The 115343-nt window shown below is 54.3% G+C and carries 96 protein-coding genes and 1 tRNA gene (1 of these 97 running past the window's edge); 67 read left to right on the forward strand and 30 right to left on the reverse strand.

The window, feature by feature from the left end; all coding sequences use genetic code 11:
* On the reverse strand, positions 1–146 hold a 146-nt coding region (locus IEX04_RS18815), incomplete at its 3' end, for an IS1/IS1595 family N-terminal zinc-binding domain-containing protein (RefSeq protein WP_456152229.1).
* Between the two features lie 223 nt (positions 147–369).
* On the opposite strand from IEX04_RS18815, the gene IEX04_RS18820 reads away from it, so the two are divergent.
* The 3 genes from IEX04_RS18820 to IEX04_RS10545 all read left to right on the forward strand — a co-directional run bounded on the left by IEX04_RS18820 (position 370) and on the right by IEX04_RS10545 (position 1751).
* Positions 370–621, forward strand: coding sequence for a hypothetical protein (locus IEX04_RS18820; protein WP_229677102.1), 252 nt, complete (start codon positions 370–372; stop codon positions 619–621).
* Positions 622–990: a dihydrofolate reductase family protein gene (locus tag IEX04_RS18825; RefSeq protein ID WP_229677103.1), complete on the forward strand. Its 369-nt coding sequence runs from the start codon at positions 622–624 to the stop codon at positions 988–990. It abuts the gene before it with no gap.
* Positions 991–1677: 687 nt separating this feature from the next.
* Positions 1678–1751 (forward strand) — tRNA-Met (locus tag IEX04_RS10545).
* 124 nt (positions 1752–1875) lie between these two features.
* On the opposite strand, the gene IEX04_RS10550 is transcribed toward IEX04_RS10545, so the two are convergent.
* Entirely contained in the window at positions 1876–2607 is a 732-nt protein-coding gene (locus IEX04_RS10550; RefSeq protein ID WP_188685670.1) for a PspA/IM30 family protein, read from the reverse strand.
* 68 nt (positions 2608–2675) lie between these two features.
* Positions 2676–4742, reverse strand: coding sequence for a TPM domain-containing protein (locus tag IEX04_RS19025; protein WP_188685673.1), 2067 nt, complete (start codon positions 4740–4742; stop codon positions 2676–2678).
* Positions 4743–4982: 240 nt separating this feature from the next.
* On the opposite strand from IEX04_RS19025, the gene IEX04_RS10560 reads away from it, so the two are divergent.
* Complete coding sequence (locus IEX04_RS10560) at positions 4983–6572, forward strand: S1C family serine protease (protein ID WP_308422416.1); 1590 nt, start codon at positions 4983–4985, stop codon at positions 6570–6572.
* Positions 6573–6802: 230 nt separating this feature from the next.
* Positions 6803–7564: a PIG-L deacetylase family protein gene (locus tag IEX04_RS10565; protein ID WP_188685865.1), complete on the forward strand. Its 762-nt coding sequence runs from the start codon at positions 6803–6805 to the stop codon at positions 7562–7564.
* Between the two features lie 106 nt (positions 7565–7670).
* On the opposite strand, the gene IEX04_RS10570 is transcribed toward IEX04_RS10565, so the two are convergent.
* The 3 genes from IEX04_RS10570 to IEX04_RS10580 all read right to left on the reverse strand — a co-directional run bounded on the left by IEX04_RS10570 (position 7671) and on the right by IEX04_RS10580 (position 9748).
* Positions 7671–8225, reverse strand: coding sequence for an anti-sigma factor (locus IEX04_RS10570; RefSeq protein ID WP_188685677.1), 555 nt, complete (start codon positions 8223–8225; stop codon positions 7671–7673).
* A gap of 123 nt (positions 8226–8348) precedes the next feature.
* Complete coding sequence (locus IEX04_RS10575) at positions 8349–8810, reverse strand: tRNA (cytidine(34)-2'-O)-methyltransferase (RefSeq protein ID WP_188685679.1); 462 nt, start codon at positions 8808–8810, stop codon at positions 8349–8351.
* A gap of 38 nt (positions 8811–8848) precedes the next feature.
* Complete coding sequence (locus IEX04_RS10580; RefSeq protein WP_188685680.1) at positions 8849–9748, reverse strand: J domain-containing protein; 900 nt, start codon at positions 9746–9748, stop codon at positions 8849–8851.
* A gap of 127 nt (positions 9749–9875) precedes the next feature.
* Here IEX04_RS10580 and IEX04_RS10585 point away from each other — a divergent pair, with 127 nt between their 5' ends.
* Positions 9876–10802 (forward strand): diacylglycerol/lipid kinase family protein, encoded by a 927-nt coding sequence (locus IEX04_RS10585; protein WP_188685682.1) that lies wholly within the window; start codon positions 9876–9878, stop codon positions 10800–10802.
* On the opposite strand, the gene IEX04_RS10590 is transcribed toward IEX04_RS10585, so the two are convergent.
* Both IEX04_RS10590 and folP read right to left on the reverse strand, forming a co-directional pair.
* Positions 10777–11514, reverse strand: coding sequence for a dihydrofolate reductase family protein (locus IEX04_RS10590; protein ID WP_188685683.1), 738 nt, complete (start codon positions 11512–11514; stop codon positions 10777–10779). The two genes, IEX04_RS10585 and IEX04_RS10590, sit on opposite strands and share 26 nt — an antisense overlap.
* 9 nt (positions 11515–11523) lie before the next feature.
* Positions 11524–12450 carry a dihydropteroate synthase gene (folP, locus tag IEX04_RS10595; protein WP_096253864.1) on the reverse strand — a complete coding sequence of 309 codons (927 nt, stop codon included), beginning with the start codon at positions 12448–12450 and terminating at the stop codon, positions 11524–11526.
* 113 nt (positions 12451–12563) lie between these two features.
* Here folP and IEX04_RS10600 point away from each other — a divergent pair, with 113 nt between their 5' ends.
* Genes IEX04_RS10600 through mnmA form a run of 3 tightly spaced genes read left to right on the forward strand, consistent with a single transcriptional unit; the run spans position 12564 to position 15763 of the window.
* Positions 12564–13370 (forward strand): hypothetical protein, encoded by an 807-nt coding sequence (locus IEX04_RS10600; RefSeq protein ID WP_096253865.1) that lies wholly within the window; start codon positions 12564–12566, stop codon positions 13368–13370.
* A 27-nt stretch (positions 13371–13397) separates the two neighbouring features.
* On the forward strand, positions 13398–14633 hold the full coding sequence (locus tag IEX04_RS10605) for a cysteine desulfurase family protein (RefSeq protein WP_096253866.1): 1236 nt from the start codon (positions 13398–13400) through the stop codon (positions 14631–14633).
* The gene (gene mnmA / locus IEX04_RS10610; protein WP_105675113.1) at positions 14630–15763 is read left to right on the forward strand and encodes a tRNA 2-thiouridine(34) synthase MnmA; all 1134 of its coding nucleotides are present in this window, start codon (positions 14630–14632) and stop codon (positions 15761–15763) included. The genes IEX04_RS10605 and mnmA overlap by 4 nt, the downstream gene beginning before the upstream one ends.
* Before the next feature lie 666 nt (positions 15764–16429).
* Here the strand turns inward: mnmA and IEX04_RS10615 are convergent.
* The 3 genes from IEX04_RS10615 to IEX04_RS10625 form a co-directional block, all read right to left on the reverse strand.
* The gene (locus tag IEX04_RS10615; RefSeq protein ID WP_096253868.1) at positions 16430–16822 is read right to left on the reverse strand and encodes a DUF3021 family protein; all 393 of its coding nucleotides are present in this window, start codon (positions 16820–16822) and stop codon (positions 16430–16432) included.
* A 481-nt stretch (positions 16823–17303) separates the two neighbouring features.
* Positions 17304–18611: an ISL3-like element ISAar19 family transposase gene (locus IEX04_RS10620; protein WP_188685685.1), complete on the reverse strand. Its 1308-nt coding sequence runs from the start codon at positions 18609–18611 to the stop codon at positions 17304–17306.
* Between the two features lie 486 nt (positions 18612–19097).
* Positions 19098–19466: a hypothetical protein gene (locus IEX04_RS10625; protein ID WP_096257161.1), complete on the reverse strand. Its 369-nt coding sequence runs from the start codon at positions 19464–19466 to the stop codon at positions 19098–19100.
* A gap of 232 nt (positions 19467–19698) precedes the next feature.
* Between IEX04_RS10625 and IEX04_RS10630 the strand changes: the two genes are divergently transcribed.
* The 13 genes from IEX04_RS10630 (at position 19699) to secA (ending at position 36773) form a co-directional block, all read left to right on the forward strand.
* Positions 19699–21333: an ABC transporter substrate-binding protein gene (locus IEX04_RS10630; protein WP_188685687.1), complete on the forward strand. Its 1635-nt coding sequence runs from the start codon at positions 19699–19701 to the stop codon at positions 21331–21333.
* 138 nt (positions 21334–21471) lie between these two features.
* Positions 21472–22563, forward strand: coding sequence for an ABC transporter permease (locus IEX04_RS10635; protein ID WP_096257159.1), 1092 nt, complete (start codon positions 21472–21474; stop codon positions 22561–22563).
* A 2-nt stretch (positions 22564–22565) separates the two neighbouring features.
* The gene (locus IEX04_RS10640; RefSeq protein ID WP_096257158.1) at positions 22566–23543 is read left to right on the forward strand and encodes an ABC transporter permease; all 978 of its coding nucleotides are present in this window, start codon (positions 22566–22568) and stop codon (positions 23541–23543) included.
* Positions 23540–25225 (forward strand): ABC transporter ATP-binding protein, encoded by a 1686-nt coding sequence (locus tag IEX04_RS10645; protein WP_188685689.1) that lies wholly within the window; start codon positions 23540–23542, stop codon positions 25223–25225. The genes IEX04_RS10640 and IEX04_RS10645 overlap by 4 nt, the downstream gene beginning before the upstream one ends.
* Before the next feature lie 96 nt (positions 25226–25321).
* Entirely contained in the window at positions 25322–25693 is a 372-nt protein-coding gene (locus IEX04_RS10650; protein WP_096257156.1) for a chorismate mutase, read from the forward strand.
* Positions 25686–26738 (forward strand): uroporphyrinogen decarboxylase/cobalamine-independent methonine synthase family protein, encoded by a 1053-nt coding sequence (locus IEX04_RS10655; protein ID WP_194446447.1) that lies wholly within the window; start codon positions 25686–25688, stop codon positions 26736–26738. Before IEX04_RS10650 ends, IEX04_RS10655 begins: the two co-directional genes overlap by 8 nt.
* Positions 26739–26873: 135 nt before the next feature.
* Positions 26874–27554 carry an MtrAB system response regulator MtrA gene (gene mtrA / locus IEX04_RS10660; RefSeq protein WP_096257154.1) on the forward strand — a complete coding sequence of 227 codons (681 nt, stop codon included), beginning with the start codon at positions 26874–26876 and terminating at the stop codon, positions 27552–27554.
* Positions 27551–29365 (forward strand): MtrAB system histidine kinase MtrB, encoded by a 1815-nt coding sequence (gene mtrB / locus IEX04_RS10665; protein WP_188685692.1) that lies wholly within the window; start codon positions 27551–27553, stop codon positions 29363–29365. Before mtrA ends, mtrB begins: the two co-directional genes overlap by 4 nt.
* Positions 29365–31068 (forward strand): LpqB family beta-propeller domain-containing protein, encoded by a 1704-nt coding sequence (locus tag IEX04_RS10670; RefSeq protein ID WP_188685694.1) that lies wholly within the window; start codon positions 29365–29367, stop codon positions 31066–31068. The genes mtrB and IEX04_RS10670 overlap by 1 nt, the downstream gene beginning before the upstream one ends.
* A gap of 243 nt (positions 31069–31311) precedes the next feature.
* Positions 31312–31911 carry a ComF family protein gene (locus IEX04_RS10675; RefSeq protein ID WP_096257151.1) on the forward strand — a complete coding sequence of 200 codons (600 nt, stop codon included), beginning with the start codon at positions 31312–31314 and terminating at the stop codon, positions 31909–31911.
* A 173-nt stretch (positions 31912–32084) separates the two neighbouring features.
* Positions 32085–32783: a ribosome hibernation-promoting factor, HPF/YfiA family gene (hpf, locus tag IEX04_RS10680; protein WP_096257150.1), complete on the forward strand. Its 699-nt coding sequence runs from the start codon at positions 32085–32087 to the stop codon at positions 32781–32783.
* A gap of 155 nt (positions 32784–32938) precedes the next feature.
* Positions 32939–33976 (forward strand): winged helix-turn-helix domain-containing protein, encoded by a 1038-nt coding sequence (locus IEX04_RS10685; protein ID WP_170947913.1) that lies wholly within the window; start codon positions 32939–32941, stop codon positions 33974–33976.
* Positions 33977–34109: 133 nt separating this feature from the next.
* Positions 34110–36773, forward strand: a complete 2664-nt coding sequence (gene secA / locus IEX04_RS10690; RefSeq protein ID WP_096257148.1) for a preprotein translocase subunit SecA — start codon at positions 34110–34112, stop codon at positions 36771–36773.
* Here secA and IEX04_RS10695 read toward each other — a convergent pair.
* Positions 36770–37285 (reverse strand): Rv3235 family protein, encoded by a 516-nt coding sequence (locus IEX04_RS10695; protein WP_096257147.1) that lies wholly within the window; start codon positions 37283–37285, stop codon positions 36770–36772. The two genes, secA and IEX04_RS10695, sit on opposite strands and share 4 nt — an antisense overlap.
* Positions 37286–37298: 13 nt before the next feature.
* A complete protein-coding gene (locus tag IEX04_RS10700; RefSeq protein WP_188685696.1) occupies positions 37299–37958 on the reverse strand; it encodes a LysM peptidoglycan-binding domain-containing protein in 660 nt (219 codons plus the stop codon).
* 190 nt (positions 37959–38148) lie between these two features.
* Between IEX04_RS10700 and IEX04_RS10705 the strand changes: the two genes are divergently transcribed.
* The 5 genes from IEX04_RS10705 (at position 38149) to IEX04_RS10725 (ending at position 47121) form a co-directional block, all read left to right on the forward strand.
* Positions 38149–38700 carry a hypothetical protein gene (locus IEX04_RS10705; RefSeq protein WP_188685698.1) on the forward strand — a complete coding sequence of 184 codons (552 nt, stop codon included), beginning with the start codon at positions 38149–38151 and terminating at the stop codon, positions 38698–38700.
* Positions 38701–38788: 88 nt separating this feature from the next.
* On the forward strand, positions 38789–39454 hold the full coding sequence (locus tag IEX04_RS10710) for a hypothetical protein (protein WP_188685700.1): 666 nt from the start codon (positions 38789–38791) through the stop codon (positions 39452–39454).
* A complete protein-coding gene (locus IEX04_RS10715; RefSeq protein WP_188685702.1) occupies positions 39451–40722 on the forward strand; it encodes a CpaE/TadZ family protein in 1272 nt (423 codons plus the stop codon). Before IEX04_RS10710 ends, IEX04_RS10715 begins: the two co-directional genes overlap by 4 nt.
* Positions 40723–40809: 87 nt before the next feature.
* Complete coding sequence (locus tag IEX04_RS10720) at positions 40810–45615, forward strand: NAD-glutamate dehydrogenase (protein ID WP_229677104.1); 4806 nt, start codon at positions 40810–40812, stop codon at positions 45613–45615.
* A 9-nt stretch (positions 45616–45624) separates the two neighbouring features.
* Positions 45625–47121: a sensor histidine kinase gene (locus tag IEX04_RS10725; RefSeq protein ID WP_096257142.1), complete on the forward strand. Its 1497-nt coding sequence runs from the start codon at positions 45625–45627 to the stop codon at positions 47119–47121.
* A gap of 66 nt (positions 47122–47187) precedes the next feature.
* On the opposite strand, the gene IEX04_RS10730 is transcribed toward IEX04_RS10725, so the two are convergent.
* Positions 47188–48906 carry a LysM peptidoglycan-binding domain-containing protein gene (locus IEX04_RS10730; RefSeq protein ID WP_096257141.1) on the reverse strand — a complete coding sequence of 573 codons (1719 nt, stop codon included), beginning with the start codon at positions 48904–48906 and terminating at the stop codon, positions 47188–47190.
* Positions 48907–49108: 202 nt separating this feature from the next.
* Between IEX04_RS10730 and IEX04_RS10735 the strand changes: the two genes are divergently transcribed.
* Positions 49109–49462 carry an Rv2175c family DNA-binding protein gene (locus IEX04_RS10735; protein WP_096257140.1) on the forward strand — a complete coding sequence of 118 codons (354 nt, stop codon included), beginning with the start codon at positions 49109–49111 and terminating at the stop codon, positions 49460–49462.
* A gap of 208 nt (positions 49463–49670) precedes the next feature.
* Here IEX04_RS10735 and IEX04_RS10740 read toward each other — a convergent pair whose 3' ends face one another.
* Positions 49671–50729 carry a polyprenyl synthetase family protein gene (locus tag IEX04_RS10740; protein WP_096257165.1) on the reverse strand — a complete coding sequence of 353 codons (1059 nt, stop codon included), beginning with the start codon at positions 50727–50729 and terminating at the stop codon, positions 49671–49673.
* 196 nt (positions 50730–50925) lie between these two features.
* Here IEX04_RS10740 and dinB point away from each other — a divergent pair, with 196 nt between their 5' ends.
* The 24 genes from dinB (at position 50926) to nrdR (ending at position 79023) form a co-directional block, all read left to right on the forward strand.
* Positions 50926–52104 carry a DNA polymerase IV gene (gene dinB / locus IEX04_RS10745; protein ID WP_188685710.1) on the forward strand — a complete coding sequence of 393 codons (1179 nt, stop codon included), beginning with the start codon at positions 50926–50928 and terminating at the stop codon, positions 52102–52104.
* 182 nt (positions 52105–52286) lie between these two features.
* Positions 52287–52673 carry an SCO2097 family morphological protein gene (locus IEX04_RS10750; RefSeq protein ID WP_096257139.1) on the forward strand — a complete coding sequence of 129 codons (387 nt, stop codon included), beginning with the start codon at positions 52287–52289 and terminating at the stop codon, positions 52671–52673.
* A 415-nt stretch (positions 52674–53088) separates the two neighbouring features.
* The gene (gene mraZ, locus IEX04_RS10755) at positions 53089–53502 is read left to right on the forward strand and encodes a division/cell wall cluster transcriptional repressor MraZ (RefSeq protein ID WP_105673483.1); all 414 of its coding nucleotides are present in this window, start codon (positions 53089–53091) and stop codon (positions 53500–53502) included.
* Between the two features lie 179 nt (positions 53503–53681).
* Positions 53682–54674, forward strand: a complete 993-nt coding sequence (gene rsmH, locus IEX04_RS10760) for a 16S rRNA (cytosine(1402)-N(4))-methyltransferase RsmH (RefSeq protein ID WP_188685712.1) — start codon at positions 53682–53684, stop codon at positions 54672–54674.
* A gap of 3 nt (positions 54675–54677) precedes the next feature.
* Positions 54678–55460: a cell division protein FtsL gene (gene ftsL, locus IEX04_RS10765; RefSeq protein ID WP_188685713.1), complete on the forward strand. Its 783-nt coding sequence runs from the start codon at positions 54678–54680 to the stop codon at positions 55458–55460.
* A gap of 76 nt (positions 55461–55536) precedes the next feature.
* Positions 55537–57351: a peptidoglycan D,D-transpeptidase FtsI family protein gene (locus IEX04_RS10770; RefSeq protein ID WP_229677105.1), complete on the forward strand. Its 1815-nt coding sequence runs from the start codon at positions 55537–55539 to the stop codon at positions 57349–57351.
* A complete protein-coding gene (locus IEX04_RS10775; RefSeq protein ID WP_188685714.1) occupies positions 57345–58928 on the forward strand; it encodes a UDP-N-acetylmuramoyl-L-alanyl-D-glutamate--2,6-diaminopimelate ligase in 1584 nt (527 codons plus the stop codon). The genes IEX04_RS10770 and IEX04_RS10775 overlap by 7 nt, the downstream gene beginning before the upstream one ends.
* Positions 58929–58978: 50 nt before the next feature.
* A complete protein-coding gene (locus IEX04_RS10780; protein ID WP_188685715.1) occupies positions 58979–60436 on the forward strand; it encodes a UDP-N-acetylmuramoyl-tripeptide--D-alanyl-D-alanine ligase in 1458 nt (485 codons plus the stop codon).
* A complete protein-coding gene (gene mraY, locus IEX04_RS10785) occupies positions 60433–61536 on the forward strand; it encodes a phospho-N-acetylmuramoyl-pentapeptide-transferase (RefSeq protein WP_096257133.1) in 1104 nt (367 codons plus the stop codon). Before IEX04_RS10780 ends, mraY begins: the two co-directional genes overlap by 4 nt.
* The gene (murD, locus tag IEX04_RS10790) at positions 61518–63053 is read left to right on the forward strand and encodes a UDP-N-acetylmuramoyl-L-alanine--D-glutamate ligase (protein WP_188685716.1); all 1536 of its coding nucleotides are present in this window, start codon (positions 61518–61520) and stop codon (positions 63051–63053) included. The genes mraY and murD overlap by 19 nt, the downstream gene beginning before the upstream one ends.
* Before the next feature lie 23 nt (positions 63054–63076).
* A complete protein-coding gene (locus IEX04_RS10795) occupies positions 63077–64321 on the forward strand; it encodes an FtsW/RodA/SpoVE family cell cycle protein (protein WP_188685717.1) in 1245 nt (414 codons plus the stop codon).
* Positions 64322–64376: 55 nt separating this feature from the next.
* Positions 64377–65501 (forward strand): undecaprenyldiphospho-muramoylpentapeptide beta-N-acetylglucosaminyltransferase, encoded by a 1125-nt coding sequence (murG, locus tag IEX04_RS10800; RefSeq protein ID WP_188685719.1) that lies wholly within the window; start codon positions 64377–64379, stop codon positions 65499–65501.
* 3 nt (positions 65502–65504) lie between these two features.
* Positions 65505–66908, forward strand: a complete 1404-nt coding sequence (murC, locus tag IEX04_RS10805) for a UDP-N-acetylmuramate--L-alanine ligase (RefSeq protein ID WP_188685721.1) — start codon at positions 65505–65507, stop codon at positions 66906–66908.
* A gap of 17 nt (positions 66909–66925) precedes the next feature.
* Complete coding sequence (locus IEX04_RS10810) at positions 66926–67657, forward strand: cell division protein FtsQ/DivIB (protein WP_188685723.1); 732 nt, start codon at positions 66926–66928, stop codon at positions 67655–67657.
* A 218-nt stretch (positions 67658–67875) separates the two neighbouring features.
* The gene (gene ftsZ, locus IEX04_RS10815; RefSeq protein ID WP_188685725.1) at positions 67876–69048 is read left to right on the forward strand and encodes a cell division protein FtsZ; all 1173 of its coding nucleotides are present in this window, start codon (positions 67876–67878) and stop codon (positions 69046–69048) included.
* A 19-nt stretch (positions 69049–69067) separates the two neighbouring features.
* Entirely contained in the window at positions 69068–69790 is a 723-nt protein-coding gene (locus tag IEX04_RS10820; RefSeq protein ID WP_188685726.1) for a purine nucleoside phosphorylase YfiH/LACC1 family protein, read from the forward strand.
* A gap of 125 nt (positions 69791–69915) precedes the next feature.
* On the forward strand, positions 69916–70467 hold the full coding sequence (locus tag IEX04_RS10825) for a cell division protein SepF (protein WP_096257125.1): 552 nt from the start codon (positions 69916–69918) through the stop codon (positions 70465–70467).
* A 24-nt stretch (positions 70468–70491) separates the two neighbouring features.
* The gene (locus tag IEX04_RS10830) at positions 70492–70788 is read left to right on the forward strand and encodes a YggT family protein (protein ID WP_096257124.1); all 297 of its coding nucleotides are present in this window, start codon (positions 70492–70494) and stop codon (positions 70786–70788) included.
* A 225-nt stretch (positions 70789–71013) separates the two neighbouring features.
* The gene (locus IEX04_RS10835; RefSeq protein WP_096257123.1) at positions 71014–71751 is read left to right on the forward strand and encodes a DivIVA domain-containing protein; all 738 of its coding nucleotides are present in this window, start codon (positions 71014–71016) and stop codon (positions 71749–71751) included.
* 108 nt (positions 71752–71859) lie between these two features.
* Complete coding sequence (gene lspA / locus IEX04_RS10840; protein ID WP_229677106.1) at positions 71860–72432, forward strand: signal peptidase II; 573 nt, start codon at positions 71860–71862, stop codon at positions 72430–72432.
* Entirely contained in the window at positions 72429–73376 is a 948-nt protein-coding gene (locus tag IEX04_RS10845; RefSeq protein WP_096257121.1) for an RluA family pseudouridine synthase, read from the forward strand. The genes lspA and IEX04_RS10845 overlap by 4 nt, the downstream gene beginning before the upstream one ends.
* Before the next feature lie 83 nt (positions 73377–73459).
* Complete coding sequence (dnaE, locus tag IEX04_RS10850; RefSeq protein WP_096257120.1) at positions 73460–77023, forward strand: DNA polymerase III subunit alpha; 3564 nt, start codon at positions 73460–73462, stop codon at positions 77021–77023.
* 73 nt (positions 77024–77096) lie between these two features.
* Entirely contained in the window at positions 77097–78449 is a 1353-nt protein-coding gene (hisD, locus tag IEX04_RS10855; protein WP_188685728.1) for a histidinol dehydrogenase, read from the forward strand.
* A gap of 85 nt (positions 78450–78534) precedes the next feature.
* Entirely contained in the window at positions 78535–79023 is a 489-nt protein-coding gene (gene nrdR, locus IEX04_RS10860) for a transcriptional regulator NrdR (RefSeq protein WP_096257118.1), read from the forward strand.
* Positions 79024–79126: 103 nt separating this feature from the next.
* On the opposite strand, the gene map is transcribed toward nrdR, so the two are convergent.
* Positions 79127–80002, reverse strand: coding sequence for a type I methionyl aminopeptidase (gene map / locus IEX04_RS10865; protein ID WP_188685734.1), 876 nt, complete (start codon positions 80000–80002; stop codon positions 79127–79129).
* A 112-nt stretch (positions 80003–80114) separates the two neighbouring features.
* Here map and IEX04_RS10870 point away from each other — a divergent pair, with 112 nt between their 5' ends.
* Positions 80115–80309, forward strand: coding sequence for an SPOR domain-containing protein (locus tag IEX04_RS10870; RefSeq protein WP_229677107.1), 195 nt, complete (start codon positions 80115–80117; stop codon positions 80307–80309).
* Positions 80310–80373: 64 nt separating this feature from the next.
* On the opposite strand, the gene panB is transcribed toward IEX04_RS10870, so the two are convergent.
* Positions 80374–81210, reverse strand: a complete 837-nt coding sequence (gene panB, locus IEX04_RS10875) for a 3-methyl-2-oxobutanoate hydroxymethyltransferase (protein WP_096257116.1) — start codon at positions 81208–81210, stop codon at positions 80374–80376.
* Between the two features lie 137 nt (positions 81211–81347).
* Between panB and glnA (IEX04_RS10880) the strand changes: the two genes are divergently transcribed.
* The 4 genes from glnA (IEX04_RS10880) (at position 81348) to IEX04_RS10895 (ending at position 86869) form a co-directional block, all read left to right on the forward strand.
* Positions 81348–82688 (forward strand): type I glutamate--ammonia ligase, encoded by a 1341-nt coding sequence (gene glnA, locus IEX04_RS10880; RefSeq protein WP_096257115.1) that lies wholly within the window; start codon positions 81348–81350, stop codon positions 82686–82688.
* Between the two features lie 50 nt (positions 82689–82738).
* Positions 82739–85765 (forward strand): bifunctional [glutamine synthetase] adenylyltransferase/[glutamine synthetase]-adenylyl-L-tyrosine phosphorylase, encoded by a 3027-nt coding sequence (locus tag IEX04_RS10885; protein ID WP_188685736.1) that lies wholly within the window; start codon positions 82739–82741, stop codon positions 85763–85765.
* A gap of 8 nt (positions 85766–85773) precedes the next feature.
* Complete coding sequence (locus IEX04_RS10890; protein WP_188685738.1) at positions 85774–86280, forward strand: DUF1990 domain-containing protein; 507 nt, start codon at positions 85774–85776, stop codon at positions 86278–86280.
* 121 nt (positions 86281–86401) lie between these two features.
* A complete protein-coding gene (locus IEX04_RS10895; RefSeq protein WP_096257112.1) occupies positions 86402–86869 on the forward strand; it encodes a nucleoside deaminase in 468 nt (155 codons plus the stop codon).
* Here IEX04_RS10895 and IEX04_RS10900 read toward each other — a convergent pair.
* Together IEX04_RS10900 and glnA (IEX04_RS10905) are read right to left on the reverse strand one after the other, a co-directional pair.
* Positions 86866–87234, reverse strand: coding sequence for a hypothetical protein (locus IEX04_RS10900; RefSeq protein WP_096257111.1), 369 nt, complete (start codon positions 87232–87234; stop codon positions 86866–86868). The two genes, IEX04_RS10895 and IEX04_RS10900, sit on opposite strands and share 4 nt — an antisense overlap.
* Positions 87235–87359: 125 nt before the next feature.
* Positions 87360–88784 carry a type I glutamate--ammonia ligase gene (gene glnA, locus IEX04_RS10905; protein WP_096257110.1) on the reverse strand — a complete coding sequence of 475 codons (1425 nt, stop codon included), beginning with the start codon at positions 88782–88784 and terminating at the stop codon, positions 87360–87362.
* Between the two features lie 240 nt (positions 88785–89024).
* Here glnA (IEX04_RS10905) and IEX04_RS10910 point away from each other — a divergent pair, with 240 nt between their 5' ends.
* Positions 89025–89462: an RDD family protein gene (locus tag IEX04_RS10910; protein WP_096257109.1), complete on the forward strand. Its 438-nt coding sequence runs from the start codon at positions 89025–89027 to the stop codon at positions 89460–89462.
* Between the two features lie 71 nt (positions 89463–89533).
* Here IEX04_RS10910 and IEX04_RS10915 read toward each other — a convergent pair whose 3' ends face one another.
* The 3 genes from IEX04_RS10915 to lipB all read right to left on the reverse strand — a co-directional run bounded on the left by IEX04_RS10915 (position 89534) and on the right by lipB (position 92154).
* Positions 89534–90277, reverse strand: coding sequence for a DUF4191 domain-containing protein (locus IEX04_RS10915; protein ID WP_096257108.1), 744 nt, complete (start codon positions 90275–90277; stop codon positions 89534–89536).
* Between the two features lie 156 nt (positions 90278–90433).
* Positions 90434–91435 (reverse strand): lipoyl synthase, encoded by a 1002-nt coding sequence (gene lipA / locus IEX04_RS10920; protein ID WP_096257107.1) that lies wholly within the window; start codon positions 91433–91435, stop codon positions 90434–90436.
* A 32-nt stretch (positions 91436–91467) separates the two neighbouring features.
* Entirely contained in the window at positions 91468–92154 is a 687-nt protein-coding gene (gene lipB / locus IEX04_RS10925) for a lipoyl(octanoyl) transferase LipB (RefSeq protein ID WP_268236920.1), read from the reverse strand.
* A 162-nt stretch (positions 92155–92316) separates the two neighbouring features.
* Between lipB and IEX04_RS10930 the strand changes: the two genes are divergently transcribed.
* Positions 92317–93732 carry a protein kinase domain-containing protein gene (locus IEX04_RS10930; RefSeq protein WP_194446448.1) on the forward strand — a complete coding sequence of 472 codons (1416 nt, stop codon included), beginning with the start codon at positions 92317–92319 and terminating at the stop codon, positions 93730–93732.
* A gap of 69 nt (positions 93733–93801) precedes the next feature.
* On the opposite strand, the gene IEX04_RS10935 is transcribed toward IEX04_RS10930, so the two are convergent.
* The 4 genes from IEX04_RS10935 to IEX04_RS10950 form a co-directional block, all read right to left on the reverse strand.
* On the reverse strand, positions 93802–94152 hold the full coding sequence (locus IEX04_RS10935) for a hypothetical protein (RefSeq protein WP_096257104.1): 351 nt from the start codon (positions 94150–94152) through the stop codon (positions 93802–93804).
* 109 nt (positions 94153–94261) lie between these two features.
* A complete protein-coding gene (gene sucB, locus IEX04_RS10940; RefSeq protein ID WP_188685742.1) occupies positions 94262–96016 on the reverse strand; it encodes a 2-oxoglutarate dehydrogenase, E2 component, dihydrolipoamide succinyltransferase in 1755 nt (584 codons plus the stop codon).
* Between the two features lie 158 nt (positions 96017–96174).
* Entirely contained in the window at positions 96175–97554 is a 1380-nt protein-coding gene (gene lpdA, locus IEX04_RS10945) for a dihydrolipoyl dehydrogenase (RefSeq protein ID WP_096257102.1), read from the reverse strand.
* A gap of 252 nt (positions 97555–97806) precedes the next feature.
* Positions 97807–99321 (reverse strand): leucyl aminopeptidase, encoded by a 1515-nt coding sequence (locus IEX04_RS10950; protein ID WP_096257101.1) that lies wholly within the window; start codon positions 99319–99321, stop codon positions 97807–97809.
* Between the two features lie 230 nt (positions 99322–99551).
* Here IEX04_RS10950 and IEX04_RS10955 point away from each other — a divergent pair, with 230 nt between their 5' ends.
* The 4 genes from IEX04_RS10955 (at position 99552) to IEX04_RS10970 (ending at position 104435) form a co-directional block, all read left to right on the forward strand.
* A complete protein-coding gene (locus IEX04_RS10955) occupies positions 99552–100526 on the forward strand; it encodes a proteasome assembly chaperone family protein (protein WP_188685744.1) in 975 nt (324 codons plus the stop codon).
* The gene (locus tag IEX04_RS10960; protein WP_188685746.1) at positions 100523–101794 is read left to right on the forward strand and encodes an MFS transporter; all 1272 of its coding nucleotides are present in this window, start codon (positions 100523–100525) and stop codon (positions 101792–101794) included. Before IEX04_RS10955 ends, IEX04_RS10960 begins: the two co-directional genes overlap by 4 nt.
* 64 nt (positions 101795–101858) lie before the next feature.
* Complete coding sequence (locus IEX04_RS10965; RefSeq protein WP_194446449.1) at positions 101859–102962, forward strand: DUF4192 domain-containing protein; 1104 nt, start codon at positions 101859–101861, stop codon at positions 102960–102962.
* Between the two features lie 222 nt (positions 102963–103184).
* A complete protein-coding gene (locus IEX04_RS10970; RefSeq protein ID WP_382344706.1) occupies positions 103185–104435 on the forward strand; it encodes an RNA polymerase sigma factor in 1251 nt (416 codons plus the stop codon).
* 157 nt (positions 104436–104592) lie between these two features.
* Here the strand turns inward: IEX04_RS10970 and IEX04_RS10975 are convergent, their stop codons facing one another.
* Positions 104593–104817 (reverse strand): DUF7455 domain-containing protein, encoded by a 225-nt coding sequence (locus tag IEX04_RS10975; RefSeq protein WP_096254264.1) that lies wholly within the window; start codon positions 104815–104817, stop codon positions 104593–104595.
* 175 nt (positions 104818–104992) lie between these two features.
* On the opposite strand from IEX04_RS10975, the gene IEX04_RS10980 reads away from it, so the two are divergent.
* Positions 104993–107149: a DNA gyrase/topoisomerase IV subunit B gene (locus IEX04_RS10980; RefSeq protein ID WP_382412433.1), complete on the forward strand. Its 2157-nt coding sequence runs from the start codon at positions 104993–104995 to the stop codon at positions 107147–107149.
* Positions 107150–107259: 110 nt separating this feature from the next.
* Here the strand turns inward: IEX04_RS10980 and IEX04_RS10985 are convergent, their stop codons facing one another.
* Positions 107260–108225: a M56 family metallopeptidase gene (locus IEX04_RS10985; protein ID WP_096254266.1), complete on the reverse strand. Its 966-nt coding sequence runs from the start codon at positions 108223–108225 to the stop codon at positions 107260–107262.
* Positions 108226–108248: 23 nt separating this feature from the next.
* Positions 108249–108620 (reverse strand): BlaI/MecI/CopY family transcriptional regulator, encoded by a 372-nt coding sequence (locus IEX04_RS10990; protein WP_096254267.1) that lies wholly within the window; start codon positions 108618–108620, stop codon positions 108249–108251.
* Between the two features lie 392 nt (positions 108621–109012).
* On the opposite strand from IEX04_RS10990, the gene IEX04_RS10995 reads away from it, so the two are divergent.
* From IEX04_RS10995 to cydC, 3 genes are read left to right on the forward strand one after another with little or no spacing between them, the layout of a single operon-like run.
* Entirely contained in the window at positions 109013–110599 is a 1587-nt protein-coding gene (locus IEX04_RS10995; protein WP_096254268.1) for a cytochrome ubiquinol oxidase subunit I, read from the forward strand.
* Between the two features lie 14 nt (positions 110600–110613).
* Positions 110614–111639: a cytochrome d ubiquinol oxidase subunit II gene (gene cydB / locus IEX04_RS11000; RefSeq protein ID WP_096254269.1), complete on the forward strand. Its 1026-nt coding sequence runs from the start codon at positions 110614–110616 to the stop codon at positions 111637–111639.
* Positions 111640–111666: 27 nt separating this feature from the next.
* Positions 111667–115002: a thiol reductant ABC exporter subunit CydC gene (gene cydC / locus IEX04_RS11005; protein ID WP_188685753.1), complete on the forward strand. Its 3336-nt coding sequence runs from the start codon at positions 111667–111669 to the stop codon at positions 115000–115002.
* On the opposite strand, the gene IEX04_RS11010 is transcribed toward cydC, so the two are convergent.
* Positions 114999–115343, reverse strand: the final stretch of a protein-coding gene (locus IEX04_RS11010) for a DNA gyrase/topoisomerase IV subunit A (protein ID WP_188685755.1). Its footprint extends 2289 nt past the window's final position; 345 of the gene's 2634 nt are visible here — the last part of the coding sequence; its start codon lies beyond the right edge, outside the window; the stop codon is at positions 114999–115001. The two genes, cydC and IEX04_RS11010, sit on opposite strands and share 4 nt — an antisense overlap.

A 115343-nucleotide genomic window follows, 5' to 3' on the forward strand; every position in this document is an offset into this window, starting at 1 on the left:
TTGGCGGTGATGTCTGGGCAGGATATTGTGCTGGACGCGCCGCAGTTTTTGCATCGCCATAGGGTGCGTCCAGCACTGGTTTTCCCGTTTTTTACTTGTTTATTTCCGCATACATCGCAGAGGGGTTGATTCGCAACTTTTGCCACGGTACATGCTTTCAAAGCATGTGGTGGTGGTGTTAGCCCTAGTGGTTATTTGTTTTGGGAGGTTTCTGTACACACATTTTGGGACTTAACCCCCGACGTGTGCCACCATAAGTCTGCGCCGGCTATTGGTTCCGAAATGCTTGTCGAATGAAATTCCCCTGCCTTAGGGGTCAACTAGTTTCTGGTTTCCATGGCTGCGGAGGCCAAGATGGTTCGCACGTGAGTGCATAACCTCTTGGTTTCGTTAGTTGGCCACGCCGCAGGAGATCGAGTGCTCTTTGATGAGCAGGCCGGGGGAGCGGCCGCGCTATTTACAAGATTCGATGAGCGCGTCATTCACGGTATTCAGGGGCTCAGAGATCCCTTCACGGCAGATCACGCAATGATCAGCATGCGTGGACAGGGGATCGGAGCCGAGACTATGGGGCGCCGCAAGCTTGGCTTGCAACCTGGACCATGGCCTAAGGATGGATAGATGGAATGGCTGGTGGGGAGATGCCCACCCTTTTTAACCCCGGTTTTTATCTTGACTCGTTACCCACGAGAAACACTCAAATTTACTAACGGCACAAGTTTCCATTTTGTCGATACCGCACCGGGTGATGCGCTACGCATGGCACAGGAAGCGGCAGGCGGGTTAGACGTTCGCATCGACGGCGGGCCATCGACCGTCAATGAATTTCTCCGCGCGGACTTGATTGACTTCCTGCATCTGGCGATTGTCCCCATGTTGGTGGGCTCTGGTGTGCAAATCTGGGATCAACTATTAGGTATGGAAGATCGATTCGAGACCGAATCAATTGGCACTGGCGGCGGACTGACACATCAGCTGTGGAACAGATGAGCCCGTACATAATTAATACCCAATTTCCCATTGCATTGTGTAGGGGAGCTGGAGAATGTTCTAGGTTATCTTTTGACCGAACCTAGGATCTGTAAAACCGAGGCGGTGGACGTGCGTGCGCTCCTACCGCTCGCTGCTAAACGACAACGGCTGCGGCCAGTTAGCGAAGTCGATGCAGATTCCTTGTGCGCTGTCGTAGGCAACGTTCACGCTGTGCTCTGCTTAGGCTCGCCCCTGTGGACCTGCAATGTCGCAACCGTACGAATCCTTAGCCGGCTGTCTATAGGTGCTGAGGAGGGCAGTGGAATGCTCCTGGCCCCTGAACGATTCCCCGATAAAACGTAAATTGTCTCGTGCACGTGGAATAGCTGGAATCCAGGTTTTTGGAAAGCTTCGATGGGCTTTGGGTACACACGTGCTGAACCGTGACTCGATCGAGGCTGACATGCGCGACATCGACTCGGGCGGGTGTTGGAGAAGATGCTGTTATTCGCGAGAGATCATCTCGTGAGGACGGCCATGCTGACGGGGCATCAACGAATTCTTGGGTGTACGCGATCTGGCATCGCGAGTGGGAGTACATTCCGCCTCACACCCCCAATCTGACCCAAGATTAGGGGTGTGATGCAAGACATGGCCTTTCGATTCGCCATGGAGTTTAGGAGTTGGTAATGTTGTATTTACCGACGCGGGGTGGAGCAGTTCGGTAGCTCGCCGGGCTCATAACCCGGAGGTCAGAGGTTCAAATCCTCTCCCCGCCACAGAGAAAAAGTGGAGATCCAAATGGATCTCCACTTTTGGTTTAAGCTTTTATTTTTGGCGAATAAGTAGGCGCCGGATCTGTTCAAGTTGAACAGATCCGGCGCCTATTGTCATGTAGGGAGTCTAGCTCTCCAATGCTCCGGTCTGATTAGCCTTCAGAGCCGCCAGTCGTGCTTCAACCTCGGTCTGTTCACCGAGGTCTTCCAGAGACTCAAACTGAGCGTCCAGACTGGACGAGGCCAACTCCGACGCACCTCGCACCTTGGCTTCTTCACGGCGGATCTTTTCCTCAAAGCGGCTGATCTCGCTGGTCGGATCCATCATATTCACGGACTTGACGGCCTCGTTGACCTGGTTCTGCGCGTTTGCAGACTTAGCACGAGCAACGAGTTCGTCGCGCTTGCTGACCAGTTCGTTGCGCTTTTCCTTCATCTGGTTCAGGCCGGTCTTCAGCTTCTCAACGATTTCGCGCTGCGAGGAGATGGTCGGGTTAGCGGTTTTCATCTCACTTTCAGCCTGCATCTGACGCTGAATGGCTACCTTGGCCAAATTGTCGAATTTCCCGGCGTTGTCGGCATCGTTTGCCGCGCGAAATTCGTCCGCCTTATTCGAGGCAGCCAAAGCTTTGGTTCCCCAGTCACCAGCTGCTTGCTCATCTTCGCGGTAGTCGTCTTCCAACATCCGCAGGTTACCGATGGTCTGGGCGACAGCCTGTTCAGCTTCTGCAATGTTGTCTGTGTAGTCGCGAACCATCTGATCCATCATCTTCTCTGGATCTTCGGCAGAATCCAGGATCGAGTTGATGTTGGCCTTTGCGAGCTGGGCAACGCGTCCGAAAAGTGATTGCTTGGTCATGTGTAGACCTTTCTATACGAAATAGTATTGCTGAAATTTGCGTACTACTGAGATAAAACCGCGTAACTCTAGAAACTGCCGCCGGCACCTCCGCCGAAGCCTCCACCACCTCCGCCGCCGCCAAATCCGCCACCGAAACCTCCGCCGCCTCCACCGAAGCCACCGAAGCCGCCTCCGCCGAAGAATCCACCGTCGCCGCCATCATGGTTTCCACCTCCGCGGTTTCCTCCGCCGAGGATCGAATCGATGAGAATGCCTCCAAGAACGGCGCCACCAATTCCGTCGAACATGCCTCCACGACCGCGGTTGGAACCTCCAAAGTTACCTAACCCACCGTCACCACCAAAGCCATTGACGTCTTGTTCGGCCATGCGAGCAGCCTGATCAGCAAGTTGGCTGGCACGCTGTGCTGAAGCAACCGCCTCAGAGGGATTCTGCGATGCCAAGGACAGCGCCTGATCGTAGGCGCGCTGTGCTTCAGCTAGGCGGGTACGTGCCGAAGAGCGGACGCCGCCACGACGCGCACGTATGTAATCTTCGGTGCCTTGGATCCGCGAAGCGGCGGTATTAAGCAATGACTGCAGCTGATCACGAGCGGCTTGATCCTGCTGAGCGCGATCGCGAAGCGTTCCCAAGGCAGAAGCCAAGGGAGTAGTAGAATCATCGAGCGCCGAGATCAATGCCAGCGGATCATGCTTATCTGCGCGTAGTGCTTGTTGAATCATTGACAGGGTGCTTTCGACCCCGGCGATGGGACCTGCCAGATTAGGCTGTGAACCGTTAGCGACAAGGGCTTTAGCCTGCGCGAGGTCCCGGGCAGCCGTGGCAACAGCTGATTCCAAATCATTGTCTGCTTGACGAAGAGCCGACGCGGACTTACTGATTGCTTCCAGCAGGACTTCAGCCTGATCATGGGCTTCTTCAGCATTCTGAATCAACAGGGCAGCATGTGCACGGTCGCTGCCGAGCTTTTCACGTGCCTGCTTCAGCGATGACACCGCAAAGGTCAGTCGTTCCGAGGCCTGCTCGGCGTTATCGGTGATCTGTGAGACCGCACTGTCCTCATACTTCGTCGTTAACGCTTCAAGCTCGGAGACACGCTGTGAAAGTTGCTGCGCAAGAGGTTCTTTTTCGGCGGCGACTTCTTCAATTCGAGTCTCAGCATTTTGCTCTAGCTGACGTAGATCTTTGAATTCGCTGGCGTGCTTTTGCAAGGTGTCGTCAACTTGACCGCATCGGTTGATGATTTCGCCAAGCCAGGAGCGCTGGTCTTCCTCGGTGTCGGGAATGTGATCATCGAGTTGTTGCTGCAGGCGGAAGGATTCCACTAGGTGTGTTTTGGCTTCGGCCAGATCCTCGGAGAAAACCTTGACAGAGTCTGCACCATATTGAGCTTCAGCGAATCCTAGTTCCTGCTCGGAAGAACGAATTGAATCATCGGCGGCAACAAGTAATTGGTCCGCTCGCAGTCGTAGGCTCTCCAATGACTCAAGCTGCTGAGGCTGCCCAGCGCTTGGGTTTCCTTGAGGGATTTGGTTAGTCTTTTTCTTGCTTCGGCGCGAAAGAATGACATAGCCGGCTACAGCTACGCCGCCAATAATGAGAAGTACCCAGAAAACGCTACCGCCGGAGCTTGACGAACTGGTGGCACTGCCACCATCGGCAACATTTGCGATACCTTCCATTGCTCCTTCAGCGGCGCCCGACCAATCTTTCTTCGCGAGGGCCGGGGAAATTTGCTTTGAATAGATTTCCTGGGTGTAAGCGTTAAGTGGACCATTTTGGTGTCCGGCGAAGTTTGCCTGACGCTGTTTGGTTGCCACCACCAAGATAGCGTCGGAACTGCCCATATTCTTATTCGCAGCAACTTGTTCAAGCCATTGGCCCGGATTTGAAGGGGAAGTAAACTCGTCAACGTAAACGACAAACAGGCTAATGCCAGTGTCATCACGAAGTGTCTTAATGTCGTTTTCGAGTTTACCTTCATCGCCACCGAGCACCTGGGCGTTGTCGACAACAAAGTCTCCAGGTGGGATGGTGACAGGGGGGTCTGCAAATGCTGGTGCTGATGCTCCCAGCGATAATGCCACCGCCGTTAATGCTGCAGCAGTGATTCGCCGCGCTTTGGAAATCATTGTCGTCCTCATCTGAATTGCTGATTCGAACGAATAAAACAGCCACTCGTCCAATCGCTTTTACCTACGATTACTTTGTTAGCTCAATTTGATTCTATTTGCCCTGCATGCCAGCGTCCATGCTATTCAGCTGCGAGAATAGTTAACTCACAGCCAGCGCTAAGTTATCCCTCTCAACCGCCACAGTTCGACCGTGAATAATAAAACTCAAGAGATACGATATTCGAAAGAGGTATGACGATGAGCCAGTCACCAGATGAACCACGAAACAACGACATGGGCCAACCCGAGCAACCCGAGGATATCGGTCAAACCCCGAATCATGTTCAAGAGCCACGCGTCGCTCCCTCCGACGGTACACCTCAGAGCCCTGAAACCACACCGATTTCATATGTCGAGCCAACTCGCAATCATGAGCGCGTCAGCGACAGTGGTAACGCAAGTGATCAGCCGACCGATGTGTATGCTCGCCCGGCAAATCACGTTGAACCGCAGCCTGCGACAAGCGTCTATGGACAGGCCTCAGAGCAACACCATTCAGCAGCTACTGGGTCACCTTATGGTGCAGCAGGATATGGGCACTCTGACCAACACTCAAACTATCCAGTACCGCCTGAGCGTGCGCCGAAGAAGAAGTTTGCTGGCAGTACCTTAATTGCCGGAATGGTCGCTGCAGCTTTAATTGGTGGCGTGACAGCGGCTGGAACCACGTATTTCATGAATGATGGCGGCAACGCCAGCAGCACTTCGGTGCAGACGCCCCAAAATGGCGTGGTCATCAACAATCCTGAGTCCGTCACTGCGGTAACTGCTGCAGCGGCAAAGGCTTCGCCGAGCGTGGTGACCATCGAGGCCTCGGGCAATGGCAGCGGGGGATCGGGCTCAGGAATTATCCTTGATACTGAGGGTCATATTCTTACCAACACTCACGTAGTGACACTCGGTGGGGAAACAGCCAATCCGTCGCTGAGCGTCCGGCTGAGCGATGGCAAGGTACACCAGGCAAAACTGGTGGGTACAGATCCTCTCTCAGATTTGGCAGTGATCAAGATTGATGCGCCAAAACTTGTCCCAGCTACTCTTGGCAAGTCCTCTGCACTTAACGTTGGCGACACTGCAGTGGCCATTGGTGCGCCTCTTGGGCTGAGCGGTACGGTAACTGACGGCATTATTTCCACACTTAACCGCACCATCTCGGTGGCTTCCTCGGCAGTGCCTAAGGAAAACGCACAAAGTGATGGGCAAGGTGGCGGTGACAGTCAGTACAACTTCGAGTTCCCGGGGATGCCTAAACAGGATAATCAATCCAGCCAAGGGTCGATCTACATTAACGTCATGCAGACCGATGCCGCGATTAACCACGGCAACTCGGGTGGCGCACTAGTCAACGATAAGGGCGAAATTATTGGCGTGAACGTTGCGATCGCTTCCAGCGGCTCCGGAGGATCAGAATCAGGTTCGATCGGTGTTGGTTTTGCGATACCCATCGATTACGCGCAGCGCATCGCAAACGAGCTAATTGCCAATGGTTCGGCAACCCACGGTCTCTTGGGAGCAACAGTACAAGCCCAAGCCGCCTCCACCGGTTCGGATGCGTCGCAGTTCAGTGTAGGCGCAGCAATCCAGGATATTTCACCGAACTCAGCAGCCGAGAAGGCTGGTCTGAAATCTGGGGACATCATCACGGTTGTCAACGGCCGAGCCATTCAAGATTCGCAGACATTGACTGCAGCCATTCGTGAAGTACCAGCCGGTGGAAAGGCTGAAATTACTTACACCCGAAATGGCGCCGATAACAATGTGAGCGTAGAAGTTGGCTCGCTGAAGTAGTCGAATCAAGTACACGGCAAGTCAATAGATATGGTGTGGTGCAGATAATAATCGCATCACACCATATTTTGTGCCTTAAAATCGAAGTCATCGGCCGATATCGATACGATAGTAGGCGAAGCACGGAAGAATGATTAGTGAAGCAACCAAGCTTTATGCAACTCCGAAGCTATTAAAAACCTCTCAAATACCCTGCCCTAGACAGCCTCAGAAATGTGACGATGCGACGCATGCTTGATCCCAACGACTTCATAAACCCTGCAACTCAGCGAGTGTTGGCATTTGCCGCACACCCCGATGACCTGGATTTTGGTGCGGCCGGTACGGTCGCGGCCATGACCGCAGCTGGTATTGAAGTGCAATATTGCATTATGACCGACGGAGATGCTGGCGGTTTTGATGACCGGGATCCGGCAGAAACGGTTCGCTTGCGACATGAAGAACAACGTGTCGCAGCTGCTCGCGTGGGCGTGAGTACCGTGCACTTTTTAGGTGAACGTGACGGTTTCCTAGAACCTAGCCACCACGTGATGCGTCAAGTTGTGCGTCTAATTCGCCAGTTTAAGCCGCAAATTGTCATGGCCATGCATCCCGAACGCAACTGGGAGCGGATACAACGCTCACATCCCGATCATCTTGCCTGTGGGGAAGCGGTAACGCGTGCTATTTATCCAGCCGTGGAGAACCCCTTCTCTTATCCGGAGCTTATAGCTGAAGAGGGTCTGCAGGCCTACAAGGTGCCATGGCTTTGGTTCTATGGGGCTCCGAGAGAGCGTGAAAATGCCTTCATGGATATCAGCGAATTTTTTGAGTCGAAGATGGATGCTTTGAGGGCCCATTTCACCCAACATCCAGATGTAGGGGCTATGGAGAAGTTCGTCCTAGAACAATGCCAGGCGAACGCAGAGCGTGGAAAAAAGCCTGTAGGGTCACTGGCCGAAGCATTTCATTTGGTGGCGGTCAATGCTGACGACACGATCGCTGGCTTCTAAGGTAGATTGCTGGTCTAAACTATTGAGGCGCTGGTTCCCTTTCGGGAACTAGCGCCTCAATAGTTTTAAGTTTTGTTTGAGCTCTCAGTAACTCAACGACAGATCGTTACTCTGCTGGCTGTTCAGTTTGGTTCAGCGGCAAATCAACAGAGGCTTCGGTTTCTTCCGAGGGCGACGCTGGAACCTCTGAGCCTTCTACGGTGATGTGTATCGCGACGACATCATCGATGGGGGACAAGCCTCCCTTGGCGTCTTCACCAGTGGTCTTGGTTACCACGCTGATGCCGCCTTCTTCAAGAATGGCCCAGACCACGTACTGTTCAGAAGCATCAAGTGCAGGTAATGAGGACAGCTCAACGCCCAAAGAGTTCTCTTGCTTTGAGGTACTGATTTTCGCTTGACCGCCACTGCGCAAATCAACAGTCTGGCTGACAACATCCGAGGCTTTGGTGGCCTTAGTAGCCTTGGTTCCTCCATTGAGCAGGGAGAACGTCACTAACGCCAAGACGACCACGATGATCAGACCAATTAGTGCAAAGATCCAGCGTTTTGGCCTGACGCGCCGTTCGGCACGGGAGCTCTGGGCCACTTGACTGACCAGGTCCAGACCTAGATTTTCGTCCTGAGGCTCGTCGCTGTGCTGCGAAGGGCTACGGTTCATTGTTTTGGAATCTCCCGAGAAGTTGTCGGTCTTTTTGTCATGTGCGCCAATGCGAACATACTCAAAAGCTTACTTTATAAAGATTGGGTAAAGCTGTGTACTAGACCGGGTGGTGCTGGTATTTTAAGCTCCGGCAAACCCATGTTGACGCCAGGCTTCATAGGCAACGACGGAAGCAGTATTGGCTAGGTTCAATGATCGTCGCCCGGGAAGCATGGGGAGTCGAACCAGGTCAGTCACTCGCTGGTGCGCCTTGTCTTCGGCGCTGAGTCCCACTGATTCTTTGCCGAACATGAGAATGTCACTGGCGTCATACGCCACATCTGTGTACATGGTGTTGCCCTCAGAGGTGAATGCGAAAACGCGGCCCTCACCTAGGGCTTCAAAAGCCGCATCAAGATTTTCATGCACGGTAACCACCGCAAGATCATGATAGTCCAAGCCGGCACGTCGGAGATTGGCATCTTCAAAGTTGAAGCCTAGGGGCTTGACCAAATGAAGCTCGGCGCCAGTGATGGCAGCTAGACGGATGGCATTACCGGAGTTGCCAGGAATTTCGGGAGCATTAAAAAGAATACGGAACACATCAACCAGTTTAAGCTCTAAGTGCCAGAAAACTGGTATCAGTACATTCTGTCGAGGAGTCGAGCAAGTACCGGACGATCAACAATGTTCGGTGAAGGGCCCGATCCGAGGAAAAGTTTCAACTCACGAATCAGTCCAGCAGCGTTCAACACGTTCGGACTGGAGGATAACGTGGGATCTGCCCGACGGTGATATTCAATGACCGGCTCATGAGGGTTTCCGTTGCCAGCAAGTACCAAAGTAAAAGCCACGACGTTCATCTGCATGAAGGAGCGCTGCATGCCGGTGATATTCAACGCCGGCGGCTGCGTCATCTTATTTCCATGGCGTAAGACGTTGCCATCAAAGGCGTAGTAGCCTTCAGGCAGAGTCATCGTATTGAGCACCGCCATGCGATAGCCGGCAACCAACACGTGGTCGAAGTGTCCACCACCCGGGGCGTTGAGTCCGTTGACTAAACGTGCAGCGGGAAGGATGTTGAGTACGTTTTTGGTCAACAAGTTGATGGTGTGCGTCTCCCGAGACATCCGCGACCGGGAACTAAACAATCCTCGCTTACGCGGTTCACCATGAACTCGTTGGATCGAGCGAGCCCTATCAAGCAATGTAAACGAAGCATCATCGAGCCGAGGTTCATACTCAGTTGCCAACTGCGCTTTGGGATGCTGAGGAGAGGTACGCAGTTTCTCATCATAGGCGCGTGAAGTGGTACCTGCCCGTGGTGCTTGACCAGGAGCCTGAAAAGACTTTTCAAACCTAGCATTGCCATGCTCATCTGAAAGGATCTGATAGGCCTGCTGGACCGTTTTGAATTGCTCCTCACTGCCACCTAAATCGGGGTGAGAAGCACGAGCCGCTTTGCGATACGCGATCTTGATTTCTTCAAGGCTTGCACTCTGAGGCACGCCAAGAATTTCGTAGGGGCTCGGCGAACTCATGATGCGGATATTTCCTCTCAAATGGGGCGTTTTCCATGACCGATGTCATTGGATCAAAACCCCATTAGAACATTTTAGCTTCCACTAATAGTAGTCAGCTTTTTCGTACCATGATGCTTGCTGGGTATTGTCTATTCTTATGGTCCCACCGGCTGAATATCAGCGTATCCACCTCGTCTTTCATCCCAATTCAGGTAAGGGGCTGGGCGCGCGTCGCGTCACCGAACTTGAAACACTGCTTTTCTCCTTGGGATTGCGTCCGCGAAGGTTAGATACTTCGAAAATTTCCGGCAGTGAGCTTGGTGAAGCGCTTGGCCAAGCTGACGCCGTAGTCGTTATTGGCGGGGATGGACTGATCCACCATGTGATCAAGCATTTGGCCCGGACACGCACTCCCATGGGGATCGTGCCAGCCGGCAGCGGAAACGACACCTGGAGAATGTCCTCAGTCCGGACAGTTGAGCAAACGCTACAGGACGTTGTTCGTTTCCTGACCGGAGACATCGAAGCAAGGCCAGTAGATTTGCTTGAACTGAAATATGCCAACCAAGATTCGCAGACCAAGGTCGCCATCGGTGCTGTGTCGTGGGGCTTTGAAGGCTTGGTGAATGAACGAGCAAAAAAACTACCGCGAAGCCTTGGTGGACTGCGTTACCTGGTCGGATTGGTGCTCAGCCTACCGAAGTTGCAACCTCACCGGACCGTGGTGCACAGCGAAGAATTCGACTTCCGAGGGCAAATCTATGCAGCCAGCATTGCCAATATTCGCTCGGTAGGTGGCGGGATCACCTTGTTCCCCCAAGCGGACTACACCGATGGGCTAGCGGATATCTCCTTGGTGAGCGGAAACCGATTACTTAAGGTGTTGCCGTACGTAGGACATATACTCTGCGGCAGAAAGCATCCGTACCGAGAAATTGCTCGCAGCTCACAGGTCAACGTGCAAACTACGGAAGCCAGCTATGCGGATGGCGAGCTCCTTGGGCACGGAGATTTTGAACTCTCGGTGCTACATCATGCGCTCTTGCTTATTCCCGGCGCCGATAGTCGCTAAAGAGCATCGAATCTTCTTCACATAACGAATGTAAGCGTAAGTGCCGGACCGCTTCCTGTGGGCCATGGGCGATCCTTTGACCGGAACCGGCGAGCACCATGGGGGAAAAACTCACGCACAACGAATCGAGACGGTCTGCTGCGATGAACTGGCCCAGCAAATGCGGACCACCCTCGGCATGGATGAATTCAAGTCCCCTAGAGGTGAGGATTTCAACGATTTGTTGGGGGTCGCAGCCTTCATTCACTTCAGCAACTTCAATAACTTCAACCTGTGCGGGGAATTGCGCACGGTGCTCCGGCGTAATCTCTGCGCTGGTAAAGAGCAATACCGGCACCGGGCTGAGCGTGAAGACTTCATTATCCGGTTTCAGATGGAGCCCATGGGAAACGATGGCTAATACCGGTTGAGCCGACATCCCCCGCGCTTCTCGCCATGCAATGTCCTCGGCACTGACTAGATCTCCTGCGTAGCCTTCGGCACGTACAGTTCCGGCACCGACGACGATGACATCGGCTAAACGACGAAGTAAACCGAAGATGCGTTTATCGCCGGGACTACCCAAACCTCCAGATAGTCCCTCACGCTGCGCACTTCCATCCACGCTGGAGATGAAATTAAATCGGATGAACGGACGTTGCGATGTGGCGTACCGCGCTAAGAGATTCGCTTCGTCAACGATGGGCAATGACTCAGGAAGCAGTGAACGCAAGGGGTGATCCTATCTGCTGGTTTCTCGTTCTGGATGAGCCGGTGGATTAACCTCGCCCATATTGTGAATTTGGTACGCAGGATCGCGCCAGCCTTGAGCCGCCTCGATCAGCCGAACCGTCTGCACCGACTCGACGATATTGTGCATTCTAATAATTCTTGCCCCACCCATAATGCACATGGTGGCCGCCACCATTGAGCCGACTAAACGCTCAGGCTTTGGCAGGTCAAGAGTTTCACCGATGAAGTCCTTATTTGAAACCGCCGCAAGCGCCGGATAGCCCAACGCGGCAATCGCTTCGAAATTCGCAGTGATATCCAAGGTGTGCCGAGTGTTCTTGTTCAGATCATGACCCGGGTCAATAATGATTTTTGACGCGTCGATACCAGCGTCCAGAGCCAACTGCACTTTTTGTTCTAGGTAATCGCGTACCTCCGCTACCACATCTTGATAATGCGGATGTGGGTAGATGGTGCGTGGCTTGGCTAGGGAGTGGGTCAGCACTAAATGAACATTGTTCCGCGCAACTACCTCGGCCAGCTGCGGATAAGCCAGTCCCGTGGTGTCGTTGATGGCATCGGCTCCGGCATCAATGGCTGCTTGGGCAACCTCTGGTAAGAAGGTGTCGGCAGAAATCACCACATCACTGTGCTCGCGTACAGCCCGAATCACCGGGACGATGCGCTCAGCTTCTTCTTGCCAAGGTAATTCTGGTCCGGGGGAGAAAGGCACCCCACCAATGTCCACCCAGTGTGCACCAGCCTGGACAGCCTGCAACGCTGAGGACACCGCCGCATCCAAACCGAAGGTAGATCCGGCATCGTAGAACGAATCAGGAGTGCGGTTGATCACTGCCATCACCGCGATTTCGCGTGCAAAGTTGATGCTTCGACGCGAAAAGTGGTGAACCGGAACCTTGAGTTCGGGCATAAACATTGAGCTGGTCTCCCTCGATCCGCGGACGCGCCGCTGAGTTGTGCTTTCTCCATTCATATCACTGGACGCATCACCGATGCGGGATATGAGCTGTTGCTGGTTAAGCTTGTAACATGCAGTTTTCCCATGTCTCAGCCACTCAGGGTCAATGGATCGTTGATTCCTGCGCCACAGCCGATCCATTGACAGTAGTCGCACAGATCCCGGTCGGCTATGAACGATACGCGCGGATCCTCCATCCGGCCTATGACGAAGATGATCAGGCAGTGCGCTGGGGGACTGTTGCCAATAGTCGCGGCCACATTTTCACCGCCGCGGATCTTTTTGAAACCATTGCCGGTTGGGATGCCCAGGGAAATCCAGCCACCGAAGATGCTTGGGAAGAAACTGACCTGCCGGTTGACGAACTACCTGTTGAACAGTGGCAGGCACTGGTCAAGATCCTGAGCGCCACCAACACCAAAGATTACTTTGTCGCTGGGTTGTGGAGTGGTTATGCCTTTATCGAGGGTGGGGAACGTATCCAGATTGATTATGAGGATGACCTAGAGCTCAGCGAAGAAGAGAACCGGGCCGCCGAAGCTGCAGCGCTCGCCGAGGCACAACGTCCAGCGTTTACAGCAGACGTTTTGGCAACTCCCGCATTAGAACTCGGTGGAGGCTACCGAAATTATCGACTTTTCGAAGTAGACGGCGAATTTCTGGCTAACCCGGTGTGGGCCACAACGGCAGATGGCGAGCAGCGTCAGCGCCCATCCTTGGTCTTTCCGCAAGACCACAGTTGGATGCTTTCCACCGAGCCCTATGACGACTGCACACTGATCGGTGGCTCGGCTCAACTTATTGAAGCTATTTTGCAAGACCCTGCACTGGAAGCCATTGAAGTCGGGCAATTCACACGCATTGGCCATTCAAACTAGGTAGGGAAAGCTCGTACCATTAAAACGATGAACAACTCCGCGGTATACCTAGATCACGCGGCAACTACCGATCTGAACCCAGCGGCGTTGTCGGCTATGACCGAGCAATTTTCGCAAACCGGAAACCCCTCCTCGCTTCATGGGGCCGGTCGCCGGGCTAACCGTGTAGTGGACGAGGCGCGCACTGCCATCGCGAAGGTTGCCGGTGCACACCCCACAGAACTGATCTTCACCTCCGGTGGAACCGAATCGGATAACTTGGCGCTCAAAGGCCTGTTCTGGAACCGGACTGCGAAGAATCCGCTAGCACGCAGTATCCTGGTTGCCGGAATCGAACATCACGCGGTGCTCGATACCGTCTCATGGCTAGAAGCTCATGAAGATGCCACGGCTTTATGGATGCCGGTGGACGCCGATGGGGTGCTTGATCTGCAAGCGGCGAAGGAGCTTATCGAGGAACACCATGAGCGAATCGCTCTGGGGACCATCATGTGGGCCAACAACGAGGTAGGTGCTATCCAACCGGTAGTTGCTTTCACCGCGCTTGCCGCAAAATATGGCATCCCAGTGCATAGCGACGCGGTGCAGGCTTTTGACTCCGTACCCACAAATTTTGCTACCAGTGGTTTGGCTACCATGGCGGTTAGCGCCCATAAAATTGGTGGTCCGGTAGGAATCGGAGCGCTCTTTGTGCGCCGTGACGTAGTACTGATGCCGGTCCAGCACGGTGGCGGACATGAACGCAAACTCCGTTCAGGAACGTTGAACGCCGTGGCCGCGGCGGGGTTTGCGGCGGCCGCTACTGCGGTCCATGAGACATTGGCGGCAGAAAGCGCGCGATTGAGTGAGCTTCGCGAATACGCGGTCCAAAATATTACCCGGCTTGTTCCCGACGCGGTGCTCAATGGTCCACGAGATGAAGACAATGCAGGTCTGCGACTTCCAGGAAATCTGCATTTCACTTTTCCCGAGTGCGAGGGCGATTCCTTGCTATTTCTCTTAGACATGGTGGGAATTGCCTCGTCTACCGGTTCAGCCTGCACCGCAGGAGTACCGCAACCATCGCACGTCTTGGTGGCCATGGGCCGGGATGCGCGCAGTGCCCGAAGTGTGCAACGCTTCACTTTGGGGCATAGAACAACGCATAAAGACGTTGACATACTTTTAGAAGCTCTGCCAGATGCCTATCAACGGGCTAAGAAAGCCGGTATGGCGGCAGACGAAAGCAGTATTCACACAGCAGGGACGGGTTTTACAAGATGAAGGTACTAGCAGCGATGTCCGGTGGCGTCGATTCGGCGGTAGCCGCAGCACGTGCGGTTGAAGCCGGTCACGACGTGGTTGGCGTCCACCTAGCGCTCTCTCGCATGCCCGGAACTTTGCGCACCGGCTCACGTGGCTGTTGCACGTTGGAGGACTCCAATGACGCATGGCGTGCCTGCGACAAACTAGGGATCCCATACTACGTTTGGGACTTTTCGGATCGTTTTGCCGAAGACGTAGTCCAGGACTTCGTTGATGAGTATGAAGCTGGACGCACGCCAAACCCTTGTATGCGGTGTAATGAGAAGATCAAGTTTGCCGCACTGCTGGAAAAGGCACTCGCCTTAGGCTTTGACGCGGTATGCACCGGTCACTATGCCAAGGTCTTGCGCGATACGGAAGGCAACCCAGAATTGCACCGCGCCGCCGATTGGGCGAAGGACCAGTCCTACGTACTTGGTGTGCTCACCCATGAGCAGCTAGATCATTGCATGTTCCCGCTGGCTGAAACGCCTTCGAAGGCCGAAGTTCGCGCCGAGGCGGCCGCTCGCGGTCTGACTGTGGCGAATAAGCCAGACAGCTACGATATTTGTTTCATTCCTGATGGTGATACCCGCGGCTGGTTGGCCGAGCGTATCGACATGAAGCCAGGCGAGATCGTTGATCAAGACGGTAACCAGCTGGGTGAACACGGTGGCGCGCAAGCCTTCACCGTTGGTCAGCGTAAGGGGCTTCGCTTGGGCCGGCCAGCAGCTGATGGCAAGCCTCGTTTCGTGCTGGAAATCCGTCCCAAGGACAACAAGGTGATCGTGGGGCCAGAGGCTTTACTCTCCGTTGACGAGCTGCGCGGTATTCGCATCTCCTGGGCAGGGGTTCCGATTCCGGAGATCATCACTGGCGAAGAATTCGATTGCATGGTGCAGGTTCGCGCCCATGGCGATCCGGTGGATGCCAAGGCACATATGGAGCGTAGCGAAGGATCTGACGTCTTGGTAGTCCAGCTGCCCGAAGGCATGCGTGGAGTGGCACCTGGACAAACCATGGTGGTTTACCAAGGTACTCGTGTGCTGGGCCAGGCCACCATCGACAAAGCCCGGTCTACCTCATGGGATTCGAGCAAGGTCAGCTAGGTTTTAGTAAGGATAGACGCCTCGGAGCAGCGAAATAATTTCACTGCTCCGAGGCGTTTTTTCATGACCTGCGTGAGGTTTTGATGTTCCATAGTTCTGCTTCGCGAAGCGGAGCGCCGGTGTCGAAAGCGTTTGGGATAGGGACCGGATCTCCGGAGCAATCCTTGCTTGTAGGCGGTTTCCTGCGCACAGCGAGTACGCAGTACGTGCTGGATTTGTCGCTCCTGTTTGTCGCCCGTGATACCGGTCCAAAGCGTTTGGATACAGGCCTAAGATGCCCGTGCCTTATAGTCTCCAACAATTCTCAAAAAGAAAATGTGATTGCTCTAGCCGGGTAGTCCTGTTGGCTCGCTTGCTTGGGAGCAGGCATGCTCAGCTGTGGATCCGAAAAGAACGGGCGCCGGTGTGCTTCGACGGATCGTTGTCCTAGACGACGTTGGAGTTCATGAGGTAGTTCGTTGATTACCTTGTCGAAGCGGCAGAGACCTCTGGGTGATGGCCATCAGCGCGGCCTTGAAGCATTTTTAGCTTCTTCGAACTTCCCTCCAGCAGCATCAAAAAGTACCTTGGACGCAAACTCCTCGCTCATTGAGTACCGTGGTGCGACAACGGTCATCTAACAGGAATGCCAGTCCTGGGAGGGCTAAGGAACTATGAGGGGCAACGTTAGTTGCGAAGGCGTTTGGCTTGGATTCTTGGTTGAATGATTCCAAAGATCAGATAAAAAAATGTCCAGAGTACAGCTCCGGTTATCAAGAATATGCCAAATGTCGACAGGTAATCTAAGGGACCATTAAGAACGAACCATCCGCTCAAATACAGTGCGGGTAGGACTGTACAAAGCATGATTCCAAAATGGATCAAAGACTGGATTTGTAGTGTCCAGCGGTCCACTTGATAAACCACAGAAGCGCCACTTGTAGCAGCGATTATCACCCCCACCGCGAACGTACTCCGGGCGTTAATGGAGTCGCCTTGCACGGCCAGCATCACTGCGATGGCCCCCAAGATTAAGAGCGGAACACCTGCCAAGATTAGACCGAGACGTTGTGGCGACATGCCTAGATTCTATTGCTTATGGAACGAATAATGCGAAAAGTTGAGTAACTATTCAATGTCAGTACAGCCAAAGACAATTTTTCTACTTTTGCTGGTCAGCGAGTCAGCCAAGAAGGATCTACTGTACGGGGCACACCTGCCCCTAGAGGCATCTGCCTAGGAACAGGTGATACTGCGACACTCCTTCACGCTAGGAACGGTAGTAGTAGCTCGAAGTTTTGATCACTGATACCTGGCATGTGGGGTGAACGAATGGTTCAGAACCGAACTCAATACAACGATCCATTCTGGATCAGGGTGAGATTTTTTTTGGGGCAATTGACGTCAGCTTTTCCTCTACTTAGACAATGAACCTCAGGGTAGTTACGTTTTTGATTGGACGGTGCTGTCTAGGTCGTTTGACGCATGGGTTGTCCACAGCAGGCAATTGAGTTTTCGGAAGTGACCTAGGGTAGGAGCCATCAGCTAGTTTGCTGGCTCTTCAGGATTGAGGGTGTAAACGCCGTCTAAACCCACCGGTCTCCAACAACGACCGGGCGATATAGTGCGCCAGATTCTTGAACCCCAACGCGATACCTCGCAGATGCTCCAACCTGCCATTCAAAGCCTCGGTAGGACCATTCGAACTACCAATATGATCAAAGTACGCGAGAATGTCCGTCTTCCTCCTGCGCAGGGTGCCGCCGAGCTTTTTCAGCTCCGGCAACCCTTTCGGTACCTTCGTGCCAACTTCGTTGATCAGTTGCTCCAAGGCCCACCGTCCGACCTCGGGCTTCGGTTGCCGGTAGGCATCCACCATCTTCTGATACACGCTCCAGACCAATTGAACCGGCTCATACTCCGGCTCCTTGAACAGGTCTTCAAGCTTGGTCTTCTGCTTTTCCGTAGCCAAGGATAGTCCCGTGGTCAGCGTTCGCCTGCACTTGTAAAGCGGGTCATCCTTGCGTCCTCGACGCCCATGTTGCTCACGTTGAATCCGTTGCCGGGTCTGGTCCAGCGCCTCGGAACCTAGTTTGACTACATGGAATGGATCCAACACCTCCACCGCGTGGGGTAGCTCCTCGACGGCAGCTGTTTTGAAGCCGGTGAAACCGTCCATTGCGACGACTTCAATGCCCTGTTTCCATTGTTCTTCTTGATCAGCCAGCCAGGTTTTGAATACAGCTTTGGATCTTCCAGGGACCATGTCGATCAGTCGTGCGGTACCGGTGCCGTCACGCACCGCGGTGAGGTCCACAATCACGGTGACGTATTTGTCGCCGGTTCGGGTATGCCGCCAAACATGTTCATCGACTCCCAGCACTTTGACCCCGTCGAAGCGGGTTGGATCATCAATCAGTAAGCGTTGACCTTCAGCCAGCACAGCCTCATTGGCGGTATTCCAGGTGACGCCGAGGCCTTCGGCAATTCGGGAGACTGACAAGTGGTGGCAGACCAGTCCAACCAGCGCCCAGCGTAGCCCGGTCCTGCTGATTTTCTGGCGTGGCGCTACTGCTTGGGACAGCTCTTCACGCCAGACTCGTTGGCAATTGGCGCAACGGTGGCGGCGGTGTTTGATGACTAGGACAGTGGGACGCCAGCCCAATGGTTCGTGGGCGAGGCGGCGGGTGACGGTATCGCGTGGAATGCCTGCTGCTCCGCAGGTTTGGCACCAAGGGGTCGGGTTGGTGACGTGGCAGAGGATTTCGGCTTTCGCTGCGCTCAGGTGTTGCCCGATTGCGGTCAGTCCCAAGCCGTCAAGATTGGTGAAAGTGGTGAGGTCTGGTGCGGTGAAGGTAGGATTGAGCAACGTCGAGGTCTTTCGAAAATGGCTAGTGTGGTAACTTCCATTCTTCTGGAAGACCTCGACTTTTTCGTGCTCGGCGACATGCCCGGGAATCGGGGTGTTGGTTTCAGGTGGTTACACTCTTATTCCTGAAGAGCCAGTTTGCTGGTTCAGAGCTGCGGGTTCCTGATGAAGAACCTTTCGACTTTGCGATCATGACACCACGCGAAGCGCCGGCGCAGGGGATAGCCGTTGAATCCTGCGCAGAAGGGCCTCGTCCAGAAATGAAGCAAGTAGGAATTGCTGTTCCCGAATAATATTCGGGTTTCACTGCCTAATTCCCGGGTTATGGGATATGCAGATGGTCAGGCAGAACTGGCTTTTATCGGTGCAACTTAGCAAGCGCAGAAGTGTGGCATGAGCCAAGAAATCTTCTAAGAAATACAAACGGCTGGGCTCAAGAATCCATAAATGATTCTTGAGCCCAGCCTTTTGATCTACTGCGAAAGCTTAGTTGCCGTCTTCGTCGACGATGCCAAACATGCGTGCGGAAATGTCTTGGTACTCCACGCGGGTTTTCCCAGAGTCTAGTGCCGGAAGTTGTGCTGGAGAGTGAATGGCGCAGTGCACGAAGTCGAAGTTTGGCCACCATTTCTTGGGACGTTCGTATTCGTCCTGCCCGCAGACGATGCAGGTGAGGTGGACCCATACTGGGCGGGCTCCGGCTTTGCGGTTCGCCCGAGACTGCACTAACCAGGCCGGTGGGTTTGCATTGAGCTCGGCAAATTCCTTCTCGCTCATGCGCGGGGCAATGCCATGGCGCTTGGCCATTTCCATGGGAATATCCAACGCAATTGCTGCATCTCTACGTGTCATCATCGTGTCCAAGCCTAGAGTACGGGGACTTTGTTCGGTATATGTCTTTGCTCTCGGCTGCGCTACATGCAAGACAAAGCGAGGCGCGGGTCACCTGATGGTGCGAGCCAGATCTCAATTTATGTGGGAAAATCGGGTTATTCATTCGCCTTTGGTGACCTCAATCACCTAGGCTGTATGAAGCATGTGCTAACTATCACTCCGCACATGTTCTACAACAAGAGAAGGATTGCTCATGGCCAGCAAAAAGAACGGTATGCGACTCGCAGCTGCCGTTATCGGCATTTCCGCCCTCGCCCTGACCGGTTGTACCGGTCCATCGTCGAATGACGCGGGCAACGGCGGATCCGATGAAGCCAGCAGTGCCCCCATCACCCTGGGCACCACTGACAAGGTAACGTCGCTTGACCCAGCGGCTTCCTACGACAACGGTTCGTTCATGGTCATGAACCAGATCTACCCATTTGTACTGAACTCGGAGCCAGGCTCTCCAGATCCCTCCAACGACATGGCCGAGTCGGCCGAGTACACCAGCCCCACCGAATTCACGGTGAAGCTGAAGGCTGGTCTCAAGTGGGCTAACGGCCACGACTTGGACTCCAAGGACGTGAAGTTTTCCTTCGACCGCCAGCTAAAGATTGCTGACCCGAACGGCCCTTCCTCGCTGTTAGGCAACATGGAATCGGTTGAAGCTCCGGATGCCACCACCGTGGTCTTCAAGCTCAAGGTAGCCGAAGACCAGACCTTCCCACAGGTGCTCACTTCGCCGGTTGGACCCATCGTTGATGATGAGGTCTTCCCAGCCGACAAGGTGCTGGATGACAAAGAAATCGTTGACGCTAAGGCCTTCGGTGGCCAGTACACCATCGATTCTTACAACAAGAACAACTTGATCTCCTTCGCTGCTAATGACGCGTACCAAGGCGTGCTTGGTGCTCCGGCAAACTCCAAAGCGGCAATCAAGTACTACGCCGATGCCAATAACCTCAAACTCGAGGTTCAAGAGGGCAAGATCGACGTTGCTTGGCGTTCACTGACGCCAACCGACATTGAAGACCTAGGCAAGGAAGAAAACCTTGCGGTCCATAAGGGCCCCGGTGGCGAGCTTCGCTACATCGTTTTCAACTTCGACTCCATGCCGTTTGGCGCTAAGACCACCGATGCTGATCCGGCTAAGTCCTTGGCAGTACGCCAGGCTGCTGCACACCTGGTAGACCGTCAGTCAATCGCCACGAATGTTTACAAGGACACTTACACCCCGGCCTATTCCTACGTCCCACAGGGCTTCACCGGTGCAATTGAGCCGTTGAAGGACATGTACGGTACCGATGGAAAGCCAGATGCTGCCAAGGCCAAGAAGGCTCTAGAAGACGCAGGAGTAAAGACTCCGGTCAAGCTGGCGTTGCAGTACAACCCGGACCACTACGGACCGAACTCCGGTGACGAGTACGCACTGGTTGAAAAGCAGCTTGAAGCAGATGGCCTCTTCGATGTTGACCTGAAGTCGACCGAGTGGGTTACCTACCAGAAGCAGCGTGTCACCGACTACCCGGCCTACCAGCTGGGTTGGTTCCCTGACTACTCGGATGCTGACAACTACCTGTCGCCGTTCTTCGCCACCGACAACTTCCTGTCCAATGGCTACGACAATAAGGAAGTCGACTCGTTGATTTCCGAGCAGCGCGGTCAGTCCGACGTTGCAGAACGTACCGCATCGATCGAGAAGCTACAGACCATGGTCGCCGAAGATCTGTCGACCTTGCCATTGTTGCAGGGCTCGCAGGTAGCAGTAGCGGGCAAGGACGTTCAGGGTGTTGAAAAGACCTTGGACGCATCCTTCAAGTTCCGCCTTGGCGTGCTGAGCAAGTAGTCTCTGCCTCGCCATAAGAACACCTAAGACCAGGGGATCTACCCAAGTGCAGAAGTTTCTGCTCCACAGGTAGATCCCCTTGGCATGTCCACTTTGGACCAAGCACCAAAATTCTGATCCTGATACTAAGGACAAAAGATGACAATCACGTCGCAAACGGGCACAACACCTAGCCCGACACCTGCGCGCAAACCAGCGAAGCAGAAAGGCGGAGGTTTCCTCCGCTATCTGATTACCCGCTTTCTGCTGATCATTCCCACCGTTTTTATCCTCATCACGGTGGTCTTCTTCCTCATGCGCGTCACCGGTGATCCAATTACCGCGGCCATGGGTGGACGCCTAACCCCTGACCAACTAGCTATAAGAATCCATGAGGCTGGCTACGACCGTCCAGTCTTTATTCAATACATTGAATATCTAGGTCAAGTATTCTCCGGAAACCTCGGACGAACGATGAGCGATAATCGTGCAGTGACCGAAGTACTGGTCACCTACGGCGCGGCCACCTTAGAACTGGCTATTAACGCGGTCATCGTCGCTCTCGCAGTGGGCATTCCCCTGGGCCTCGTGGCCGCAAAATTCCGTGATCGCTACCCCGATGCAGTATTGCGAATCTTGGCAATTCTTTCCTACGCCACCCCGGTGTTCTTTGCCGGGTTGCTGCTGAAGCTAATTTTTGGGGTCTGGCTCGGTTGGCTGCCAATTAGTGGTCGCGCCGATTGGCAGACCGAACTAGCGCTGACTGGACTGCAGAACCCTTCCGGAATTTACTGGTTGGACGCCTTACGTAGCGGCAATATGGCCGCCCTAGGCGATGTCACTGCCCACGCGCTACTTCCTGCTTTGGCCTTGGGCCTGCTCACCGGTGGCGTGTTCTTGCGCCTAGTGCGCACCAATGCGATCGGAACGCTGGGCCGCGAATATGTGGAAGCCGGACGCTCCCGTGGTGTCAGTGAATTCCGCTTGGTGACCAAGCACGCTTACCGCCCGGCGTTGATCCCGATCATCACCGTGATGGGTCTGCAGATCGCTATGTTGCTCGGTGGTGCGGTACTGACCGAGACCACCTTCGAATGGGCCGGACTCGGCTTTAAACTCGCTGAGTATCTCACCGCCCGTGACTTTGTCGCCGTGCAGGGCATCGTGGTGGTGCTCGCAATTATCGTGGCTGTCACCAACTTTATTGTTGACATCCTTGCGGCCCTGATCGATCCGAGAGTCAGGTACTAACCATGAGTATCCCTTCGCTAGCTTCAGCCCGTAAGCCCTGGTTCGCTAGGCTCCCGGTAGTTTCGCACTTGCGCATGTCCTCTGGCCTGCAACGCGGAATGCTCATCGCAGGCCTCGTACTATCGGTGCTGTTCATCGTGTCGGCGCTTTTTGCTCCATTGATTGCTCCGTTCGACTTTGCGCAATCCTCCGATATGTCAGGTGACTTCCCGCGTCAATCGGCACCCGATGACAAATTTATTTGGGGCACCACCGTCACCGGCTACGACGTATTTTCACGCACCATGTATGGTGCACGTACCGCGATCTGGGTCATTATTGCCGCCGTGCTGATGTCCCTATTTATCGGTGTCCTGCTGGGCCTGATCTCCGGTTACCTCGGCGGCTGGTTTGACCGCATCATGGTGGTCCTGGCTGACGCGATCTACGCTTTCCCTTCCTTGCTCCTTGCCATCGTTATGTCGATTGTGATTTCTCAGGGGCAATCAAGCCTGTGGGGCGGCATCATGGCAGCGGCGATTTCCATCACCGTGGTCTTCATCCCGCAGTATTTCCGTGTGGTTCGCGCCGAGGTCATGCGACTGAAGGCAGAACCATTCGTGGAGTCGGCACAAGTTATTGGCTCAAGCCCGTGGCGCGTGATGTTCACGCACCTATTGCGTAACGCCACCCGCACACTGCCATTGATCTTCACCTTGAACGCGACCGAAGCGCTGCTCACCTTGGCAGGGTTGGGCTTCTTGGGGTTCGGCATCGAACCGACTGCTGCCTCAGAATGGGGCTTCGACCTCAACCGCGCGATGTCTGACGCCACCAGTGGCATCTGGTGGACCGGATTGTTCCCTGGCCTTGCCATCGTATTAACGGTGATGGGCCTGACCCTGGTGGGCGAATCAATGAATGATTTGAACGATCCACGGTTGCGCCGTTTTAGCCGCAAAAAAGCACAGCGCATCACGCAGGCAGGAGTCACCCGGTGAACAAGAAACTGAATACAGATCCGCAAAGCAACGATGATGTGTTGCGCATTGAAGACTTGAACATCGACTTTGTCACCGATGCCGGGGCAGTCCCGGCGGTTCGCGGTGTTGATCTGAGCGTCAAACCGGGGGAGATCCTGGCCATCGTTGGCGAATCCGGATCCGGTAAATCGGTGACCGCGCGCACCGCGCTAGGCATTTTGGCCGAGAATGGTGCTTCGCATGGAGCGGTGTACCTCAAGGGCAAAAATATGCTCACGCTTCATGGCTCAGCTTTGCGCGCAGCGCGAGGCCGCGATGTGTCGATGATTTTCCAGGAGCCCTCCACCGCACTGAACCCGGTGTACACCGTGGGCTGGCAGATTATGGAAGGCATCCGCGCGCACACCAAGGTGTCGAAGAAGGAAGCCAAAGCACGCGCCATCGAGGCAATGCGACAGGTAGGTATTCCGGATCCCGAACAACGGGTGGATTACTATCCGCACCAGTTCTCCGGCGGACAGAAACAGCGTGTGGTCATCGCTTCGGCGCTGGCACTGAAACCAGCTCTGATTGTTGCCGACGAACCGACCACCGCGTTGGATGTCACGGTACAGGCAGAAATCTTGGCCTTGCTCCGCAACCTTCGCGACGAGTTGGGTACGGCAATCGTGATCATTACCCACAATATGGGTGTGGTTGCCGATATTGCCGATCGGGTCATCGTGATGAATCACGGGCAGGTCGTGGAGCAAGCTCCAGCAGTTGAGCTTTTCGAAAACCCGCAAGATGACTACACCAAGTCATTGCTTGCGGCGGTCCCACACCTGGGACGCAATTCTTCCTCAGAAGGTTTGAACGAACGACCACATTCTCGGGCTGAGGTACTGGTCGAGGCCAAGGGCTTACGCGTGCACTTCCCAGGGCGCATGGGTGCCCCAGGTTTTACCGCGGTCAACGGAGTGGATCTAAAAATTCATGCCGGTGAAGTCTATGGACTGGTCGGTGAGTCAGGTTCCGGTAAGACGACCATTGGTCGCAGTATCGCGGGTCTGAACAAGATCACCGATGGCTCACTTAATGTGTTGGGCTATGAAATGGCGCAGTACAAAGAACGAAGCTTCAAACCACTGCGTAAGCAGATTGGGTTTGTGTTCCAAGATCCGGCGGCAAGCTTTAACCCGCATCTGACTGTGGGTGAATGCGTCGCCGAACCGCTGAACGTGCACCGAGATCTGAATCCATCACAGACCCGGGCAAAAGTTGCTTCGCTCTTAGAAGCGGTTCAATTGCCAGGTGCTTATGCAGACCGTTATCCGCATGAGCTTTCCGGCGGGCAGCGTCAACGTGCATCTTTGGGGCGTGCCTTGGCACTTGAACCAAAATTGTTGATCGCTGATGAACCAACCAGTGCGTTGGACGTTTCGGTACAGGCGAAGGTTTTGGATTTGTTCCGTGAGCTTCAAACCGAGCTTGGCTTCGCAGCCTTGTTCGTCTCCCACGACCTAGCAGTCGTTGACATGCTGGCCTCGTGGGTGGGCGTGCTATACCGCGGTTCATTGATCGAGGAGGGTCTTGGCTCGCAAGTTCTCTCGAATCCGCAGAACGACTATACCCAGCGTTTGATCGCTTCCCTGCCGGTTCCGGACCCCCGCGAACAGGCCGAGCGACGCAAGCTGATTGAAGAACTGAACCGCGCTTAGGCGTAGTTAACGTTTTTGCCCCGACAACCGATCTTGGTTGTCGGGGCATCGTCACTTAATGGGAAATATAGGAGGTGAACACGTAAACTAAAGACCATGAGCGAGCCGAACAATACTGTGCCCAGCGAGGAATTCGACCCGCATGCCAGCTCCCTGCCTGGAGAGGTTGAGCAGGCAGTCCTCGACGAGTTATATGCAATCCGCGGGAGCATCGATAATTTTGATGCCCAGCTGGTCTATCTGCTTGCCGAACGTTTTAAAGCCACCCAGCGTGTGGGGCTACTGAAAGCTCGCCACGATCTGCCGCCAAGCGACCCAAACCGTGAAAAAGCACAAATTCAGCGGCTGCGTTCGCTAGCCCATGAGGCGCACCTTGACCCGGAATTTGCGGAGAAGTTTTTGAACTTCGTTATTTCCGAAGTAATCCGACACCACCAAAACATTTCTGACGCGCATAAAAATGACTGAAACCGGTGACGATTTCGCCCGCTCGGATGTTTTCGTCACTTCGTTCTGCCACTTTCCGGGGCAGGAACCGATGGAGATCCATAAGGTTGTTCGTGGGGAACTAGGCGAACCAAATCTTGCGGTCATGCCACAGCTGGCCGAACGTGGAGTAGGCGCAGACCCTTTGGGGCGAAGTACCTCGATGGTTAGCGACATGGGATTCGATTTGCAGCCTCATGGTTGGCGCATCGGTGTTGGCGATGGCATTGATGCCCGCCGAGCTCGTAGTTTCCTCAGAAGCGACGAAAACCTGGTTGCCGACGTTCTGGGAGCCGAGAAGAAGCCAGCTCAACGCCTCAAAGTTTCGGTGCTGGGACCATGGTCGTTAGCAGCGGGACTGTATTTGAGCCACGGCGAGCGAATCTTGATTGATCACGGTGCCCGACGAGACATTCTTCAGGCCTATGCAGACGGGGTAAAGCAACATTTTCTCCGCCTGCGTTCAAGCACCTCGATTAGACAGTTCACGGTTCAACTTGACGAGCCTGAGCTTCCCGGCGTACTTGATGGAACGCTTCCCACCGCCAGTGGATATCGCACGCTGCGTTCAATCCCGCGCGCCGAAGTCCGCGAAGTTTATGCTCAATTTGTGCAAACCATGGCACAGATTGAGGGCACCAGCGTGATCGTTAACCTGCCCGGAGCCGATACTGACTGGATCAAACGCGTTGATATTCTGCATCAGGCAGGTGTCAACGGGTATTTGATTGACCCACCATCGATGAACCACCCGCGATGGGAGCGGATGGCATCTTTGATCGAATCCGGTTCACAAATTTATTTGCAACTCTTAACCCCGGGTATGCGAGCACCTGGCGTGGTCGAAGGCGTGCATCACGTGTTGCGTCCGTGGCAGCAATTAGGTCTTCCGTTGACGCGCCTAGGCCAACTAACACTCATGCCGGCTACGAGCTTCGCTCACTCTAGCTCTAGCCAGGTCATTGAGTGCCTGCAACACCTCACCGGTTATGCCCAAGCTCTGGATCAAACCCGAGTGGATGCATAGAAGAAGTCTTGATTCGTGCGGTCACACCACGAAAGTGGGGGTGCATCATGTATCTTAGAAAGAGTGGGGAAAGTAAAAGTACCCGTTTAGGTCTCGTGGCTTATGCCAATGCTTTCGGTTTCAGGGGGATGTTGTATGAAGGCTCGGATTTTAGTCGTCGACGATGACGAGGCGCTGTCGGAGATGATCGGCATCGTCCTACAGAATGACGGCTTTGACGCATCATTCTGTTACGACGGATCCGGAGCCCTAGAAGCATTCCGCGAATCAAATCCCGATCTAGTCCTGTTGGACCTGATGTTGCCTGGGATTGACGGCATTGAGGTATGCAAGCAGATCCGTGCTGAATCTGATGTACCGGTGGTCATGTTGACGGCCAAATCAGATACCGCCGACGTAGTGCGCGGGCTAGAATCTGGGGCAGATGACTACGTACCCAAGCCATTTAAACCAGCCGAGCTGGTAGCGCGCGTCCGTGCACGCTTACGCCCGAATGAGACTCATGCGGCAGAAACTTTGACCGTAGGAGATGTCTCCATTGACGTCGCCGGACACCGAGTGACCCGCGCGGATAAACAAGTTTCGTTAACTCCTTTGGAATTTGACCTATTGGTCACCATGGCACGTAAGCCTTGGCAGGTCTTTAGCCGTGAACAGCTATTGGAGGCAGTCTGGGGTTACCGTCACGCTGCCGACACCCGTCTGGTCAACGTGCACGTGCAGCGTTTGCGTTCAAAAATTGAGGTAGATCCCGAGAAGCCACAGGTCATTCAGACCATTCGCGGTGTGGGTTACAAGGCTGGTACGGCAAGTTGAGTGAACACGCCACGACCGGAAACGAGATTGTGCCGGTCGATGCGCGTGTCCAAGTCCCTCCGGTAGCTCCTGCATTCTTGCGCTTGAAGCTCTGGATTCGGCGACCAATCGAATGGATTCGCCAGCGCTGGCAGCGACACTTGATGTATCGCACGGTGATTTCCACCCTGCTCTTTACCTCATTAGCGCTGTTAGCAGCCGGCGCCTTTCTTTCCAACCAGATTTCCTCTGCGCTTTTCAGCGAACGCTTCAACCAGATTTCCAAAGAATCTGAACGTGGCCTGACCCAGGCGCGTTCTATTTTGGAATCGGCATCAACCACCGACCGTGTCTCTACCCAGTCATTGGTCAACTCGACACTGGCCACGCTTGAAGGTGATGGAGCCACGGTGATCCGTGACTTCGTGCTCAAACCAGTTCCGGTGGCGGGCGATGAGAACCTGTATGTAGGACCAACGGCGTCAGGCTCCCTGACAACTCGCGTTGTTCCCGACGATCTTGCCGAAAGCGTTCAGAACAATTCGGGGATTTTCTGGCGTTCCATTGAGCTTGGCGTGGACTCTGAACGGCAACCCGGGATTATTATCGGCACTAAGGTACTCATCCCGCCGGGCCGTGAATACGGACTCTATCTGGTTTATGACTTGTCCAGCGTGCAAAGCACCTTAGAATTCATCAACCGTGCCATGGTCTTCACCGGCCTAGTGCTCCTGTTGGTCGTTGGGTTCATTTCTTGGTCTGTTTCCCGCACCGTAGTTCGTCCCGTGGCCGATGCCGCTTATGTTTCGGAACGTATTGCTGCCGGCGATCTTGATCGCAGAATGAAGGTTGCGGGTAAAGACGAAGTTGCACGTTTGGGAACCGCCTTTAACCACATGGCGCAGTCGCTGCAAGAACAGATCACGGCGCTCAATAATCTTTCGGCTATGCAACAACGTTTTGTTTCAGACGTTTCTCATGAATTGCGGACCCCGCTGACGACGGTGCGCATGGCAGCCGAGCTGATTCACGATGCACGTGAGAACTTTGATCCGCTCACCTCACGTTCCGCGGAGCTGATGTACGAACAAATCGAGCGATTCCAGAACCTGCTCAACGATCTGCTTGAAGTCTCCCGGTTCGATGCAGGAGTCGCGGTGCTTGATCGTGAATCTACTGATTTAAATGTCATCGTTCGTAAGGTGATCGACATTGCCACTCCGGTCGCTGATGAGTACGGTTCGATCATTCGATTTAACGCCCCGGCGGAGGGCTGTGTCGCAGAATTTGATCCGCGTCGAGTGGAGCGCATTGTACGAAACTTGGTGTTAAACGCGGTGGAGCATGGTGAGCAGAACCCCATTGATATCACCATCGGACAGAATGACTCATCCGTTGCGGTCACCGTGCGTGACTACGGCATCGGTATGAGTCCCGAAGCCAGCCAGCACGTTTTTGATCGATTCTGGCGCGCAGATCCGGCTCGCGCTCGCACCACGGGCGGATCCGGCCTGGGACTTTCCATTTCTATGGAAGACACTCGCTTGCATGATGGACGTTTGGAAACCTGGGGAAAGAAGGGTGTTGGATCGGTATTCCGGCTCACCTTACCTCGAACCGAATTCGATTCCATTTCCTCCTCACCGCTTCCTCTGGAACCGTCCGTGACCGAAGAGATCGTTGGATTGCTTGGGGATTCCTTCCCGCTGACCGGCGAAGTGCCAAAGATTGGTTACACCCCACTGATTTTGGATGACGAAGATATTTTGATTGAGGATGAAATTTCCCTCAAACCTATGGATCCAACAGACGGCCAAGGGGAGAGTAAATAATGCGCCTACGTCTACCTCAGCTCCTGGCACTCATACTGACCGGACTCTTAGTACTGGCTGGTTGCGCTACTATTCCGCGCAATTCGATGGTGCAACAGATCGAGGCCGAGTCTAATCAGGAAGAGTCCCAGCCCTTCCGCTTCGACGCGCAAGGCCCCACTGAGGGATCGGACGCGCGGCGTATCGTTGAGGGGTTTGTTGAGGCCGGGCGTTCGGTCCTTGAAGATTATGCGCTCTCACGCGAATTCATGACTCCCGAACTGGGTGCCGACTGGCGAGGTGATAGCCGCACCCTGATTTACGAGGCAATGAACGTGCTGACCGGGGCCGACAGCAATCGGTATACGATACAGCTTGAAATATCAGGCGAAATAGATGCGATGGGCGTCTATACCCAGGAACCAGAGCACTCCACGCGTGCGGTGGATGTTGAAGTGACCAAGGTCGAAGACCAATGGCGGATCTCAAAGGCCCCAGACGGCATCATGCTTGAGTCAAGCTCCTTCAGCAAGATTTTCTCGCCCCAGACTATTTATTTTTACGACTCCAGTTTCAACTATTTGGTGCCTGACGTCCGGTGGTTCACCTCTGGCGCCGGCACCACGACTTCCATGGTGGAAGCGCTGCTGGCCGGCCCCGCACCCTATCTGCAGAACGCTGTAGTTTCTGCTTTTTCTCCAGCTAGCACTCTTGTGCGTTCAGCAGTGCCGGTACAAGACGGTGTGGCGACGGTTGACCTTAGCGCCGAAAGCATTCGGGAATCCTCCGACCGTGCGAAGCAATTGATGCAGCAACAACTAGAGCAAACGCTGACCGCCTTGTCCTCGGTCAGTACTGTGCGCATGTTGCAAGAGGAAACCGAAGTAACCCTGGGCGCTCCAGCAGCGAACTTTGTTACCGCGCAAATTAATCCAAGTACTCCAGACACACTCATCGCGATCTCCAACGAGTCGCTGGTGTACGTCAAGGGACGTTCGATTATTCCCGTCGGTGGCGTGCCAGACATCTCGGCTTATCACCCGCGCAACCCGGCTATGTCAGCGGTGGGCAATAGATACGCTTTCCTGAACGGAAAATCCACTCAGTTGATGACAATCAATGAAAGTGGACGAGTCGGGCTGGCCGCTACGGGCGGGGCCTTGATCCGGCCATCGATTGATGTGGCTGGCTGGACCTGGACAGCGGACAACGCGGCGGAGCATCCCTTACTAGTAGTTCCGGAAGACGTGGCCGGGCAAGGCGAAGCCCGCCCGATTAGCGTGTCGTGGCTTGAGGATACGAAAGTAACCTCGCTATCGATTTCCCGAGATGGGGCCAGGGCGTTGATTGTTGCCGAGAAGAACAATGAATCAACCGTATACATTGCCGGAATAGTGCGTGACGCCGATGGCGTTCCGCGTGGCCTGAGCGATGAACCAATGAAGGTCTACCCCTCCGTTCCGGTATCAACGGCGGTCTGGGACTCGGACCGGTCAATTATCGTGGCTAAACTGAGCACCACCGAACAGGTAGCTGCCGAGCAGCTCACCTTTGAACATGGTTCGGAACGCTTGGGACTTCTCTTGGGAATGACCGGTATAACTTCTGGTGTAGGCGACCTCCGACCGGTATATGCCGAAACCAGCGAGGAACTTTATACTCGAGTGGGCAATTCTTGGCATGCGCTAGATGATTATGCCAAAGACGTCGCCTACCCGGGCTGAGTCCACAAACCGCCAATAGTTCACTGCGTACGCACCGAGCACCTCCAAGCTTGAGGTATGCCGGTTCCGTCACGCCTACTGAATTTTCTGGACACTCAAATACATTCGCGCAGTGTTGGGTGGCTGATGTTTGCAGTGCGCGAAACGATAAACCTTTTATTACCTGCGAGTTGTGCAATTTGCGAGCGTGCCGATTTTCGGCTGTGCCCCGAATGCCGGCGCAAGGTTCACCAGCAATTATTTTTGCCCCCACTCGGTGAGCAACTCCAGTTCTATGTTGAATTACCTACTCTTCAATGGCAGCTACCGGTCAGTGCGACCGGCATTTATCGTAACGAGTTGGCCCGCGCGATCTTGTCCTTCAAAAATCAGCAACGCTATTTTTTGGCACAAGAATTTGCGCCGTTTCTGGCCGCCGCAATTAACACTGCCTGCCCTCCTCGACTATTCGATCAACCCACGTTGTTGGTTCCCATGCCCAGCTCAGTGCGTGCCATAGGTACTCGTGGCTATCGTCCGGTCCAGGTGATGCTGCACGAGGCGCAACGTAGGGGCCTTCTGGCCGCGCACACTCGAACGGCGCCCTTGTTGCACTATCGGTTCGGGCGTCTTTTGAGCGGAGCGCAGAAATCTAAGTCAGGTTCGGCTCGACGTGGTGGCGACTCGCCGTTGATTGCCGAAATTCCGGCAGAACTAAGGCAGCCGATCCTCCTGATCGATGATGTAACTACTACCGGAGCTACGTTGCGCAAAGCTGCGATTGCCTGTTTTGACGCCGGTTATGACGTGGTTGGTGCGGTCGTTCTTGCCTATACGAAACCCCCTATCGATGACGAGGACTAAACGATTTCGCTGAACGCGATATGAAATCTAGCGGTTGGGTACTTGAATCTTGACGGAAGTGGCATAGGGTGAAGTATGGGTTGCATCACAGATGCAGCGAAGGCCCATCTTCAGCCTTTGGGGGAGGAAACCCCCGGGCTGTTGTGTCACCCGACTCCCTATTGGAGGACACCATGGAGCTGAATTACAGCGGACGTAATATCACCGTTTCGGATCGATTCCGTGAGTACGTGGACGAGAAAATCACGAAAGTTGATCAGCTGGCCAGTAAGGTCCAGCGCATCGATGTGAAAGTTGTCCAGGAAACACATGCACGCAATCAGAGCACAGCGCTCAGCGTCGAATTGACGGTCGTTTCCAAGGGGCCGGCCATTCGTGCTGAAGCCCGTGGAGCCGATAAATTTGCGGCATTCGACATTGCATTCGCAAAGCTCCTTGAACGACTGCGCAAGGCACGTGACAAGAAGAAAGTGCATCGCGGAAACCATGCGCCGATCGCAGTTCACGAGGCGACCAGTACGTTGCCGGTAGTGCAAAGCGGCAAGTCGCTGGTTGAAGAAACTCTCGAAGCACAAGCAATCGCTGAGGCTCAGGCTAACGAGAAGGAAGCGGAATACTCACCAGTTGTTATTCGCCGCAAGGTCTTCCCAGCAGAAGTCATGAGTGTCGATGATGCAGTAGACCGCATGGAGCTAGTTGGGCACCCGTTCTACCTGTTCATCGATGAAGCCTCCGGTGCGCACTCGGTAGTTTACGGACGAACCCAGTACCAGTACGGTGTGATCACCCTTGACCCTTCATTGAGTGAAAGCGACGAACTGCCAACCGAAATTCGCGGCTACCGCGATAAGGCTTTGGCAACTGAGGGTTAGTCATTAACAACTCGAACGACCTGGGCGGTCAACGCACTCTGGGCTTACCTCAAGCCCGCAGAATCGCGTTGGCCGCCCAAGGTCTGTCTCGTCCCCGCACCGAAGCAAAAATCTCCCCAAGGCATCTCAAAGGAACTCTTGGCAGGATTGCGCAATTGCAGATCGATTCGATCAATGTGGTCAAGCGAGCCCACTACGTTCCACTGTTCGTAAGATTAGGTCATTACGACACCACGCTTTTAGACACGCTTGTGTCGCAACAGCATGGGCCAATCACCGAATACTGGGCTCATGAGGCCAGTTATGTGCGTAGTGATCTGGTGCCGGACCTTATTCCGTGGCAGCGCCGTCGCTGGGTAGACCGTTCGGAAAGTTTTGATAGTGAGCTCAGTGCATTGGCTGACCGAGTGCTTGTCTATCTCGAAGCACACCCAGGCACCAGTGCTCGTGAATTGAGTATTGCTCTGGACGTAGCGGCGATGAAAGATCGAGAACACTGGGGATGGAATTGGAATGACACCAAGATCGTCACTGAATCGCTCTTTGCTCAGGGAAAAATTCTCGCGTTAGGCAGAAACTCACGATTTGAACGATTGTTCGCTTTAGGGCAAGTAGTCTTGCCTACTCTTCAGAACGTAGAAAGTAGAGCTAAAGAAGACGCGCTGCGAAGGTTAGTCTTGGAATCCCTTTCGGCCCAGGGGATCGGGACTAAGCACTGCATTGCAGAGTACTTCCGACTTCCGCTAAAGGAAGTGGGAAGTGCTTTGGAATCTCTAGCAGAGCACGGGCTAGTCCAGAAGGTGCAAGTTCAAGACATTAATGAACAGTGCTATCTGTTGCCAGAGACAAAAATTCCTCGGAATATCGTACCTGATCTGCGCTTATTGGCCCCATTCGATTCCATGGTCTTCAACCGGCGACGCCTGGAACTATTTTTTGATTTCGAATACCGTGTCGAAATTTATGTGCCTAAGGATAAGCGGAGGTATGGCTACTATGCATTTCCGATGCTTTACGGTGACCGCTTCATTGGTAGGGTCGATCTAAAAGCGGACCGCGCGGGCGGCGAATTACAGGTAAATTCGGTGCATTACGAGAGTCATGCGCCGACTGAAGTTTCTGCGGCCCTCGATTTTGAACTTGAGCGGATGGCCAATTGGCTCGGCTTAGGCGAAGTGAAATATTTTCTGTGAACGGGCTGTCAGTGCAGTTCTTTTTCGCTTGTAGAACATCAAATCGCCCCGGGAAATAGCAGATTGTGCTGTTTCCCTCACGTAGACTAAAGACGCCAGAATTTACTGTGCTTGAGATATTGGGAGCTACCACGTGGCATCATTGCTAGAGCGTATTTTACGTACCGGCGACAAGAAGACTTTAAAGACTCTTCGAGCTTACGCCGACACGATCAATACGTTGGAAGACGAATTTCGCGAAATGTCGGATGAGGAGCTTAAAGCCGAAACCGATAAGTTCCGTGCTCGTCTAGCCGAAGGCGAGAAGCTCGAAGCTTTGCTTCCGGAAGCTTTTGCTGCGGTGCGCGAAGCCTCTGACCGAGTCCTTGGCATGCGGCACTTTGACGTACAGCTCATGGGTGGCGCCGCATTGCATCTGGGTAATATCGCTGAAATGCGTACCGGTGAAGGTAAGACCTTGGTTGCGACAGCACCGGCTTACCTCAATGCGCTGACCGGTAAGGGCGTCCACGTGGTGACGACCAATGACTTCCTGGCGCAGTACCAATCAGAGCTTATGGGACGTGTCTTCCGGTTCCTCGGTTTGAGCTGCGGTTGCATCTTGTCGAATATGGATCCTGCGGCTCGCCGTAAGCAGTACGAAAACGACATTACCTACGGTACGAATAACGAATTCGGCTTTGACTACCTGCGCGACAACATGGCCTGGAATAAGGAAGAACTCGTTCAGCGTGGCCACAACTTTGTCATCGTTGATGAGGTCGACTCGATCCTGATTGATGAGGCTCGTACGCCACTGATCATTTCGGGTCAGGCTTCGGGCGACGTAAACCGCTGGTACACCGAATTCGCTAAAATCGTGAAGCGCCTTGACCGCGATGACGACTATGAGGTCGACGAGAAGAAGCGCACCATTGGTGTGCTCGAAGCAGGCATCGAAAAAGTCGAAGACTATTTAGGTATCGATAACCTCTACGAGTCGAACAACACGCCATTGATCGGTTTCCTGAATAACGCCATCAAGGCAAGGGAACTGTTCAAGAAGGATAAGGACTACGTCGTAGTCAACGACGAAGTCATGATTGTTGATGAACATACCGGACGTGCACTTGAAGGTCGTCGTTACTCCGAAGGTATGCACCAGGCAATCGAAGCCAAGGAAAATGTCAGCATCAAGGCTGAAAATCAGACCTTGGCCACTATTACGTTGCAGAACTACTTCCGCATGTACGAAAAGATCTCGGGCATGACAGGTACGGCTCAGACCGAAGCCGCCGAGTTCATGGGCACCTACAAGCTCGGCGTGGTGGAAATCCCCACTAACCGCCCGGCTATTCGAAACGATCAGGCTGACCTGATCTATAAGAATGAAATCTCTAAGTTTGACGCCGTTGTAGAAGATATCGCTGAACGTCACGCAAGTGGCCAGCCAATCCTTGTTGGTACCACCAGCGTGGAAAAGAGTGAGTATCTCTCGCGTCTGCTCGCTAAGCGAGGCATTCGCCACGAAGTACTCAACGCTAAGCAACACGCGCGTGAAGCGGCCGTAGTCGCTATGGCAGGTCGTAAAAACGGCGTCACCGTCTCCACCAACATGGCTGGCCGTGGTACCGATATTATGCTCGGTGGTAACGCCGAGTTCCTAGCCGTAGCGGAGATGGAACGTCGCGGACTAGATCCAGAGAATAATCCCGAAGAGTACAACAAATTATGGGACGAGGTCTTTGCGAAGGCCAAAAAGACCGTTGCCAGCGAAGCGGAAGAAGTCACCTCACTCGGTGGACTTTACGTACTCGGTACTGAGCGTCACGAATCGCGTCGTATCGACAACCAGCTTCGTGGTCGTGCCGGCCGTCAGGGTGACCCGGGCGAATCGCGTTTCTACCTGTCGATGACCGACGATCTGATGCGACGCTTTAATTCCGGTATGGCCGAACGCATTATGAACAATCCATCGATGCCAGATGACGTGGCACTCGAATCAAAAATGGTTTCTAAGGCAATCGAATCTGCTCAGGCTCAGGTTGAAGGCGTAAACGCCGAACAGCGTAAGAACGTGCTGAAATACGACGACGTGATGAACCGTCAGCGTGAAGCAATTTATGCTGATCGTCGTGCCATCCTAGAGGGTGCCAATATCGACGAGAAGGTAGGTCACTTCCTCGAAGATGTTGTCACCGCCATGGTTAATGAAGTGACTTTGGTTGGTAATCCTGATGACTGGGATCTGAAGCAGCTATGGACGAACCTCAAGCAGCTCTATCCCATTGGCTTGACCATCGACGAGGTTGTCGAAGAGGTCAACGGGCTGGGGCATCTAACGCCAAAGTTCTTGGAGACGGAAATTCTTTCCGATGCTAAGTACCAGTATGAACTTCGTGAAAAAGCCATTGGCTCTGAGGTTCTGCGTGATCTTGAGCGCCGTGTAGTGCTTTCTACCATTGGACGTAAATGGCAAGAGCACCTCTACGAAATGGATTACCTCAAGGAAGGCATCGGCCTTCGTGCCATGGCACAGCGTGACCCATTGGTCGAGTATCAGCGCGAGGGCTTCACCATGTTCCAGACCATGATGGAATCCATTCGCGAGGAAAGCATCGGAACATTGTTCAATCTCGAAGTTCCTACCAGTAGCGAGACCAATACTGACGGCCCTGCGGCGGTACAAACGCCAGCTTCTCCAAAGAACTTGCAGTTCACTGGGCCCGACGAAGACGGTGAAGCTAGCACTCAGGCTGAACAGGCTTCCAATCCCGCTAAGGCAGCCAAGAAAAACAAGAAGGCCAAGCGCCGCTAAATTGTTTCGACGCTTGTGATCTGCCACCGTCCGTGCCATGGCTCAATTCTGAGAGCTACGGCGCGGACGCGGTGTTTAAACGCGATAATTACCGAACATTCATAGGCTCCAGAGAGTGTGGGCCAAAGGTGCAGTGATCGGACTTGCCCATGACTCGTCCCGGGTTCGGGCTGAAGTGTATATCCTCCGGTTTGCAGAATCGCTTGGGCACGAAGTTTCTTCACGCATTCGGGTTCCATAACAAACGCTAATTGACCCACCGAGCGGTAACCGGCGATGATCTCAAAGACGGCCCGAGACACAGCGTGTGAGAGCTCGATTACGGTTTTGCGTTCGGAGGTAGTCACCGCATGGCGGCGGAAGATCCGATCCATTGCCAGCGAAATTTGCTGGGGCGATCTCGCTTTATTATTCTCACGATGTCCTGAAGCGATACGCAGCGGAACATTGGCGCAAGTTTGATTGGCCGATTCGGTCCTGAGCTCGGTGATCGTGTCTGATTCAATACTCACTTTGGTTTCCTCCTTAGTTGATAACGGGTAGTTTCAGCTCAAGACCGAGCTGGAGCATATTCGGATCTTCTCCAATCACCTCGCGATTCATCTCGTATATTTGCGGCCACAACTTGGCAATCTCTGCAGACGACCCGTCGCTGTGCAACATTTGTTGGGCAATGCTCCACAGCGTTTGCCCTGACGCAACGATCACTACTTCCTTATCGGGTACTGGCCGATTGCGCTCTTTTCCCGAACCCATCAACCGATTCATCGGAATACTTAGCGAGCCGGGCAACCAGCCAGGGGTGGGAACAGTCGTATTCGGTTGTGCGTTCACCGCAACTCTGTCATCTGAAAACGCCGCAAGTTCTTCGCTCTGAGAAGAGGAAACTTGCGCAATGGCAGAGGGTGCGGCTTGGGCGAGCCCGGTAGAGGCGAATGCCAAGCTAGTGCCCACAACGGAGCCTAAGATCCGACGGGTCAGCGTTGGGGCTATCTGGCAAAAGAGTTCTAAAAGTCCGGTATGTCCGCGTCGTGCTGCGAAGATAGCGATGCGCAGCGTTGCGTAGGCGAGAAGACCCGTTAACACACAGATGCCTGCCGCACAGAGAAAAAGAATCAATGAGTTCTGCAAGAGGTCACCGTCCGCTTCGAAGCGCGGACCGGTGGAACGTACCCAATCGAGCACGGCAAGGGCAACTACAGAGCAAGCAGAGACTAGCAAACAAATGATGAAGGTCCTCCTGTGACGGATCATTGCTTTGCCTCACTTAGTTGAGTTAGATACAATTTGATGTTATTAGATATCGATCATGACACTTTAAGTCAATTTAGGGAAGAGGGTTTCGCAATAAACTCTTCTCTCGTACAGTTGGCGCATGCGGTGGGAATCTTTCTTTGAAGACCTTGAGGCGCAAGCGGAAGCACAACATGCAGCGCAATTACGCGATGAAATAGCTGAAGGTATCCGAGTTGAGCGCGCTACCGAAAACATGCGTAACCGTCTGTTGGAGATGCAGAGCTCAACCGTGGACGTCAAGCTGACCGGGGGAGTAGAACTCAATGCCCGGCTCGGACCGGTTGCCACCGAGTACTTCTGTTTGGAAAACGACGGGACGCGATGGTTGGTTCGCTGGCTAGCATTACGGTCGCTCGGAGTGCCATCGATGAAATTGAATCAGGGTGGCCGTTTATCCCCGATAAAATTTGCGGCCGTAGTTCGTGGCGTATTACGCGATCGACAACGAGTTGTTATTTACGATGTCAGCGGCCAGATGGCTGCCGAAGGGACATTGTGGCAGGTAGGCGCAGACTTCCTCATCATCGCGATTCATCCGCGTGACGAATTTGCTCGTGATCGCAGTATCACTGGTTATCAACTTATACCTTTGGAAACCATTGGATGGCTCCAAGTCGCCGGGTCAAATTAATCCACACCCTAACGGCTTAGGGTTCACAGCGCGCGCAAGTTGTCGTAGGCTCGCGAAACAACCAACTAGCGCGGTCAAAGGATAAACAATGATTGGTGAACAGAGTAGTAGCGCATCTCGTTCAACAACAGCGGCCCGGGTCAAGCGGCCTACATGGAAGGATCCTCGACTTGCTTTGGGCGCAGTACTGGTGGTCGCTTCTGTGGTTGGCACCGTATATTTGGTCCGCGAGCTGAACCACACGACAGAGGTCTATGTCGCAGGTGCCAACATCACCCTAGGAGAAGAGCTAACGCTCCAAAACCTCAGGATTGAAAACGTCCAGCTTGGTGAGTCAGGCGCACAATATCTAGCAGCGAACCCGGAACTGATCAGTGAGGCACGCGCCAACACGTTTATCGGAGCAGGAGAGTTCATACCGAACTCCTCGATCACGCACAATGATTTAGGCTCACGCCGTCCAATAAATATTGAACTTCCAGCAGATCTAACACCCGCTATCACTCCGGGGAGTTTTGTGGACGTGTGGATCGCGCAGCGTGAAAAAGCAGGATCAACCTATGGAGTGCCAGAACAACTAGCGAGCATGGTTGAGGTCTCTGCCAGAGTGGCCAGAGCTGGCGGACTGGTGAACCAAACCGGTACCAATCTGGAACTGCTCGTCGAACCGACCCACCTTGAACCTTTGCTCCAAGCGCTAGCTAACGAATCAAGAATTATTGTTATCTACAATCCTGCCGGAACCCAGCAATGAGTATCACCGTCGTTGTCTTAGGAAATGATGAGCATGTGGTGCGCCAAATCGAAGGCTACCGAGGCGAGCTTATGGTGACACGCGTGTGTGAAGATGTTGCTGAAGCAATTGCAGTATGTGCTGTTGGCGCGGTAGACGTGCTGTTGGTTTCGGGCCGAGAGCTTTTGCCCCCTGTTGAACAGATTGATGCGATAGCCGCTCTGCAAACTGTCTTGGTGCTCCTTGACGACAAGCCGCGGACCGAGAACATAATTACCGGTCTTCTGGAAGTTGAACCAAACATCTCGATGATTGAATTAGAACCACTTGTACTGCGAACGCTTCGTGAACTGACCCATCCGGCGAGATCAGATACCGGGAACTTAGCGCCAAACGGTACGGAAACCGATGACGCGGCCGGAAAAATTGTGTGTTTTTGGGGAGCGCCAGGTTCGCCAGGGCGAAGCACCGTTGCTTTGAACTATGCGGTGGAAGCAGCCCTTGCAGGGCAATCGGTGGTGATCCTAGACGCGGACACTTTCGCTGCCTCGATTTCGATACAACTGGGATTATTAGATGAGTCTGCGTCAATCGCCCAATTGTGCCGAGTTATTGATTCGGGATCCAAAGAACCAGCCCGTTTGGCTGCAACATGTCTTAGCGTCGAGGTTGCAGCGGTAGTCATCAAAGTGGCTACCGGTTTACCTCGAGCAAGCAGGTGGCCAGAAGTACGTGCGTCAGCTTTACGCCGTGCCACCGAAGTGCTTCGTGAACATCATGATCTGGTGGTGCTGGATGTGGCATCACCCATCGAATTAGACGAGCAACTCAGCTTTGACACGCAAGCACCGCAGCGGAATGCGGTAACTGTAGAAATGCTGCGTAGTTCTGATGAGGTCTTCATGGTTGTTGCAGCCGATAGTGTGGGAATTCCTCGTGCACTTCGAGCCATCGATGAGTTTGAAGAACAAATACCGGGCGTTGAACTACAAATTCTTTTCAACAAGCTTGGCACTGCCAATACTGGTCACAGCCCCAAACGCCGTCTTTTGGAAGCATGGGACCGGTTTGGACCGCGCCATACTATTGCTGGCTATCTCCCACAGGACACCGTGAGCTGTAACGCCGCGTTGCTTGCTGGATCACCTTTGGCTGAAATTGCCCCCAAAAGTACATTGCGTACTGAAATCAAGGGTTTGGTGGGGATTAAATCTTTGGATAAGAGGAAGAAACGGTTGAGTCGTCGATTTGGCCAAAGGCATGAACTTGACCAAACGAAAACACGGTAGTGTGGATTACATCGGAGATCCGCAAAGACGCGGATTGATAAGAATTTCGTTCTTGGAGGCGTTCACTTGAACTCGTCGGAATCCAACATGTCAGAATCATTTATGGATGCGACACTCACCACGCAGTTGGTGGGCGAGTACTATGGCCAAACCGCGCAAGAGGACGTTGCGGCGTACACGCCCGACGAACTTGAAGCGCGAGTGGCTGCACACTTGGAAATTGGATATGGTCGTGACGTTGACACGGCTAACGTATCTATCACCCGCAACAACGGCGTTTCGGTGGTACATATCGTCACCGATGACATGCCCTTTTTGGTTGACTCCGTCACCGCGGAATTGGTTCGTCTATCGGCGCCCATCCAGCTTGTAGTTCACCCAACATTCGTGGTCTCGCGTGACCGCGAGAGTGGGTTCATCAAGAAGCTGTCACACTCTGGATTACAGCATGTTGCCAGTGGAGATACTGCCGCACTGTCAGATCTCAGCACACTGACCTCCCTTGATACCCACACTAAGGTTGAATCGTGGATCTCGGTGGAGGTCGCTCGGGACCTGAGCGACGAAGAAGCCGTGACCATCGTCGAAAACCTAAATAAGGTTTTGTCGGATGTGCGTATCGCTGTCCAAGACTGGCCAGCCATGCTTGATCGTGCAAAAGACATCGCTGCAACATTGCCACAGACCGCAAATGCAGGGGACATCGCGCAACTAGATCAGGCCGTTGAGCTGCTGAACTGGATGTCTGATGGCCGCTTCACCTTCTTGGGATACCGTCATTACGATCTCAGCACCGAGCACGGTGAAGATGTTCTGGTTGCCCGAGAAGGCAGCGGTCTAGGTTTGATGCGTGAACTGGAGAATCAGGGTCCACAGCATTTGACTAAGCGCGGACGTGCCATGGCCCGCGATAAGAGCGCTCTGATCATTACCAAAGCCAACTCACGCTCCACAGTGCACCGCGGGGTCTACCTCGATTATGTGGGTGTGAAGAGCTTTGATGCTAACGGCGAGGTCAACGGCGAACGTCGTTTCATCGGCCTCTTCGCTTCGAAGGTTTATACCTCAAGCGTGAAGACCGTACCGGTGGTTCGTGAAAAGGTTGAAGCAGTACTAAAAAACACTGGCTTTGCTGGCGATTCGCACTCGGGCAAGGACATTGTCACGATTCTGGAAGCGTACCCGCGCGATGAACTATTCCAGATTTCAATTGAAGAACTCACCGAAATCGCTTTGGGTATTCTGCGACTGCAGGAACGTCGGCGTACCTCGGTCTTCTTGCGCACCGACTCTTACGGGCGTTTTGTGACCGCAATGGTGTACCTGCCTCGTGACAGATTCTCTACCGATGTGCGTCAGCGTATTGAAAAGGAACTTGCCTCAAGCTTCAACCCGGTATCCACCGAATACGAGGCACAACTTGGTGCTGGTGCGCTGGTTCGTCTCTTCTACCGCCTGCGCCTGCAACACCACGGGCTTGCCCCGGTCGTGGACCGTAAGGCACTGGAAGACCGAATCGCTAAGGCTGTTCGTTCCTGGAGCGACGCGATCACCGACACCGCACGCCTTAGCCTCTCTTCGGGAGATGCTAACCAGTTGGCAAACGCTTGGGCCGGTGCTTTCCCCGAGGCATACAAGGTGCAATTCGAAATTGAAGATGCGCTGTCCGACATAGACTTGCTCACCGAGTTGAATGACCCGGAACACCAGGGGCCGGTAGTTTCCTTCTACGACGCACCCTATGACGAAAGCTCTCCGGTCACCAAGCGCATGAAGATCTTTGTTGATCGTCCATTGCTGCTCTCGCGCATCCTGCCTGTACTTCAAGACCTTGGACTGGACGTCGTCGACGAACGACCATTCGAACTGAGCCCAGACGGTCTGGGGGAACGCTACATCTATGACATGGGTTTGCAGGTTGATCCGGAAATTGATTTCTCTGCCATCGAAAGCAAACTTGCCGACGCATATTCGGCAGTGGTTCGCTCGGCAGCTGAATCGGACAAGCTCAATGCTCTAGTGCTGCGCGAAGGTCTAACCTGGCAAGAAGTGGCGATGCTTCGTGCCTACGCTCACTACCTGTTGCAGCTTGGTGTCTCGAACTCCACTGGCTTCATTGCTTCTACTCTGGTGAACAATGCCGCGGTAACTCACGGAATCGTTGCACTGTTCCAGGCAACCTTTGATCCTTCCTTGTCCGCTGAGGCTTCGACTTCGGCACGCGAACAGGCTCATGCTCAGATCACCGAAGCTCTAGAGAATGTACCGACGCTAGACGCCGATACTCTTCTTCGCCGATTCGTGAAGGTCATCGAAGCGACCAAGCGCACCAACTACTTCACCGATGGTGTGGCGCTTGCTTTCAAGTTGGCTCCAGAAGAAATTGACTTCGCACCATTCCCGCGTCCAAAACATGAAATGTGGGTCTACTCGCCGCGTGTAGAAGGCGTACATTTCCGTTTCGGCGCGGTAGCTCGTGGTGGCCTACGCTGGTCGGATCGTCGCGAAGATTTCCGCACCGAAGTACTGGGTCTGGTCAAGGCACAGATGGTGAAGAACTCAGTGATCGTTCCAACCGGTGCTAAGGGCGGTTTCTACGCTAAGCAGCTGCCTAATCCTGCCGTGGACCGTGGGGCTTGGATGGAAGAAGGAAAAGCTTCATACCGAGTCTTCATCAAAACCTTGTTGGACCTGACCGACAACTTGATCACGGATGAAAACGGAGAACACGTTGAGTACCCGAAGAATGTAGTGCGTCGCGACGGCGACGATACATATCTTGTTGTCGCCGCGGATAAGGGAACCGCAAGCTTCTCCGATATCGCAAACTCGATCTCCCAGGATAAGGGCCACTGGTTAGGCGACGCGTTCGCCTCCGGCGGGTCAGTGGGCTATGACCACAAGGGCATGGGAATTACCGCTCGTGGTGCATGGGAATCGGTTAAGCGTCACTTCTTCGAGCTGGGTGTGGACACACAGAGTGAAGAATTCACCGCCGTAGGCGTGGGCGACATGTCCGGTGACGTTTTTGGCAACGGCCTACTGCGAACCCGCACGGTAAAGCTGGTGGCGGCCTTTGACCACCGCGATATTTTCTTGGATCCAAATCCTGAACCAGAAGCAGCTTTTGTCGAGCGTCAGCGCTTGTACGATCTACCCCGCTCTAGCTGGGCTGATTACAACAAGGACCTGCTCTCCGAAGGTGGCGGGGTCTACTCCCGTAGCCTGAAATCGGTTCCAATCAGCGCGCAGGTTCGTGAAGTTCTTGGCTTGGAAGCTTCGGTTACCAAGATGAGCCCCAACGAATTGCTCAAGGCCATCTTGTCGGCCCCGGCGGACTTGTTGTACAACGGCGGTATCGGCACATATGTGAAATCCAGCGCCGAAACCCACGGACAGGTGGGAGACCGTGCAAACGACGCGATTCGCGTTGATGGACGAGACATCCGAGTCAAGGTCATTGGTGAGGGCGGAAACCTTGGCATGACCCAACTGGGCCGTATCGAAGCCGCGCAGAATGGTGTAGTTCTCAATACCGATGCGATTGATAACTCGGCTGGTGTTGATACCTCTGACCGTGAAGTAAACATCAAGATCTTCGTTGATCGCCAGATCAAGGCCGGCCAGCTGACCGCTGAGGAACGAAGCGAGTTCCTCTTGTCCATGACCGACAACGTAGGCGACCTGGTCTTGCAGACCAACTTCGATCAGAACGTATTGCTACTCAACGAGAAGCATGCAGCGAAAGTTTGGGCTCCAGCTTACGAACGACTCATGCAGTGGTTGGAGGAGCACGCGGATCTGAATCGTGAATTGGAATTCCTTCCAAGTAACGAGGAACTCGAAGAGCGCAAGAACTCCGGTGGAGTAATGACTGCACCAGAAATTTCGGTGCTCGCCGCCTACGCTAAAATTCAGCTCGCCCACGCGTTAGCCGAATCAGACCTGGCAGATGATCCGTACTACGTTGCAACGTTGCGCCGCTACTTCCCAGAACAGCTCGTTGAGCGTTTTGGGGACCAGTTGGAGACGCACCCGTTGCGTCGTGAAATCATTGCGACGGTTGTCGCCAACGACATGATCAATATCGGTGGCGTCACCTATGTCTTCCGTGCCATGGAAGAGACTGGTGCCAATGAGGTCCAGATCGCAAAGATGTTCACCGCACTGCGCGATGTATACGGCTTCGACCGTCAGTTCGCTGCGATCAACGTCCAGCGGGCCGGCACGGACGTCGAATACTGGGGACGTCAGCACCATGACATGCGCCGTCTGCTCGATCGTACGACCCGTTGGTTCATCAACCGCGTCGATCAGCAGCAGCCGGTAGATGACATCGTGCACACCTACGAGCCGATTGTCAGCCAGCTACGTCAAAGCTTGCCGACCTTCCTTGTGGGCTCGGATCTTGAGCGATACACCGAATGGCAGCTAGACGCCGTCAGCAATGGAATCGATGAGCATCGGGCCAGCATGTGGGCCTCGCAGTTTGAGTCCTACACGTTGCTAGATATTGCCGATCTAGTGGGTCGCTCAGAGTATTCAGCGCAGCAGATCGCTGAGACCTACTTCGTGCTTTACAACGAATTTGGTGCCGATGATTTGCTGAACCGAATCACCAAGTTGCCTCGTTCAGACCGCTGGCAGGCCTTGGCTCGTGCGGCAATGCGTGATGATCTGTACACGACGCTTGTGGACCTCACAGGCAATGTGTTGGATAACGGCGCACAGATTGCCGACCCGGCAGAGCGTGTTGCGGCCTGGGAAGAGGCAAACGCGGCTAACCTTGATCGTGCGAAGACAATGTTTGCTGAAGTAAACAGCCTCGGACGCGACGACATGGCGTCGCTGTCTGTAGCCCTTCGCCTTCTGCGTTCCATCGTCCGGAGGTAACACCCGCTAATGGCCCTCATTACCGAGCAACAACGTCAACGCGCAAATCTCGGGCCCGGTGATGAGGACTGGCTGCACCTACTGGTGGGGGACTGGCAACTAATCTCGGATCTAGCATTCGCAGACTTGGTTCTCTGGTTCCCCACCGGGGACGGTTCTTACGTGGCTCTCGCGCACGTAAGACCGTCAACGTCCCACACGGTATTCCATACCGACTTTGTGGGCGAACGGATCCGCAAGGATCTGCGAATGATGGTTGATCAGGCTTGGGAGAGCCAAAAGGTGCAGAAATCTGCCGAGCAACCAAGCGCAGAACTGATCTCCGGCCTGACCTCGGTCCAAGCGATCCCATTGGTGCGTCAGCATCGATCGGTTGCGGTGATCACTTCACACTTCGATCCAAATCAAGCTCGAACCCCCTCAAATCTTGAACTGGTGTACCGGCAGAGCGCCGATGACCTATTGACCATGGGCACTCGTGGTCTGTGGCCCGATTTTGCAAGCCCCACTGGGTCGCGTCGCGGTGCGCCGCGAGTGGGCGACGGGTTTATCCGACTAAATGTCGACGGTGTGGTGGAGTATGCGAGCCCCAATGCTGTGTCGGCCTTCCGCCGTTTGGGAGCAGCCGAAGTGCTCCAAGGACAACCGTTAGCAGATCTCACGATGGCACTGGTTAGTGACCGTCGTGTAGTCGATGAAACTTTGCCCCTAGTACTCCAAGGGAAAATGCCGTGGCGTACCGAAGTAGAGTTCTCCGGAGTGACGCTCTCGTTGCGTGCCATTCCACTTCGTGATGAATCCAAACGGTGGGGTGCCTTGGTATTGTGCCGAGACGTCACCGAACTTAGGCGTCGGGAGAAAGAACTCGTCACCAAGGACGCCACCATTCGCGAAATTCACCACAGGGTGAAGAATAATTTGCAGACGGTTGCAGCCCTACTGCGTATGCAGTCACGTCGTATGAGCTCCGACGAGGGTAAACAAGGCCTTGAACAAGCAATGCGTCGTGTCTCGACCATCGCCTCGGTACACGACTTCCTATCTAAGGGTCTGAACGAAACCGTAAAATTTGATGATCTTATGGATCGTCAATTCAGGCTGATCGTCGAAATTGCCTCGCCCGGCCAGCGTGTAGCAACCCGGCGTGAAGGTGAATTCGGGATGCTGGACGCCGATTTAGCCACTCCATTGTCGCTGGTCATCAACGAGCTGGTGACAAACGCGGTTGAACACGGGTTAGCGAACCGTGATGGTGAGGTCGGGCTGCTAGCTAACCGCTACAGCGGACACGATGGTAAAGACTGGCTACGAGTAGTGATCCAGGATGACGGGCATGGTTTGCCGGCAGGTCCACGGCGTGAAGGCTTGGGCCTACAGATCGTCCGCACATTGGTCACTAGCGAATTATCTGGTGAAATCCAGTGGATGCAGTCGGAACCGCAAGGGACCAAGGTCGTCATTGAGATGCCATTGCATCGACATCGCAGAGATCATCATAGTGTCTAAACAATTTGGCTGAGCACAAAAAATGCGGGTAAGTTCCGAAAGGAACCTACCCGCATTTTCTTATGTCTAGCTGTACTGCTTCATCAAAGATTTGACGCTAGCAACGTAGCGCTTGGTGTCTTCGAACATCCCGTACTTTCGAACTCCACCTAAGCCCTGGTAGTAGGATGCGATTGCTTCATCCAGGCTGTTGGTGTTATCCAAGTTGAAACGAATCGTAGCAACACCGGCTGCGACGTTGTCCTGAGGCTTCAGAAGGTTCAGATCGCGTCCTAGACGAGATGACATCCACTCGCCGGTACTTGGAATGACCTGCATGGTGCCAAGGGCGTTAGCAGGGGATACAGCACGCATGTCGAAGCCAGACTCCTGCATGGCGTGTGCCATTGCGAGCGACGGGTCTACTCCCATGCTGTTCGCAGTGGAACGAATTATTGCTTTCATCTCGTCGCGGCTTGGGACCGAGACGGAATCGAGGTAATTCTTATTCTCGTTGGCACTGTTCACGGTGGCATCTGGGTAGGTGCGGCCCAAGAAAGAATTACCGATCTTACGGTCCTTCTTCTTTTCAATGTTTCCATTTGGCGATACCGAAGAACCTGAGACTCGGAGTTTTTCACCGATCTTCAGCGCAGTCTGCGAGCTTACCTGCGGGTTCAAGTTCAGCAGCGCAGACAGCTTCATATCGTGCTGACCGGCGATGCCGCCGAGGGTGTCACCACTCTTGACAGTGTAAGTTGCGTTGCCCGACTTCTTTGGTGAGCTCTTCTTTTCGGTGTTTTTCGATTCCGAGGAACCGCCTGAAACAACGAGTTTATCGCCTGGGAAGATGTGCTTACCGGAGCTAATGTTGTTCTTGCTGAGCAAGGTCGACAGGCTCATATCGTGCTTGACTGCGATTCCCCCGAGGGTATCGCCACTCTTGACGGTGTAGGTCGAGGAGCCCGATGTTGATTTAGGGGAGCTCGACTTAGAGTCTGAGTTGTTGCTTGTTGACTTGCCAGAAACGGTGAGCTTATCACCGGGGAAAATCGACTTCGAAGCTGAGAGATTGTTTTTGCTAAGCAGTGTCGACAGGCTCATATTGTGCTTGACTGCAATGGCTCCGAGAGTATCGCCGTCCTTGACGGTATATGTTGCCTGACCCGAGTTCGAGCTATTGCGCTGCGAATCTTTCTTTGGCGCAGATGATTTAGAGCTCCCTGCAACGGTGAGCTTATCGCCAGGGAAGATCAAAGTGCTGGCAGATATGTCGTTCTTGCTCAACAGGCTAGACAGGCTCATATCGTGCTTGGCAGCGATACCACCTAGGGTGTCGCCGTTCTGCACGGTGTAAGAAGAACTCTGCTGGGTTTGCGGAGCAGACTTTTTCTTCGAGGATGACGCATTGCCAGGGACTTTGAGCGTCTTCCCGGCGACAATCACATCATTCTTGAGATTGTTGATCTTCTTTAGTTCGGAGATCGAAGTGTTGTATTCCTTGGCGATGCTCCACAAGGAAGCTCCCGGTTCAACTTTAATTTCCTTGGTGCTGCGCTGCGCAGGCAGACCAAGAGTTGAAACTCGTGAAGCGAGTAAGTGAGCTTTGATTTGGCTTTCAGCAATTTTTAGACTTGCTGGCGAGACGCTTTTAGGTGCAAGCACGCTCGGGCTCTGTGGAACTGAAACAGGTGCCGCGTGTACCGCTGGAGCTAACGCCAGACTGCCGATCACCGCGGCAGGTATAGCGGCGCCAGCTACGACGCCTAGAGCATGCTTAGCTGCATTGCTCGATTCGTGGGGCATGGAGTGAATCCTCAAATCAGTGGAGTAGGTAACAACTTCGTTCGCACGTCCTCGTTGGCAACGGGGCCAATGTGGTTCGTGTTGAAATTGTTATCAAAGTGATACATGAAAATTTACACTACTAGTGGGGCGCAAGGAAACCATTGTGGCGAGTCGGGAAGAAGTTTCTGCACGGTTTACCTTTTTGTGGGAACCTTAAGAGGTGAATGAACTTCAAAAAACCGTTGGCCAGTGGCTGACTCTTCCGGACTTAGCCGAAATTCTTGATGTCGATATCCGGGCAATACACCGGTTACTCGATGAACGAGCCATTATCTCTGTGCGAATCGGAGAGCGAAACGTGCGGTCAATCCCCGCTGACTTCGTTCTTGATGGTGCAGTCGTGGAAAGTCTTAAGGGAACGTTGTCGGTCCTGCTGGATGCTGCGTACTCGGATGAAGAAGCCATCACGTGGCTATTCACCGAAGACGAATCGCTTCCAGGGACTCCAATGAATGCCCTTCGTACTGGGCGCAAGACAGAAATCCGACGCAGGGCTCAAGCTCTAGCTTGGTAATTGAGCAGAACTAATCGTAAAGATTTCATAAAACTTTGGTCTCGAACGTGTTGTTGATAACCACATGTTCGGGACCTTAGTTCGTGCTGGGGTATTTGCGAAAACACATCGACGGTGCCCGGCAATCGAAGCTGGAAATAGCAATGGCCGACTACGAACAAAAAGTTCGTGGTCGGCCACTGCCAAATGCCTATGAAATTAAGGTTGTTTACTTACTGCGTTTGGTGACGATGTCGCTGAGGTAATGCATCCCTGCCAACGACAAGTCCGCAACGGTGATGCGTTTGAGTGCGGTAAGAGACTGCTCCGTCAGTTCGCTAATACTCGCTTCGGTTTCCACAAGGGCTCCCGAGCTTTTCAAAATTGTGCTCATCTTCTCTACTTCAACGTCGCTCATATCGGAGGCACCGAGGCGGTCTTGGATGAAGTCTCGTTCCGCTGGGGCGGACTTTGCCAACGCATGGGCGATCAATTCGGTACGTTTACCTTCACGCAAATCGTCTCCCGCTGGCTTCCCAGTCACTGAAGGGTCACCGAAGACGCCAAGAACGTCGTCGCGAAGTTGGAAGGCTTCACCTAGCGGCAATGCAAACGCGCTATAGTTTTCTAGCAATTCTGCACCGGCATTAGCTAATGCCCCACCTAATAAAAACGGGTTCTCCGTCGAGTACTTTGCAGACTTAAAGCGCACGATAGTTCGAGCGCGCTTCACGGCTTCTGCCGGATCATAGGCAGAGCCGGCTGACTCTTCCAGGACGTCGAGGTACTGCCCGGCCATGACTTGCAGTCGCATCCTATTAAAAATGGATCGAGTCGCTGAATTGAGCCCATCAATCTCGGCAAATACTTCTTCACTCAGAGACAGGCATAGGTCGCCAGTTAGGATGGCGCTTGCCATTCCATAAGCGGCGGCGTCACCGGTTAGACCGAGTGATGAGTGCTGCGCTTCAAATCTCTTGTGCACGCTTGGCTGTCCGCGACGAGTGTCGGAATTGTCAATGATGTCGTCGTGGATCAGGGCCGCACCCTGAAATAGCTCCAGAGAAACGCCTAAACGAACGATATTCTCGTCATCTGGATTTCCTCCCGCGCCGAGGTATCCCCAGTACGCAAAGAGCGGACGCAGGCGTTTACCGCCACGTACTAAGTCTTGGATGCTGCTGACAATTTCAGTGGCGCTGGAGGTAATCTGAGCAACTTCGTCACCTTTTGAAGACAAGAATTGTTCCAGAAGCTTGGCGACCGCATCGGTATAAGTACGACTCATCTGTTCAGCTTTGGATACCAGAGCTGACAGAGGTTCAAGCGAGGACATGAAAAACCATTTTCTAAGCGTGAACTACTAACGGATACTGTCAACTCTACAGTCATCTTTGTACCGCGCTCACGGAGACTGGATCGGCGGACTTCTCAGGATTGTTCGTGGTCCGCAGAACCGTCGGGTCGCTCATTAGACTAGGGATATGGCAGATCTGGAAAATCGCGCAATATTGCACGTGGATATGGATGCGTTTTTCGTATCCGTAGAGCTTCGCGACCGACCAGAGCTACTTAATGAACCAGTCATAGTGGGATTCCCTGGTGGTCGTAGCGTCGTGCTTTCAGCATCCTATGATTGTCGCGCACGTGGGGTACGTTCGGCCATGCCAATGAGCCAAGCCATAGCCTTGATGCCTCAGGCCACGATCATTGAACCTCGACATAGCGTGTATACCGAAGTTTCGGCACAGATTATGAACTATTTTGAGACCATTACGCCGCTGGTCGAACAGGTAAGTATCGACGAAGCTTTCTTAGACGTGACTGGAAGTATGCGATTGCATGGTGGACCGGTAGCAATCGCACATAAGATCCGTGCGCATGTGGCAGAAGAACTGCATCTTCGTGCGAGCGTGGGCATTGCGAGAAACAAGTTCGTGGCAAAACTCGCCTCGACACATGCGAAGCCAGACGGCCTCATTGTCGTCGCTCCAGAGCGAACTACAGAATTTTTGCATCAGCTCCCGGTGTCAGCGATGTGGGGAGTGGGAAAGAAAACCGGGGAACAATTGCACGCCCTGGGAATTGAAACCATCGAGCAGTTGGCCACCGAGCCGCAATCCCGAATGATCCAACGCTTTGGAGAACATGGACGTTCTTTGCATCTGCTGGCCCACGGTATCGATAACCGTCACGTGCAAACTACCCGGCAGGAGAAAAGTATCTCAGCTGAGCATACTTTTGCTGGTGATGTGAAGGATGTCGAGGTGCTGGAGGAAGAACTGCTGAGGTTGGGCCACCGGATTGGACAGCGCCTAAGGGCCTCTGGAAAGGCCGCGTCAGGGGTGGGGCTAAAACTGAAGTATCAGGACTTTACCGGAGTGACTCGAAGTAGGGCTATGACGGTACCGACCGACTCCTCGGCGACTATAAGTCAACATGCCGTCGAACTGTTGCGCCGCATGACTCCGCTATCTCAGTCCGTCAGGCTGGTGGGTGTCAAAGCGGAAAGGCTAAGCGATCCTGAACTGGGAATACAGTTGAGTCTGGACCCTATAGAAGGAAAAACCCGTGAAGCTGAAAGAGTTGCTGACGAAATAAGCCAACGTTTTCCTGGCTTCGGTTTGTCTCCAGCTCGGTTCCTGCGACCTAAAGAAAAATAGGTCTGCCACTCACAATGATGGAGTTGCCTGAAAGTGCTGAAGATCAACTAGCAGGGGAGCGGCAAAAGAGACTATCCTAATAAGTAGGTAGCAAATACCGATTGGGAACGATTCCAAGTGGTTGTGCGTTATACCTGTAGGCGGTGGTGGACCGCTTCGGAAGTGATTGGAAGGAGAAGGCGATGCCCCTATCAGAGCATGAGCAACGTCTATTGGAGCAGTTGGAGAAGCAACTGCACGAGGATCGTCGCTTCGCTTCCAGCATGAAGGCTCCAGCAAGTACTGGTCGTCTTTCAACGCGCAACATTGCGCTTGGTGCGCTCCTGGTCATCGTGGGACTCGGTGGTCTCATCTTTGGAATTTCCCAGCAGCTGATCATTGTCGGTGTTATCGGATTCGCAGCCATGTTCGCTGGCGTTCTTCTGGCCCTTGCTAAATCGGCGGAAGGAAAAGTCGGTGGCATCAAAGCTCCGGCCAATTCCAAGCCATCGGGATCAGGAAATTCGCCGTTCATGAGCGGTTTGGAAGAGAAATGGAACCAGCGTAAGCGGGACCAGTCCGACGGATAGATTTTAGTTTTCGAGGTGTAACCCTTTGTGGGGTTGCACCTCTTTTTCTTTTAATTGACCTTCAACAGGCGCCGGCACAATTCTCGGCAGATTCCTAGGTAACGGGTTTTATGGGGTATTTGCCCACCCCCACTTTCCTCCCCGCACCCCTCCATAGTGCTCCCCAAACTTAGATTCCGCCCATAAACAGCGGTATCTCGGCCTTTTTACGTCAGAACTCCTTAACTGTCGGTCCATTCTTCCTTAGACCCTCCACAACAGAAGCTGGGAAAAACCCGCGAAATCAAGGCCTTTTTTAATTCCAACACCTCGCGAAAACGCGTTGTTTGCGTTGACAGTGGAGGGTTGTGGAGTAAAGTGGAGTGCAGTAGAGGGAATTGGGTAATTGGACCACTTTGCGGGAGAGGCGGTGTGCATGTTCCTTGGAACGTACACGCCCCGACTCGATGAAAAAGGTCGACTAATTCTGCCTGCTAAATATCGTGACGAGCTCTCATTTGGCCTAGTGCTTACCCGAGGGCAGGAACGTTGCATCTATGTCTTTAGCCAGCGCGAGTTTGAGAAGCAACATGAGCAACTAGCTCAGGCATCACTGACTTCGCGTAAAGCACGAGATTATGCGCGTGTGTTCTTGTCAGGCGCTTCTGACGAATTGCCAGACAAACAAGGACGAGTCACGATTCCGCAGGTATTGCGTAGCTACGGAGGCTTGGACCGTGAAGTGACGGTCATCGGTGCGGGAAACCGAATCGAAATTTGGGACTCCACTGCCTGGCAACAGTACTTGCAAGAACAGGAAGAAGTATTTTCCGAAACGGACGAAGACTAGAACCCATTGCGGGTTCCGGTGTTTTCCACAGAAACAAGAACGCTGGGATGAGATCTCCAGCCACCTTGACGGTGACTTGCTCTGGCTCCACTTCCCCGGATCCAGATCAAAATTCACTGACGCGAGGTTGGATGGGGATCTGATTCCAGCGGAGACAACAACAGCGAAAAGGGGGCGCAGTGCCGAATCAAGATTCTCAACGACCAGCTTCGGAGCGACATGTTCCGGTATTACTGGATCGATGCGTCAATCTTTTGGCACCGGGCATCGAGCGCGCCAATGCCGACGGACGTAGAGCCGTTGTTGTGGACTGCACCTTAGGAATGGGTGGACACTCCGAGGCGATCCTGCAACGCTTCGACAATCTCCACCTGATCGGTCTTGACCGTGACGAGCAGGCTCACCAGCTTGCCGGAGCTCGTCTAAAGCCTTTCGAAGATCGAGTAGACCTTGTGCATGCGGTCTACGACGAAATCTCGGACGTGGTGGAAGACCTGGGTTTCCCGGGAATCGACGGCGTACTTTTTGATCTTGGTGTTTCCTCATTGCAACTCGATGAGCGCGAACGAGGTTTTGCATATTCCTACGATGCGCCTCTAGATATGCGTATGGACACCTCGGTTGGTCCAACTGCCGAAGACTTGGTCAACGACCTGGACCGTGAGCGACTGCTACGGATTATTCGTCAGTGGGGCGAAGAGAAATTTGCGGGTCGGATTTCTACAGCCATCGTGGAGGCGCGAGCCACAGAACGAATCACGACGACAGCTCAGCTGGTCGAGGTTATTCGCTCAGTAGTTCCTGCTGCTGCAGCACGCACCTCAGGGCACCCCGCAAAGCGAACTTTCCAAGCATTGCGTATTGCGGTGAATGAAGAGCTTGACGTTTTGGAACGAGCTATACCTGCGTCGATGTCCTCACTGAATATTGGCGGCCGGGTGGTCGTCATGAGTTACCACTCACTCGAGGACAAAATCACCAAACGTCACTTCGTCAAGGGTTCTACCTCTTCAGCTCCTCCGGGTTTTCCAGTTGAGCTGGAAGAGCATAAGCCCGAATTCAAGGTACTCACCAAGGGCACCGAGAAGCCGACAGAAGCAGAAATCGCAGAAAATCCACGTGCTGCATCGGCCCGCTTGCGTGCGGTCGAAAGAGTTCTGAAAAGGAGCTAGCCCATGACCCAACGAGCCCAACGTCGAGTCACCAAGACCGCCGCAATGACCGCACAGACGGTTGTCGACGGTAGTGCTGCTCGCGCCGTTCGTCCGGAACCAGTGGCTGCAAGTGAACTTCCAGAGCTTGATTCGCGCCAGCGCGTTACGCTCTCACTCGTACCGCGTATTAACGAGACCAACAAGCGTTCGATGTTGGTCATGGTGATTGCTCTGGTCGTCGTGGCATTTTCAGTGATAGTTACGCTCGTGCTGATGAACACGTCGGTAGCCCAAAGACAATATGACATTGTGTCTTTGCGAAACCAAGAACGCGTGCTCTCGCAAGAAAACCAGGCGCTACTCAAGGAAGCTCAATCGCTGTCAGCTCCGCAGGCGCTGGCAAAAAAAGCGAAAGCGCTTGGCTTAGTAGCACCGGGGGCTCCTGGACTGGTGGATCTCAACGACAACTCCATCACGAAGTCTGCAGACAAGGCCGTGGAGGCGGAAGGAAATTCCGCCAACTACGCAACGTTGCCACTACCGGGGCAGAGCATCCGCGAGAAGGCAAAGGCCGACACGAAGAAGAGTGAGTCCAAGGCACCAGTGCCTACTGTGGGCAATGCCTCTAAAGATGATGCGAAGCCGGCTACCGATTCGGCGGACTCGAAGAATTCCACGAAGTCTGTAGTGAAAGACGAAACGGCAACTCGCAAGATTGCCGATGACGGACGACCGGTCTTCAAAGATAGCGAACTCAACGGCGGCACGATCCCAGCACCAATGATCAAATCCCCGACGAACTAGCTTTCGCTTTCTAAGCTAGAACCACGACGGTAATTCTCGCTGTCAAGAAACCACGTTGAGGGGACTGAGTATCACCGTGAGCTCGACCGCACTGGACACAGCAAAAAAGCGCATGCGTTTTTTGCTCATCTTATCTTTGGCAGCGCTCCTAGCAATCGCGGGCCGATTGTTTTGGGTACAGGGAATTAACGCTTCGACCGTCGCCGATGCCGCGCAGGCAGACCGCCAGCGCGAAGAAGTTATCGCGCCGACCCGTGGTTCTATCGTTGATCGCAACGGTACGTTGTTGGCGGTCAGCGTTGACCGTTACGACCTGGTTATTGACCAGCGAGACCAGCGAGATCAATTCCGCCGCGCAAAGCGCGATGGCACCAACGGTAGCGAGTTCATTGGTTGGGATCAGGCGGTCAAGGAACTAGCCCAGATTCTTGACCAGGATCCAGCAGAGCTTGCCACTTCCGTTCAGCCGCAGGACGGTGCCAAACCCAAAGGCTACGTGGTCCTGGCCAAGGGAGTCACTCCAGAAGTTAAAAACGAAGTGATGGAAGTCGGCATCCCACGCCTTTCCCCATTGCTACGTAGCGAACGACAGTACCCACAAGGCGTGATCGCCGGACCGCTCCTAGGTTTTGTGCGAAACTCTGAGGATCAAACATCCGTGGTGGGTGCTGAAGGCTTAGAACTAAGCCAAGAAAAGCATCTTAAAGGAACCGAAGGCAGTCGCAAGATTGAGGTCAGTGCCGACGGCGTCCGCATACCGGTCACCGAGGTTGAAGAAACCCCAGCGGTTAACGGCCAAGACGTCATGCTGACCATCGACTCCGATGTGAACTATGTGGCACAGCGTGAGGCCGAAAAGAAGCAGAAGCAGTTTAATGCCCAATGGGTATCGGTAGTCGTTCAGGAAGTAAAGACCGGCAAGATCCTTGCCATTGGTGACTCTGCTCAATTAGATCCCAATGACCCAGGTGCCACCGACCCTGAGTTTCGTCGCTCCGTGTCTATCACCCGGGCTTTTGAGCCAGGCTCCACCGGCAAGGCTGCAATTTTTGCTGCGGCAATTGATCAGGGAGCGGTAACCCCAAAGACCGAGCTCCGTGTTCCGAACAAGTACACAGTCACCAAGGAGACTATTAACGACTCCTTGCCACACGACACTTTCGATATGACTGCGGCCGGAGTTTTTGCTCGTTCCTACAACACCGGTACCGTGATGGTCGGAAACAAGCTGACCAAAAAACAACGCTATGACTACATGCGTAAGTTTGGGCTAGGAAGCCCGATTTACCTTGGACTAAACGGTGCAAGCGCTGGACAGCTGGCGAAACCAGAAAATTGGGATCGCCGCCAGCAGTACACCACGATGTTTGGCCAAGGTTATTCGCAAACCGTCCTGCACACCGCCTCGATTTTCCAGACTCTAGCCAACGGTGGAGAGCGCATCGCACCGAGCCTCATCGAAGGTTATAAAAACGACGATGGAAGCGTAACCGAACCGGATCCGTCAAAAACGAGCCGCGTTGTGAAGAAAGAGACAGCAAAAGAGATGCTGAAGATCATGGAAGGCGTCGTGGAATCGGGCACCGGTACTAAAATGAAGATACCGGGATACCGCGTAGGCGGTAAAACGGGTACCGGACAGGCCGCAAGTGATAAGGGCTATGACGGGTACAGCTATTCCTTCGCAGGCGTAGCACCACTGGATGACCCACAGTACGTTGTGGTGGCAACCATGTACCGTCCGCAGGGTAGCTGGAAAAACTTTTCGGTCGCCGACACGTTTACTGAAGTAATGAGTCACGTACTCAACACCTACAACGTGCCACCAAGCTCCACAAAATCAGAAGCGTATGACGTCTTCGTTGGTAAGGAACAAAAGAAACCTTGGTAGTTCAGGAATCAGGCACGCCACGCGAGCTGGAACATCATTTGCGACCTAGCACGGTCAAAGGCATCGACTTTGATCAGTTGCTAGAACCACTCGCTGCAACCGCTCATGGAGCCGCTAACAAGCGACCCATTACCGGAGTGAGCCTGAACCCACAGATAGTTCAGCCCGGGGACGTATTCCTGGCCATCTCGGGCGCAAAACGTCACGGCGCAGAATTCCTAGACACCGCCATAGCCAATGGAGCCGTCGCGCTGATCACCGATGAGGCGGGCCTCAACCTGTTGGCCGAACCGGCGTCGATTCCGGTGGCAGTAGTCAGCGATGTGCGAAAAATTGCAGCTCGCGCCGCCAGCATGGTCTACGGTACAGCGAAGAACTGCCCCGAATTGTTAGCGGTGACCGGCACCAATGGCAAAACCACCACAACCTTTATGATTCGGGCGATTACCGAGGCCCTCGGATTACATGCAGGTCTTGTAGGCACCATTGAAATGTCTGCTCGCGGTCAGATTATCCCTAGCGTGCTCACTACCCCCGAGGCGACCCAGCTGCATGGTGTCCTGGCACGAATGAATGAACAAGAAATTTCTACGGTGGCTATGGAAGTTTCTAGCCATTCGCTGAGTTACGGGCGGGTAGACGGATTGCAGTTTGCCGTATCCGGATATACCAACCTCACCCAGGACCATCTCGATCTGCATGGTTCGATGGAAGATTATTTCCAGACCAAAGCGCAACTGTTTACCTCGGGCCATAGCCAGCGTGCAGTGGTGATGGTCGATGACTCCTATGGACAGCGACTGGCGCAGAACGCTTCAATTCCCACCGAGTCGTTGAGCCTTGATGCACATACCAATGCCGACTGGCACGTAGTGAACATCGCGCCCAGCGTATTAGGACATCAGTTCACTATCGTGCATCGCGATGGACGCGAAATTCACGCCCGCACCGGCCTGCCGGGACTCTTTAATGTCGCCAACGCGGCGCTGGCAACCGTGATGGTGCTGGCCAGCGGTGTTGCTCTAGAACAGCTCCAGGAAGCACTGAAGCAAGCTGACCCGCTGTCGGTATCGGTTCCAGGTCGGATGCAAGTCATCGGCGAGTCACCCGTGGCAGTAGTGGACTTCGCGCATAACTCCGATGCCATCGCCAAGGCCTTGGAATCGATGCGCGTCACCGGGCAAGGACGTCGAATTATCGTTTTCGGTGCCACCGGCGATCGTGACAAAACCAAGCGCCCGGACATGGGCGCCGTGGCGGCGCGCCATGCAGACATCGTCATTGTCACCGATGATGACCCGCATGGGGAAGATCCAGAACCAATTCGCGAACAGGTTGCCGCCGGCGCGCAAGCCGTGATCGACGCTGAACGTGCAGCGGTGCAGCTATTCAACATCGCGCCACGCGCTAAAGCCGTTGAATTCGCTGTGAGTTTGGCTGGAGTGCAAGATGCGATACTCGTTGCCGGTCGCGGACACGAAGTTAGCCAAGACGTCGCCGGTATTGACGTTGAGTTAGATGACCGCGTCGAACTGGCCAATGCGCTAAAGCTTCATGGATTTGTGACCATTTACTAGCTCACAGAAGTCCTCCTCACCCGCCGCTCAAGTGTAAAGTCCTAATTGCCATGATTGATTTGTCTCTCTCCGACCTGCTCGCGATCACCGGGGGTCGCGCGACAGCTTCTGTCGCCCCATCCACCGTCATCTCATCGGTTACTACCGATTCGCGTGACGTGCTTCCCGGAGCCCTTTTTGTTGCTAAGCCCGGCGAATTTTCTGACGGGCACGCCTTTATTGACAAGGCCCTGTCCAGCGGCGCCACGTTGGCTCTAGCCGAACGTGTCACTCTCGACGAGCAAAGAGCCGAGCATCCGGCAATTATTGTCGATGACGCGGTCGAAGCGATGGGTCAGATCGCTGCACACATCGTTGAGTATCTGAAGAAGAAAAACGACGCGGTGGTCATCGGGATTACCGGCTCAGCCGGCAAAACAACCACCAAAGACCTTTTGGCAAGCATCTTGTCCAAGGTTGCGCCGACGGTGTCCCCGATTGGCTCCTATAACGGAGAAGTCGGAGTGCCGCTGACCGTATTCAGTGCCACCGAAGACACCAAGTACCTGGTGATCGAGATGGGCGCTACCGGTATTGGACACCTGACTTACCTCACCGATATGGTGCACCCGAAGATCGGGGTGGTGCTTTGTGTAGGCACCGCACACGCCGGGGAATTCGGTGGAGTGGAAAATATTGAAAAGGCCAAGGGTGAACTTGTTGAAGCCTTAGACGCTTCCGGGACCGCTCTACTGAACTATGACGACTCACGAGTCGCACGTATGGCGCAGCGCTCCGGGGGAGCGGTACGTTACTTCGGTACCGTCAGCAATAAACCAGAGAACGCGAGCGTCTGGGCTGAGGATGTGGTTGTCAACTCCGATGGTCAGCCTGAACTAACTCTAGAATTTTCCAATGGTTACAGCCAGCGAATCACCTCAGGTCTGCTTGGACGCCACCATGTCTCGAATATTTTGGCCGCTGCCGGTGCAGCGGCTGAATTAGGCATCGAAGCGGCCTTGATTGCACAAACCCTTGATGGGCTCACTGCCGGCAGCCGGTGGCGGATGGAACGCATTGAGCGCGCCGATGGAGTCACCATCATTAACGATGCGTACAACGCGAATCCAGAGTCCATGCGCGCCGCACTACGCACGCTGGCCGAACTAGGACTTCCGAACGAGCAAGGTGTTGCCCGGCGTACCTGGGCGGTCCTAGGCGAAATGCTAGAGCTCGGGGACGAATCCCGGCATGAGCATGATGTTCTGGGGCGCATTGCGGTACGGATGAACATCAAAAAGTTGTTGGTGATTGGCTGGGGCGCAAAGCTGGCATATAACTCCGCGGTGCTCGAAGGCAGTTGGGGCGATGAAGCCTACTTCGTGGAAACCATCGAAGAAGCACGTAGCCAGCTTGCCGAGCAGCTTCTGCCCGGCGACATAGTTTTGTTCAAATCTTCAAATGGCGCCGGGTTACGACACCTAGGTGATGACATCGCAGCACTTGTGAAAGAAGGCGAAGACGCATGATCGCATTGATTCTAGGCGCAGGCATTGCCTTAGTGCTGACCATGGTGGCCATGCCGCTGTACATCCGGTTACTGACCAAAAAGCAGTACGGACAAGTGGTGCGTGACGACGGACCAAACTCACATTCGGTGAAGTCCGGTACCCCCACCATGGGTGGCGTGGTCTTTATCCTTGCGGTCTTTGTTGCTTACTTCCTCACCCACGGCATCCTAGGTCTGATGGGGCGTACTTCCTCGGGGATTACCGCCAGTGGCTTGCTGGTGTTGTTATTGTTCGGCGGTATGGGACTTGTCGGCTTCCTGGATGACTTCATTAAGATCGCCAAGAAGCGTTCCTTGGGACTGCGTGCCTACCAGAAGATCATCTTGCAGGCAATTGTTGGCATCAGCTTCGCAGTTCTTGCCTTGCAGTTCCCTAACTCCCAGGGGCTAACTCCTGGGTCAACGGCGATTTCATTCCTGCGCGATCTGAACATTGACCTAGCATTCGCCGGACCAATGGTGGGCCTGATTCTCTTTGTGCTTTGGGCCAACTTCATCTCCACCGCGACCACCAACGGTGTGAACCTCACTGACGGTCTTGACGGTCTTGCGACTGGTGCTTCCATTATGGTGTTCGGCGCTTACACGCTCATTGGTATCTGGCAACAGAATCAGGCCTGTGGCCGCGATAACGCGATGGAAGTTTGCTACACCGTGCGTGATCCGCAGGATCTAGCACTGCTCGGTGCAACGATTTCCGGCGCACTGATCGCCTTCCTCTGGTGGAACGCAAAACCAGCGAAGATCTTCATGGGTGATACCGGTTCGCTAGCTATTGGTGGCGCCCTGGCAGCGATGGCGATCCTCTCACGCACCCAGCTGTTGCTGGTTGTCATTGCTGGCTTGTTCGTCATCATCGCATTGTCGGTGATAATCCAGGTTGGTTACTTCAAACTTTCCGGTGGCAAGCGCGTCTTCAAGATGGCGCCGTTGCAGCACCACTTTGAGCTCTCCGGATGGTCCGAAGAGAATGTTGTTATTCGTTTCTGGATTCTGGCCGGTCTCTTTGTGGCAGCCGGACTGGGTCTGTTCTACTCCGAATGGGTTGTCGCACTGTGAGTGAAAAACTGGCCAATCTGACCAGCTGGGATGCAAACTGGAAAGACCTGCGCGTTGTTGTTGCGGGTCTGGGACTCTCCGGATTCTCCGCCGCCGACACGCTGATCGAGCTTGGCGCCATAGTCACCGTCATCGACGGACGTGATGACGAGATCAACTCGCAGCGTGCCGAGACACTGAAAATTGTCGGAGCGCATCAGGTGTTGCTCGGTACCGAACATATTGACTCGTTGCCACAGGTTGACGGCGGCGCGCCGGATCTCGTGGTGGTCTCGCCGGGCTGGAATCCACGCCACCCAGTATTGGCGGCGGCGGCAGAAGCCGGTATCGAAATCTGGGGCGATGTTGAACTTGCTTGGCGCGTGCAGAACCGTGCAGGGCGCACTGCGCCACAGTGGCTAGCGATCACCGGTACCAACGGTAAAACTACGACCGTAGGCATGACCGAAGCGATCTTGCAGGCTGCCGGGTTACGTGCCATCGCCGTGGGAAACGTAGGGACCCCCATTTTGGATGCGGTTCGTGAACCGGTGGACTACGACGTATTTGTTGTTGAACTATCGAGCTTCCAGCTTCACTTCACCCACAGCATCTCTCCTTTGGCCTCAGTCGTCTTGAACATCGCCGAAGATCACGTGGACTGGCATGGCGGCTTTGAGGCCTACCAGGCGGACAAAGCTAAAATCTATGAGCGAACCCAAGTCGCCGCGATCTTTAACGTCGCAGATGCCAAGACGCTTCAAATGGTTGAGAACGCGGATGTCATCGAAGGATGCCGCGCCATCGGCTTCTCCACCGACAGCCCAGCCGTTTCCACCGTAGGGATCGTTGAAAGCCTATTGGTGGACCGCGCATTTATCGAAGAGCGCCGGAGCAATGCCTTAGAACTGGTGGCGCTGAGCGATATCGGCGAAATCGTTCCGAAGCATACCGCAGCCAACGCCGCCGCGGCCGCTACTTTGGCCCGCGCGTATGGGGTTGAAGCCGAGGCAATAGCCAAGGGTCTGAGCGGTTTTGATTCTGGTGCTCACCGTATTCAAGCCGTCGCGCGACGCAATGACATCTTGTGGATCAATGATTCAAAAGCCACCAACCCGCACGCGGCTAACGCCTCACTTGCGGCATTTAGCTCGGTGGTGTGGATTGCAGGCGGACTGTCTAAGGGTGTGGACTACACCGAGCTGATTAGAACTCATGCACAGCGTTTACGCGCCGTACTGCTGATTGGTACCGATAACGACTCACTGCGTGCGGCACTGGCCGAACACGCTAGTGACGTCGAGCTGGTAGACATCACCGCGCTGGGACAAGCTGCCACGGACATGGCCCCGACAGGCTCGCAGGTGATGACCCAAGCAGTGCGCAAGGCTGCAGAACTTGCGCAGGCCGGGGATACAGTATTGATGGCACCGGCAGCTGCCTCGATGGACCAATTCAGTTCCTACGCCCAGCGTGGCAACGCATTTATCAGCGCTGTCAGTGATCTCATGGATGAGGGAACCGCAGGAACTAAGTAAGCAATCTGACCGGACGGGAGGCAATGATGGCAACAGCACGTGGCAAAAAAACCAAGAATAGAAAGCCAAAGTTCTCCCCGGTCGGTCGGCTCATCGGCAACATCGAATCCGGCAGTGCACGCACCGCTTCGATCGACTACATGCTGGTGTTCGTCACCTCGATTGCCTTGGCAATATTTGGTGTGCTGATGGTGCAGTCCTCGGCGTCCGTTGAGGCTATTGCTCGCGGAAATGATGGCTTCACCGTGGCATTATCCCAAGCGATGTTTGCCGGATTAGGCATTGTCGCGATGATAGCGATGCAGTTTTTCAAACCTGCAACGTTGAAAAGGCTGGCCTGGCCAGCCGCACTCGTGGCGGTACTACTGTTGTTCCTCGTGGCGTTCACTCCGCTCGGCCATGAGGTTCTGGGTAACCGAAACTGGATCCGTATCACCAGCACCATCGGCCTGCAGCCCAGTGAGTTTGCCAAGTTAGCGTTGGCAGTTTTTGCTGCATTTATGCTTGAAAAAAAGCAAAACATGCTCCACGACTACAAGCACCTATTTGTACCGATCGTCCTTCCAATCGGCGGCGCCATTCTTTTGCTGGTGTTAGCCGGAAAAGACGTAGGTACCGCGCTGGTATTGATCTTGATCATCGCCACCGCGCTTTTTCTTGGCGGGCTGAAGATGAAGTGGCTGGCGCTGGCAGGCATTACAGGCTTTGCCATGCTCGCGGTGCTGGTATTCGCGTCCTCTAACCGTCGTGCTCGTGTGTTGGCATGGTTGAAAATTGACTGCGGAGTCGATGACAGAATCTGTTACCAGTCCAGCATGGGACTGCACGCATTCGCCTCCGGCGGTTGGTTCGGCGTCGGGGCTGGTCAATCACGACTAAAGTGGTCCTACGTTCCCGAAGCGCAAAACGACTTCATCTTCTCAATTCTTGGCGAAGAATTCGGATTTGTCGGTGTCCTCTTTGTCCTTTGCATGTTTGCACTGCTGGCCTTGGCCATGTTCCGTATCGCGATGCGCGCCAATGACTTGTACACCAAGGTATTGATGGGTTGCATTTCCACCTGGATCATCGGACAAACCTTCATCAATCTTGGTACGGTCAGTGGATTGCTACCGGTCATCGGTGTGCCGCTACCTTTCATTTCTTCCGGTGGTTCGGCGATGCTTGCGGTAATGCTAGCTATGGGCTTCGTGCTTTGTTCGGCACGTGCTCAAAAACTCGCAGCCATAGCGAACTTTGCTACGGACACCGGAAAGTCGCCAAAGTAAGTTTTACGTTGATTGTGCCTAATCGCTGGTCTTGGACCCGAGGAGTATAAAAGCCATGAGTGATCCGATCCGTCTGGTCGTTGCCGGAGGCGGAACCGCCGGCCATATTTCGCCAATGCTGGCCATCGCAGATGCAGTGCGTCAGCAAGATACACAGGCAAACATCGTTGCACTGGGTTCCCCCGGCGGGCTTGAAACTAAGCTGGTTCCCGAAGCCGGGTATCGGTTAGCGCTAATCCCCAAAGCGCCTATGCCACGAAGCATCAACCTTGATCTGCTCAAGTTTCCTTTCCGGTTCCTCAAAGCAATCAATGAAGCAAAGAAGATACTCCGGGAAACCAAAGCCGAAGCATTGCTCGGAGTCGGGGGATACGTCTGCACTCCGGCTTACCTAGCGGCTAAAAAGCTTGGCATCCCAACTTTTGTTCACGAAGCAAATTCGGTTGCAGGCATGGCCAATAAGCTGGGTGCAAAACACGCGGTGGGTGTCGGAACTACATTCGCTAACACCGGATTACCAAACGCACGTCAGGTCGGCATGCCGATGAGATCTAACGTTGCGCTGATGGATCGGTCCACGATTCGTGACGAGGCTCGTGCGTACTTTGGCCTCGCCGATCAGTCGCCGGTGCTGGTGGTCACCGGTGGGTCTTCCGGTGCGCAGAGCATTAACGAGACTATTGTTGCTTCGCTTGACCAGCTGGACGCTGCAGGAGTGCACGTAGTGCATATCACCGGTCGCGGGAAGCAAATTACCGATGCCCAAGGTAACCATCTGGAACATGCCGGTTATACGCAACGCGAGTACGTGGACCGAATGGAGTTCGCTTACGCCGCGGCAGACCTGATGATCTGCCGTTCCGGCGCGGGTACCGTGTGCGAGCTGGCGGTGGCTGGAACCGCTTCAGTTCTCGTTCCATTGCCAATTGGCAACGGTGAACAGAAACTAAATGCGAGCGAGCTGGTTGTAGCCGGAGGCGCATTATTGGTTTCGAACTCGGACTTTACTCCCGGCTATGTCACCGACACGGTCCTGAACTTGATCACCGATCAGCATAAACTTGAACAGATGTCGCAAGCTGCTGCTTCGCTGGGACAACGAGACGCTGCCGAACAGATGGCAGCAATGATTATCGACGAAGTTTCATCCCGACGTTCCGCGTCGGGTCAGAAAGGCTAAATTATGGCACCGCAGCCAGGCAACCACATCGCCGAATTAGGCAAGGTACATCTGATGGGCGTTGGCGGCGTCGGCGTCTCAGCCGTAGCCCGACTGCTCCTGGACTACGGGGTAGCAGTCTCTGGTTCAGACGCCAAGGATTTGCCGGTCCTTGAAGGCCTTCGTGAACGTGGCGCTCGGATCCATATCGGCTACGACCCACAAAACTTGGGTGATGCGGACACCGTGGTCATCTCCTCGATCATCAAACCAGGCAACGCGGAATACGATGAAGCATTGCGCCGTGGACTGAAAATCATGCACCGTTCCGAGGGACTCGAAGCGACTATGCGTGGACACCAACAGGTGGTGACTATCGCCGGTACCCACGGAAAAACTACGACTACCTCGTTGACCGCCCACATGCTCAAAACCGCATCGGCTGCGCCATCCTTCGCCGTGGGAGCAAACATTCCAAGTCTTGGTACGAATGCGGAATTGGGCCGTGGAGAGATCTTCGTGGCGGAAGCAGACGAGTCTGATGCCTCGTTCCTAAACTACCGACCAAATGTCATTGTCGTCACCAATATTGAGGCGGATCATCTGGATCACTACGGCACCGCCGAAGCGGTCCACCAAGCCTTCGTAGAATTCGCTCGCTTGCTACCCGAAGACGGTCTGCTCATCTGTTGTGCCGATGACCAAGGTGCTAATGATCTTGCGCGGAAGATGCGTGCGGAACGACCCGAATTGAGGATTCAGACCTACGGCTTTGCCGATCACGCGGATCGCCGACTTAGTAACGCCCGGGCCTTGGACAATGGCCGATTCGAGGCCACCATCGAGTGGGGTAGCGGTCAGAGTCATATTCTGAATCTCGCGGTGCCCGGGGAGCACAATTTGCTCAACGCCGCAGCGGCACTAGCTGTAGGCATGGACGCGGGACTGGAAATTGAAGAAGCGTTAGTGGCGCTGGGAAGCTTTGCTGGTGCCGCTCGTCGCTTTGAATTTAAAGGCTCAGGCAATGGCGTTCGAGTCTATGACGATTACGCTCACCACCCCACCGAGGTTGATGCCGCGTTGAAGGCCGGCCGAGCGGTGGCAGGCAACGGAAAGTTGCACGTCATCTTCCAGCCACACCTCTTTAGCCGGACCCAGGAATTCTACCGTCAGTTTGCCCAGGCCTTGTCTTTGGCAGATAGCGTGCGGGTGTTAGAAATTTACCCTGCCCGCGAAGAGCCGATCCCTGGGGTTACCAGCGAGCTCATTGCCCAGCGCATTGAAGTACCTAGCGAAGTTCTCACTCCGCTAGCTGCAGTAGCCCATGCGGTGGAGTACGCCGAGCCTGGTGACGTGGTGATGACCATCGGCGCCGGTGATGTAACCGAACTGGGCGAGCAAATCGTTGCTGCATTGTCCTTCGACTAAAGCTGGAGGTTAATGTGATGGAAAATTCCAAGGTAGTCGAGCTTCCGGCAAGTCCGGAGAAAAAGCGTCGCAAGCTGCTACTCATTATTGCCGCGAGCATTGTGGCTTTGAGCGTTACCGCCGTGCTGGTGCTGAGTTTTTCTCCGTTGCTTGCGGCGAAAAAAATCGAAGTGACCGGCAGCAAACTGGTCAGCGAGAAAAAGCTACTTGAGGCGTTGGCCCCGTTGCAGGGGGTTCCACTGCCACGCATCTCAGAGTCGCGCGTAGCGGAACTCATCGGTGATGAACCGGCCGTAGATGAAATCGTTGTCCGAGCAAAGATGCCAGATACTCTCGTAGTTGAGGTCGTTGAAGCTGAACCTGTAGCGATCTTAGTGGACGGCAAGAACTCATTTATTGTTTCCTCCACCGGCGAGAAGCTGAAGAAGATTGGTGAGAAAGATAAAACCAAGCTTCCTCGCGTCAAAGCGTCAGATGAAACGAAAGATCCCGAGAAATTTCAACTGTTGACGGGAATTTTGAGTACCGTGGAGCCAAAGGTGCTCAAACAGGTGTCAACGGCGACCCTCACCCAGGCTGGCTTCATGGAGCTAGCCTTGCCGAACAAGCGAACTCTGATCTGGGGAGACGGAGATAAAGCCGCACTTAAAAACGAAGTGGCTAATATTTTCCTGAAACAGCTCAAAGAAAATAAGGCCAAGGCTAAAGTCATCGACGTAACCAATCCAGAAAACCCGGTGACGTATTAAGTCGTTCGCCACGGGCGAGGGATGAACATTCTCAAGGGAAATTCTGGAAAGATAGGTTTCAAGAGACGACACGCCCCAGCGGTCGTTGCAGAAAGCCAGCATGGCTCATAGCGTTCTTAATAGCGATAGCTTGACAGAATCTTAACCTTAAGGTTAAGAGTCAAGGTTCTACGCATGAATCGTGAAATATGTAGCACATCTAACAAGGGAAGCGGGACGTGGCAGCTCCACAGAATTACCTCGCGGTCATTAAAGTCGTCGGAATCGGCGGTGGCGGTGTAAACGCAGTCAATCGAATGATCGAAGTCGGTCTCAAGGGCGTTGAGTTCATCGCCATCAATACCGATGCGCAGGCTCTACTCATGAGTGATGCCGACGTAAAGCTAGACGTGGGACGCGAACTTACGCGTGGCCTCGGTGCTGGTGCTAACCCTGATGTGGGACGCCAGGCAGCCGAAGACCACGTAGAAGAGATCGAAGACGTTCTACGCGGCGCCGATATGGTCTTCGTGACCGCCGGCGAAGGTGGCGGCACCGGTACCGGTGGCGCACCTGTCGTGGCACGTATCGCCCGCGGATTGGGTGCACTGACCATCGGTGTCGTAACCCGTCCATTCACCTTCGAAGGTCGTCGTCGTGCTAACTCTGCCGAAAACGGCATTGAAGCATTGCGCGATGAGGTCGACACGCTGATCGTTATTCCTAACGATCGCCTGCTGTCCATCTCTGACCGTAACGTGTCGGTGCTCGACGCATTCCGTCAGGCAGACCAGGTCTTGCTTTCCGGCGTTCAGGGCATCACCGACCTAATCACCACCTCAGGGCTGATCAACCTCGACTTCGCGGACGTCAAGTCCGTGATGCAGGGTGCTGGTTCGGCATTGATGGGCATCGGCTCGGCCCGAGGCGAAGATCGCGCGGTTAAGGCCGCCGAACTAGCAATCGCTTCGCCACTGCTGGAAGCTTCCATCGACGGCGCACACGGCGTGCTTCTTTCCATCCAGGGCGGTTCGGATCTCGGCTTGTTCGAGATCAACGAGGCTGCTCGACTGGTGCAGGAAGTCGCACACCCAGAGGCAAACATCATCTTCGGTGCCGTCATTGACGACGCCTTGGGCGACGAAGCGCGTGTCACGGTGATTGCAGCAGGCTTTGACGAGCCAGATGTCACCAGCAAGCCAATGGCACCGTTGGTCTCCAAGCCAGCAGCGAACCGTCCAGCGCAAGAGCAGCCTGTTCCACAGGCTGCACCGGCAGAAGCGGCGCCAGCGCCGGAAGCGAAGCCGGTTGCTGCAGAGCAGAACAACTCCTTCCAGGATCTTCCTGATGTCGTCGATTCAGACCTTAACGGTTCGAACGATGATCTGGACGTTCCTGACTTCCTGAAGTAAACCAGCGATTAGCTGAGCAGTGCTACATTTCGCGTCGAACCTCGATTCGAGTATCCACCTGGCGTTTACCACGCAAGCCGAGGGAAACCTTGCCTTGCATGTGAACGATGATCCCCACCTAGTGGGGGAACATCGAGCCAGATTGGAAGACTCGATCGGGGTTCGACGTTTTTCTTTGCACTTCATGAACCAGATTCATTCCACCGAGGTTGTGCACATAGCCTCACAGCGGCGCACCTCGTGGACAGAGCCAGAAGCGCCAACCTGCGACGCACTGGTGGACCCCACCGGACGCGAAGCGTTGGCAGTAATGGTTGCTGATTGTCTGCCGGTGCTGTTCGTCGCAAAGGACGCTACCCAGAAGCAAACGTTCACCGCCGCAGCTCACGCGGGTCGACGCGGACTGCTGGACGGAATATTGACTCGTACAGTGGGTGAACTTCAAGCAGTGGGGGCCACCCACATCGAGGCCGTTATTGGCCCAGCAATCTGCGGCCGATGCTATGAGGTCCCAGAATCAATGGCCGCCGAATCCGAGGAATCTCGTCCCGGAATACGAAGCAATACTAGCTGGGGAACGGCGGCTCTCGATTTGCCGGCATCCGCGCAAAAGGAACTGTCAGATCTCGGAGTAAGCGTGCAGCAAAGCGGTGTCTGCACCCTAGAAGATGAGAGATTCTTCTCCTACCGAAGAAGTTCACGGTCGGGCCGACTGGCGGGGCTGATTTGGCCGAAAACATAGGCCCGCGCGACACACCGCGCAAAAAAATCGAATGAGCAATGCCAGTCGTTTGGCGTGCGGTAGCGTCAGAGTAGCGGAATCATGCACCTGGGGTTGCATGCACGGGACAACTGAGGAGAAAAAACGTGGCTGACGGACTACGCAAGGCAATGGTCTATCTCGGCTTGGCGGATGCCGTTGAGCAGAGTGAGGTCGAAACGGACAACTCAGAACCGAGGACCCAGGTACGGGCCGTCGATGATGTTGCAACGCAACGTCCAGTCGAGGCCCCGCGCCCGCAGCCGGTTGTTAAATCGGTTGCACCGCATTCAGTAGCCAAAGAACCAGAGAACGAATACCGTGCTCCGGTCACACCCATTAAGCGTGCCCCTTCAGTACGGGATGAGGATTCCGAATTGCGTCAAATTACTACCGTGCACCCACGTTCTTACAACGATGCCAAAATCATCGGTGAGAACTTCCGTGACGGAATCCCGGTGATCATGAATGTCACCGACATGGGAGAAACAGATGCCAAGCGTTTAGTCGATTTTTCGGCTGGCCTGGTTTTCGCTCTCCACGGCTCGATTGAACGAGTAACTAACAAGGTCTTCTTGCTGTCCCCAGCCACTGTTGAAGTACTGGGTGAAGACCGCAAGCAGTCCGAAGCCCAGGCGACCTTCTTTAACCAGAGCTAAGTTGCCAGGAGCGAGCGCGTAAAAATGGTGTTCGGGATAATTTATCTCTTGTTAGCTGTCCTACAAATTCTGCTAATAATGCGAATTGTGTTGGATATAACTGAAAGTTTCGCTCGGCACTGGCACCCTAAGGGGATTGCTCTGGTCGCTGCGACAACAATCGTCACGATAACTGACCCTCCACTCCGGTGGCTGCGTCGCAAGATCAAACCTCTGGATATCGGTGGAATCCGGCTTGACTTGTCATTTTTGATCCTGTTTATCGTCGTAATGATTGTCAAATCGATCGTAAGTGGCGTAGGTTACAACCTAGGGAACTGATTAGGCATTTCGTAGAAGAATACGAGGTTCTAAAGAGCTCCTGAAGGGCGAAAAACAGTAAAATTGAGTTGAACCGGCAGTTCGGTTTCGTAATTAGTGTCCGAATCGTTATATCCTTTAGGAAATGGTGCTCCGACTTCACCGGTCGCGACACTGAATGAACGGTAAGTGTTTCGCAAGACAGCAACTGTCGGGCGGAAATGATCCCAGTATTGAGGTGACCCAATGGCTTTGACGCCAGAAGACGTAGTCAATAAGCGGTTTCAGCCGACCAAGTTCCGAGAAGGCTACGACCAAGACGAGGTAGATGACTTCCTCGACGAGATCGTTGTGGAATTACGTCGCCTGACCGGTGAGAACGAAGAGTTGCGCCGCCGCTTGGCAGGGCAGGGTGGAGACACTAACGTCTCGGCCAAGGAACAGTCAGTTCCTGCTCCAGTTGCCGCCGCTCCAGCTGCTAAGCCAGCTGAAGAGAAGAAGGTCGAAACCAAGACCGAAGAGCCTAAGAAGGTCGAGACTCCAGTTGCTGCTCCAGCCGCTGAGGTCAAGAAGACCGAAGCTCCGGTTGCTGCAGCTAAGGTCGAGGACAAGAAGGACGCGGCTCCTGGAGCCAACGCTGTTCCTGCTGCTGCCCCTCGCACCGAGTCCGCAGAATCCGCAGCTAACGTGCTTGCCATGGCACAGCGTCTGCACGATGAATATGTCGCCTCCGGTGTTGAGCAGCGCGACAAGATCATCTCGGAAGCTAAGACCGAGGCAAACTCGCTGGTTACCACCGCAGAAGAAAAGAGCCGTAAGACTCTCTCTGCACTGGAGCAGCAGAAGTCGGTACTTGAGCGTAAGCTTGAGCAGCTTCGCGGCTTCGAGCGTGACTACCGTGCACGTCTGAAGACTTACATCGAAGGACAGCTCCGCGACCTTGAGTCGCAGGGATCCATTGATAACGCAGGGAAGACCAACTAATCCTTATCGGGTTTGATGGCTTGAACTAAATATAAGTACAATTAACGGTGGTGCTCGGATTGATCCGGCACCATCGTTGTTGTTTAAAGGGAATTAATGGGTAACAGTGTGAGTGCTTCACCATCTAGGAGTGCTGCCGCGGCTAAGCGCTTCACAGGTCTTGGCCTGATCATCGCCTTAGTAGCGCTAGTTCTTGATCAAGCCGTCAAGATTCTCGTTGAGAGAACAATGAAACTCGGAGAATCAATTGAAGTGATTCCGAATTTCTTGGATATCCACTACATTCTCAACCCGGGTGCAGCCTTTTCCATCGGCGAAGATTTCACCATCATTTTCGCCATTCTGCAGGCTGCGGTAGCCGTATACGTGATTTATCTGCTGTTGCGCAAAGTGGGCACACGCGGCTGGGCGATCGTCTTGGGTTCTTTGCTCGGGGGAGTGCTAGGAAATCTGACCGACCGCTTGTTCCGCGAACCGGCCTTTGGCTTCGGCCACGTTGTCGACATGTTTTCAGTCCAACACTTCGCAATTTTCAACGTTGCAGACTCATTTATTGTTTGTTCGATGATCGTCGTGGCCCTGATGCTGATACGCGGACGCAACCTCGATGGAACCATTGGTGATCCGCCCAAAAACAACAAGACTGACGCTGACGATGAGAAGACGGAGCCCACAGCATGAGCACTACTGGGGGAACTCAGATCCATGAACTGCTCGTGGCTGACGAGGATGCCGGACAACGGCTGGACTCGTATCTTGCCAAGGTGTTGGAGATCCCTAGAGTTTTAGCGAAGACGCTGTTCAAAGACTCCATGGTTGAAGTTAATGGACGTGTAGTAACGAAGCCGCTGAAGGTTAGAGCGGGCGACGCATTGCGCGTAAGTATTCCACCGCAGTCCGACCCACTAGAAATTAGAGTAATTGCCGTGGAAGATTTGAAGATCATTGCCGACGAAGACGACTACGTTGTCATCGATAAGCCGGTCGGAGTCGCCGCACATCCTTCTCCTGGATGGGTCGGGCCTACTGTCGTAGGTGCGCTAATGGCCGAAGGCTACAATATTTCTACCTCTGGTGCCGCCGAGCGTCAGGGCATTGTCCACCGCCTCGACGTGGGAACGAGCGGACTCATGGTGGTAGCCAAATCTGAGCGTGCCTACACGGGTCTGAAGCGCGCGTTTAAGGAACGCACCCCCAAAAAGGTTTATCATGCGGTAGTTCAAGGGCTACCTGATCCTCTTGAAGGCACCATCGATGCACCGATCGGCCGGCACCCAGGTCATGACTGGAAGTTCGCTGTCCTGGAAGGTGGACGCGACTCCGTCACGCACTATGAGATGCTCGAAGCCTTCGGCCGAGCAAGTCTGGTAGAAGTGCATCTAGAAACCGGACGCACCCATCAGATTCGTGTGCACTTCTCCGCCTTTGGGCACCCCTGCGTTGGCGACCAGACCTATGGGGCCGACCCTAACCTAGGTGCCGCGTTGGGGTTGACGCGCCAGTGGCTACATGCCAAACGGCTGGGATTTAATCACCCGGTCACCGGAGAATGGGTTGAATATGAGAGCGAATACCCGCATGACCTCGCCGGTGCGCTAGAACTGTTGCGCGAAGGTGGCTACTAGTCCTATGGCCCACCGGCTATGAGAGCTCCCACAGCCGGTGGCAGGTGGACGATATTCGTGGCGTAAATCGTTAGACTGGTTCAGTGAGCGCGACACGTGACGGATTTGTCCATCTGCATACCCATACCGAATACTCCATGTTGGACGGGGCAGCCCGGCTTTCGGAGCTTTTTGAAGAAGCTAACCGACAAGGCATGGAAGCCATGGCGATTACCGACCATGGATACCTTTTTGGTGCCTTCGACTTCTGGAAGCGGGCTACCGATGCCGGAGTAAAACCAATCATCGGCGTCGAAGCCTATGTAACTCCTGGCACGGCGAGAAACGATAAGACTCGTGTGAAGTGGCGCACCGACGAATCCCAAAAGGGTGACGACGTCTCCGGTGGTGGCCTGTATAACCATATGACCTTGTTGTCTTACAACAACAAGGGTATGGATAACCTCTTCAAGGGATCCTCCCGGGCATCGCTTGACTCAGTCTTTGGCAAATACCCACGCTGGGACCGCGAACTGCTCAACGAGCACTCCGAAGGCCTGATCGCCACGACAGGTTGCCCCTCAGGTGAAGTCCAGACCAAGTTACGTCTAGGCCAGTATGACGCGGCCAAGGCTGCGGCAGCCGAACTTCAAGACTTGTTCGGCAAAGAAAATTATTTCTGCGAGATCATGGACCACGGTCTAGAGATTGAACGCAGAATCACCAAAGATCTTCTGCGCCTGGCCCGCGAACTAGACATCCCGCTCGTTGCCACCAACGATCTTCACTACACCCATGAAGCCGATTCGAAGGCCCATGAGGCGCTACTGGCAATCAACTCCGGTTCCACTCTCGACGAGCCGACCTATGACCAGGGCGGCAGCCGTTTCGCATTCTCTGGATCTGGCTATTACCTAAAGAGTGCACGCGAAATGCGTGAGTTGTTCAAAGAACACCCCGAGGCATGCGACAACACCCTTGAAATCGCTGACCGTGTTGATCTTTCTTTCGACACCAACGCAAACTACATGCCTAAGTTCCCTTGCCCGCCGGGAGAAGACGAAACCAGCTGGCTCATTAAAGAAGTAGACAAGGGACTGCACTACAGGTACCCCAATGGCATCCCCGAAGACTCACGCAGGCAGGCCGACTACGAGCTTGATGTCATCATCAAGATGGGATTCCCCGGCTACTTCCTAGTCGTCGCCGACTTTATTAACTGGTCAAAGAGCAATGGCATCCGCGTGGGTCCAGGACGTGGTTCCGGTGCCGGTTCAATGGTTGCCTACGCGATGCGTATTACCGACCTGGACCCATTGGTACACGGGTTGATCTTTGAACGTTTCTTGAACCCGGAACGTGTTTCCATGCCCGACTTCGACGTGGACTTCGATGATAGGCGCCGCTCGGAGGTCATCAAGTATGTGACCGAAAAGTATGGCGACGAACGTGTTTCAATGATCGTCACCTATGGTTCCATCAAGACCAAGCAGGCATTGAAGGACTCCTCTCGTGTGCTGGGCTACCCATTTAGCATGGGTGAAACCTTGACCAAGGCCCTGCCACCGGCAGTGATGGCTAAAGATATCCCACTGAACGATATTGATAACCCAGATTCAAAGCGTTATTCAGAAGCCGGAGATTTCCGTAATCTGGTGGCCAACGACCCAGAAGCTGCACGTGTTTTCGAAACGGCCAAGGGCATTGAAGGGCTCAAGCGTCAGTGGGGCGTACACGCCGCCGGCGTGATCATGAGCTCGGATCCGATCATCGACGTCATCCCGATCATGCGTCGTATCCAAGACGGCCAGGTTATTACCCAGTTCGACTACCCGACCTGTGAAGGCTTGGGTTTGATCAAGATGGACTTCTTGGGGTTGCGTAACCTCACCATCATTTCCGACGCGTTGGAAAACATCACGTACAACACGGGGGATGAGCTAGACCTCGAGGTACTGACGCTCGAAGACACCGAAGCCTATAACCTGCTAGCTCGTGGTGACACCCTTGGTGTGTTCCAGCTCGATGGTGGGCCAATGCGCTCACTGTTGAAGATGATGCGCCCGGATAACTTCGAAGATATCTCCGCTGTGATCGCCTTGTACCGACCAGGTCCCATGGGCGCTAACTCGCATACAAACTATGCGTTGCGTAAAACCGGGTTGCAGGATGTCACCCCGATCCACCCGGAGCTCGCAGAACCACTAGCCGACATTCTCGGCGGAACCTACGGCCTGATTGTGTATCAGGAGCAGGTTATGGCGATCGCGCAGAAGCTTGCCGGCTACTCGCTGGGCCAGGCAGATATTCTGCGCCGTGCCATGGGTAAAAAGAAGAAGTCAGAACTGGATAAGCAGTTCGCCGGCTTCAAACAGGGTATGAACGACAACGGATATTCAGACGCAGCGGTGAAAACCCTGTGGGACATTCTGCTGCCGTTCTCCGACTACGCGTTCAACAAAGCCCACTCAGCTGCCTACGGGGTGGTGTCCTACTGGACCGCATACCTCAAGGCGCACTACCCGGCCGAATACATGGCAGCATTGCTCACCTCGGTCGGCGATGACAAGGACAAGCTGGCGCTGTACCTAAACGAATGCCGGCACATCGGCATCACCGTACTTCCGCCAGATGTTAATGAATCAGCACTGAACTTCACCCCTGTGGGTAAAGACATCCGCTTCGGCATGGGTGCTATCCGTAACGTCGGTGCTAACGCGGTGGCCGGCATGGTTGAAGCGCGAACTGAAAAGGGCGCGTACCGGGATTTCAGCGACTTTTTGAGCAAGGTCCCTGCAGTGGTCTGCAACAAGCGCACCATTGAGTCCTTGATCAAGGCCGGCGCCTTCGACTCGCTGAAGCACCCGCGCCGGGCTCTGGTGGCCATTCACGAAGAGGCCGTCGACTCGGTCATTCAGCTCAAGCGCAATGAAGCGGCGAACCAGTTTGATCTGTTTAGTGCACTGGATACCTCCGATGTCTCAGATGCGATGACGGTAGCAATTCCTGATCTTCCCGACTGGGAGAAGAAGGAAAAGCTTGCCTACGAACGAGATATGCTCGGTCTCTACGTCTCGGATCACCCGCTGCAAGGTTTGGGCTCCGCCCTTGACCAGTACGCGGACATGCCGGTGACGAGCGTGTTGTCCGATGAAGGACCAGCCGACGGACATGTCATTTCGATAGCAGGAATGATCAGCGGGCTGCAGCGACGTATTGCCAAAAAATCTGGCAACCCCTACGCACGCAGTGAAATTGAGGACCTTTCCGGTTCCATGGAAGTGATGTTCTTCGGTCAGGCCTACCAGCCAATCGCCGAGATCCTGGCCGATGACTTGATTGTCGTGATCAAGGGACGTGTACAACGCCGCGACGATGGATCGATCACACTTAACGCCCAAGAGATGATGATCCCCGAACTCTCCGATACCTCAGGTACCGGACCGGTAGTTATCGGTATACCTACGCATAAAGCTACCGAGACGCTAATCCAGAAACTCGGAGATGTGCTGCGCACCCATAGCGGAAACACCGAGGTGCGGGTAAAGCTCAGCGGAAGCCGTGGTACCTCCTTGATGAGACTAGGCATGAATTTCAGGGTTAATCCGAACCCTGCTCTGTTCGGAGATTTGAAGGTACTGCTCGGCCCGGCCTGCCTGGACGTGTAGCAATCGCATAATGTATGACCGGATGGGGTAACTTATGGGAACCCAATCCGGTCTTACACGTTAAACTGGGGTGGTGACCTTAAACCCAGATACCGATTTTTCCGAACTCGCGACCATTGATTGGCGTGGAGCGAAACTCAACCGTGCTCAGCTCAAAGCCAAATTGCCTCGACCTGAAATGAATTCGCAGACGGCCGCAGAGGTTGTCCAGCAAATCATCAACGACGTGCGTGAACATGGTATGGAAACGCTCAAGGACCTCGCCAAGCGGTTCGATAAGGTTGAACTGGAACATACTCGGGTCCCGCAAGCAGAATTAGATCGAGCCTTGAACGAGCTTGATCCGCAGGTCCGCTTGGCTTTAGAAGAGTCCATCAAGCGTGCCCGCTCCTTTGCTCAAGCTCAGTTGCCGCAGGACGTCACCGTTGAATATGGCCACGGTGGAACCGTGACGCAGCGCTGGGTTCCAGTGCGACGCGTTGGTCTCTATGTCCCGGGCGGATTGGCTGTTTACCCTTCCTCGGTCATCATGAACACCATTCCGGCGCAGGCTGCAGGGGTCACCTCGCTCGCGCTGGCAAGCCCACCGCAGGCGGATTTTGGCGGTCTGCCACACCCGACGATCCTGGCTGCAGCGAAGCTGTTAGGAATTACCGAGGTACACGCAATGGGCGGGGCCCAGGCCGTGGCGGCTTTCGCCTACGGGGTGCAGGTCCCGAACGATCAGCGTGGAGATATTGAACCGGTAGATGTTATTTCCGGTCCGGGCAATGTTTTTGTGGCCACAGCGAAGCGTCTGGTGAAAGGCGTCGTCGGTATCGACGCGGAGGCCGGACCCACCGAAATTGCGATTTTGGCCGATGAAACTGCCAACGCATCATTCGTCGCGGCAGATATGATCTCGCAAGCCGAACACGACGCTAATGCGGCTGCCGTGCTGGTGACCGATTCGCCGGCTCTCGCCACCGCTGTGCGCGCCGAACTTAGCACGCAGGTAGCGGCCACGAAACACACCGAACGCGTCCAGCAAGCCCTGTCCGGAAGACAGTCGGCAATCATCCTGGTTGATGATCTCGATCAGGGCGTCGAAGTGTGTAATGCTTACGCGGCTGAGCACTTGGAAATCCTCACCATAAACGCGGCGGAGGTGGCCGCACGGATCAACGCTGCCGGGGCGATTTTTGTCGGAGAATTTGCTCCGGTGTCCCTAGGAGATTATTGCGCAGGCTCAAACCATGTGCTGCCAACCAGTGGTACCGCACTGCACGCCTCGGGGCTGAACGTGAACACGTTCCTCAAAGCCATCCAGGTGATCAACTACGACAAGAGCGCGCTTGCTGAGGTGGCCACTCACGTGATCAATCTTGCCAATGCCGAGGACCTCCCAGCACACGGTGACGCGGTCGCGGTGCGTCAAGCCCATTAGACGCTAAACTGTTAGGTGACGTGTGTGAATTTCTATACGCCGACGGCGTTGGTTAGCACCACGATCGCAAAAAGTTGGAGGTGTCATGAATTGCCCTTATTGTCGCAACGCTGATTCGCGTGTGGTCGATAGCAGAGTCGCCGATGATGGCGTATCAATTCGACGTCGTCGTCAGTGCACCGAATGTTCGCGCCGTTTTACCACCACTGAAACTGCTGCGTTGAACGTGTTGAAGCAGTCTGGCGCGGTAGAACCTTTCTCGCGCCACAAGGTCATTAATGGCGTGCGTAAGGCATGCCAAGGACGCCCGGTAACTGATCACGATTTGGCCATCCTTGCCCAAGAAGTTGAAGAAACGGTCCGTACTTCAGGTGCAGCGGAAATTCCCGCGCATCAGGTCGGACTGGCCATCCTTGAGCCGTTGTCACGTCTGGACGAGGTTGCGTACCTAAGATTTGCCAGCGTCTATCACAATTTCCAGTCGCTCACCGATTTTGAAACTGCGATGGCGAAGTTGCGTGATCGCCGTTCCACAACGCCACAGGGCAACCAACGCCCACTAACCGCAAACTAACTTTGCACGCCAATGATGGCGACAGATACAGCGCAGGCCGAGTCCCACCCTTACGGTGTGGGACTCGGCCTGCGCTGTTTCACGATGTTGTAGCGCTTAGCAATTATGGGAGCGTAAGGATCTCAGCGCCCTCGTTGGTCACCAATAGCGTGTGTTCAAACTGTGCGGTGCGCTTTTTATCGCGGGTAGTGACCGTCCAGTCGTCTTCCCACATATCCCATTCGGTGGTGCCTAGGGTGAGCATCGGTTCGATTGTGAACACCATGCCGGGTTCGATGATGGTGTTATAGGCCGGTGCCGCATCGTAATGCGGAATGATCAGGCCGGTATGGAAAGCCTCACCGACGCCGTGTCCGGTGAAATCGCGGACCACGCCGTAGCCGAAACGCTTCGCATAGCTTTCAATGATGCGCCCGATGACATTAATTTCCCGGCCGGGCATTACCGATTTAATAGCGCGCTTCAGCGACATTTCGGTACGTTCAACGAGTAACCGGGATTCTTCGTCAACGTCCCCAACGAGGAATGTTGCGTTGTTATCCCCATGCACTCCACCAATGTAGGCGGTGATATCAATATTGATGATGTCGCCATCTTGGACCACGGTGCTGTCTGGGATGCCGTGGCAAATAACTTCATTGAGTGATGAGCATAAAGACTTTGGGAAACCGCGGTATCCCAGGGTGGAAGGATAGGCCTTGTGGTCCATGAGGAACTCGTGTCCCAGGCGGTCAAGCTCATCGGTGGTTATTCCTGGCTGGCAGGCTTTGCCTACTTCGGCCAATGCCTGAGCGGCAATGCGCGAAGCAATACGTATTCTTTCAATAACTTCAGGGCTTTTCACCTCTGAGGCAGTATTTTCCGCCGGGGCCTTCTTGCCCACATATTCGGGGCGTTCAATATCGGCCGGGACACTAAGTTCGGGAAAGATTGTGCCGGGAGTCAAGGTTCCAAGAGGTGCAGTTGCGACAGTAGCCATATAAACATTCTAACTACGCAATGAGCACAACATACGCTTTGAAGATCAACCGAACTGCGTGAGATTGAGCTAGCGTTGAGTCATCAAGATCCAACGACCCGAGGAGCTTACGGTGAGCGAGACTTCCATTTCAGAAGAAGGCAAGTATTGGTACAACGTATCAACGGGAAGTATTGAGAAGGGTCCACAGTCCGATTGGACGAAACTTTTAGGCCCCTACGATACTGAAGAGGCGGCACGCAACGCGATGAGCAAGGTGCAGGCTCGTAACGAAGCATGGGATGCCGAGGACGAAGAAGAAGCCTAAATATGCAGAACCCGCGTAGGGGAGTATTTCCATACGCGGGTTCTTCGTTTAAGCGCCAAGTCGCTTATTCTTTGAATTCGTAGTCGGCAGATGGGAAAGCACCGCTGACGACTTCCTGATGATATTGGCTTACCGCCGACGAAATCACCGAACGAAGATCAGCATATTTTTTGACAAAACGTGGCGTGCGGTTCGCTCCTAAGCCCAGCAAATCCTGCCACACCAAAACCTGGCCGGTGGTCGCGTTGCCCGCACCAATACCAATGGTTGGTACCGTCAACACTTCATCAACCTTCGCCGCGACAGGGCTCGGAACCATTTCCATGAGGATGGTGAAAGCGCCTGCGCGCTCTAGAGCTTTGGCGTCGGCGATCATGCTTTCGGCCGCGTCTCCACGACCTTGGATCCGGTACCCACCCAAAGCATGTTCAGACTGCGGGGTGAAACCGATATGTCCGATCACTGGCACTCCAGCTAGCACCATGGCACGGACGTGTTCAGCGAACTCGTGGCCACCTTCGATCTTCACCGCCTGCGCGCCACCTTCTTTCATCAGTCGCACAGCAGTGGCGACAGCCTGTTGGGCAGACTGCTCATAAGAGCCAAAGGGAAGATCTGCGACAACCAAAGCACGCTTGGTACCGTTTGAAACTGCCTTAGTGAAGACGATCATTTCGTCCACGGTAATTGGCAGGGTCGAATCGTAACCGATCACGGTATTCGCCGCTGAATCACCGACAAGTAGGATTTCGATCCCGGCTTGGTCGAAAATTTCCGCCATCATGACGTCATATGCAGTTAACATGGCAAACTTTTCGCCGCGTTCTTTTGCCTGCTGTAGATGGTGAACCCGAATGCGCGATGGGCCTTTGTCGGGGTCAGAAAGATATGGTTGTGGCATAGAAAAACCTTATCGCACTTATACCCAGCGATGCGGGGGGCGAGATCGGGGCTTAAAACGTATAGTCTTGCAACAAGTTGTTTAACTCCCTGCCGTGATCAGCGCGGGAATCAAAGATTTTTATAAGGCGGTGAATTATGGATCGTCAGCAAGAATTCGTGCTGCGCACCATTGAAGAACGAGACGTTCGATTTGTGCGTATGTGGTTTACCGACGTGGTCGGTTCCTTGAAGTCTGTTGCACTGGCTCCGGCTGAAGTAGAAGACGCTTTTGAAGAGGGACTAGGTTTTGACGGCTCCTCGATCGACGGGCTGTCGCGCATCTCCGAGTCGGACATGCTGTTGCAACCGGATCCTGCGACCTTCCAGATCTTGCCGTGGCGCGGTGAAGTAGAACCCACCAGTCGCATGTTCTGTGACATCCTCACCCCCGAAGGTCAGCCATCTAACGCGGATCCACGTCAAGTGCTCAAGCGTCAGCTGACCGAAGCCGCTGATATGGGCTTTACCTGCTACACACATCCAGAGATCGAGTTCTACCTGCTAGAAAGTAGCAAACTGGACGCGCAAGGACGCCCGCAGCCAATTGATAACGGCGGCTATTTTGATCATGTGCCCGACGGAGTTGGGCAAGATTTCCGTCGCGCCTCGGTCACGACCTTGGAAGCTCTGGGAATCTCGGTAGAGTTCTCCCACCATGAGACCGGTCCTGGCCAGAATGAAATTGATTTGCGCTACGCGGACGCGTTACAGACCGCGGACAACATCATGACCTTCCGTACGGTGATCAAAGAAATGGCGATGCAGAAGGGCATTCATGCAACCTTCATGCCCAAGCCGTTTTCGGATCAGCCAGGCAGCGGCATGCACACTCATTTCTCGCTCTTCGAAGGCGATTCAAATGCGTTCTTTGAAGCCGGCCGTGAGTACCAATTATCTGATGTCGCCCGATCATTTATCGCAGGCATACTGCACCATGCGCCAGAAATGACGGCAATCACGAACCAGTTCGTGAATTCCTATAAACGACTTTGGGGCGGCGGCGAAGCTCCAAGTTACCGTTCCTGGGGCCATAACAACCGTTCAGCTTTGGTGCGCGTGCCACTGTATAAGCCGGGTAAAGGCCAAAGCGCACGAGTGGAATATCGCGGTATCGATTCGGCAGCGAACCCTTACTTAGCGTATGCAACACTGCTTGGCGCCGGGCTGAAGGGGATTCGCGAGAATTACGAGCTAGAGGAACCAACCGAAGACGACGTGTGGGCATTGTCCACCGCCGAACGGCGCGCTTCGGGCCACGTTCCGCTACCGGGTACCTTGCATGACGCGCTGAAGGCTATGGAAGAATCCGAATTCATGGCCGAGGTACTTGGCGAACAGGTCTTCAACTCATTCTTAGCGAATAAGCGAGCAGAATGGGAAGAATACCGTCAGGTAATCACCCCTTTTGAGCTCAACAAGTATTTGGGAATCCTCTAAAACGCACGTCACGCGCACCTTGTGGCGGCAGCAGGAGACACACGAAAAACATGGCAGAAGTATCCTCACGTGCACTGATCAACGCTGGCTTCAGCGATACCGAACGCGCGAAGAAATTCCTTGAATCAGAGGAACTAGCGCAAATTGACCCGGTGCTTATTGTGAGGATGATGGCGCACGCGCCGGACCCAGACCAAGCACTGTTACTGGCCTTGCGTTTGGTAGACCGCCATCCGGAAGCTGCAAGTATTTTCCGCGAGCCTGAGAATTGCCTCGCATTGGTCCGTCTGCTTGGCGGGTCTTCGGCTCTGGGAGAGTTTCTCATCCGGTGTCCTGAAGCATTGGACATTGTGCGTGAGGCTCCGAGCAAAACCTTTAAACCGGTCAGCTTGGAAACTATGCGTAGCGCCATGCTGGAGTCTGTCGGGGCAACCCGAACGGCCAATAATCATTGGATTTCCTCCAGCATCGGTGCTGATGCGCGGCAAAAACTCCGTGCAAGTTATCGTAAGGCCCTGCTGTCCTTGGCATACCGTGACCTTGGAGCTGCAGACCCGCAAGAAATTCTTCCGCTGGTTGCCGCAGAACTGGCAGATATGGCTGGCGCAGTGCTTGAAGGCGCATTGGCGATTGCACGCGCTGAAGCCTCCGAGCAATACAGTCCGGAGGACGTTGACTGCGTCAAGCTTTCTATTATTGGCATGGGTAAATGTGGCGCCCGGGAACTGAACTATATTTCAGATGTTGATGTCATTTACGTGCATGGAAGCACTCCTCACGTAGATGAGGATCTGGCGGCGGCCATTGCCACGGTTCTTTGTGGCAACACGGCACGGGTCATCATGACTCCGGGCCCGGAACCGATGCTTTGGGAAGTTGACGCAAATCTGCGCCCCGAGGGTAAAGACGGTGCGCTGACGCGGACCTTGTCGTCGCACGAGGCGTATTACAAACGCTGGGCACATTCTTGGGAGTTCCAAGCCTTGCTCAAAGCACGTGCCATCGCCGGAGATACCGAGCTGGGCCGCTCTTATGAGCGCATGGTCTCACCGATGGTGTGGTCGAGTTCGGAACGCGAAGGTTTTGTGGAATCCGTTCAAGCGATGCGCCGCCGGGTGACAGATCATATCGACAAGGAAGAAATTCCTTGGCAGATTAAGCTCGGTCCAGGTGGGCTACGTGATGTGGAATTCACCGTGCAGTTACTGCAGCTGGTCCACGGACGAGTTGAACCGTCCATTCAGGTTCCAACGACCACGCTAGCGATTCGGGCCATGAGCGAAACCGGCTATATCAGTCGTGAAGACGCCAAAAACTTCGACGAGTCCTACCGGTATTTACGCCTGCTAGAGCACCGTATCCAGTTGAGCCAGCTTCGGCGAACCCACCTGATGCCACGCGTCGAGGGCGCCCAGCGCGTCCTTGCCCGTGCGGTGCGCGGGGTCGGCGATTTACAAGCCACCAATCCCGAGCGGTTACTGCGCCGCTGGAATGAGACCAAACGTTTGGTCCGTTCCCTGCATGAGCGTATTTTCTACCGGCCACTGCTGGTCACTAGCTCAAACCTTTCTGCAGACCATGTCCGGTTGACTCCAGAATCGGCTCAGGCACGATTGCGAGCCTTGGGCTATTTGGATCCGAAGGCTGCAATGCGCCATATCGAAGCGCTCACCGGGGGAGTATCGCGCCGTTCTTCACTGCAACGACAGTTGTTGCCCGTGTTGTTAGATTGGTTCGCTCACGGTGTAGACCCGGATGCCGGGCTACTGGGGTTTCGCCGATTGAGTGAGGCCCTGGGCAAATCGCCTTGGTTCTTAGGGATGCTACGCGATACCAACGCGGCCGCCGAGCGGCTGAGTCATCTGTTGTCCAACACTCGCTTCCTTACCGACCTGTTGGCTAATGAGCCTGCTGCGGCGGCTTGGCTGGGTTCTAACGCAGCCTTGATACCGCAGTCCTATCAGAGCCTGCAACAGCAGAACGCCTCCATCATCCATCGGACTAAGCAGCCAGAAGCGGCAATTCGACAAATTCGCCTGGTACGCCGACGCGAATTCTTGCGGGTAGCGCTTGCCGACGGGGCTGGACTGTTGAATGTCTCGCAAGTTGGAGAGGCACTTTCGAATATCGACGGAAATATGATCGATGGTGTGCTGAAGGTATTGCTCAATGCTGATCAACAAAAGCATGGTGAGCATGCGGTGATTACCGTGATTGCCATGGGCCGGCAAGGCGGTGCAGAAATCGGTTATGGTTCGGACGCTGACGTGCTCTTTGTCCAACGGCCCATGCCCGGCGCGAGCGCACAAGAATCGCAGGAACAGGCACTACGAGTGGTCACGGAGCTGATTTCTTGGTGTGTGAAACCGCTGAAGCCAGCGATCCCCGCCGAAGTAAAGCTCAAAGTTGATTCGGATCTACGCCCCGAAGGTCGCGCCGGGATGCTTGTTCGCTCGCTTGACGGATACGCAAAATACTACGAGCGGTGGGTGGAAGTTTGGGAACGGCAGGCGTTACAGCGTGCCCGTCCTTTTGCCGGTGACACACAGCTTGCCGAAGACTTCATTAAACTTATTGAGCCAGTTCGCTACGGTAAGGGACTTGAAGAGTCTGAGATGAAAGACATCCGTAAGATCAAGGCACGTGTGGAGTCCGAAAGGCTTCCACGCGGAGCGGATCCTAACCGGCATCTTAAACTTGGTCGGGGGTCACTATCTGACATTGAGTGGTTGGTGCAGTTTTACCAGCTTCAGTACGCCTGGAAACATGCCTCCTTGCGCACACCAGCGACCCGCAAAGCACTTGATGCGATGGCCGGACTAGAACTGATCAGCGAAGAAGATGCCGAACTTTTGGACTACACCTGGTCAATGGCTACCCGTATTCGCAGTGCCGAGATCATCACTTCGGGACGCTCCAGCGATGTGCTTCCACGGTCCGCCCGCGATATGGAGGCAGTAGCGCGTTGGTGTGGTTACGAAGCAAATCAGGGATCTGCTCTGGAAGAAGATTATCTGCGAGCTACGAGACATTCTCGGGCGATTTTTGAACAACTCTTCTACGGCTTCGAAGACTAGGTCAGACCTTGAAAAACCAGAACAAAACGTCGTTGACCGAACCGTCGAACAGTAGCTGGGCACCAAGCACGGAAGGGTATGCGTGCTGGGCAAAGAGCATCTACATCGGCCAAGGCGTTGAGCAGTGGCGGTGGGCCTGCTCTCAGTTGCTGAGCTGGGGAATCAAAACGCGCAGTGGTTTTCGGGTGACTCCCGCCGTGCCGGTAGTACCCGGACAAGAACCAACGATCAGCGTGCACGCCCTAGGGCTGACGGTACTAGAACCGGTTCGGGTGATAGCGGTAGTGAACACCGAATACCGCGTGGGTTTCGCTTATCAAACACTTCCCGGACATCCGGTCTGCGGGGAAGAAGCATTTATTCTAGAACGCCGTGATGAGAATATTTTCCTCACCATCAGGTCATTGACCAAACCTTCATCTGCTATGCCGTGGCGAGTGCTGTATCCGTTGTTACGTGTAGCGCAAGTTCTGGCTCGGTGGCGGTACTTTCGTGCGTTGAAGCTCAAAAGCTAATAAATAACTCATCAACGAGACTCCCCGTTTATCGGAGATTTTGCCTAGACTAGCGTCAGGCCTCAGGGTCAGCTGAGCACCAAGTATTATTCCTACAACAGAGTATGGAACGGTAGAAGAAATGGACGAGCGATTCATGCGTGAGGCCGTGGAGATGTCTCGTCGCGGTATGCAAGCAAATCAGGGCGGCCCTTTCGGCGCAGTGGTTGTGAGGGCCGGCGAAATCATCGCTACGGGCACCAACCAGGTTACCGGATCCAATGATCCTACCGCCCATGCCGAAGTGGTCGCGATACGTAACGCCGGCACAAAACTGGCCACCTTTGATCTTTCAGATTGCGAACTCTACACAAGCTGCGAGCCCTGCCCGATGTGTCTGGGCGCAATCTATTGGTCGCGTTTTAGGCACGTCTACTACGCCAATACCCGGGTTGACGCCGCGGGCATCGGTTTTGATGATGAGCTGATTTATACCGAGCTCGACAAGCCAATGGGGGAGCGGCTTATCCCATTCACGCATGCGCCCCTTGAAGCGGCCGCGGAGGTCTTTACCGAGTGGACCATGAAAGAAGAAAAAACCCGCTACTAACCGCCCCGGTATGGGGTAAGCCTTGACTCGACATCTGGCCATGGCACGATGATTCGCTCTGTGGGCGCCAATGCTTTGGTCAGTAAGGCGTCGGCGACTACGATGCCATGAGCCGAGACCTCAATGATGGCTAATGGCACCTTTTCACTGGGGTCCACGACATGTAATGCCCATTGGTTGGCAAGCTCGCCGATTCCACGCTCTAAAAGCAGCTCTTCGCCGTCCATATAGTCGCATGCAACGAGTACCGGGTGGCCAAGGACTGAGCGCGGGCACACCTTGTCGTAGGCTTCGTCCAGCGGCTCCAGATAGCCCACGATTTCGTTGTCGTCGCGTTTGACCGCTAGCCATGTACTGATGTCCATGACTCCACGCTATGTCAGACAAGCTCCACGTGCTAAGTCTTATGGCTTATTTGATTCGTTAACGCAGAAGGCCTGTCCCAGCGGGACAGGCCTTCAGTTAGCGGTTGGCTAGCAGGTGTGAAGAATTAGCAACCGTAGTAGAGCTCGAACTCGTATGGGTTCGGGCGCAGGCTCAGTGGCTTGATTTCGTTTTCACGCTTGTACTCGACCCAGGTGCGGACCAGGTCCTCGGTGAACACGCCGCCTTCGAGCAAGAACTCGTAGTCGGCTTCTAGAGCCTTCAACGCGTCTTCTAAGCTCTCTGGAGCGCGCTGGATGTCCTTGGCTTCCTCGGCAGGAAGCTCGTAGAGATCTTTGTCGATTGGGTCCGAAGGCTCGATGCGGTTCTTGATGCCGTCCAAGCCAGCCATGAGCTGTGCTGCGAAGGCCAAGTATGGGTTCGAGGATGCATCAGGTGCACGGAACTCAATACGCTTTGCCTTAGGGTTCGAACCGGTCACTGGGATACGGATACCTGCGGAGCGGTTGCCCTGCGAATAGACCATGTTCACTGGAGCTTCGTAGCCCTTGACCAGACGACGGTAGGAGTTCACCGTTGGGTTGGTGAATGCCAGCACCGCCGAAGCGTGCTTCAGCAGGCCACCGATGTACCAGCGAGCGGTATCGGAGAGTCCTGCGTAGCCCTTTTCGTCGTAGAACAGTGGCTCGCCCTTGGCCCACAGCGACTGGTGCACGTGCATGCCCGAGCCGTTATCGCCGAAGACTGGCTTTGGCATGAAGGTTGCTGACTTGCCCCAGGCATCGGCGACGTTCTTCACAACGTACTTGAAGAGCATCAGTTCGTCGGCTGCGTGAACCATGGTGTTGAACTTGTAGTTGATCTCAGCCTGGCCGGCTGCGCCGACCTCGTGGTGGCTGCGTTCAACTTCGAGACCCACGTTGTCCAACTCGACACAGATGGCGTCGCGCAGATCTGCCTGCTTGTCGGTTGGCGACACTGGGAAGTAGCCACCCTTGTAAGGGGTCTTGTAACCCTGGTTGCCGCCCTCTTCCTTGCGGCCGGTGTTCCAAGGCGCTTCGTCAGAGTCGATCTTGTAGAAGGCGCCCTGGGGGGTGGACTCGTAGCGGACGTCTTCGAAGATGAAGAATTCTGCTTCTGGAGCAAAAACTGCCGTGTCTGCGATACCGGTTGACTCTAGGTAGGCTTCGGCACGCTCTGCAACGCCACGTGGGTCGCGGTGGTAAGGCTCACCGGTGCGTGGGTTGATGATGGAGAAGTTGAATGCCAAGGTCTTCTCGATGCGGAACGGATCAACGAAGCCGGTGGTGACATCCGGGATCAGCTGCATGTCGGAGTCGGAGACTCCAGCGAAACCGCGGATGGAGGAACCGTCAAAGAGCTGACCGTTGACGAAGAAGTCTGCGTCCACGGATTTTGCCGGGACGTTGAAGTGCTGCTGAACGCCTGGTAGATCGGTGAAGCGGACGTCGAGGAACTTGACTTCTTCCTCGGCAATGTAGGCCAAGACTTCTTCTGGACTGGTAAACATGTGCAGGTTACTCCCTGTTGAGATATTGGTTTGGTAAACGGAACGATCACACAAGTGAATGTGACCGGTTCTCTTGCTTACCTAGTAATCTTACCTAGAATCCGTTTCACAATGGTGTCTCGATTGTTTCGGCCACGTTACATAGGAATAGTTTGGGCGCGTCGTGCCCCGTCAGTGGGTGCAATGTGACTCGTAACAAACTGATGAGATTCACACAGTTGCCCCCGATACACTAGGTATGTGGAACGTAAAGACTTTAGCTCGTGGCTTGAAGGCCCCCCGCAATTAAACTCCCAAGAATGGCCGGGGCAACGATTAGGCCGTCCCGAAAAGGGCGCCGGATCGATTGGACGCTTTCCCCGAAGAGTCGGTGCACTCTGCCTAGACTGGGGACTGTGCATGTTGCTCAGCTGGTGGCTATTTGATTTTAGAGATCTGGCGACCTTGTTGCTATTCCTTGCCGGGCAGATGATTGCCGTAGGTTTCACCGGTCACAGTATTGGGCATCGTACCTTTGGGCTTCAAGTTCAGTCGATGGACGGAACCGCGGTGAAGCCGCTGGCCGGAGTGATTCGATCGGTTCTGCTGTGTTTAGTAATTCCTGTGTTCTTCTCAGACACAGACCAGCGAGGATTCCACGATCGAGCCGCCAAGAGCGTTCTAGTGAATATCCGCTAGAGAATTTGATGTAGTTCAGACACAGAAAAACCGCACTAGAAATTCTAGTGCGGTTTTTCTTTTGACCGAGATTAGCGAGCGCGACGGTTAGGTCGTGCACGATTCGGGTCGATGCCCTTAGGGATCGGCAAGCGGTTTGCGGTCAAGGTAGTCAGTCGCTTATCAACTGCGCTGATTTCCAGTTTGGTAATCGATTTAGGAAGCTTCTTCATCTTCTTGCTCACGTCAACCAGATCAGTCTGGTCTTCGCTCTGGCCAGCGTTGATCACATGAATCGGAACGTTTGGCAGCACGCGAGAAATACGCTTACGCTCGGAAGTCACCAAATCGCGAACGCGGTTGGTTGGACCTTCGGTAACAAGTACGACGCCTGGGCGTCCGACTGCCAAGAACACTAAGTCCTGGTGACGGTTAAACGCTACTGGCTCATCCTTCAAAATCCAGCCTCGACGTAGCACGCTCATTGCTGCTCCGGCGGCGCCTGGACGGCCTATAAGCTGTGCGAACGCAGCTTTCTCGGCCCGTCGGGACAAGATGAACAGGGCGGCAAGTAAGCCGAGCGGGATCGCGATAATCAGCAAGGTGATCCAGTTCTGGATCAGAATGCCGATGATCAGACCTACAACAATGACACCAAGGAATGCCAGAAGCATCCACCAAACGACCATCGGGTCATTACGGCGGGTCATCTGGAAGACCTGGCCCATTTGCTTTAGGCGACCGGGCTCTTTATTTTGTTTTTCAGCTTTGGGTTTACGCGAAAACAAACCACGCTTCTGCTGCGCGGCCGCATCGTTATCGGAGTTTTTGGCCATAGTGCTTCAATTCTACGCGATCTAACTGGCTTATTTTTCTGCAGGGCTCTTTACAAGAGAATTTACTTGGTTTTGGCACTGTACGCGACAAAGCGTCGGACCCAACAGCCGATTTTTGCGGCTGTTGGGTCCGACGAAATAAAACTCTCGTGTTGCTTAGCGACTAAGTAGCGAAGCGGCTTCCTGTCGGGTAGTACCCGAAGATTCAATGTTGGACAATGCTTCAGGGATCTCGCGACCCTTCTTGCGCATTGCACCGGCCCAGAGTCGGCCAGCACGATACGAAGAACGTACTAATGGACCGGACATTACACCGGAGAATCCGAGTTCTTCGGCTTCTTGTTGCAGTTCGAGGAATTCTTGTGGCTTCACCCAGCGGTCCACTGGCAGGTGGCGCTCGGTAGGGCGCAGGTACTGGGTAATGGTCAGGAGATCGCAACCGGCTTCGTGCAGGTCACGCATGGCTTCGGAGATTTCTTCACGAGTTTCGCCCATACCCAAAATCAGGTTCGACTTAGTAATCAAGCCTCGCTTCCGGCCATGGGTGATGACATCCATGGAACGTTCGTAGCGGAAGGCCGGACGAATACGCTTGAAAATACGTGGAACGGTCTCGACGTTGTGGGCGTAGACCTCAGGTTCGGAATCGCAAATGGCATCCAAATTATCTGGTTTACCCGAGAAATCTGGGATCAACAGTTCCACACCGGTGGTGGGGTTCATCTTGTGTACCTGGCGTACGGTCTCGGCGTAGAGCCAGACACCCTCGTCTTCGAGATCATCGCGAGCTACGCCGGTGATCGAAGCGTAACGAAGGTCCATTTTCTTGACGCTCATGGCCACCTTGAATGGCTCTGAACGATCAAGTGCGGCAGGCTTGCCAGTGTCAATCTGACAGAAGTCACAGCGACGGGTGCATTCTGAGCCACCGATAAGGAAGGACGCTTCGCGATCTTCCCAGCATTCGAAAATATTTGGGCAACCGGCCTCTTCGCACACCGTGTGTAGGCCTTCGGACTGCACGAGATTTTTTAGCCCGACGTATTCGGGGCCGATTTTCAGTTCTGCGCGAATCCACTCTGGCTTGCGCTCTACAGGAGTCTGGGCGTTGCGTTTTTCGACGCGCAGCAGTCGTCGGCCTTCAGGTTCAATGCTCATTAAAGGGTCCTTCTACGTTTGAAATCTTGTGCTTAGACGACTTGTGGAGTGAGCAGACGCTCAAGTTCCTCTTGTACCCGATCAACGACGTCGTTGGGGGAAACCGTCTGGCCTAGTTCTTGGGAAATTGTGGTGACGCCAGCATCGGTGATGCCGCAGGGGATGATCTGGTCATATGCAGTGAGATTATTCGAACAGTTGAGCGCAAACCCGTGCATCGTGACTCCACGGTTGATGCGGATACCAATAGCGGCGATCTTTCGGTCTTGCTCGCCGTTAACTCCTGGTACCCAAACGCCTGAGCGACCTTTAACCTGTACGGTCGGGATTCCTATTTCATCGATAACGTTAATTAACGCCTCTTCTAAAGTCTCAACGTATAGACGAATCGCGCTGATCTTCTTGAGTTTTACGATCGGATATCCGATGAGCTGGCCCGGGCCATGCCAGGTTAGCTTTCCTCCACGATCAACGTCGACAACGGGGGTGCCATCAAGTGGTAAATCTTCAGGTTCGGTCCTCTTGCCGGCGGTATACACCGCCTCATGCTCAAGAAATAGGACTCTTGGGGTCTGTTCATCGGCTGCTACAGCATCGTGCAAATTTTGCTGATAATCCCATGCTTGCATATATGGAATTAGTTCCGTGCCGAGTCCGACTCGTTCGAATTCGATCGCCATATTGGCAACCCTACGCCTTTTGGAACATTGCCTGCTAATTGGCTGGCGAGGGCTTCGCTGTGGATAACTTCAACGCCTTTTTCGATTTTGCGTTAGAACTGAATCATGAGTGATTCAAACAATTTACTGGCGTGGCCGACCTGTCCGGGGTACGTGACGGTGCGACCGCTAAATGCCAAGTCACCATGCAAAGTTTGGTTAATGCGTCGTGACTCAGATCAGAGTTACATGGTGTTGAAGATTTCCTCTGAGGCAGAACGTATTTGTTCCTTGCGGCAGAAACAGGTTGAATCAGCAAGGAAATATGTCGTCGATTTTTACGGTACTCTCACGACACAATTAGGCGCCGGTATTCTCATGGAGTATTGCCCGGGCGGTAGCCTGGCTCAGCTTCTAGAAGAGCGCGCCCCATTTTCGTTGGGGGAGTGCGTCACTGCCTTGGCCCCGATTGCCCAAACCCTCTCCGCACTACATGCCAGTGGACAGGTGCATGGGGATGTATCAGCGAGCAATGTGCTGCTCACGGCCGAGGGTATGCCAAAGCTGGGGGACTTCCAAGAGGCTCGAATTGCTAGCGACCAGAGCGTAGGTTCGGGCACACCTGGATTTATGGCACCAGAAGTAGCCGCATGCCAAATCGAATCTCGCGTAGGTGAGCAGGATGTTTACTCACTCGGAGCTTGCCTCTGGTTTCTACTCGAAGGTACCGCGCCGCCAGAGCCAGGGCAACGTCCTCCCATTACGGTGATCTTCCCCCAAATACCGACACTCATACACGAATTGATGCTGGATTCTTTACATCTAGATCCTCGTCAGCGCCCAACAGCCGAACAGTTTGCTAGAACATTGTTTGCAGCTGCACAGGCCGAACCAATTGATTGGCAACATTGCACGCCGACGGACTCGACTCATTTGATGGCAACCGTTCACCCCGAAGTGAAATCGAAACATGCGCGGGTCAAGCTACGGAAGGTGAAAGGTCCCAAAAAACCATCCTCAGCTGCGCAGTCCCACTGGCAAGAGCACGAGCTACATCAAACCCCAGGACGCAGCAAGGTGTATTTGACTGTCGTCGGCGGAATCTCGCTTATCGTCGTCAGTATCCTGGGTGTGAATCTCATGGGGGATCAGCGGAATAGCACCAAAGCAGAGAACACGGAACCGGCTGTACCGGTTGAAGACTGCCGGATACAAGACGCTGCGGTGGTCCCGGCCTGTGCGTTTTCAGCGGATGTCGTCATTGCCAACTTCCTGAAACTGTCCGGCGAACGAGACGCAGCTTTGGAAGCTAAAAACATCAAGGCTTTAGCGAGGATCTATCCGCCTGCCTCGGAGCAGTTGGAACGCGACAAGCAAATGCTCGACAGCTTGGCAGAGTTGGAGCTAGGGCTCAGTGGGTTGAATACGACGCTGGAAGACATTTCAATCATGGCTCGTGCACATCCTGACACCGTGATACTTAGCGCAACCTCGACGCAAGAAGCCTATGACTATATCAATGCAAAGGACCAAGTGGTTCATCGTGCGGCGAGCGGAGCACATGAACGTATCCAGGTGGAACTCAAACTCGTTGAAGGGCAATGGAAAATTGGTAAATTACTTGGCCGTGGGGCATGACAAAGGCGAGGCATCCGTGAAACGTCGGAATACCTCGCCTTTGACTAAGACCAGGGGCTTGCGTTGGGGTTAGACCCAGAGCACGGCGATCGCGATATTGATCAGAGCCATGCCGCCTGTGGCGTGAGCAAGTCCGGTAGGAACTTCCTCGCCGGCCTTGATCTTCTTGCGACCCAAGAATGCAGCAACGGCGATGATGATCGCGATAACGACCTTAACGCCGATCTTGACGTGGTTCACATCCCCATCGTTAGCCTCTGCCATACCCACCAAAGCTAGGCCGGTGACGAGCTGGGCAATCGCGCCATACCACTGCCAAACGTTGACGGTTGGAGTCTTGAAGTTAGCCAGCCAGCCGCCAAAGATCGCTGCTGCGCCGAGAATATGCAGAAAAACTAGAAAGAGAGTTAAGAAGGTCATGACTCTAGCCTAATTGATTTTCGACGAATTGTAGAAACGACGATCGCCCCTCCCGAAGTATCGGAAGGGGCGATCGTTGAGCTAGCTATTCTAAGCCGATTTGGGAGCTTTACAGACCCAAGTCGCCTTCGAAAGCGCCACCCTCAAGGCGAGCCTTGAGAGTCTGCAGGAAACGACCTGCATCGGCGCCGTCAACTAGACGGTGATCGTAAGTCAGGCACAGGTACATCATGTGGCGGATGGCAATCGAATCGTTGCCGTCTGCGTCCGTGATAACCATTGGACGCTTCACGATCGCACCGGTACCCAGGATTGCGACCTGTGGCTGGTTGATGATCGGGGTGTCAAATAGTGCGCCAACCGAACCAATGTTGGTGATCGAGAAAGTGCCACCGGAAAGCTCATCCGGACCAATCTTGTTGGTACGGGTGCGCTCTGCAACGTCGGCAATGCGCGAAGCCATACCGGCGAGGTTCAGATCGCCCGCGTTCGAAACGACAGGAACCAGCAGGCCCTTGTCGGTGTCGACAGCAAATGCCAGGTGCTCGGCATTGTGGTAAGTGATCTGCTGAGTCTCTTCGTCGTACTCGGCATTCAGCTTCGGGTGTGCCTTCAATGCTTCGGCAACTGCCTTAGCAATGAATGGCAGGTAGGTGAGGTTGACGCCGTTGACTGCCTTGAAATCGGTCTTGGCAGAAGCACGCAGCTTGACCACGCGGGTCATATCAATCTCGTGAACCTGAGTCAGCTGAGTGGAGACCTCAAGGGACTCGCGCATACGACGGGCGATAACCTGACGGATGCGTGGGGCCTTCGCGGAGGTACCGCGCAACGATGAAGCTTCGACAGCCGGTGCGGCTGCTGGCTTGGTTGCTGCTGGAGCTGGAGCTGAAGCAGCTGGTGCTGCAGCTTCCTTGGCGGCCACTGCGTCGAGAACGTCCTGCTTACGGATGCGTCCACCAACGCCGGTGCCCTTGACCGAGGCGATGTCGATGCTGTGCTGGTTAGCCAAGCGACGTACCAATGGAGTTACATAGCCAGCGTCGGAGTTGTTCTCAGCTGCTGGCGCTGCAGGAGCTTCGGCCTTAGCGGCTGGAGCTGGTGCAGCAGGAGCGGCTGGAGCCTCTGTCTTTGCTGGTGCTTCTTCCTTGGCAGCTGGTGCTGGAGCGGCCGGAGCCTCTTCCTTGGCAGCTGGTGCTGGAGCGGCCGGAGCCTCTTCCTTGGCTGCCGGAGCAGCGCCGGCGGCACCGATGATTGCAAGGACGGCACCAATTTCGGCGGTGTCATCTTCGGCTACGCGGATTTCCAGCAAGGTGCCAGCAACTGGCGATGGAACCTCGGTGTCAACCTTGTCGGTGGAAACCTCAAGTAGTGGCTCGTCGACGGCTACTTCTTCGCCAACTTCCTTCAACCAGCGGGTGACGGTACCTTCGGTAACCGATTCGCCCAAAGCTGGGAGGGTGACTTCGGTGCCGGTGCCGGTGCCGGAAGCTGCTGGAGCCTCTTCCTTAGCAGCCGGAGCTTCCTCTTCCTTGGCGGCTGGTGCTTCTGCTTCTGCAGGAGCTTCCTCAGCAGCGGGTGCCTCTTCTGCGGCAGGAGCCTCAGGAGCTGCTTCGCCGGAGCCAGAGCCATCGCCAATACGAACTAGAGGTGCGCCAACTTCGGCTTCCTCATCTTCGGCGACAAAAATTTCTTCGATAACGCCAGCAACAGGTGATGGAACCTCGGTGTCGACCTTGTCGGTGGAAACTTCCACCAATGGCTCGTCAACCTCTACGCGGTCGCCGACCTGCTTCAGCCAGCGGGTTACCGTACCTTCGGTAACGCTTTCACCCAGTGCGGGTAGGTTTACGGTCTCAGACATCTTCCCGTATCTCCTCTTAAATAAAGCTTGAAGTGTGGTTTGGGTGGGCAACTAGTTACTTGTGCACACCCACAAACCGATGAATGGAGGCGTTGCCTCCGAGCTTAGTACACCGGGTAGCGCGTGTGAACGTGCTACCCGGTGAACTATCAGCGAAATTAGCCGTGTAGTGGCTTGCCAGCCAGAGCCATTGCGGCCTCGCCTAGCGCTTCGTTCTGCGTTGGGTGTGCGTGGATGAGCTGTGCAACATCCTCTGGGTATGCTTCCCAGTTCACGATCAGCTGTGCTTCACCGATCTGCTCGCCAATGCGACCGCCAATGCCGTGAACGCCCACGATTGGACCGTTCTTGACGCGAACCATCTTGATCAGGCCGGAGGTGCCCAGGATCGAGGACTTGCCGTTGCCAGCCAAGTTGTACTCGGTGGTTTCGATCTGGTCCTCGCCGAACTTCTCCTTAGCCTTAGGCTCGGAGTAACCAACCGAAGCGATTTCTGGCTCGCAGAAAGTTACCTTCGGGATGTTGATGTCTTCAACGATGGTTGGGTTCTGTCCGGCGATTTCCTCGGCTACGAAGATGCCGTGCTGGTAACCGCGGTGGGCCAACTGTACGCCTGGGACGACGTCGCCAATTGCGTAGATGTTGCCAACGCCAGTGTGCAGACGTTCGTTTGGAATGATGAAGCCGCGATCCAGGGTGATGCCCTGCTCTTCGAAGCCCATGTTCTCGGTGACCGGGCCGCGACCCACTGCAACAAGAACGATTTCTGCTTCCAGAACCTTGCCGTCAGCCAGCGAGACCTTCACACCGTTATCGTCCTGCTCTACCTTCTCGAAGAAGACACCGGTGTTGAACTTGATGCCACGCTTCTTGAACGAACGCTCAAGGGTCTTGATAATGGCTGGGTCTTCGTTTGGTACCAGTGAAGGCAGACCTTCAACGATGGTGACGTCGACGCCGAAGGACTTCCATACCGAAGCGAACTCGACACCGATGACGCCGCCACCGAGCACGATTGCGCTCTTTGGCATGTCAACCATGTTCAGCGCTTCGGTGCTGGTCAGTACGCGGCCACCGATTTCCAGACCGAAGGTCTTGGAAGTCGAACCGGTAGCAAGAACGATGTTCTTCCCCTTGTACGCGACACCATCTACGTCAATGGTGTCCTTGGAGACTAGGCGTCCGTTACCTTCGATAACGTTGACCTTCTTCATCTTCAATAGACCCTGAAGACCCTTGTGCTTGCCGGCGACGATGCCGTCCTTGTACTTGCGTACGCCACCGAGGTCAATTGACTCAAGCGACGAGTTGATGCCGTATTTGGCACCTTCGCGAGCATTCTCGGCGAGTTCTGCTGCATGCAGGTACGCCTTAGTCGGGATACAGCCGGTGTGCAAGCAAGTGCCACCGACCTTTTCCTTCTCAATCAGTCCGACGGTGAAGCCCAACTGGATGGCGCGCAATGCGACCGAGTATCCAGCGGAACCGCCGCCGAGGATGAGGACATCAAATTCTTGCGTTGCTGCCGAATCGGCCACGTGAACGCTCCCTCGTAATAGCTAAGTGAGGTCGGCCATGGCCGACCAGGGGATCGGGTGGTGAACATATTCGCCCACGTCCGAGGGCGCGAGTAAAAATTCACCGGTGATGTTTCAAAACTTACTTTAGTACCGTCAATGCACCAGAGTCATCTTGAGTTGGCTAAAAGTCGGCCATATCTCGTATTTTGGCACACATTCCGGTGCGGGCTATGACATCGCCCGCACCAGAATGTGTTCTAAAAGGCATTTTTAGCGGGTGCCAGACATCTTCTCGGCAAATGCCACGAGAGTGCGCACCTGCGATCCGGTGCCGTTTTTCGGGGTGTAACCCCACGCGGAGCCTTCGTTGAAGGCGGGACCTGCGAAGTCAATGTGCGCCCAAGGGATCTTCTGTCCATTGGTTTCACCCACAAATTCTTCCAAGAACACCGCGGCGGTCATCATGCCACCCATACGCTCGCCAATATTTGCCAAGTCGGCAACCTGAGAGTCGATGGTCGGACGAAGTTCCTCTGGCAGTGGCATGGCCCAAGCGAGCTCGCCGACGGCGTCCGAAGCGGCTACCAAATCGTCACGAACTTGCTCATTGCCCATAATGCCTGCGGTGCGCAAGCCTAGGGCAAGCATCTGTGCTCCGGTCAACGTTGCAATGTCAATGAGTACGTCTGGTTTCTCGAGACTTGCAGCAGCAAGGCCATCGGCCATCACTAAACGACCTTCGGCATCCGTATTGAGTACCTCTACGGTCTTGCCACCAAACATGGTCAGCACGTCGCCGGGACGGGTGGACGCTCCACCTGGCATGTTTTCGGCCAAGCAAAGCCACGCGGTGACCTTCAGATCCAAGCCAAGTTCTGCCACGGCCGCGATGGTGTTGTATACGGCGGCGGCGCCGGACATATCGGATTTCATCGCGTGCATTCCGGCGGCTGGTTTGATCGAGATGCCACCGGTGTCAAAAGTGATGCCCTTACCAATCAGAGCCAAATGTTTGGCCGCCTTGGACGGCGAGTACTCAACCTTGACCATGCGAGGCTGACGGACCGAACCGCCACCGACGCCCATTAGACCGCCGAAGCCTTCCTTGGTTAGTCGCTTCTCATCAAAGACGGTGACCTTCAACGGCAAAGATTTGGAATGATCCTTCACCGCGCTGGCAAACGACTCTGGGTACAGGATGTTGGCCGGAGCGTTGATCAGGTCTCGGGTCCCACGCACGGCGCGGCCGATGACCGCGGCACGCTTGAGCAAGCTCGGCAGGTCCTTGGAGGTAGCCACCGCTGTAGCGATGAATGCCTCGGTGAGCACTGGCTTGTCGTTCTTCTTCGAACGGAAATTCTCGTAACGGTATGAGCCCAAGGCCACGCCCTCGGCCACTGCGGCGACCTGTTCAATGCTGTCGGCTGGCAAAGCAAAGATTGCGGTCTTCGCGTTGGAAAGCTGTCGCGCTGCCGAACCGGCTGCGCGGCGTAGTTTCTCATCGGTCAGTTCACCTAGGTCCTTCACACCCAGCCCGATGAAGAGGATCGTCTTGACCTTGGTGCCGTCAACAGCGGGAAGCAGAGTTACCTCGTCGGCTGAGCCTGCGACGTTGAGTGTGAGCAGCGACTGCTCCAAAGCTGCGGTGGTCTCGGCAGCAAGTGGAGAAGCGGCAATGGATACCTTGTCGTCCTTTTTTAGGACACCCAAGATGAGCGTGTCGGCGTTTTTCCGTTTGATGTCTGCACCAATGGCGGTCAACGTGAGATCACTGGAGTTGATCACAAAATCATTCCTTCTATGCCTTTGTAGGGTCTAAGGATGGTTCAGCCCATGAGGATAACCGGTAGATGGAGCCGGTGAGCTGAGTATTTCCTACACACGATGTTAGCCGAAGGTTGCACTTCGGCGTGCCTCACTTCACAGCGAGCGAAAGGGCAAACAGCTAGGATGGTTCCTTGAGCTGCAAGATTTTGTGGCCGTAGAGGCAGTAACCGGAAACAATTGAGGTGTGAATGTCCAAGGAACCGTTGATGACTCTGGTCAGCACCAACCTGGACGATCCCAGCTTGCAGGGTTTGGGCATGTACGTTTCTTTGCGAGGCGCCTCCGACGCTGGGCACGCCCACGATTTAGTCTGCAACGAGCTTTTTGCGCACCTCAAATCCGAGCTATACGCGCGCTTCGACGCCGACGAACTGGTGGTTTACAGTACTCAACGTCCACGAGTGACGTTCATCGGTGACCACTTCGCAGGCTATCAAGAGCCGCGTTTGGAAATTTATCTGATGACCGATGAGCTGGACCGTAAGTTCTGGTTTTTTGCCGGCGTCGAACCGGATCTGCGCTGGGAGCGAACCATCGCAGAACTACTAAACTTTATTCAAGCTTTCAACGTGAATCTGGTGATTGGTACCGCATCCTTACCGATGCCTGTGCCGCATACCCGTCCGGTCGGGGTGACCGCTCACGGAAATCGCAAAGACCTCATCGAAAATATATCTACGTGGAGCCCGACGGCTGAAACTCCCTCTGGCCTCACCTCCTTATTGGAAATTCGGCTCAACGATGCCGGTCGTGACGTGGTCGGCTATTCGCTCCACACACCGCACTATCTGGCCGAAGCTGAATATCCTGCCGCAGCTGTAGCGGCATTAGAGCACGTCGGAGCGGCTTTAAAATTGGCGCTTCCGACCGAAAAACTGCGTGAAGCTGGCCGACTGATCGAGTCTCAATTGGCGGAACAACTCGAAGGCAGCAACGACGTTAAACAAATGGTTCTCGGTTTCGAGAAGCGATTTGACGCGCACGCTCAGGAACACGATCGGCGTTCGCTGTTGTTGGACGAAGACGAAAGAATCCCGGACGCCGATGAGCTTGGTGCAAGTGTTGAAAATTTCCTTGCCACCATCGAAGACAACGCACAGTGGCTAGATGCCAACCGAGAGCCCCGGGATAACGACTCCACATCGGATGACCCCGACCAGTGATTCAGACGCATCTAAATTCGACGCGCTCATGGATCATTTTCTGTGCTGGAATTTTTGCCTATATGGCAGCGGTCTCTCAACGCACAAGCTTCGGTGTAGCGGGTTTGCAGGCTACCGAAAGATTTGATGCAACAGCGCAGATTTTGGCCTCATTTTCGGTGGTGCAACTTGTCGTTTATGCCGGAGCACAGGTGCCCATCGGTTTACTGCTGGACAAAGTGGGCCCTCGAATCTTGATCATCAGCGGGTCGGTGTTGATGGCGATGGGGCAGGCATTCCTAGCTATCTCTACCAACGTACCGATGGGACTCGTTGGGAGAATCCTTGTTGGCTCGGGCGACGCCATGGTGTTTGTCTCCGTACTGAAGCTGCTGCCCCTATGGTTTTCAGGCTCTAGAATTCCGGTACTGACCCAGCTTGTTGGAACCTTTGGCCAAATGGGCCAGCTTGTCAGTCTTTTTCCGTTTCACTTGCTTCTTGTTCAATTCGGATGGACACCTGCTTTTTCGGTGATGTCAGGTTTAGCCCTAGCAAGCTTGCTCATTGCCGTGTCATTGATACGGAACGCTCCTGGATGGGCGCACCTGAGCACCAGTGCGCCAATGCGAACCCGGGATCGGCTGAGCGCAGCTTGGAAACAACCAGGCACACGTTTGGGTTTTTGGACTCACTTCACCACCTCATTTATGCTCAACGTCTTCCTTCTTTCCTGGGGATACCCGTTCCTCGTACAGGGTCAAGGACTCGATGGCGACTTCGCCTCTGCCCTGATGTCGATTTTTGTGGTTGTTGCCATTTTGTATGGGCCATTTCTTGGCGCGCTGACCGCTAGATACCCGGACAAACGTTCCAACTTTGCTCTTGGTGTGATTGCAGCGATGACCCTCATGTGGGCCGTAGTACTGTTCTGGCCGGGTGCCGCACCGTTATGGGTGCTGATTCTTTTACTTGTTGCTGTCGCAGCAGGCGGACCGTCCTCAGTCATCGCCTTCGACTTCGCGCGCACTTTTAACCCGCCTCATCTTATGGGTACGGCCGTGGGGTTGGTAAACACCGGCGGTTTCTTTGGAGGCTTCGTCACGATCTACTTGGTCGGTGCGATCATGGACTGGCAGTATGTCGCGAACGGTTCAAACGGTGAATTGTATAATTTGCCAGCATTCCGAATCGCCCTCTTGGTGCAGTTTGTCATGGCATTTATTGGAGTCACTTTCATGCTGATTGAACGCGGCAAAGCACGCCGACAAGGCACAAAAATTCCGGCTTAAATAGTTCTCCACAGCACGTGCCGAAGTCATGATGCAGCGACGCCTTCAGGCGCATTGTGGGGATATGACTACAACACCAGAACGCCAGCCCCTCTCGCTCTCTGATTGCGATGACGTGCTGGCTTACATACCCCATGCACTTGGATTTCATCCGCAAAATTCATTAGTGCTCCTGCTCATTGTTGGGCAAAGACTTGAAGCGACGCTTCGTGTCGATTTGCCGGGCGAAAGCCATCCGGAAGATCGTGAGGCGTGGCTGGGGCAAGTGCTCAATTTGTTACATCGTTTGCCTCAGGTGCGTAGCCTCGTGGCCGTTGTGTACGCGCCGGATAGTTCCCGCAATCCCCGTAATGTTCCATACCGGCAAGTCATCGGTGAACTTGACGAAGCCCTCGAATACACCGACATTGATCTGCGTCAGGCATGGTGTCTGTCTGGCGATCAGGTCTGGGACTACGCCGATGACGATGTAAAAATAACTTTTCCGCGTCCAAACGTTGCCTTAGGAAACACGAACCTTTCGCTGGTGCTTGCAGGATCGGCACCATTAGACCGTCCGTGGGACGGAACCGGGATCGAAGAATGGGGCAACGCTGAAGAGATTCGACTACTTGCGAAGTCTCTTGCTCTAGACGTACTGGAAAGCCTTGAGCAATGGGCTGACGTCCTAGATATGGATGAAATGCGAGCAAGAGCATTCCTTCATTCATCGAAGTCGGGAGCAGCTCGCATGCTTGTAGGCCTCCACAAAAGAATCGTTCGCGACGTTCTGCCCTATCTTGCTGGCGTCGGTGCCGAACAAACCATCATCATGGCAGAACAACTATGCCTCAATTCTGGAAAAGACCAAGCTAAACCTTTGGCAGATTTTCTTTTGGGACGAGGATGGCAAGGCCCAGACTGGAGACGCATAGAACGGCTTTGGTCTATTTCTCGAGATTTATTGGGAGTCGCTCGTGCTGAAGAACGTCACGCCTTGTTATGTATCTTGGCGTGGATCGAATGGGCGCGCGGGCGCGGCTCGATGGCGATCATGTTGTTAGACAGAGTTCTGGATGAGCAGGGCGACTATCGTCTGGCCCAGTTGCTTCGTGAATTGATGAATAGGGGAGCCATGCCCGAATGGGCAACGGATGAACTTCGCGCCTGGAGAGCCCGGATGGGGTAGTAGACGCGCGGGAAACTTGCCCAAGTGGTGTCTGTGGGCGAATTAGTGGATAATGAAAAAACAGACCCGGTTAGGTTCGAGATGTCTAAGTTCGAAAAACATAGTTTTGGGAACATTAGACGTGGTTGGTGCGTTGATAACAATGTACCCACCGTCGCGTTGAGTCACTGATTACAACGCATTCGGACTTGACAGGGTCATAGTGGTGTTACCGGCAGGTGCATCCGGAACGCATCGTTAGAAAGGTTATTCGTGTCATCTTCTGAGACGAACGCTAATCGTATGGCAACTGAGGCAGAGACCGAGGAATCGGTAAAGACCCCTGTCGCGAAAAAGCGCGCTACCCGTGCGAAGGCTACGCCTCGCACCAAGAAGACTGCAGCTACCGAAGAACCGGTAGAGAACGAGCAGGGTTCTGAAGAGTCCGAAGACGATTCTGAGTCGGGTGCTTCTGACGCAACTGGCGCCAAGGACGGCTCGGCAAAGGAAGAGGAATCCAAGGGATTCACTTTGTCTTCAGCCGATGATGATGCTCCTCAGCAGCAGGTCATGGTGGCCGGCGCAACCGCCGACCCGGTCAAGGACTACCTAAAGCAGATCGGTAAAGTCGCTCTGCTAAACGCTGAGCAGGAAGTTGATTTGGCTCTGCGTATTGAAGCGGGCCTTTTCGCTACCGACAAGATCAACAAGGATGATGGTTCGATGGATCAGCGCTTGCGCTGGGACTACGAGCAGATCATCCACGACGGCAAGATCGCCAAAAATCACCTTCTAGAAGCAAACCTTCGACTGGTAGTTTCGCTTGCGAAGCGTTATACCGGCCGTGGCATGCTTTTCTTGGACTTGATCCAGGAAGGTAACTTGGGTCTGATCCGTGCGGTGGAGAAGTTCGACTACACCAAGGGCTTTAAGTTCTCGACTTACGCGACCTGGTGGATCCGTCAGGCCATCACCCGTGCCATGGCCGACCAAGCACGTACGATTCGTATCCCTGTGCACATGGTTGAAGTCATCAACAAGCTGGCTCGCGTCCAGCGCCAAATGCTTCAGGATCTCGGTCGCGAACCGACTCCAGAAGAATTGGCTAAGGAACTGGACATGACCCCTGAAAAGGTTGTCGAAGTTCAGAAGTATGGTCGTGAACCAATTTCCTTGCACACCCCACTGGGTGAAGATGGAGACTCTGAGTTCGGTGACTTGATCGAAGACTCTGAAGCGGTCGTTCCAGCTGACGCGGTGTCCTTCACCTTGCTACAGGAACAGCTGCATTCGGTTTTGGATACGCTGTCCGAACGTGAAGCCGGCGTTGTCGCCATGCGCTTCGGACTGACCGATGGCCAGCCGAAGACCTTAGACGAGATTGGCAAGGTTTACGGTGTTACCCGTGAACGTATTCGTCAGATCGAATCGAAGACCATGTCGAAGTTGCGTCACCCATCGCGTTCACAGGTTCTGCGCGATTACCTAGACTAAACATTTTGAAGCAATGCGGTCTCCCAACCTTTTCTAAGGCTGGGAGACCGCATTACTTTTAACTAGTCGAGCCAACGAGTGATTCATTAAAGCAATAAAGGGTGACCCAGCGCTTGGCTGGATCACCCTTCTGCTCATCGGATGAGTACCCGATCAGTTAGTCGTTTATGTCGACCTTTGACTTTTCGTACAGTCGTGCGGACTCGTCCTGCCAGACTGAAGTGATAGGGCGTAGCTTGGATTCTACGGAGCGTGCATGGTGAGCACAGAAGAGTAATTCTCCGCTGGTAGAAGCCAGCACTGCCCGGACGTAGGCCTGTGCGCCGCATCGGTCGCACCGGTCCAGGGCGTTTAGTTCACGACTAGTGGTAGTAGTAGTCATTGCCAGCCTCCTTAAATCGATGTTCACTCTATACAACCAGCTATGACCCTGACTTTATGCCTAAAACGTCTCCCTTTCGCTCACCGCGTAGCGAGTGTGGATAAGTTTGGTTGAATTTTTGGCGAATTACCGGCGAGATGCAGTAGCACCAAGTTCGAACACATAAACGAGTAGAATGGTACTAGTTCATTATTTTCCCGCGTCAGTAGGAGATTGCAGCCCCGTGGCCTCAACCGATAATTACAACGCCCGTCATCTCTCCGTTCTCGAGGGTCTCGAAGCGGTACGCAAGCGACCCGGCATGTATATCGGTTCTACCGATTCCCGCGGTCTTATGCACTGCCTTTGGGAGATTATTGATAACTCGGTTGATGAAGCGCTCGGTGGCTTCGGCCAGGCCATAAACGTCATCCTGCATTCAGATGGATCCGTCGAAGTACATGACGATGGTCGTGGCATTCCCGTGGACGTGGAGCCTAAGACAGGGCTAAGCGGCTTGGAAGTTGTATTCACTAAGTTGCACGCAGGTGGCAAATTTGGTGGCGGTTCCTACAGCGCTTCTGGCGGTCTGCACGGCGTGGGAGCCTCCGTGGTAAATGCTCTGTCAGCGCGTTTGGACGTTGAAGTGGATCGTGGCGGAAAAACCTATTCTTTGCAGTTCCGCCGTGGTGAACCAGGAAAGTTTAGCGACCGTGGCAAGCCAAAGTCGGACGCGCCATTTACCGCCCACGAAAAAGCAACCACTCCGGAAGTCATCGGTAAAGCAAAGCGGGGGGTTACTGGTACTCGAATTCGTTATTGGGCGGATGACCACATCTTCACCCCTGACGCAAAGTTTTCCTACGAGGAACTTCAGAACCGTGCGCGTCAAACCTCATTCCTGGTTCCTGGCCTACGTATTACGTTGCGTGATGATCGTGGCCTGCCCGGAACAGAAGGCGCCGAAGGCCCCTACGAAGAGGTATTTCAACATGACGGTGGAATCAGTGAATTCGTTGAATACCTAAGCAGTGATTCTGCAGTCACCGATGTCTGGCGCGTGCATGGCAGTGGCTCCTTCCATGAGAAGGTTCCAGTAATCGATGAAAATGGCCGCAGCCATATGCAAGACGTCCAGCGAGTTTGCGAAGTTGACGTAGCGTTGCGCTGGGGGATCGGCTATGACACCTCGATGCGTAGCTTTGTAAATATCATTGCCACTCCCAAGGGTGGAACGCACATTGCAGGGTTTGAACAGGCATTACTGAAATCATTCCGTAAGAACATCGAGTCCAATGCTCGCAAGCTCAAGTTCGGGCAAAAAGACAAAATCGAAAAAGACGACATCATGGCCGGCCTGACAGCGGTATTAACCGTGCGCCTTGCTGAACCACAATTTGAGGGGCAGACCAAGGAAATCCTTGGCACGTCGCAAGTACGCCAGATCGTGACCAAGGTTGTCGAAAAGGCGCTCAATGAACGTCTTTCATCGACTAAACGCGGTGAAAAGGCCGAGGCGGCCACGTTGCTTGAAAAGGTTGTCAACGAGATGAAGTCTCGTATTTCAGCCCGAATGCATAAGGAGACCCAGCGGCGTAAAACTGCGCTCGAGTCCTCTTCGCTTCCTACTAAGCTACTTGATTGTCGTAGCAAAGAAGTTGGACGCTCGGAATTATTTATCGTTGAGGGCGATAGCGCGTTGGGTACCGCACGTGTAGCGCGTTCTAGTGAATTCCAAGCCCTACTTCCTATCCGAGGCAAGATTCTCAATGTGCAGAAAGCCTCCATATCGGACATGCTCTCTAACGTAGAGTGTGCGGCAATGATTCAGGTCATCGGCGCAGGATCAGGTCGTAGCTTCGATATTGAACAAGCGCGATACGGCAAGATCATCCTGATGACAGATGCTGACGTGGACGGCGCGCATATTCGAACGTTACTCTTGACGCTGTTCTATCGATATATGCGTCCCATGATTGAGCATGGACGGGTATACGCTGCTGTGCCTCCACTGCACAGGATCGAAGTAATCAACGCCGGCTCTAAGGCCAACGAGGTTGTTTACACCTACTCGGAGGCCGAGATGACGCGTCTGCTGTCGAAGCTGGAAACCGAGGGGAAGAAGTATAAAGAGCCAATTCAGCGGTACAAGGGATTGGGCGAGATGGACGCAGATCAGTTGGCAGAAACAACAATGGACCCACGCCATCGTATGCTCCGCCGTGTGGGGATCGAACATGCCCAGGCGGCAGAGGAAGTCTTCGACCTGCTAATGGGTTCAGACGTCGCGCCACGAAAGAATTTCATTATCGCGGGCGCTGAGAATCTTGAAAGAGACCGTATCGACGTCTAACCAGACTTTGTGCTGAGAGCTATAGCCCTGCCATTGATCGACTCAAACGATCAATGGCAGGGCTATAAATTTTAACGATGTTTAGGTCGCCGAACGCTTCGTAACGCGGATTACCAGGAGAGCAGACGCGGGGCGATAAGAAGAATCGTCGGGCACACCAGCAACAGGACAGTACATGAGAGAACCACGAAGTTTTGGAACCCACTCAACGGTGCCACTGGAGACAGCAGACGCTGCAAACGACGTGACGTGACCTCTCCACCCGGCATGCCTACAATTTCACCTGCTAATCCCTTAGCGTCGTCCTGACTGGTCTTCGCTGGTGTAATAGAGGAGGCTACCCCGACGATAGCTCTAAGAAGTACCGGACGGGTAACGACCTCTAGTGCTTTATCATCAGCGAGCATTTCAATTAACTGGCGCACTGCTTCCAGGGACAAGCGAGAAGTCGGCAACCACGGTAACGCCTCATGCCACGCGGTGAACGCCAAGATGAGAAAATCATGACGTTGATCTAGGTGTGAACTCTCGTGGGCAATGACACCACGCTGCTCTTCGGCGGAAAGCTGGGTTAGTAGCCCTCGCGATAGCACCGTAACGGATCCATTAAACCCAGGTACACAATAAGCCACGGGCAAATCATGGTCGAGGACCAGTGTGTTAGGTCGTGTCTGTGAAGGGTTGCTCAGTAGCCGTAACAGCTGGCGGTGTTTGGCTCGTTGTCTTGTGGTGCGCCATGAAGCCCGCACTAGGGTCAACACTAGGTGGAACGCAAACAAGAACGCAGTGCTGAGCGCAAACAGGTGGATCACCCCGGGGGAGTTCACGCTAGGATCCCCGGTGACCAAAAGCCAACCGGCATGGAGAGCGGAAATGAGGTCATTGCCTAAGGGGGTTAGTCCCCAAACCAGCATTGACCCAATCATGGATAAGCCGCCGCCCAAGGCGATAGCTTGCCACAGCAGGACAGCAGCGACAGGAGCGCGTGCCGTCCATTTTGCTTTCGACAAAGCCAACGGCGTCGGCCACGCCAAGACGATAGCCAACGCCGCTAGGAAATATGAGGTGAGAAGCACCCAGTCCCCGAAATTCGTGTTACTTAGACAGTCTTTACAGAATCCAAGATAGCACGTAGGGACACTGCTTCTTCAGCCGAGATTCCTCCGATAAATCGGGCAAGGACGGCTTCGCGATCTTGGGCGGTGCCCAAAGCATCATTTAGCAGTCCCACAGTATGGTCCTCACGGGAAGAGGACGCGGTATAACGATGCGGACGAGTAGAGCGTTCCCGCGCTACGAGTCCCTTCTTCTCCAGTCGCGCCAACACGGTTAATACCGTGGTTACTGCGAGTTCTTTCGCATCAGTACCGCATGCAGCCAGGGCATCACGAAGATCATTAGCGGTAAGCGGTTCTGCGGAATCCCACAGTAGGTCCATGACGGAGCGTTCCAGATCGCCAAGGCTGGCCACCAGGTCTTACCTCACTTGCTTTAGTGCTGATGCAGTGTTGTCGCACGTTATAAGGAGTGAAAACAATCTGCTTGGATATTTCATTGTATAGGCGTTCGGCCGATATTTCTACATGACGTAAAAGTATCGGGTGATTTGCGGGTTTGTCAGTAACCGCATTTAGTCACTCAGAAGTAAGAGCCGCATTGTGCTGACTTGGGTTTTTTTATTTCAGAAACTGCAGCCTGTGTCAATGCTGGGAATCTAGATTTTTTAGTGTGGCGACTGATGGTGAATAAGCCGAATCGAGCCGATTTCTACAAGCTGTCGAAATTGGTCTATAGTGACCGTAAGAACTTTTCTACGCAACGTAGAAATAGATGTGCTGCGAACTCGTGACAAATGAGGAATCCATGGATGTACTAGAGATTGCTCGGTGGCAATTTGGGATCACCACCGTTTACCACTTCTTGATGGTGCCACTAACCATTGGGCTGGGACTGACCGTAGCAGTGATGCAAACCGTTTGGCATCGAACAGGCAACGAACAGTGGCTAAGAATGACCAAGTTCTGGGGCAAGCTGTTCCTCATCAACTTCATTATGGGAGTGGCCACCGGTATTGTCCAAGAATTCCAATTTGGCATGGCGTGGAGCGAATATAGCCGATACGTCGGTGATGTCTTCGGAGCACCCTTGGCAATGGAGGCACTACTAGCGTTCTTCGTCGAATCCACTTTCCTTGGCCTATGGATCTTCGGGTGGAAAAAGCTACCTCGACGCATCCATTTGGCCACCATCTGGTGCGCGTCGCTGGCAGCTATCCTCTCGGCATACTTCATTTTGGTTGCCAATTCGTGGATGCAGCACCCAGTAGGCACCGAACTGATCAATGGTCGTGCGGTGATGACGGATGCCTGGGCCGTATTTACGAACAACACCGCACTGGTCACCTTCCCGCATACAATCTTCGGTGCCTTTGCCGTCGCCGGAGGGTTTCTCCTCGGGATTTCCTGGTTCCATCTATACCGACGCCGTAAAGAAGGTATCGACACGATCGACGCGAATGGGCGTGTAGTGGTCGGCGAAGATCTGTCCAAGGGCCGAGTGCGCGACCGTACCGACCATAAGGTCTGGCTTACCTCGTTGCGTATTGGCGCGGTCATCGCCACAATCTCGTTCTTCGGTGTCGCATTGTCTGGCCATGAGCAGGCCAAACTGATGTTTGAACAGCAACCAATGAAAATGGCTGCCGCCGAAGCAGCCTGTCACGACGGCACCGGATTCTCGGTCCTGACCTTGGGGAAGCTGGATACCGAAGGGGCCACCACCTGTGACGACGTCGTGGCAGTTTTTGAATTACCTGGCCTGCTGTCCTTCTTAGCCAATGGCGACTTTGAGACGCCGGTCAAAGGCGTGAACACACTCATTCCCGAGTATCAGGAAAAATATGGCAGTCATTACCCAGATGACCCAGCATTCGGACAATACGCGGGAGAAGAAATCAGCTACCTGCCGGTTATGGAGGTTACCTACTGGGGATTCCGTCTGATGATCACCCTCGGCGGGTTGTCCGCAGTGGCTGCTGCGCTCGCATTGTGGATCACCCGAAAAGGTACCGTTCCACAAAGTAAGTGGCTATCGCGTCTGGTACTTCTTGGCATTGCCGCACCATTTGGAGCGAACTCCGCAGGCTGGATTTTCACCGAAATGGGGCGACAGCCATTTACCGTGGCCCCGAACCCGCAAATGGGTGGAGTGGACCAAGTATTCATGTATACCGCGGCATCGGTTTCACCAACGGTGAGCGCCGGGGAGATGCTCTTCTCCCTGATCACCTTGACCTTGGTATATGGGGTGCTCCTTGTTGTTGAGCTGGTGCTACTTACCCGTTATATCCGCGGTGGAACCGGATCTGCCATGCCCGAACTACTAGAACCCGAGCAAACCTCGGGCAAGGACCCCAGCGACGACGGCGACGTGCTCGCCTTCGCATATTAGACAGGCGGAAAGTAATGGATTGGCTTCCAACTCTCTGGTTTATTCTCATCGCACTACTATGGACCGGTTATCTCTTTCTCGAGGGCTTCGACCTGGGTATCGGCATGCAAATCGGGCTGGGACGGGGCGGAGAGAAACACAAACGTGTACTGCTCAACACCATCGGTCCAGTCTGGGACGGAAATGAAGTCTGGTTGCTGACTGCAGGTGGTGCCACCTTCGCAGCCTTCCCCTACTGGTACGCCTCGCTGTTCTCCGCTCTGTACATTCCACTAACTTTGGTGTTGGTGGCACTAATCTTCCGTGCGGTAGCCATCGAATACCGTGGCAAGGCACAAAATGCTACAACACGTGGGCTCTGGGATTTGGCTTTGGGCTGGGGATCGCTGATCGCCGCGTTCGGGGTGGGCGCGATGCTTGCCTTGACCACCTTAGGGCTGCCTCTAAACGAAAACGGTGACCGGGTAGGTGGCCCATTCGCGTGGTTCACTTGGCATGCCGTGCTCGGTGGTGTCGCGGTCGTGGCATTTAGCTGGATACACTCCGTGGCTTTCCTACGATTAAAAACCGAAGGTCCGATACGTGTGAGCTCGGGTCAGCGGTTTATTCGATGGATGCCATGGTGTGTTGTGCCATTGTTGCTGTGGTCTGCAGTCGTGGTGCTGGCAGGTACATCGCTTGCCGCCTGGACGCTGCTCGTCTTGGCAGTGGTTGCTGCGTTCTTCGCTTGGTTTAGCGCCCGTGCAGGCCACGAGGGCCGCTCATTTATTGCCTTGGGCATCATGCTCGTCGGAGCTGTCGCTGCGATCTTCGTTGCGGCCTTCCCTGTAGTGCTCCCTTCAACCATCAACTCGACATTTGATCTGACCATATATAACGCGTCGAGTTCCCCATACACGCTGAAACTGATGAGCATCGTCGCTGCATTCGGCGTGCCGCTGGTCCTTGCATACCAGTCATGGAGCTACTGGGTCTTTCGTAAGCGCATCGGTGAGAAGCATATTCCCGAAGACCATCTCGTGACCTCAGCCGTGAAGTAGTTCTAGCCAGTCTGAAAGGTATAACAGATGTCTGCGCCACGCTTTTTGCCACGTGCTCTTCTCAAACGCCAACAAATCGCTTTCCTGGCGCTTTTTTCGGCTCTCAAATCCATCGGGTTAATTCTTGTAGCCTATGCGCTAGCTACATGGATTGCACAGATGTCGGTGGGTCAAGAATACTCACCGACGTTACTGTGGATGGCCTTGGGCGGGGCAGTGCTTCGTACGGTCGGGGTCTGGGCACTGAATGCTGGGGCTCGACGTGTAGGAGCCGGCGCTAAAGAAAAGATGCGTTCTAATCTTGTCGCCACCGTGGCGGCCCGTCCCGGAATCGTTGGACATCCGAGCCATGACCAGACGGTGGCGCAGACTGCCACACTTGCCAGCCACGGTGTGGAAAAGCTCGACGACTACTTCACCAAATTCATCCCAGCGCTCATTGGCGCCGCGCTAATCCCGTTGCTCTTAGGCATATATATTCTGAGCATTGACTGGCTCAGCGCGCTGATCTTGCTGTTGACGATTCCCCTGATACCGATATTCATGGCGCTCATTGGGATGCACACACAAGACACCATTGCACAGTCCCAAAACAAACTTGATGCGCTGGCTAATCAGCTCTTCGAACTTGCCCAAGGGCTACCCGCGTTGTTAGGACTAGGCCGAGCACAATCGCAGGGGCACGCCATCAGGCAGGTCAGCGAACGCTACCGGGTGGCGACCATGGCCAACCTGAAAACAGTATTCATGTCCAGCTTCTGGCTCGAGTTGATTTCTACGTTGTCCGTCGCAGTACTCGCGGTAGTAATCGGCGTGCGACTGGTCGGCGGGAATATGGATTTGGCCGCCGGACTGACTATCTTGATTCTTGCTCCGGAACTGTTCGTTGCGCTTCGCGAGGTGGGTTCGGCCTACCATGCGGCAGACGATGGGTTAGCAGCCTTTGCCCGGTACGAAAAACAGATCCAAGCGACACCCAAAAAGCAGCTACAAAAAGCAGTCTGCACGGCCCCCGCTGGGCATGTCCTAGAAATTGAAAACCTGAGCCTGCAATATCAGCACACAAACTATATTTATCAGGATTTCAATCTCACCTTGCAGGCCGGTGAACGAAAGATTCTGAGCAATGCCAGTGGTACCGGAAAAACGAGCCTACTGAAACTTATTGCCGAAACCCACACCAGTAACAATGAATTTGCCAGCGAGCTGGTTAGCGGCACAATTCACGTCTGCGCAGAACTCGCAATGATCAGTCAGCATCCCCGGTTCAATGAGGCGACCGGTGCCGCGCAACTCGCACAAGATGTTCCTCAGGCCTCCACCTCGTTCGTACAATCCATGGCGACTGAACTAAACCTCCTTGAGATGTTGCCACGGTCCATCGGGGAGTACTCGCCCGGTGAGCTACGCAGGTTAGAAGTTCTGCGTGCGCTAGTACGGGTACACAGCGTTCCCGAATGTAATCTCTTACTGGCAGATGAACCCACCGCTCATCTAGACGAAGACAATGCCGACAGTGTGCGGCGGCTGCTTACCGAAGTACCAGCGCGGTGCGCAATACTCATTGCCAGCCATGATCCGCTAATCGACCACAGCATTCCGCGGCAGAGCGTGCACGACGTTAGCTCCACAGCGGACATCACTAGCCAGCAATTCGCCGCTCCGACCGACGATGATTTGCAAGCTGCCGCACTCAATCCGCGTGATTGGAACCCACGCCGCGAGGTTGTTGGACGCTACACTTCGGCCCGCAAGGCCCTTTGCTACGGGGTGCTGGCCATACTCTGCGCGGTGGCGCTCGCCGGATTGAGCGGATGGTTGATCGTCGAGTCCAGCTACCAGCCTGCCATCTTGCATCTGACCGTTGCCTTCGTGATGGTTCGAACTCTAGGTATCGGCCGAGCGGTCTTTAGATACCTGGAACAACTGGCCATCCACGACGCAGTACTCAGCTACGCCGGAGCTCTGCGTGAAAAATTGTGGAATGCCATGGTCGCTAACCCCACGCAATGGGGAGTGATGAGCCGGTCCTCACTGGTTCTGCGCTACCTGCTGGCCGAAGTTGATGAGCTACGAGACGGCATCGCCCGGGTACTCTTTCCACCCCTGCAGGCAACGTTGGTCTGGGTTACCGCCACCGTGGTGCTGTATCTCATTCAGACAGAATTCGGATACCTCGCCCTGACCGCAGGGCTACTATTGCTTTTCCCCGTCCGGTGGCTGGTGAAAACCGTGGAGGGACGCCACCTGGCTATGCAACTGCAGCATCGCTTACAGGTGAACCAACTGGTTCTCTCGATCTTGCGACATAAAGAAGCCCTACGCGCCTTCGAAGCGTTGGACAGGCTGCTACACAAGCTCACCGGAGCCGAGCAACACAACACCGAACGAATTCGACGCCACGCCTATGGGCAGGGCACCGCGCCGGCCCTAGCAACATTGATAACAGTCCTGCTGTCGGTGGTCCTAGTTCTAGTCTCAGACGTAAGCGCTTCGTACACGGCCCTGGCGGTCTTATTGGCTCTCTCCCTAGGCGAGCCGGCGTCCAACGCCCTGAACGCGGTTCAACAAGGTCGGGCGCTGAACGAGCTGACCGGGCAACTCGCCCGTAGGGGGATCGACCAACCCGAACAACTTACCGAAGCCGCTAACAACGACGAGCCAAATTTCACCGTCCACGGGTATCGGCTCAAGGATTTAGCACTAGGCTACGTACCGGGTGTCGCGGTGCTCTCCGGTCTGGATGCCGAGATTCGGCCCGGTCAATGGACCGCACTGACCGGATCCTCGGGGTCGGGAAAATCAACACTCATGACAGCACTGCTTGGCGCGCTACCTGCCAGCGCCGGAACGCTAGAGGCAATTGACGAGCACGGGAACTACCGGCCAATGCGACAAGGTTCCATTGGCTCGGTTGCCTGGTGTCCACAAGAGGCGCACCTCTTTGACTCGACACTGCGTCGAAACCTCAACCTTGCGGTGCCCACCGACCTGGCAGCCTCTGATGAACAGCTCATCGAAGTGTTGCACCATGTAGGGCTTGGTCGCTGGTATGCCGATGAACCCGATGGATTAGATACCCGCATCGGTAGCGGGGGACACCGGCTTTCCGGAGGACAACGCTGCAAACTGGCGGTGGCTCGCGCTCTAATTGGGGGACACCACACGATCCTGCTCGATGAACCCACCGCACACCTCGGCGTGGATGAAAGCACAGAGCTAATCCACACGCTCCGTGCAGCGCTCGCCGGTCGGACGGTCGTACTGATCACCCATGACACGAGACTTGCACAAATGTGTGAGGGTTCGATCAATTTGACCGAACCCTCACACCAGCTGACTAACTTATTGCCAAGGAGTTAGAGCAGTACACCGCCGTCAGAGAACGGCAACGTGTCCTCACCGGGATGCAGCTCAGGCTTTGCGCGCGGCTTAGTCACTGGTGCGACGCTAGGGCTAGGTGGGGTTGGTTCCTCGGGCAGGCCTTGGGCCGCAGCGCCGGCGACTGGTGATTGGCGAACAAGGGTGCCACCAAGAATGTTGATCGTTTGCGCCAACGGGGCACCGGTCCCGTCTCGCTTGGCGAACTCGGTGGGCAAGGCACGAACCACCCCGGCGGTTGAGCTTGCGCGGGCTGGACCATGGCCGGCGTAACCCAATACCAAGTAGTCCTCGCCCTTGGCGAAGCGGTGTGCCCTGACGCC

It is taken from the genome of Glutamicibacter ardleyensis, assembly GCF_014644555.1.
Classification (GTDB): domain Bacteria; phylum Actinomycetota; class Actinomycetes; order Actinomycetales; family Micrococcaceae; genus Glutamicibacter; species Glutamicibacter bergerei.

Bases quoted from the DNA above. Each gene is read 5' to 3' on its own strand.
- IEX04_RS10915 (WP_096257108.1), bottom strand. From the start codon at position 90,277: ATGGCCAAAAACTCCGATAACGATGCGGCCGCGCAGCAGAAGCGTGGT.
- IEX04_RS10720 (WP_229677104.1), top strand. From the start codon at position 40,810: ATGTCAGAATCATTTATGGATGCGACACTCACCACGCAGTTGGTGGGC.
- cydB (WP_096254269.1), top strand. From the start codon at position 110,614: ATGGATTGGCTTCCAACTCTCTGGTTTATTCTCATCGCACTACTATGG.
- IEX04_RS10780 (WP_188685715.1), top strand. From the start codon at position 58,979: ATGATTGATTTGTCTCTCTCCGACCTGCTCGCGATCACCGGGGGTCGC.
- IEX04_RS10795 (WP_188685717.1), top strand. From the start codon at position 63,077: ATGATGGCAACAGCACGTGGCAAAAAAACCAAGAATAGAAAGCCAAAG.
- murC (WP_188685721.1), top strand. From the start codon at position 65,505: ATGGCACCGCAGCCAGGCAACCACATCGCCGAATTAGGCAAGGTACAT.
- IEX04_RS10605 (WP_096253866.1), top strand. From the start codon at position 13,398: ATGAACAACTCCGCGGTATACCTAGATCACGCGGCAACTACCGATCTG.
- dinB (WP_188685710.1), top strand. From the start codon at position 50,926: ATGGCAGATCTGGAAAATCGCGCAATATTGCACGTGGATATGGATGCG.
- mraZ (WP_105673483.1), top strand. From the start codon at position 53,089: ATGTTCCTTGGAACGTACACGCCCCGACTCGATGAAAAAGGTCGACTA.
- murG (WP_188685719.1), top strand. From the start codon at position 64,377: ATGAGTGATCCGATCCGTCTGGTCGTTGCCGGAGGCGGAACCGCCGGC.
- glnA (WP_096257115.1), top strand. From the start codon at position 81,348: ATGGATCGTCAGCAAGAATTCGTGCTGCGCACCATTGAAGAACGAGAC.
- glnA (WP_096257110.1), bottom strand. From the start codon at position 88,784: ATGTTTACCAGTCCAGAAGAAGTCTTGGCCTACATTGCCGAGGAAGAA.
- murD (WP_188685716.1), top strand. From the start codon at position 61,518: ATGGGTTGTCGCACTGTGAGTGAAAAACTGGCCAATCTGACCAGCTGG.
- IEX04_RS10565 (WP_188685865.1), top strand. From the start codon at position 6,803: ATGCTTGATCCCAACGACTTCATAAACCCTGCAACTCAGCGAGTGTTG.
- IEX04_RS10570 (WP_188685677.1), bottom strand. From the start codon at position 8,225: ATGAACCGTAGCCCTTCGCAGCACAGCGACGAGCCTCAGGACGAAAAT.
- IEX04_RS10830 (WP_096257124.1), top strand. From the start codon at position 70,492: ATGGTGTTCGGGATAATTTATCTCTTGTTAGCTGTCCTACAAATTCTG.
- mraY (WP_096257133.1), top strand. From the start codon at position 60,433: ATGATCGCATTGATTCTAGGCGCAGGCATTGCCTTAGTGCTGACCATG.
- IEX04_RS19025 (WP_188685673.1), bottom strand. From the start codon at position 4,742: ATGATTTCCAAAGCGCGGCGAATCACTGCTGCAGCATTAACGGCGGTG.
- IEX04_RS10710 (WP_188685700.1), top strand. From the start codon at position 38,789: ATGATTGGTGAACAGAGTAGTAGCGCATCTCGTTCAACAACAGCGGCC.
- IEX04_RS10935 (WP_096257104.1), bottom strand. From the start codon at position 94,152: ATGACCTTCTTAACTCTCTTTCTAGTTTTTCTGCATATTCTCGGCGCA.
- IEX04_RS10965 (WP_194446449.1), top strand. From the start codon at position 101,859: ATGACTACAACACCAGAACGCCAGCCCCTCTCGCTCTCTGATTGCGAT.
- IEX04_RS18825 (WP_229677103.1), top strand. From the start codon at position 622: ATGGAATGGCTGGTGGGGAGATGCCCACCCTTTTTAACCCCGGTTTTT.
- sucB (WP_188685742.1), bottom strand. From the start codon at position 96,016: ATGTCTGAGACCGTAAACCTACCCGCACTGGGTGAAAGCGTTACCGAA.
- mtrA (WP_096257154.1), top strand. From the start codon at position 26,874: ATGAAGGCTCGGATTTTAGTCGTCGACGATGACGAGGCGCTGTCGGAG.
- IEX04_RS10600 (WP_096253865.1), top strand. From the start codon at position 12,564: ATGCAGTTTTCCCATGTCTCAGCCACTCAGGGTCAATGGATCGTTGAT.
- IEX04_RS10670 (WP_188685694.1), top strand. From the start codon at position 29,365: ATGCGCCTACGTCTACCTCAGCTCCTGGCACTCATACTGACCGGACTC.
- map (WP_188685734.1), bottom strand. From the start codon at position 80,002: ATGGCTACTGTCGCAACTGCACCTCTTGGAACCTTGACTCCCGGCACA.
- IEX04_RS10930 (WP_194446448.1), top strand. From the start codon at position 92,317: ATGCGTCGTGACTCAGATCAGAGTTACATGGTGTTGAAGATTTCCTCT.
- IEX04_RS10730 (WP_096257141.1), bottom strand. From the start codon at position 48,906: ATGCCCCACGAATCGAGCAATGCAGCTAAGCATGCTCTAGGCGTCGTA.
- IEX04_RS10725 (WP_096257142.1), top strand. From the start codon at position 45,625: ATGGCCCTCATTACCGAGCAACAACGTCAACGCGCAAATCTCGGGCCC.
- IEX04_RS10955 (WP_188685744.1), top strand. From the start codon at position 99,552: ATGTCCAAGGAACCGTTGATGACTCTGGTCAGCACCAACCTGGACGAT.
- IEX04_RS10895 (WP_096257112.1), top strand. From the start codon at position 86,402: ATGGACGAGCGATTCATGCGTGAGGCCGTGGAGATGTCTCGTCGCGGT.
- IEX04_RS10995 (WP_096254268.1), top strand. From the start codon at position 109,013: ATGGATGTACTAGAGATTGCTCGGTGGCAATTTGGGATCACCACCGTT.
- IEX04_RS10560 (WP_308422416.1), top strand. From the start codon at position 4,983: ATGAGCCAGTCACCAGATGAACCACGAAACAACGACATGGGCCAACCC.
- IEX04_RS10650 (WP_096257156.1), top strand. From the start codon at position 25,322: ATGAGCGAGCCGAACAATACTGTGCCCAGCGAGGAATTCGACCCGCAT.
- IEX04_RS10885 (WP_188685736.1), top strand. From the start codon at position 82,739: ATGGCAGAAGTATCCTCACGTGCACTGATCAACGCTGGCTTCAGCGAT.
- hpf (WP_096257150.1), top strand. From the start codon at position 32,085: ATGGAGCTGAATTACAGCGGACGTAATATCACCGTTTCGGATCGATTC.
- IEX04_RS10715 (WP_188685702.1), top strand. From the start codon at position 39,451: ATGAGTATCACCGTCGTTGTCTTAGGAAATGATGAGCATGTGGTGCGC.
- panB (WP_096257116.1), bottom strand. From the start codon at position 81,210: ATGCCACAACCATATCTTTCTGACCCCGACAAAGGCCCATCGCGCATT.
- IEX04_RS10810 (WP_188685723.1), top strand. From the start codon at position 66,926: ATGGAAAATTCCAAGGTAGTCGAGCTTCCGGCAAGTCCGGAGAAAAAG.
- IEX04_RS10550 (WP_188685670.1), bottom strand. From the start codon at position 2,607: ATGACCAAGCAATCACTTTTCGGACGCGTTGCCCAGCTCGCAAAGGCC.
- IEX04_RS10615 (WP_096253868.1), bottom strand. From the start codon at position 16,822: ATGTCGCCACAACGTCTCGGTCTAATCTTGGCAGGTGTTCCGCTCTTA.
- lipA (WP_096257107.1), bottom strand. From the start codon at position 91,435: ATGAGCATTGAACCTGAAGGCCGACGACTGCTGCGCGTCGAAAAACGC.
- IEX04_RS10980 (WP_382412433.1), top strand. From the start codon at position 104,993: ATGGTACTAGTTCATTATTTTCCCGCGTCAGTAGGAGATTGCAGCCCC.
- cydC (WP_188685753.1), top strand. From the start codon at position 111,667: ATGTCTGCGCCACGCTTTTTGCCACGTGCTCTTCTCAAACGCCAACAA.
- IEX04_RS10835 (WP_096257123.1), top strand. From the start codon at position 71,014: ATGGCTTTGACGCCAGAAGACGTAGTCAATAAGCGGTTTCAGCCGACC.
- IEX04_RS10705 (WP_188685698.1), top strand. From the start codon at position 38,149: ATGCGGTGGGAATCTTTCTTTGAAGACCTTGAGGCGCAAGCGGAAGCA.
- IEX04_RS10655 (WP_194446447.1), top strand. From the start codon at position 25,686: ATGACTGAAACCGGTGACGATTTCGCCCGCTCGGATGTTTTCGTCACT.
- IEX04_RS10975 (WP_096254264.1), bottom strand. From the start codon at position 104,817: ATGACTACTACTACCACTAGTCGTGAACTAAACGCCCTGGACCGGTGC.
- mnmA (WP_105675113.1), top strand. From the start codon at position 14,630: ATGAAGGTACTAGCAGCGATGTCCGGTGGCGTCGATTCGGCGGTAGCC.
- IEX04_RS10845 (WP_096257121.1), top strand. From the start codon at position 72,429: ATGAGCACTACTGGGGGAACTCAGATCCATGAACTGCTCGTGGCTGAC.
- IEX04_RS10625 (WP_096257161.1), bottom strand. From the start codon at position 19,466: ATGATGACACGTAGAGATGCAGCAATTGCGTTGGATATTCCCATGGAA.
- IEX04_RS10900 (WP_096257111.1), bottom strand. From the start codon at position 87,234: ATGGACATCAGTACATGGCTAGCGGTCAAACGCGACGACAACGAAATC.
- IEX04_RS10630 (WP_188685687.1), top strand. From the start codon at position 19,699: ATGGCCAGCAAAAAGAACGGTATGCGACTCGCAGCTGCCGTTATCGGC.
- folP (WP_096253864.1), bottom strand. From the start codon at position 12,450: ATGTTTATGCCCGAACTCAAGGTTCCGGTTCACCACTTTTCGCGTCGA.
- IEX04_RS10580 (WP_188685680.1), bottom strand. From the start codon at position 9,748: ATGAGTTCGCCGAGCCCCTACGAAATTCTTGGCGTGCCTCAGAGTGCA.
- IEX04_RS10750 (WP_096257139.1), top strand. From the start codon at position 52,287: ATGCCCCTATCAGAGCATGAGCAACGTCTATTGGAGCAGTTGGAGAAG.
- IEX04_RS10640 (WP_096257158.1), top strand. From the start codon at position 22,566: ATGAGTATCCCTTCGCTAGCTTCAGCCCGTAAGCCCTGGTTCGCTAGG.
- ftsL (WP_188685713.1), top strand. From the start codon at position 54,678: ATGACCCAACGAGCCCAACGTCGAGTCACCAAGACCGCCGCAATGACC.
- IEX04_RS10740 (WP_096257165.1), bottom strand. From the start codon at position 50,729: ATGAGTCGTACTTATACCGATGCGGTCGCCAAGCTTCTGGAACAATTC.
- nrdR (WP_096257118.1), top strand. From the start codon at position 78,535: ATGAATTGCCCTTATTGTCGCAACGCTGATTCGCGTGTGGTCGATAGC.
- IEX04_RS10635 (WP_096257159.1), top strand. From the start codon at position 21,472: ATGACAATCACGTCGCAAACGGGCACAACACCTAGCCCGACACCTGCG.